Raw genomic sequence first — 115343 nt, 5'->3', positions numbered from 1 at the left:
AAAAACTTTGCGGACTTTGCGGTTAAATTTTTTGCTTTTCAAATTTGCTTTAATTGAGAAAAAAATTGAATTATTTTACAACTATATCGTTGTAATGTCAAAAATTTTAGATTAATTTGCGGTTATTAAATGATATGATTTATAATTTAAATCAATAAAAATTACGACATTTGTTATAATGAAAACAAAATGGACAGGTTTATTAGAATATCTTCAATTCCTCATCAAGAGAAATCCTGAGTGAAACCAACGAATTGAGATGATTAGTCAATAATAGAATTGATCTGATTATCTGTTCACACAATTCACCTTTTTCGAATTATCTAATTTACAAATTATCTAATTGAAAAGCCATGCCATTATATCATAAACTTGGAGATTTCCCTCAAAAAAGACACACACAATTCGAAAAACCTAACGGAGGTTTTTATTACGAACAATTGTTTGGAACCGAAGGTTTTCACGGACATTCGTCATTATCATATCATGTTCACAGACCAACTCAGGTTAAAGAAATTTTAAACTCTTATTCGGTTGAACCAAAAATTGCAATCGGAAAAAATATAAAATCATTACTATTTAAAGGTTTTGAATTAAAACCGGAGAATGATTTTCTCGACAGCCGAAAAGCCATGATGGTCAATAAAGACTGTATCATTGGATTGGCCGCTCCAAAAGAATCGCTTCGAAATTATTTCTATAAAAATGCCGATGCCGACGAAATGCTTTTCATCCATAAAGGAAAAGGAAAATTAAGAACCATGTTAGGAAATATTCCTTTTGAATATGGAGATTATCTTATTATTCCGAGAGGCATCATTTATCAAATAGAATTTGAAACGGAGGAAAACCGACTTTTTTATGTCGAATCTTACTCTCCTTTTTATACTCCAAAACGTTATAAAAACCAATCGGGTCAGCATTTAGAGCATTCGCCATTTTGCGAACGCGATTTTATTTTGCCAGGCGAATTGGAAACACACGATGAAAAAGGTGATTTTTTAATTAAAATCAAAAAAGAAGGCATGATTCACGAAGTGGTTTATGCAACGCATCCTTTTGACGTTGTGGGTTGGGACGGTTACAATTTTCCATACGGATTTTCAATTCATAATTTTGAACCTATAACGGGACGTGTTCACCAACCGCCTCCGGTACATCAAACATTTGAAACGGCCACTTTTGTCGTTTGTTCATTCTGCCCAAGACTTTACGATTATCATCCGAAAGCAATTCCGGCACCTTATAATCACAGCAATATAGATTCTGACGAAGTTTTGTATTATGTTGATGGCGATTTTATGAGCCGTAATAATATTGAGCAGGGTCATATTACTTTACATCCAAAAGGAATTCCACATGGTCCCGCACCAGGCGCAATGGAACGCAGCATTGGTCACAAAGAAACCCAGGAATTGGCCGTTATGGTTGATACTTTCAGACCATTAATGGTTACTGAAGAAGCGATGGGATTAGATGATGGACAATACTATAAATCTTGGACTGAATAATTAGTCAATGTGCCAATTAGATAATTAGATAATGTTCTTGAAAACGCAAAATTAGAAAATGCGGCAATTAGAAAATTAGATAATTGTAAAAAATGATTTAATTTGTAAATTTAAACTTACATAAAAATAATTATCTCATTATCAAATTCTCTAATTATCACATTAAATTATGACTTTCAACGAAAAATACAAGGACAACGCTCTTTTAATAAAAACTTTCGATTTTGCCTTAAATATTATTGACTATACAACTGAATTACAAGACCAGAAGAAGTTTGTAATTGCAAATCAATTACTAAAAAGCGGAACATCAATTGGGGCAAATTCGAAAGAGTCACAAAATGCAGAAAGCAAAGCAGATTTTATTCATAAATTAAAAATTGCAATTAAAGAAGCTGACGAAACAGAATATTGGTTGTTTTTGTGTGATGCGCACAGAGAATATCCAAATTGCAAACGTTTATTAAATGATCTATCAGAAATTTTAAAAATTTTAAATAAAATAATATCAACATCAAAAATGAAATAATAATTAGATAATTTGTCAATGTGCCAATTAGAAAATTAATCTAATTAAGTTCATTTTTAGGAATTATCTCATTATCTCATTCTCAAATTATCTCATTATGAAAGAAGTAAAATCAGTAGAATACGGTTTAGAAAAAATCTTTGAAGGAGCACAGGATTTCCTTCCGTTATTAGGAACCGATTATGTAGAATTCTACGTAGGAAACGCAAAACAATCTGCACATTATTATAAAACTGCTTTTGGATATCAGTCATTAGCGTATGCAGGATTAGAAACAGGAGTTAGAGACAGAGCCTCTTATGTTCTGAAACAAGACAAAATCAGAATTGTTTTAACAACGCCATTAACGCAGGATTCTCCAATTCATGAACATCTTAAAAAACACGGAGACGGGGTAAAAGTTGCCGCTCTTTGGGTTGAAGATGCCAGAAGTGCTTATGAAGAAACTATCAAACGCGGTGCTCGTTCTTTTATGGAACCAACGGTTGAATCAGATGAGTTTGGAGAAGTTGTTCGTTCAGGAATTTATACATATGGAGAAACAGTTCACATTTTTGTAGAAAGAAAAAACTATAATGGTGTTTTCTTACCAGGTTACAAAGAATGGAAATCTGACTATAATCCGGAACCAACGGGATTAAAATACATTGATCACATGGTTGGAAATGTGGGTTGGAATGAAATGAATACATGGGTGAAATTCTATGAAGAAGTTATGGGATTTGTAAATTTCCTTTCTTTTGATGATAAACAGATTACCACAGAATATTCTGCATTGATGAGTAAAGTAATGTCGAATGGAAACGGAAGAATTAAATTTCCAATTAACGAACCAGCCGAAGGAAAGAAAAAATCTCAAATTGAAGAATATTTAGATTTTTACGGTGGTCCCGGAATTCAGCACATTGCTATTGCTACAGATGATATTATAAAAACAGTTTCGCAGTTAAAAGCACGCGGAGTTGAATTTTTATCTGCTCCTCCTCATACTTATTATGAAGCAATTCCTGAAAGATTGGGTGTTCATATGGGTATGATGAAAGAAGATATTAACGAAATTGAAAAATTAGCCATAATGGTCGATGCCGATGAAGATGGTTATTTATTACAAATATTTACGAAGCCGGTTCAGGACAGACCAACGCTATTTTTTGAAATTATTCAAAGAATGGGGGCAAAAGGATTTGGCGCAGGAAACTTTAAAGCCCTTTTTGAGTCGATTGAAAGAGAACAAGAATTAAGAGGAACTTTGTAAAACCGCAATATTTTTACATTAAATCGAAGAATTCTCGGTAAAACGATGCTTTTTATGCAAATGTTATGTTAAACTTGCTTTTTGCTATTTGTTTTTTGAACTTTATATCTACCTTTGCACTCGCAAATCAGAAAGGGGTGGTTTCCTTTCGAATTGATATAAATTTCATAATTTATAGTTTTTTGGTTAGTTAATAGCATAAAAACTCAGTCATTTTTGACTGAGTTTTTTTGTTTTGGTACATTTGGAATAGAATTTGCATTTAATTACCTTTATAATGAAATGTAAAAATTGTACTATGAAAAAGTTAGTTCTCATCATATTAGCCCTTACCGTTCTCAGTTTCGACGCCCAAAAAGAAGATGCTTTTGATACTGGTGAATATTTTAAATTCAGAATCCATTATGGAATTGTAAATGCCGGTTATGCCACACTCGAAGTTAAAGATGCAACCATAAATAATAAAAAGGTTTTTCACGCCGTGGGTAAAGGATATACCACCGGAATGTCAAAATTTTTCTTTAAAGTTGAAGATTTATACGAAAGTTATTTCGACAGACAAACGGGTGAACCATATCGCTATGTTAGAAAAATTGACGAAGGCGGTTACACCAAAAACCAGGAAGGTATTTTTAACCAGGGAGAAAATAGAGTTTTAGTAAAAGATTACAAACGAAAAACCGAGAAAACAATTGTTCTTACTGATAATGTGCAGGATATTGTTTCGTCTTTTTATTATTTGAGAAATCATCCCAACATTGATAAATTAAAATCGGGTGAGTCTATTTCAATCGACATGTTTTTTGACGAAGAAATCACAAAATTTAAGTTAAAATATGTAGGCCGTCAGGATATTACAACTAAATTTGGAACCGTTTCTACAATGGTCTTTAAACCATTGGTACAAACAGGAAGAGTTTTCAAGGAAAAAGAAAGCTTAACACTTTGGATATCAGATGACAACAACAAAGTTCCGGTTAGAATAAAAGCAGATCTTGCAGTAGGTTCCCTCAAAGCAGATCTTGATGAATATAAAGGATTAAAAAATCCATTTAAAGTAAAAAAATAATGAACACCACAGATAATTCTGAATCACTTTTAAAAGAAATTGACCTTAAATTTCAAGCTATAAATCAGAAAACAGATGTACAACTTGAAGGTTTACTTTGGTCAAAACCAATTACATATTGGGATTACATTCAGACTGATGCACTTTTAAATTTACAGATTCAGCGCACTACGCTTCCTGACGAAATGGTTTTTATCATGTACCATCAGGTAAACGAATTGATTTTTAAAATGATCTTGTGGGAAATTGATCAAATTGCTGATACAGAAAATATTCAGGTAGCTTTTTTAGTGAAAGATTATCCAGAATCACGCGTTATTTTGACATGCTTACGAATTCGTTTAGTATTATGGAAAACGGAATGGAAGTGGATCAATACATGAAATTCAGAAACACTTTGACTCCGGCAAGTGGTTTTCAAAGTGCACAATACAGATTAATCGAATTTGCATCTACGGATGTTATCAATTTGACAGATCGCAGATACAAAGAAAGTTTTGATGAAAATACAGATCCTGAAACCACTTTCGAACATTTGTATTGGCAGGCTGCAGGAAAAGATTATCAAACCGGAAAAAAATCTTATTTGCTTCAGGAATTCGAAAACAAATATAAAGAGCAGTTTTTACGTCAAATGTCATCTTTCAAAACAAAAAACATTTGGCAAAAATTTACTCAGTTGCCCCAAGCAGATCAGCAAAATGAGGAATTAATTAAGGCAATGCGTCATTACGATCAAACGGTAAATATTACATGGGTAATGCAACATCTTAATACTGCAAGAAAATACATACTAGAAAGCGGAAAAGGCAATGGCGAGGCAACTGGCGGAAGCGATTGGCAAAAATATATGCATCCAAAATTTCAAAGACGCATCTTTTTTCCTAAATTGTGGACCGAAGAAGAATTGTCCAATTGGGGAAATGAAACCACTGTTTAATTTCTCAAAAATTTTAAAAGTTTGAAAAAAGCATTCGTAATTATAATAGTATTATTTTCCATATTTTCATGTAATAAAACTGCTGAAAAGGTAGAAACTAAAATTAGCAAACCAAAATCTAAAAAAATAGAATTTGGTTTTAATTACGCTGACTTTAACGTACTTCACGATACTATAAAAAAAGGAGATTCTTTTGGATCTATTTTTCAGAGTCAAAATATTGGCGACAAAAAAGTGTATGATATTGTCGAGCAGGTAAAAGATTCTTTTGATGTAAGAACAATTCGATACAACAAACCATACACCATTCTTCGATCCAAAAATAAAACCAACAATTTAGAAGTTTTTATTTATCAGCCTGACGCTTTAACTTATTATGTAATTGATGTTAGAGATAGTATTGCAAAAGCTTATAAAAAAATAAAACCTGTAACTTTTAAACGTAAAATAATTGGTGGCGTTTTAAAAAGCTCATTATCTGAAACTTTAGGAAACGAAAGTGTAGAAACAGCGCTTGCCAGCAGAATCACTAAAGTATTCTCCTGGTCTATTGACTTTTTTAAATTAAAAAAAGGAGATCGTTACGGATTAATTTTTACCGAACGTTTTATAAACGGAAAAGTTTATGATGGCGTTGAAGAACTTGAAGCGGCATTTTTTGAATATAAAGGAAAAATTATTTATGCTTTTCCGTTTGAAAAAGACACACTTTCAGGAAAAGTAGAATATTATGACGATGAAGGAAAAACACTGAAAAACTTCTTCTTAAAAACTCCAATTAAATTTAGCCGAATCACTTCACGTTTTACGATGAATAGATTTCATCCGGTACAACACACCTGGAAAGCACACAAAGGAACTGATTATGCAGCTCCAACAGGAACACCAATTTCTACAACTGCATCCGGAGTTGTTGAAGCGACTGGTTATACGGCCGGAAACGGAAACTTTGTAAAAGTAAAACACAACGGTACCTACTCTACTCAATATTTACACATGTCCAGAATTTTAGTAAAACGCGGACAAAGAGTTACACAGGGACAAAAAATAGGATTAGTTGGAAGCACAGGACTAGCTTCTGGCCCACACGTTTGTTATCGTTTCTGGAAAAACGGAATTCAGGTTGATGCACTTCGCCTAAATCTTCCAACGGGAGAATCTTTAACAGGAAATGACAGAAACCGTTTCTTAAAGCAAATGGAACCTTTAAAAAGAGAATTGGATAGTATTGGGAATTTGTAATGTTTTTTTTTATTCAAAAAAAAATCAAGAAGAAACACGAAAAATGTTTCACAAAACAAAGCTATTTCGAAAATGTTTTTCTAAACTCAGAAGGATTCATTCCTTTATGTTTTCTAAAAACCTTATTCAAATGACTTTCGTCTGAAAAATGAAGTTCATCAGCAATTTCGTTTATTCTCATGTCAGTATTTAAAAGTCTCGCTTCGATTAATCTCAATTTATAATTAGAAATATACTCCTGTAGTGTTTCTCCGGTTTGTTTCTTAAAGTACTTTCCGAGATAATTCATAGAAATATTGAAATGTGCACTAATTACATTTGCCTTTAATTCCTTTGGATTATATATGTTTTCCTGAATATAGTGCAATATTTCTAACACTGTTTCACCCGTCGCTTCTTTAATATTCTTTGGTAATTTTAAGGCAATATTTCTTGCTACAATTGTGATTATAGCATTTACAATTTGCTCTGTTATCTTTTGATGATAAATTTGCTGATTTGTTTGTTCGTTTATGACACTTTCAATAAGCGAAGCAATCAAAGGTTTGTCGACTGTGTTTTTTAAGATACATCCCGGACGATGACTTGCGTTTTGCAAAATATATTCCATACGCTGCACTGTTTCCTGCATTCCTTTTTGAGAATTTGTTTTGATATAATATTCATTAAAACGAAGAAAGAAAAATTTGGTTGGCGTTAAAATTTCAAACGAATGTATGTCCTGAGGCGTAACAAGAAATAAATTTCCTGCACGATATTGAAATTGATTATTATTAATAATCTGAATTCCGGTTCCGCCCACAACATATATCAACTCAAAAAAATTATTCTTCCGCGTTGTTTTCGGAAACTGCTCAAGTTCTTTTACATCGACTTCAAAAGGGAGATATAAATTTGTGTTTGTCATCATGCTAAAATACAATTTTAGTACCAATAAGTACAATTTTGATTGAAAGCTAACCCGCTAATTTTGTATCTGATAACAAACAAAATTCGTAAAAAATGAAAATACTTTTAATTGGAGCAAATGGTGAAATTGGTAAAATACTAAAACCTGAGTTTGCTAAAAAACACGAAATTATTTCTGCCGGAAGAACAAGTGGAGATTTTAATGTAAATATTACTGATGTAAATTCGATTGAGAAATTATTTCAGCAAATCGGAAAAATTGATGCCTGCATTTGTGTTGCCGGCGATTGTTACACGGGAGAATTACTTTCGCTTGACGAAGAAAAATTAAACATTGGCATTCAGAATAAATTATTGGGACAAATAAATCTTGTCTTAATCGGACAGAAACATCTAAATGACAACGGCTCTTTTACTTTGACTTCTGGAAAAATGGGAGATAAACCGGTAAAAAACAATTCGACAAAAGCAATTGTTAATGGCGGAATAAACAGTTTCATTCTCGCCGCTTCTTTAGAACTTGAAAGAGGAATTCGCATCAATGCTATAAGTCCGGCAAAAGTTGCAGATATTCCAATTCATGAATTAACAAATGCTTATTTTAAAAGCGTCGAAAGTACTGTAAACGGAGAAATTATTAAAGTAAACTATTAATCATTTTAAGATGAAAAAACTAAAAAAGGTTGCAATAGTATTATTTATCGCCAATATTACTTTTGCCCAAAAAATCGAAAAAACATTAATTGGCACGTGGAAATTGATTTCTGTTGAAAATACAAATGCCGATGGAACTAAAACATTTCCGTACGAAACAAATCCAAAAGGGTTATTATTTCTTGACGATAAAGGAAACTATGCTGTTCAAATTTACAAAAATGAAAGGCTTAAAATAATCTCGGGAGATAAAAACAAATGTACTCCTGAAGAAAATGTGGCGATCGTGCAGGGAAGCAATTCGCATTTTGGCAAATATGAAATTGATGATTCTTCGGAAACTATTATTTTTAAAATTGAAACTGCTTCTTTCCCGAATTGGGAACAAACAGAGCAAAAACGATCTTACAAATACAATAATGGTGAATTAGAATATATTGTTGTTAATACAACACAAGGCGGAAAATCGGTTACGGCAAAAGTCGTCTGGAAAAAACTTTAAGAGCAATTAACAAAAAACGTTTTCGTAACTAATTGTTATATAATTATGAAGCTTTAAGCTATTAAAAGTAATTTCAGTATTTTTGTGTTTCAATAAACAAACTTTCAATACAAACAAAAATGGCTTTAAACACAACAAACCCAACCGGGACTGAAGCGTGGAAAAATCTGCAAAACCACTATAATGCGATTCAAGCAACTACGATACAAGAATTGTTTCAACAGGATAATGCCCGCGTTGAAAAATTCAATTTACAATGGAATGACTTTTTAGTTGATTATTCTAAAAACAATATCAATCAGGAAACCATTTCGCTTTTGTTAGAATTGGCCAATTCAATTGGATTAAAAAATGCGATTGCTGATTATTTTGGCGGAGAAATCATCAATCAAACCGAAAACAGAGCGGTTTTACACACAGCTTTACGCGCGCCGGAATCGGCAACGATTAAAGTTGATGGCGAAAATGTAATTCCTGAAGTTTACGAAGTAAAAAATAAAATCAAGAAATTTACAAACGAAGTTATTTCGGGAGAAAGAAAAGGTTTTACCGGAAAAGCTTTTACTGACATAGTAAATATCGGTATTGGAGGTTCTGATCTTGGTCCGGTTATGGCTGTTGAAGCTTTACAGTTTTACAAAAACCATTTAAATGTTCATTTTGTTTCGAATGTTGATGGTGATCACGTAAATGAAGTAATCAAAAAACTGGACCCGGAAACAACGCTTTTTCTGATTGTATCGAAAACTTTTACAACTCAGGAAACTTTATCAAATTCTGAAACTATAAAAGAATGGTTTTTGAAATCGGCTAAGAACGAAGATATTGCAAAACATTTTGTGGCTGTTTCTACAAACATTCAAAAAGTAACTGAATTTGGAATTAATCCTGATAATGTTTTCCCGATGTGGGACTGGGTTGGAGGAAGATTCTCTTTGTGGAGTGCTGTAGGTTTAAGCATAGCTTTGGCAATTGGTTTTGACAATTACAATGATTTATTGAAGGGAGCCAATGAAATGGACGAACATTTCAGGACTGCAGAATTTGATAAAAACATTCCGGTAACTTTAGCTTTATTGAGCGTTTGGTACAACAATTTTTTTGGTGCTGAAAGCGAAGCTTTGATTCCGTACACACAATATTTACAAAAATTAGCTCCATACCTGCAACAAGCAACAATGGAAAGTAATGGAAAAAGTGTTGGGCGTGACGGAAAACCTGTAAACTACCAAACTGGAACAATTATTTGGGGAGAGCCAGGAACTAATTCTCAACATGCTTTTTTCCAATTGATTCATCAGGGAACAAAATTAATCCCAACTGATTTTATTGGATTCGTAAAACCATTATACGGAAACGAAGATCATCACGACAAGTTAATGTCAAACTTTTTTGCTCAAACCGAAGCTTTGATGAACGGAAAAACGGCAGAGCAAGTTCAGGCAGAATTTGACAAACAAGGACTTTCTGCAGAAAAAGCTTCTTATTTATTGCCTTTTAAAGTTTTTACCGGAAACAAACCAACGAATACGATCTTAATTCAAAAACTAACGCCAAAATCTTTAGGTTCGTTAATTGCTCTTTACGAACACAAAATTTTTGTTCAGGGGGTTATTTGGAATATCTTTAGTTTTGATCAATGGGGAGTAGAATTAGGAAAACAATTAGCCAATTCTATTTTAGAAGAAATAAATACTAAAACAGTAAAAAATCACGATAGCTCAACTACGTTTTTACTAAATCATTTTTTAAGTAATAAATTAACTTAAAAATTACATAGCAGATTTGAAACGCCTTAATTTAACAAAATTAAGGCGTTTTTTCGTATAAATCATATCATTTAACAAAGAAAACAGATATTTTTGAAAGTTAAACACTACAAGCTAGAGTGTATTATTATCATTTTAACAAAAAACACGGCATTAAATTCAAAAAAACTGATTTTAAGTAATACAAAAAGAAAAAATCATTTTAATGTGCAACAGATTAAACAAATCTACCCTTTCTTAACATTTTGATAACATTATCTGATTTTAATGTTATAATTTTGCCAAAAACAATAAACTAAATAAACAAATGAAGACAATGAAAAATTGGTTACTCACGGGACTATTGTTCATGATAGTTTCAACCGCATTTTCTCAAAACAAAATTACGGGTACTATTACCGATGGTGCTCTTTCTTTACCTGGTGCAAATGCAGCAGTTAAAGGATCTTCAGACGCTGGTTCAAGTGATTTTGATGGTAAATTTACGATTACAACTTCAGCTACATCTGGACAAGTTGTTGTTTCTTATCTTGGATACGAATCAAAAACAATTTCTTTTACTGTTGCAAATGGAGGAACTGCTAACTTAGGTGTTATTACTTTAAGCGCAAATTCAAATGAATTAAGCGAGATTGTTGTTAAAAGTAGCACAGTAGATATCGCAAAAGACAGAAAAACTCCTGTTGCGGTTTCAACTATTAAAGCAGCTGAAATTCAAGAGAAATTAGGTTCTCAGGAATTTCCTGAAATTCTTAAAAACACTCCTTCTGTATATACTACAAAAGCAGGTGGTGGATTTGGAGACTCAAGAATAAGCATTCGTGGTTTTGACCAAAAAAATATTGCGGTTATGATTAACGGTATGCCAGTTAATGACATGGAAGGTGGAACTGTATACTGGAGTAACTGGGCAGGTTTATCTGATGTAACTTCTGCAATGCAGGTTCAAAGAGGTTTAGGATCTTCAAAATTAGCAATTGCTTCTGTTGGAGGAACAATTAACATTTTGACAAAAGCTTCTGATTTAAAAGAAGGAGGATCAGTTTCAACTTCATTTGGAAATGATAACTATATTAAATCACAAGTTTCTTATTCTACAGGAAAATTAAGCAGTGGTCTTTCTGCATCTGTTTTATACAGCCATACTCAAGGTGACGGTTATGTAGACGGAACAAAATTTAATGGAGATAATTACTACATTGGTCTTGGTTATGCTACTAAAGATAACAAACACGACTTTCAATTTACTTTTACTGGTGCACCACAATGGCACAACCAAAGAACAAGTAATATTACTTTAGAAACATACCAAAAATACGGAACTGCTACTGATCCAAATATTAAATACAACTCTGACTGGGGTCTTTTAAACGGAAAAGAATTTAACATTAGAAGAAATTACTACCACAAACCGGTAGCTTCTCTTAACTGGGATTACAAAATTAACGAAACTACTAAATTATCAACTATCGCATACGCTTCTTTCGGACGTGGTGGTGGAACAAATGGTACTGGTGGAATTCAAGGAAGTAACTACGCTAACGCTAAATTAAGAACTGCAGACGGATTAGTTGATTATGACAAAATCGTAGCATACAACTCTGGTCAACCGGTAACTCTTGCTGGTGCAACAACACCAATTACTCGTACACCAAATGCTGCAGGTCAGTATCAAAATACGTCAAGTTCAGCAGGAACTGGAGCTGGTATTTCTCAAATTTCATCAATCAACTCTCATAACTGGTATGGTGCAATTATCAATTTAGATAAAAAACTAGGACAATACTTTACTTTAGATGCTGGTATTGATGTTAGAGGATACAAAGGTCTTCACTACCAAAACATCAACAACCTTTTAGGAGCTGACAATTATTTAGATAATTTTAATGTTAACAGCCCTAATAGAGTTTTAACTCAAACAAATTCTGTTTATCCTTCTTGGAATCCTTTCAAAAGTACAAGTGGAGAGGAAAAAATTAACTTCAACAATGATGGTGATGTAAACTGGTATGGTGCATTTACACAATTAGAATATTCTAATGATAATTTGACTGCATTTATTCAGGGAGCTATTTCTCAACAAGGTTTCAAAAGAGTAGATTATTTTAAATATGCATCTTCTGATCCATTATCTAGTACAGATTACGAAAACATCCTGGGAGGAAACGTAAAAGGAGGAGCTAACTACAACATTAACGAACACCACAATGTATTCGTTAACGCAGGTTACTATTCTAAACAACCTTTCTTTAACGCAGTTTATCCAGGAAATGCTTCAATTGTTAACCCACTTTTGACAAATGAAAAAATATTAGGTCTTGAGGCAGGATACGGATTTCGTTCAGGTATTTTCAATGCAAACGTGAACGTTTACCGTACATCTTGGAAAGATAGAAACTTAAGAATCACCGATACAAGAACAACAAATACTGGAGGTTATTTTGACTATACTGGAATTACAGAAGTACATACAGGTATTGAACTTGAAGGTACTGCAAGAGTTATGGACAAGTTAAAAATTAACGCAATGTTCTCTATGGGAGATTGGGAATATGAGGGAGAAGCAAACGCTACTACTTATGACAACCAAAATAATGTAGTTGAAAGCGCATTATTATATCTTGACAAAGTAAAAGTTGGTGATGCTGCACAACTAACAGCTTCTTTAGGAGCTACTTATGAAGTACTTACAAGATTGAACGTTGATGCAACTTACAACTATAATGAAAAATTATATGCTTTCTTAAATCCAAACAGTTTTACGGCTGCTGATAATAAAGGAGCTTTAGAGTTACCTTCTTATGGATTAGTAGATGCAGGTATTTCATACAAATGGTTAGTTGGAAGAACAAAAGCAAACTCTGTTAACTTTAGACTAAACGTAAACAACTTGTTTGACACAGTTTATATTGCTGAATCAAAAACAAACAACTTTGCTAGTGATAATCTTCCTGTTGCAGCTGGTCAACCAGCCGGATCAAATGGAACTTACGCTTCAAATGGTTTAGTTTACAGAGGAATTGCAACTAATAACGCAGTATTCTTCGGTTTCGGTAGAACTTGGAACTTTAGCTTACGTTACGATTTCTAATATTTAGAATCTAAATAAATATCAAAAACGGCATTGACTTTTAAGTTCAATGCCGTTTTTTTATACCCTTTTTTGTTATATTTGTTTCAATCAAAAAAACAATTTATGTATTATTTTCTACAAAAATTTCACTCTGGCTGGGCATATTTAGCTTTGCTTCTTTTATTAATTGCCGTTGTAAATGCTATCATCGGATTAACTTCAAAAAAAGATTTTACTGCTAAAGATCGTAAAATTGCCCTATTTGCTTTAATCGGAACTCATACTCAATTATTAATCGGTTTGATCCTTTATTTTGTGTCTCCTCTGGGAAAAGCTGCTTTCGGACAAATGTCTAACGCAGAACTTCGATTAACTTCATTAGAACATCCTCTAATTAATATTATAGCTATCATTCTAATCACAATTGGATGGTCTAAACATAAAAAACTAATTAATAGCGAAGCAAAATTTAAAACATTTGCTATTTTTTACGGTTTAGGATTATTGCTTATTTTGAGTAGAATCCCCGGAATCTGTGGTTTTAAAAACCATCAACTAAAGCCCTAAAATTAGGGCTTTTTTTATCTCGGCATATTATTTGTACAAAGTCCCCAAGTCTGAAAAACAATAACCCATGAGAATTAAAAAAACATTACCCTCTCTCTATTTGCAGTTACATTTTTAAGTTGTTTTACTACTATAACGAGTCAAAACAAAACAGCAGCAGAACCTCCTAAAATTATTCAGGACACAGTAAAAATTGGAAAATTATCGGTCCCGCCGTTGGAAAGTGATTCTATATTTACCGACAATGGTTTAAAATTAAAACCTTACAAAAAAAATGCACACGCTTCTTATTATGCTGATAAATTTACCGGAAGAAAAACAGCAAACGGAAGCAGGTTTGACAATAACAAATACACGGCAGCCCACAAAAAGCTCCCATTTGGTACCAGAATAAAAGTAACCAATGAAGCAAATGGGAAATTTGTAATTGTAAAAATTACCGATCGTGGTCCGTTTGTAAAAACACGCGAATTAGACCTCTCAAAAAGAGCTTTTATGGAAATAACAAAAAGCAAAGGTGCAGGTGCGATGAAAGTGACAATAGAAAGAATAATAGAATAATAAAAAAGTCCCATAATTGGGACTTTTTTTATTTAGACAAACTTTCGAATACTCATTATGATTCCGGTATGAATTCCTTCATGATAATTTACAAAGTCTAATGCGTCCTGAACATTTGTGAGTTCAAAACCCATACTTGTCATATAGGTCGTATAGTTTTGAAAAATTCGCTCATTAACATCTTTTTCAGTTTTATCTAAAGTTGAAAAAAGTAATGTTCTGATTTCATCAAGTTCTGATTGTGAAACGTCGCCTTCGGGTTTTGTTCCTTTTTTATATTTATCAATGAATTCATCAGAAACCAGCGTTGGTAAACCTGATAATTTATAGACTAAAACTTGTTGTGAAGAAATACAATGCGCCACATTCCAAATTAAATTATTACTATATCCTGCCGGAATTTTATTTAATTGTTCCAATGAATGATTATCCAAAATCTTCAGGAGAATTTCGCGAATGGTTTTCTGTACTTTAAAAACTGAACTCATATTTATATATTTTTTTATAAAATTAGTCATTTTTATATTTCAAATGGATTTTCTTTGTATTCTAATAAATCAGAAATCATGAACAAAATATATTACTTAGCTTCTTGCGATACGTGCCGAAAAATCATTAAAAGTTTACCAAAAGACAACAATCTGGTTTTTCACGATATTAAACAAAACCCGATTACAGAAGCTGAACTGGAAGAAATGTATAAACTTGCGGGAAGCTATGAGGCTTTATTCAGCAAAAAAGCACAGTTATACAAATCAATGGATTTAAAAAACAAGAATTTGACCGAAGCTGATTTTAAAAAATACATTCTGGAACATTATACTTTTATCAGCCGTCCGGTTTTTATTATTGATGAAAAAATTTATATTGGCAATACACAACCTGTGACATTACAGGTAATGAAGGCTTTAGAAAAATAATAACCCTAAAATTTCTAAGAATTCGGGGTTGCGTTAGGGATAAAAGCGGAAATCCTTTTTTTGAGCTTTTTCTGCTCAAAAAAAGATTGGGAGCGGATAGCCCGACCGAAGGGAACGCCCAAAAAACAATCTTAGCTCTAAAAAGTTAGCCACTAGTTTCACGAATTTACACGAATTAAAATTTTTAATTAATCGAAAAAATCAATAAATTCATTTTTGCTAATTCGCAAAGATTTAAACAATAGTAATTCGTGAAAATTCGTGAAATTCGTGGCAAACAAACTGTTTTAACAGATTAGCGATTTAAAACCCAAGACTGCAAAGTTTTATTTATCTTTGCGCCTTTATACTCAATTATATGATACAATCTATGACAGGGTTTGGCAAAGCTTCTTTGCAATTGCCTACAAAAAAAATTACCGTCGAAGTAAAATCCTTAAATAGTAAAGGTTTAGATTTAAACGTAAGAATGCCGTCGCTTTATCGCGAAATGGAACTAGGTTTAAGAACTCAGATTTCTACCAAACTTGAAAGAGGAAAAATTGATTTTGCAATCTATATCGAAAGTACTGCTGAACAAACTTCGACAAAAGTAAACGTTCCTGTTGTTAAAAATTATATCGCTCAACTAAGAGAAGTATATCCTGCTGCAGATGAAACGGAATTAATGAAAATGGCGATTCGTATGCCGGACACCTTAAAAACCGAGCGCGAAGAAATCGACGAAAACGACTGGGAACAAATTCAGGTTATTATCGAAGAAGCGCTGCAAAATATCCTAACTTTTAGAAAAGACGAAGGTGAATCTCTTGAAAAAGAATTCAACCTAAGAATTGGAAATATTCGTCAATATATGACAGATGCTTTAGAACTTGATCCGGAACGCGTTCAGGCAATAAAAGACCGTTTGCAAACTGCCATCTCAGAATTGAAAGTGAATGTTGATGAAAATCGTTTTGAACAAGAATTGATTTACTATTTAGAAAAACTGGATATTACAGAAGAAAAAGTCCGTTTAACGAACCATTTAGATTACTTCTTAGAAACTATAAAAGGTAAAGAAGCAAATGGTAGAAAATTAGGCTTTATTACTCAGGAAATGGGTCGTGAGATTAATACAATGGGGTCAAAATCGAATCATGCTCAAATGCAGAAATTGGTTGTGATGATGAAAGATGAATTGGAGAAGATTAAGGAACAGGTTTTGAATGTGTTGTAAAAGCTGTAGGCTTTAAGCTATAGGCTATAAGCAAAAAACACAGCAAACTAAAGCTTAAAGCGTACAGCCTAAAGCTTAAAGCATAAATTAAAGCCTAAAGCATAAATAATGAATAAAGGAAAATTAATTGTTTTTTCAGCACCATCTGGATCAGGAAAAACAACTATAGTAAAACATTTACTTGGGAAAGAGGACTTAAATTTAGAATTTTCGATCTCAGCGGCTTCTCGCGACCCTCGCGGAGAAGAAGAACACGGAAAAGATTATTATTTTATTTCGCTGGAAGAATTCAAAAAACACATTAAAGCCGAAAACTTCCTGGAATGGGAAGAAGTATATCGCGATAATTTTTACGGTACTTTAAAAGCGGAAATTGAGCGTATTTGGGCTTTAGGAAAAAATGTGATTTTTGATATTGATGTTGCCGGCGGATTGCGTATTAAACACAAATTTCCGGAACAAACCTTAGCCGTTTTTGTAAAACCACCAAGTGTTGACGAATTAAAACGCCGATTAAAAGAGCGTTCTACTGAAAGTGACGACAAAATCAACATGCGTATTGCAAAAGCTTCGGTTGAATTGGCGACGGCGCCACAATTTGATACGATTATTAAAAATTACGATTTAGATACAGCTAAAGAAGAAGCTTATCAGTTAGTGAAAGCTTTTGTAAATAAATAGTTATTACACGAAGATTCACAAAGTAAAAGCACAGAGTTGCACAAAGTTTTTTAAATAACTTTGTGAATCTTTGTGAAAACTCAGCGAATCTCTGCGAAACAAACCAAAAATGAAAATAGGTCTTTATTTCGGAACATATAATCCCATTCATGTTGGTCATATGATTATTGCCAATCACATGGCTGAGTTTGCCGATTTAGATCAGATTTGGATGGTGGTTACACCTCATAATCCGTTGAAAAAGAAAGCTACTTTATTAGACGATCATCAGCGCTTGCAAATGGTTTTTCTGGCTACAGAAGATTATCCAAAAATTAAACCTTCGGATATTGAGTTCAAATTACCTCAGCCGAATTATACGGTAAATACGTTGGTTCATTTGCAGGAAAAATATCCAACTCATGAATTTTCTCTAATAATGGGTGAAGACAATCTAAAAACGCTTCATAAATGGAAAAACTATGAAGTGATTCTGGAACATTATGATATTTATGTTTATCCGAGAATTTCTGAAGAACCTGAAAATACTGAACTAAAATCGCATCCAAAAGTGCATGTTATCGATGCGCCAATTGTAGAGATTTCTTCTACTTTTATTCGAAACAGCATTAAAGAAGGAAAAAATATTCAGCCGCTTTTACCGCCAAAAGTTTGGGAATATATTGATCATAATAATTTTTATAAGAAGTAAAAAAGCTGTCTGGAAATAATCAGACAGCTTTTTTATTTTAAAGTTCATTATCTCTCGCAATCTTGTCATTTTGACGTAAGGAGAAATCTCCGCAAGTAACTCCGTAACGAGAATCAATCCTTGTCGAGCTTCTCGCGGAGATTCCTCGTGCCCCGGAATGACAATGTTGGGGTTACTGTGCGCTCAAGGGATTAAAATCCCTTGCTACAAAATAAATCATTCCTTTGGAATTTCATAAAGAGTTCGGGAGGAACGGATTATATTGTAGGGATGGATTTCAATCCATTCTACACATGCAAAATCGCCAATCTTTGTCGAGTTACTTGCGAAGATTTATCGTCCCTCGAAATGACAAACTGGTGTACAAAAAAAGCCTGAATTATAAAATTCAGACTTTCGCTTTTAATATTAAATTATTTATGAATAGCTCCAGCGGAGCTTAATATTTATAGCTAACAATAAGCGTTTGGTTCAGAGCTCCATGGGAGCGTCATTCTGACCATCAAGTATATCACTCCGATGGGGTTTCCTTCTCGCAATCTCTAAATCCCTATAAACTATGTCGTCTCTTTGGGACTATTCTAAATCATAATTAAACTTTTTTATGCTTCAACATTAACGGCACTTTTAACTCTCGCTCTAACATCACTCAAAGACTGATCAACTAAAAGTTTTCCATCTCTAAAAACCTCTTTCAATTCACCTTGTTTTTCTTCTTCCCAAGAAACATTATCAGTTAAATGGTATACACCATCAACTAAATCAATTTTCATTAATCCTTTAGCCGATTTTTTAGTTCCGTCATCAGTAATTGGATCTTTGAAGATAGCTCTTCCTTCTCCGTCAACTTCACCGTAAGTTGCTTTCATGGCAAAACCGAAAGTATCTCTGGTGTTATATTGATAGGTAAAAGAACCAATTCCTAAAACAACGTTTGTAGAGGCAAATCCTTTTTCTTTTAATCTTTCTGCAATTTGAGTTGCTCTTGCTACCGTAATACTATCGCCGTAAATAGCGCCAATTTGCGGAATAAGCTCTTTATATCCTTTTGCATTGGTTGTTCCTCCAAAAACATCCCAAAGAAGCTCAATTACGCCTTTCTTTTCTTGTTCTGTTTTTCCGTTTGGATTTCCGCAGATAATATCAACCGGATCACCACTATCTGGTCGAATCACTACTTTTCCTTCTCTGGCAACAATATCTTCTTTTAAACGTGGTAAATAATCCGTTAGCACTTTCCATAAATCCCAAGTATCAGAAACGATAGAAACAATTCCTTTTGGATAAACCTCAGTCACTAATCTTTTAAACGTTTCGCACTCGCCTTCAGTAGTTCCCATACACATTACAGAATGCTCTGTTGCTGCCACTGAACCTGCGATTAATTCTTTATCTGAATTGGCATTGTAATAATCTTCGAAGAAATCAATTACAGGAATAGTATCTGATCCTGTAAAACTCAATAAGTGACCGGCTGCAGAAGTTATCGCCGCTTCGATTCCGCCCATACCTCTCATAGAGAAATCGTGTGCCTGCCAATCTACAAATTCAGGAACAGAAGAAGTTTCGTCAGCGTATTTGTCTAATACTTTTCTGTATTCTTTGGCAATTGTAGCAGAGTTACAAGGAAGCCAGATTACCGCAGAAAGTAACGTTTCGAAATAATTCGTCAGCCAGAAAAATTCCGGAATCGTATTATACATTGTAAACATTGGTACTCTCAAAGGCACGCTTGCTCCTTCCGGCAAGGCTTTAAAAACCATCGGAATATATCCTAAATCGTGTAAATCTTCGATATGTTTAGTTCCGACTTGGTTCTCTCCCAAATAATTATTGATTCTTCGTGCGTATTTTTTTACTACTTCTTCTTTTGGCTGTTTGAAAAAATCAGCATCAAAATCGTGAATAATATATTTTTTAATAAAATATTGTAATCCAAAAACACCACCTCATCAAGACCTTCAATTCTTGATTTTCTTGGTGTCCAGTTAGAATATACTAATGTTGTTTTGTCCGGGTATTGTCTTCTGTGGTCAACTTTGTAACCGTCTGTTAATAATAGTGGGTTCATATATTTTAGTTATTTAAATTCTCGTAAATTTTGGGTTTCACAGAGATTCACAAAGTTTATCACAGAGACTCGCAAAGTTTTAATTTTCTTTGTGCTGTTTTGTGTTTTCTCTTCGCGTGTCTTTGTGTAATTATTCTTTGTCCTCAATCCTATTTCAAAACTACTTATTTCTTCCTTTTTCATTTATATAAAATGTCTGCACAACATCGCTTTGCCAAAATACTTTTGTTTCTATATCAATACAACTTAATTTTCCATAAAAACCTGCGCCTGTATCAATATTCCAGACATTACAGCCTTGCATTGGAATTTCGATATTATAATGAAGTGTTGGCGTATGGCCAATGTAAATTTCATTATAAAGCAACAATCTTTTAGGATAGGATAGCGAATCTTTTTGGATTCTCTTATCCATCGTTAAAGCCATTTCCCACAGTGTTCTGTCCCACGAAAAATTGCTTGCATAATGTTCTTTTTCCGGACCGTGCATGGATGAAAAACCAGCGTGAATAAACAAATTATTATGCTCATCTACAAAATAATCTTTCATATTTGCAAAAAATTCAAGATGTTTCTCTTTTTCCAAAGAATCAATGTTCTGATAACTTTCTATAGTTGATTTTCCACCATGCAGATACCAAATATCATTTACAACATCATTCTTCAACCATTCGTGACACCAAACATCATGATTTCCGCGTATAAAAATACATTCTTGTTTTTGAGATAAGTCGATCAAAAAACCAACAACTTGTGCTGATTCACTCCAGCCATCTACATAATCTCCAAGAAAAATAAGCCTGGCATTTTCTTTAACGGCAACTTTTTCAAGTAATTGAATTAAAGCTTTTAAACCACCGTGAATATCCCCAAAAACTAATGTTCGTTTCATATATTGGCTTAATTACTTAAACTTATTCAATAGGTCCAAATCTAATTTAGTCAAAAAGTCTTTCCCAAACTTATCGTTTTCTAACTCTTCATACAAAAACGAAGGCAGCACTTTCTCGCAATTTTGTTTGTGACTTAAAATTGCCATACATAAAGCAGCAACAGTATCTGTATCTCCGCCATAATCAATGCTTGTTTTCAAACAATCTTTCATTGACGTTGCTTCAGATACAATCTTAATAACCGCTTGTGTTGTTGGATATCCGTGCATGTCAATTGGAGAAGTAATTCTATAATTCTCATTTTCCTTTAAAGTTTCATTTAGAAACTCCATCAAAGTAGATCCGTCACCCAAATTATATTTAAAATAATGAACCGACAAAGCAATACGTTTCGCACAACTTATTCCTTCAACCGTAAGATGAGAAGTTTTTGCCTGAATTTCGCAAAAAGCTAACAATTGCTCTATATTTTTTACGTAACCAATAGAATACGCTCTCATTGCAGAACCGTTTCCGTTACTGCCGTTATTGATTATTTTGATGAAATCAACTCCATTTTTACTGGCGTCTAAAGCATTGTAAACCCGATCTGAATATCCTCGTCTTTTATCCCTGTGAAATACTTCGACAAACTTATCAGCAACTTTAATCTCGTTCCAATTATCATCTTCTAATAACAATTCTGAAATTGCAATTGCCATTTGAGTATCATCTGTATATCTTTTATAAATTTCAGTATAAAGTCCGTGTTTATGATATTGAGTCAGATCGTTGTTTTGAGAAATAAAATCTAAATCTCGAAATTCAAAACCTGCACCGTATGCGTCGCCTATTGCTGCTTCTAGAATCATAACTATTATTTTTGGTTGTTAATTTGGGGGATTCTGTTTATGCTTTAAACTCTATATATTTTACCGGAACTTCATCTGTTAACCAAACATTATTTTCGGATAAATAAAATTTAAATCCATCTTTATGCATGTCGCCGCTTCTAACAGTCAAAATTTGAGCAACTCCTCTTCTACTGCCTACTTTTATCGCCGTTTCACGATCTTTAGAAAGATGCACATGCTGACGGCTCATTTTTTGTAAACCTTCTTTTTTAATGCTTTCCAAAAACTTTGCAACAGTTCCGTGGTATAAATATTCCGAAGGTTCACTTTCGTTTAAATTTAATTCAACTGAAATCGAATGTCCCTGACTTGCTCTTATTTTCGTTTTATCTTCATTAAAAGCAAAACGCTTTTTATCATTGTTTTCTACTACATAATCCAGAAGTTCTGAATTTAATGTTTTTCCTTTCTTATTGCATTTTGTAATTAATTCCTCAACATCTGCCCAACCGTTTTCGTCTAATTTTAGTCCGATCTTTTCTGGTGAATGTCTAAGTATCAAACTCAGAAACTTACTTACATCTTTTGTTATTTTCTCATTCATTATTTCCAGAGATTTTTAATTTTTTATTCAGTTCCTGATCTTTAAAAAGGAAAGGTTTTTCAGCAGGAACCATCAGTTTTTCTAATTCTTTATTCTGAACAAATTCGTATTGTTCTTTTACAAATTCAGAAATATCTTCGATCAACACTATGTCTTCTTTTGCAAAAGACTTTATAAAATCTTCTCGTAAACCAATCTGAATTGCTCTTCGCTCCAACTTATTCCCATACGGATCATGATCTGGATCCCATTGTAATCTTACAGAAGATGTTTTTACACTTTCTTTCCATTCTTCCTGACTCATTTCGAGTGAAGGGCTGTAAGACGAATAAACCGCGTTTTCTAAATATTTATTGAATGCCGAAATTTTAAGGTGAATCGCCAAAACGACTTCTTGCCCTTCTTTTGTTCCCCAACCGTTTCTGTACATCATCCACAGAAAATTTGGTTTGATCCACGTCATTCTATCCAGGCTAAATGCTCCGCCAAAATATTGATTTTTTGCAGCAAATTCGCCAATTTCTTTTCGGTACGATTGATACACTATTATTTCTTCCTCGTCATATTGAGCCATAATGTGATAGCCTGATTTTGGCCATTCTACAATTTGCTCATCGTATTTTTTTAATTCTATTTTCATTTTGTATTGTACACAATATCTTCATTGTGTTATTTTTAATTTTAATTATCTGAGTTAGATTGTAAAATGCAAATCCCAGGGGGATGCTATATTTATAGAAAGTTTAATTTATTTCAAACGAACCCCATCGGGGTGACATATTTTTGAATTCAAAATACAAGAGGATATATCGCTCCGATGGAGCTTTTTTCATAAATACATATCTATTTTGCTATAAATATTATGCTCCGATGAAGCTTATAATAATCAATATCTATCCATCTTTTTTAAAATTCTAAACCACGATCTAACTCATTTTTTATCTATTTTTTCTAATAAATCATTGTAGATTTTATAACTCTCATCATCAAAGCAAACAAATATTACTTTTTCTATTTCTGAAATTTTATCGAAATTTAGAACTGTTTTTATAGCAATTTCTGCTGCTTTATCTTTTGGAAAATGATAAATTCCTGTGCTAATACCCGGAAAAGCTATCGTTTTAATGTTATTTTCAACAGCCAGTTCTAAACTGTTCTGATAACAAGCTGCAAGCAAATTCTTTTTTTCTTCTTTATCTCCATTCCAAACCGGACCAACAGTATGAATTACATATTTAGAAGGCAAATTACCCGCCGTTGTAATAACCGCTTCTCCAACTTTACATCCGCCTTGTTTGTTTCGAATCTGGATGCATTCGTCTAAAATTACTTTTCCGCCTTTTCTGTGAATGGCACCGTCAACTCCACCTCCGCCAAGCAAAGAAGTATTCGCTGCATTTACAATTGCATCAACATGAATTTCAGTAATGTCTGCTTTGAGAATTTCTACTTCCATAATTCTAACTTTATTCTAATTCATCCCTAACTTCCATCAAAGCAAAACCCAGCAAATTCAAGCCTTTCCATTTCTTCGGATTCATAACATCTTTGTGATCACCAGCCATCCCGATTCCCCAAATGGCATCAACGGGACTTGCTTCTACTATTACCCTGTCTTTTGTATTTAGTAAAAAGTTTTTAACTCCGGATTTTGACTGAATTTATGATAATTACCTTCTTTGACAATGTCAAATCTAGCGGCTAACCAAAGCGTTTCATTATAATTCTTTACTTCTCTTCCTAGCTTTTTAGCTTCGGCAGGAGAATTGGCTTTAATGATTTTTTCTAAAACTACATTGTCCTTAAACAATTCGGCTTTTTTGGCCATCATCCAATGTTCTGCAGTTTTGTAGATCACTTTATCGACTTCAAAAGAGCTTAACCACCATTGACTAAAACAGGTTTTCGAAATACTTCCGTCCTTATTGGGCTGATGTCCCCAGAAAAACAAAAATTTATTTTCCGGATCTATATTTTCTATATTATATTTCATTTTTTCTTTTATTGAAACAAAGAAGTTATCTGTTTGAAATCTTTAGAATCGGGTGAAAATGATCCATAGATTTCCTTAAACTCTGTTGTTAAATGTTCAAACTCATAATCTTGTTCTAGCTGATCCATACAGGTTACAACCAAATTTCTTTTTGCGTTAAAACTGTAAGCTGCATCCAACTTTAAACTATAATTTAAAAGATTATAATCTAAATCGCCTGTTCGAAATTCTCTTTGAAAATCATTGTAAACACAGGTTTCTTCTTCGTTGTTTTTTAATTTTAATTCTCTTTCATTTGCCATCCAGCCGCTTCCATGTCGGGTTGAATAACTTCTCGTAACATAATAAACCTCAACATCCTCTATTTTTAATTTCTGGCAGATTTCAACTGCATTTTTTGAAGTTGTATTCGCATACGTTACATTCGGAAAAACACCGTGATCCATGTCGAGTAAAATTCCCTGGCTTCCTTCAAAAATCAGGTTTTCGTATTTTTCTAAAAAACTATAATCGCTGATATTCCATTGTATTTTATCAATAATTTCTAAGTAATGATGTACTTCTGCATCGGTTTCACTTTCATTTAAAAAACCGTAGTAATAGGCGATTTTATCCAGTTTCTCCAAAAGCATTTGTCTTGGCGCAATCAAATCAATCGCATACAATTTATACTGACCTTCATTTCGTTTCATCGTCGCTCCAACACCTTTTCCGCAAGTTCCGTGATCCAGATTTCTCACGTTATTTCGGTTTTGCCAAACATCAAACGGAGTTGTTATTTTGGCTAATGGATGAATATGAAGTTCAACATTGCCGCCTTTTGCTTCCAGTTCTTCTTTTTCATTGAATAAAAAAACCGGATGAATCGTGCAATGTTCGCCATAATAAGAAGGCAAACCGCGAAGTGCTCCGCTGGCAAAACTCGAATGAACGTGTTTTTTACCGTCAATCATTACGGTATGTGCCGCTTGCTGTCCGCCTGAAAACCGAATAACTATAGATTCAGGATTTTGCTTCGCCAGAAAATCTGTTGTAATTCCTTTTCCTTCATCACCAAATCCTAAACCTATAACTATTTGAGCTGTTTTCATTTTTTTAACTGTTGTGCAAATATTTTAAACACATAGAATCATAGACTTTCGAAGCTTAAGAAAGGCGTTTCACTAGTTTAAATTCACATAGTAACTATGTGTTAGAAACTAGTTTCTTTTTGTTTTCTTTTATTCAAAAACAAAAACCTATGTTTCTATGTGTTTAGAAAAAATTAAAGCATTTCTATATTATCTAATCTGTCAAGCGGAATCGTTCCTAAACCTAAACCTGAATTTTTATGTTTATCGCAAATGATTTTCTTGATTACATTCGGGATTTCCTTATGATCTTCGATAGACAAACAATTTTGACCCAATAATTCTTTCCAGGCCACATTTGCTCTTACGGCCTGATCAGAATGTAATACGCTGATATGATACACTTCGTAACGTTTTTGCGCTTCTTTTAATAATTCAAGAGACGTATATGTTTGCTGTCCTGAACCCATTATTTCTTTTATGGCAGAAGCCGGAAGTGTTGGTAAATTTGGCTCGTCACCAACAGTAAACAACAATCCTTTTTGACCTCTTTTTTCGAAAGCATCGGTTTTGGTATGAAAAGCGGCAAAATACCACGCCAAAAGATAACTTTCTCCAGCGTTTCCTCCGCCTCCACCTTCGATATACGTTCTCGTTAACCACATATCCAGTTCTTCATCGCCAGATTCAAATTGTCCAACCTGAAGCGGAAATCTGTCGCATTCGTGATCTCCAATTCCTAAAAACAAAAGTGCCGGATCCGGAACACCACCCTGAATGATTCCACCCATTAATTTTGGAAGTCCATCCTTAATCAATTCATGCGGAATATGCCCCATACTTCCCGTAACATCCAATCCCAGAATAATTGGAACTGTATTTGGATGAACTTCAGAATCTCTTGCTTCTCTAAACGTAATACCATTCGGATTCATAGATTCATGTGCCATTCGCAATGAATTTTGCGTGAAAATTTCACTTGCTGATTTTTTTCCGTAACCTGCTGCTTCGGCTCTGCTCAAACGAGCGCCTAAATCGTATCTTGTACCTCCCATGATTAAAAAGTTTTACCAAATAAATATTCAAATCTCTTTTTTGTCACTTCAAACTGAATATTTAAATTTCTGATTGTTAATGATAATTCCATATCTCTTTGCACAAACGCTTCCGGTTGAAAGTCGGCAAAAGTCAAACTATTCTTGTCAAGCGGACTAATATCGATAAGGCCTTCCTGCTCTCTTTCGAGCCTTTTTATTTTTAATTCGATGTCTTCAACTCGACGTCTGTATATTAATTCAGAATCTTCACCAATGGTTTTGGCTCTGTCTTCTCTTATCTGATCATTGTTTCTTTTTAAAGACTCAATAAATCTTGGTTTTAAATCATCGCTCATAATGTTTGTGGTTAGTTTCAGTTTTTTTTGTTTCATGTTTCAAGTTGCATACTGAGCTTGAAACTTGGAATCTTAAACTTGAAACGGTTAATAGTTTTTGCTTTTTGTTTCAGGTTTCACGTTTGCTTGGAAACTTGAAACCTGAAACTTGAAACCCTTTATTTAGACCAATTGATCTAATTTAATAACTTGAACACTTTCGCCTTCGAAGTCTTTTACTGAATTGGTTGTGAATATTTTATCGAAACAATTTAAAACTTCAAAACCTTTATTGAAGATTCCGTGGCTTACGGCTAAGTATAATTTTCCGGCATTTTTCTTTTTTAATTCTTCGGCTAAGCCAACAAAAGTTCCACCACCGTCGCAAATATCATCTACAATTAAACAATCTATTCCGTTTAAGTCATCTTCGTACACTTTAAAACCAGATAATTTTCCGGTTTTTACGTCGCGGCTTTTACTGCATTCTACCACATCAACACCACCTAAAAATTCAGAAACTTTATAGATTTTCTTCAGAGCGCCACCGTCCGGAGAAATTAATTTTACGTTTTCGCCAATTATATTTAAAACTTCTTTGATGAAAGTATGATTCGGAATCACTTCGCAGTTGTTTACCAATGCCGGAGTAACTTCAGAGTGCGCATCAAAAACAAAAACTTTATTTAGTTGAAGTCCGTTGATGATATCTGCATATACTTTTACAGAAAGAGATTCTCCTTTTATCATAACACGATCTTGTCTTGCAGCCGGAAAATACGGAATAAACAAATCGATAACTTTAACATCCATTCTACGCAGAGCATCTACTGTGATACACAATAAACCCAAATCGTTGAATGAATTTAATCGGTGTGTAATGGTTACTTTCTGATTATGATCAAAATCCGGATTGATTTTAATGTGTGGTTCTCCTCCAGAAAATGTAAAACTTTGAAATTTGATTTCTTCCTGATTCGTTACAGGAGTGAATTTTGGGTTTAAATTTAGTATCATAGTTTTTTAATTTGCGTTAATTATACGCAAATATAGATTTAATTATTTAATAAACAATTTTATTTTGTGTAAAATTTACGCAAACATGCTCTTTTTATTTTATAAACATAATTTTATATTCGTTAAAACACTTATAATCAAAGATTAAAAGTGTTTTTTTTGAACCATTAAGAGATTAAGAAAAATTAAGATATGCTACTGCTTAATAAACTTAATATCTTAATGGTTCAAAATTTTATGCTTCTATTTTAATTACCGTCAACAGATTCTTTAAAATATTCTTTGGCAACTTTTTGAGCAATTAGTTTTCGTTTTTCTTTTAAGGCTTTATCTTCGCTGTCAAAAGCTTTTACCATTTTTTGTCCTTTCGTTCCTACTCTGCCGTATTGAACAATTATCGTATTGCCTTCGGTACAAATTTCCCAAAACTTATTACTTCCGTTTGAGGTATTCAGGTATCTTTCAAAATTAGTATTCGCGTTAGTTACTGATTCAGGATTATTTTCTGAGGCATTATTTTCGATTTCGATAGTAGTTTCTTCCATTTCTACATCATCAAAAAACGACTGATTGTGCAACGCTGCCCCAATCATTTTTAAAACTCTTGGTTTGTTTTCAATCCAGTCTTTCGAATAAATCTGGCAAACCGTCCAGCCGTTGGCTTTTAGAATTTCCGGTCTTAAAAGATATTGCTCCAGAATATCGTTATTCGCATAATGAAGATCATCGTCAATCATAATTCCTAAAACAAACTCTTCATCTTCTGCCGCTTTCTTGATTCCTAAATGGCATTTAAATTTACTTTGTCCAATATTTTGCGTGGCGAAGTAGCCCATTTTCTCCACTTCTGACTGAATTTGATTAGCGATTAAACTCGACGTTTCAATTTTGTTTTTACTATTTATCGAATTCAGAACATTATTTGCCGCTTCCAATTGTCCCAAACTAATCAATTCCGCATATTGAAGGTATTTTCTAAAGTAATTTGCGCCTTCGTTGTATTCGTTTTTAATGTCCGTATATTTTATAGAACTCACGACGCACATGCTTTTCTTGGCTCTGGAGAAAATTACGTTCAAGCGTTTTTCACCGCCGCGTTTGTTGATTGGTCCAAAATTCATCAGCATTTTTCCCGTTGGGTTATAACCATAACACGTACTCATGATTATAATGTCGCGTTCGTCTCCCTGCACATTTTCGAGGTTTTTCACAAAAAGTCCAACAAACTGGTTATTTTCAATACGTTTGTATTCTTCTTCAATCAGGTTTTCAAAAACTTTATCATCAATACAGATATTTTCAATTGCCGTTTCAATTTCGTTTTGCTGTTCCATCGAAAAAGCAACAATCCCAATACTTTGTTCCTTATTCTGAATCAAAAGTTCGCGAACCATATTGGCAATATATTGCGCTTCCAGCGTATTAGAACGCGCATTATAAACTCCTTTTTGAATATAATGATAGGATATTGGCTTAGAGAACAAATGATCCAGATTGTTTTTTGCCTCTTTTACATCGTTCACTATGATCGCTTCCCCCACTTTGCTGTGATCTTTTAAATCAGGAATCGTCAACAATTTACTGTCGTAAAACGAAGCATTCGAAAAACCAATCAAAGCTTCGTGTTTGCTTCGATAATGCCAACCCAACATAATTGATGGGAATTTGCGCGCGCCCTGTGTCAGGAAACTATCGGCATCTAATGAGAAATAATCATCATCATCCTCTGTGGCGTCCGTCCATAAATCGTCCTGATTTCCGGAGGAACTTCCGAAGAAATTACTTGGCGGCATTTGCATTTCATCTCCAACAATAATGGTTTGTTTGGCTCGATATATTGGCACAAGTCCTTCTTCGAGCGTAATCTGACTCGCTTCGTCAAAAATAACAACATCAAAATAGTTATCATCAACCGGTAAAGTATCTGAAACACTCAACGGACTCATTAACCAAACGGGTTTTATTTCTCGGATAATCTGTCCGGAATCTGAAGACGCCAATTCGCGAATCGATTTAAATCGAATGCTTTTGCTGAATTCATTTTCCAGAATTTTTCTTCCTTCGGTAATCGATCTTTTGCTTTCTTTTTGTTCCGATGTCATTCCGGAAACCGACATTTCAGAAGTTAGAATCAACTCTTTTAGATTGCTGACCTGTTTTGCAATGATGTATTTTCCGTTTAGTTCTAATAAATCGGCATACATTCTTTTTACTTTTTCGATAGAAGTATGCAGCAAATCCATGTTGAATTTTTTATGCGTGTAATTAATCGCATAATATTTCTCTAGCGATCTTTCTGCCAAAGTAATTTTTAAATGATCAAGCGGAATTTTAGTTCCTTTTAATAATTGAATAACCGATGGATTTACATCTTGTATTTCATCAAAAAACGAAGCGTACAAGTCAAAATAAGCTTTCTTGGTATTGATCGCTGTAATTTCGTTTTCAATGGTCGATAAACTTAAATTCTCGTAATTTTCGATACTATCACACAAAGACGAATTGACTTTTAAGAACATATTCTTAATTTCCGAAACTTCTTTTCGTTCTTCTGCATTCAGGTTTTTGGCAAAATCCAGAATCGTAGCGTCCAATTCTTTTTTAAGCGTTTCGGTATGGTATTTTAATTCGAATAAATCGCCAAGATTGTAATTACTTTCAAAATCACTTTTTAAAGTATTGAATTTCTCTTCAAGCTCAAATTGGGCAATATAATTTTCTAAAACAACCGACAAACTTGGTTTTACTGCATGTTTATTGAGATCATAAACGGCAAGAATTTCATTTTTTGTCTTCTTAAAATCAGAACTTATAAAATTAAAAAAGCTGTTTTCGTTTTTTCTGATGATTTCCAACGCCGTTTTGGCTTCGGTTTCAGATATTGTGTTGGTCCAATACGGATATTGTTTGGCCAGTTTTTCAATATCAGATCGCAGCTTCAATAAAGTCTGAACATCTTTTTCCAGCGATCTGAAAAGAGTACTGTTTGGTTCTAATAATTCGGCAACATTATTATCAAAATAAATAAAAGTGCCGATTGCTTTTCGAAGGAATTTATGAATCTCAAAAAACGTATCAATTTTTGGCGGAATCGAAACAAAATCCAGTCGTTCTGAAATGTTTTCCAATAATTCCTGACTGTTTTCTAAGTCCTTTTTTAAATCTGAAATATGTGGGTATTTACGAAAGGCATCCATTTTTAAAAATCGGAACGGATGCACAGAGAAAAACTCAGATTGATTGGTTTCCAGATTTATTGCGAACAGTTTCTCGAATAATTCATGGTTTTTGTTCCAGTCTTCCAATCCGGCTCTGTCGTCGAGCGTGTTTAAATTGTCTAATAATGCTTTGTGCGAATTCGAAATCAAAACATCAAAAATAGATTTGATCGTAAGATTAGTTTCAGCATCGATTCTGGCATTCATAAATTCATGAAAAATCGCCACTTTATTGATTTCAGCATCAATTTTCTCAACGAGTTTATTTCGCGTTTTTGCTATCGCTTCAAAATTATTTTTGGATGCTGTAAAGTCGTTAAAAGTTTGTTTCAGATCAAAAATAAACTCTTTTTTATCGGCCTGCGAATCGTGAATCAAACAGCATAAATCGTCTAAGCCCTGATTTTTAAGTCGGTAAAAAACAACATCTAATGCCGCACGTTTTTCACAAACGAATAAAACCTTTTTATCATTGGCCACATAATTTGCAATCAAGTTGGCAATGGTTTGCGATTTTCCTGTTCCCGGCGGACCTTGTATAATATAGCTTTCTCCAGATTCTGAATATTTTACAGCATTGTTCTGCGTAGGATCGCTCGCTACAACATTAAATGTTTTGGTAAAACTGTTGCCGGATTCTAATTCATTTTTAAAATCTTTTTGTGCCAATGAATTAAACAAACTCTTGAAAACATTATTCTCAACATCATTTTCTATCACCTGATTGTAATCGCGAACCAGAGACATTTTTTTATAATTAAAATTGCCTAAGATTAAATTGCAAGTATCAAATTCCCAACGAAATGGATTTGCCTCGCCTTCATCAAGCTGATAAAATTCTCTTTCGATGGTTTTATTTTCATTGAAAAAATGAGGATTCTGTTTAATATCGCTATTAATAAGATATTCTAAAGATGAAGCCTGTTTGAAAACATAATTTCGGAACAACTCTAAACCATACGGCTGATAATTTTCAGGTTTATAAGAATAATTCAGGTTTCTTTGATCCTGAATGGCTTCTCTTTTTTGGAACGTTTATTAAACTGCGTCAGAATTTGTTTTGCCTGCGAATGAATCAGTTTTATTTTTGGTTTTTCAATATAATCCAGAACAATTCCCGAACCATTTTTCTCGACTTGAATTCTTAATAATTCATAGATTTCTTCGATTTTAGTTTCAGAAAGCTGAATTCTTTCGGGCAAACGAATATCATATAAATCTTTTAGCATGTTGGCCAAAACAGGATTTATCTCGACTTCAGAATCCAGGAATTCCAGTGTATAATCGTCTTTTACACCTTTTTTCTTTGTTAGCGTAACCGATGCCAAAAGCAAAGGCGAAACTATTTTTTCTGAACTATCTTCTTTGGTATTAAACCAGTTCAGATTGCATAAAACGAGTTTTAATTGACTAAATCCGTATTCGTTAATGTCTTTATTGGCTTCTAAACGAATTTTATCGAGCGTAGGAACGATATACGTATTGTCTTGAAATTCTAAATATTTGTTGAGCGAAATCGTACTGGTATTGCTGATTTTTTTGGAGATTTCAGCATTCCAGTAAAAAATAGCATTTGGATCGATATTCTCATAATTCAATGCTTGCGGAACAGACGAAACGGTAAGATTCAGGAATTTTAAATTCGGCTGAAAATACAAAAGTCGGTTTCGTTTACTGTTGTCAAATAATCGGTTTCGAAGTTTCTCGTGAATAAACTGATTCTTATTCTGAACTTTTGCGTCGATCAAATGTGATAAATCATATTCGGTTTCCGGATTGTAATCTCTGTAATTCTGCAGTTTTTCTACAATTTCGTTTAAATCCTTCCAGCGATTTTCGCGATTCAATTCCGTCATTCCCAAAATAATATTGGCAATCGCAGGATTTATTTTGCTGTTCAGGAAGTACATTTTCTTGCGATATTCTACAAAACGTTTTACATCTTCAATATCTGTAAAATCAAATTGCAAAGCGATACTCGCCAGAATCATTCCCAAAACAAAAATATCTGTCAACGGATCATGATGGTCAAATTCAAACTCAAAACAACTGTAATCTTTTACATAAACCGGTTTTTTAGAATCTTCTAAATCATCTTCAGAAACACTTTTGTCACTATATTCTCTTTTTACATTTTCTCCAATTTCGGTAGTATTAAAATGTTCGCCAGAAATTTCAAACGCTCTGCTTCTACTTTTAAAGAATGCCGAAATTACTTTCGAATTATCTTGTATTTCAAAAGCATTATCCAAAATATGAAAATGTTGATTTTCGATATAAATCGTCGAAATATCCTGCAGCGACGCCACTTTTCCCTGATTGTGAATAGCAGCAACTGTTTTTAACAAAGGCATTATTATGGCAATAATATCATCGTTGGCAAATACTCCTTTTTGAAAGTTTTCGGTAATAAATTGATAAAAAGCGGATTCCTTAATGGGTGTAATCATCTTAATAAGTATTTTCCAGGTCAGATTCTAAAATAGTATTTAAGGTAGTTGTGCAATTTTGAGCAAAGGCTTTATAGGTTTTCTCGGTAAGATTCAGTTCTTTTTTGAGAATCGTTTTCATTTCATCTTCTAAACTTAATTGTTCCGAAATATCCAGAATATGTCCAATAAATGCTTCTTTCAAATCCGAATCGCACAACGCAAAATCGAGCATTACATAAGCATAATATTCTTTTAGATTTTTCTTGCTGTTTTCTATTTTCAGTTTGAAGGCATCGTCTATAAAAGCGTCTGTTTTTTTATCTGAATTCGAAAAATATTGTTTGTAGAGTGCTGTACAATATTCAGATTGTGTCCATTTTGGTTTTAGAATAATCGAGATTAATTCTTTTGTAGTATCAAAAACCAGTTTTTTATTGAATAAATTGAGTTGATGCAAATCGGTTTTTCCGGAAATAATCTTTTCTACTTTCGAATAAAAATTGGCGTTATCATTTTCGAAAATTTCCAGAGATTTAGCTCTGATAAAATTCTCCGGATGTGTTTCTCCGTCAGAACCTTTTTCTATTCTTTCCAGAATTTCATTGGCTTGTTTCAAATAACTCTCTGCCGAAACTTTTTCTAAACCTGTATTTAATTTCACTAATGTCTGAATCGTGGTATCCAGACTTCCGCTGACTTTTAGAGCGCCTAAATCACAATATAATTCGGTATAAAGCTGATATAATCTTGCGGTTTCGTAATAAAACAATTCGCTGTTATTATCACTTGCAATGGTATTGATAATTCTGTTGGTGATTTCAAAATCGCCATTTTCCAGATTAAACAACAAAATGTGCGATAATTCATGTCCGAACAAAACCAGTAATTCGTCTTCGTTGAGCAATTTTAAAATCGTTCCTGATAAAATAATGTGGGCTTCATTTTCAAAAAAAACAACTCCGGCATTATTATCCGTACTCTGCGATTGATAAATCGTAATCGGGACAATGATTCCAAGTTTATCTTTTGCTTTGTTTAAAATTTCATAAACTTTCGATTCCGTTTCCGGATCTATTCGATAAGAGTTCTTTAATAAATCAGTTTTAAAGGCTTCTTGCTGTTCTGCTTTTACTTTTTCTTCAGAAAACCAAGACCAGGTTTTGTCTTGCTTCTTAAAATAATCTCTTAAATCAGAATGGAATGGAAATGGTTTGATCATTATAATTTAGTTTAAGCAAATTTTATTTCAAAATGGAAGCCTCTTTCTATCAAATCATTATATTTCAGTTTATTAAACTTAAATAATTTTGCCGGACGACCACTTTTTATGGGCGAAAATTTGTCTGTTTCTTCTAAAAATCCATAACTCAATATTTTTTTCTGAAATTTCTGCGGTCAATTTCTTTCTCTAAAATCGTGCAGTACAAATTTTCAAGATCAGAAAATAGAAATTCTTCGGGAAGTAAATCAAACCCAACAGGCTCGTAAGTAAGTTTGGCCTTTAATCTTGAAATCGCTTTTTTGATAATTAAATTATGGTCGAATGCCAAAGAAGGAATTTCGTCTATTTTGTACCATTGTACTTTATCGGCATCTGTATCTGCTTTAATTTCGAGATTGGAAGCATCGACCAAAGCATAATAAGCGACAGAAATAACACGGTTTCTGGAATCCCTGAAAATATCATCTCCAAAGGTGTAAAGCTGTTCCATAAACTTTAATTGCACATTGGTTTCTTCATGCAATTCTCTAATTACAGCGTTGCTCAACGATTCATCATTTTTTACCAAACCGCCAGGAAGCGCCCAATATTTTTCGGCAGTACCAAATTTTTGTTCTATTAAAAGCACATATAAACTGTTGTTTTTATATCCAAAAACAATGGCATCAACTGCGATTCTAATATTTTGAAGATTTTCCATAACTCAAACACATTAACAACAAATATAACTATTGAAGTTTCCCGTTGTTATACTAAAACGAAAAAGTTTGCCACGAATTTTAATCTGTAGTGTTTTTTATGCTTGCGAAGAAGTTTGCCACAAATTTCACGAATTTTCACGAATTAGTTTTTGATCTCATAGTGAACAAAAAATTCGTGTTAATTCGTGAAATTCGTGGCGAAAAAAAATAATTCGTGGCGAAAAAAATTACAACCTATTGCCCAAAAATAATTTTAATTCTTTAGAAATAGCGTCAAAAAAAGAATTTAAATTATTGTTTTTAGCGGTCAATAAGTATACAAATTCCTCAGGAACGTGAAAACTATTCCATACCAGTTGCAATTTGTTTTCTTTAATATATTTTCTCGCATTACAATTCCAGGTTATCGCAAGTCCCGAATTTTTGGACAGCATTTCCAACATTTCAGATTCTGATGGAATGATATAATTAGGCACCATCGAAGGCCTTTTTTTACTGAAAGCGTGCAACCAGAATAACTTGATATGCGGAATTCTTGCATCATGACTGTACCATTTTTGGTTGTTAAGCCATTTTTCAGTTTCTGTATAATTATCTGCTTTTAATTTCTGGCGGAATTCTTCGATATTTAAATTCATTGGCGCGACCATGATCAGTTTAATTTTGCCTACGATTTCATAAATAGTATCGAATGTATCATATCTTTTTGTTGTAATGGCAAAATCAAGTTTTTTAGCATCCACAAGTGCAAAAAGCGCATCATCTTCGGCAAAAGTAAAATCGATAAAATCAAATTTAGAGATCAAAATACTTCCACAGCTGTTGAATAAATCTTTTGAAACACCAACAGAAATTAACCGGACAGAATCTTCTGCTTTTGCCCTGAATCCGTTTTCAACAGTTTCTAATCTGTCGAGCGCGTCAATAATTAAATTATTCAGTAACTTAGCGTACTCTGTTGGTTCTACGCCTTTTGATTTTCGGTTAAACAACTTATAACCAACATGTGCCTCTAACATAGCTATTTGCTGACTAACCGCGGGTTGGCTCATAAACAACTCTTTTGAAGCGACAGAAAAATTTCCATTTTTATATACAGACTTAAAAGTTCTGTACCATTCCAAATTTACCATGATATAACTTTATTTATAACAAACATAGTTTATTTTATTTTTACTAATATCACATAAACCGTAAATTTGATCAAAATTTAAACATTGATAATAAGACATGAAAAAAATCGCATTAATCGCAATAATCGTATTAACAGCTGGCTTTTCGGCAACAGCTCAAAAAACAAAAAAGATGAAAAAAGTATTATTTGTTGTCACCAGTAACGACAAACTGGGCAATACAGGGGAAAAAACCGGATTCTGGTCAGAAGAATTTGCTGCTCCTTATTATGAACTATTAGATAAAGGTGTAGAAATTACCATTGCATCACCACTTGGAGGCCAGCCGCCAATTGACCCTAAAAGTGCAGATCCATCATCAGCAACAGAAGACACAAAACGTTTTGACGCTGATAAAACATTACAGGAAAAATTAAAAAACACTCATAAGCTTTCGACTATTAACCAAAGAGATTACGATGCGGTATTTTATCCTGGAGGTCACGGTCCGCTTTGGGATTTAGTTGAAGATAAAAATTCAATCGCCTTAATCGAATCTTTTTATACTCATAATAAACCGGTTGCATTTGTTTGTCACGCACCAGCTGTTTTGAAAAATGTAAAAGTAAAAGGTGATTATTTAGTAAAAGGTAAAAAAGTAACCGGTTTTACAAACGAAGAGGAAGAAGCTGTTGGTTTAACCAAAGTGGTTCCGTTTTTATTAGAAGATGCTTTAACTCAAAATGGAGCAAAATTCTCAAAAGGACCAAATTGGGCTCCTTATTCTGTAGAAGATGGTCTTTTAATTACAGGACAAAACCCGGCTTCGTCTAAATTGGTCGCTGGTAAATTACTTGAAAAATTAAAATAAAAAGGTTCTAAGTTGCTAAGATTCTAAGTTACTAAGATTTTGGAAATCTTTAGAAAACTTAGACACTTAGTATATCAGAAATTATTAATAAAAGATCTACGTTGCTAAGATTAAAAAACTTAGAACCTTAGCAACTTAGCATCTCAGAAACTCAAAAAAAATGCTAAACTTTGAATTATATAATCCGACAAATCTAATTTTCGGAAAAGGACAAATTGAAAAACTTTCGACTTTAGTTCCAAAAGATGCTAAAATTCTTTTGGCGTACGGCGGTGGAAGTATTTTTAAAAACGGAATTCACGAACAAGTAATCAAGAATTTAAAAGGTTTTGATATTGTTGAATTTGGAGGAATTGAGCCAAATCCGCATTTTGAAACGTTGATGAAAGCGGTTGAAGTTATCAAAGCAGAAAAAATCGATTTTATTCTGGCTGTTGGTGGCGGATCTGTTATTGATGGCGTGAAATTTATTTCGGCAGCCGTAAATTTTGACGGAAATCCTCTTGATATTTTACAAAAACGTTTGTTGATTAAAGAAAATGCAGTGCCTTTTGGAACTATTTTGACTTTGCCCGCAACAGGAAGCGAAATGAATTCCGGATATGTCGTAACGATTAAAGCTACTCAGGAAAAATTAGCTTCTGGCGGAAGTGCTTTGTTTCCTAAATTCTCTATTTGTGATCCAACCGTAATTGAATCGTTGCCAAAAAGACAATTGCAAAATGGTGTTGTAGATGCTTATACCCACGTAATGGAGCAATATTTAACGTATCCGCACGAAGGTTTTTTACAAGACAGAATCGCCGAAGGAATTTTACAAACGTTAATTGAAGTGGGTCCAAAAGTGGTAGAAAACCCAACGGATTATGCATTGGCATCCAACTTTATGTGGAGCTGTACGATGGCTTTGAACGGATTGATTCAAAAAGGAGTTCCTTCTGATTGGGCAACACACATGATTGGTCACGAATTAACAGCATTATACGGAATCGACCACGCACGTACTTTGGCGATTATAGGCCCAAGTTTATACAATGTAATGTTTGAAACCAAAAAAGGAAAACTGGCACAATACGGAAGAAGAATCTTCAACTTAACAGGTTCTGATGACGAAGTTGCCAAAGAAGCGATCAATAAAACAGTTGAATTTTTCCACACCATGGGAATGGATACTAAACTGTCTCAATATACAGATGATTACACCAACACAGCAGATTTTATTGTAAAACGTTTTGATGAAAGAGGCTGGAAAGGTCTTGGCGAAAACCAATTGGTAACTTTAGATAAAGTAAAATCGATTGTTGAACTTAGTTATTAAGGAATAAAATTCCAAAATTTTTAAATTCCAAATTCCAATTGCACACATAGTTATTGGGATTTGGAATTTATTTTTGGAATTTAAATTCTAACGTTTGGATTTTGGAATTTTAAAATATTGGATTTTTTTTGATTTTTTAAATCAAAAAAGGCGTTCTTAAAATATTTAGGAACGCCTTTTTAAAATACTAAAACAAAACTAACTAACTCAATTTTTGCTAAACTCATTAAAATTCTAATTTATAAAGAGTTATAACGCAACTATTAAATTATTATTGTGTAAAGCATAAAATATTTTTGATAATTATTTAGAACTAGCTGAAAACCATTGTTTACAGACCTTGTTTTTAAATTTCTTAAATCAGATTTTGTATTATTACTACATTATTAAGTACTTTTGCTTTAAATTATTAAAATAATGAGCGAAAAATTAAAGTTTGCAGTAATTGGAGGAGGGAGTTGGGCAACGGCAATTGCTAAGATGTTATGCGTAAATCTTTCAGAAATAGCTTGGTATATGCGTAATGATGCTGCCATAGAGCACATTCAAAAATACAAACACAACCCAAACTATTTAAGTTCTGTCGAATTTGACACTACTAAACTTAAATTGACCAACAATATAAATGAAGCAGTTGAATATGCAGATTATGTAATTTTTGCTATTCCGTCTGCTTTTTTAGATGCTGAATTAAAAAATCTTACTGTTTCTTTAGCAGATAAAATTATCTTCTCGGCTATTAAAGGAATTGTTCCTGAAACAAGTTTAATTGTTGGAGAACATTTTCATATTCAATACGACATTCCTTATTACAATATTGGGGTTATTACCGGTCCTTGCCACGCAGAAGAAGTAGCGTTAGAAAGACTTTCGTACTTAACCATTGCGTGTGGCGATCCGGACAAAGCCAGCATTGTAGCAAAATCTTTATCAGGAAATTATATTAAAGCCAAAATCTCAGACGATATCATCGGAACTGAATATGCAGCGATGTTAAAAAACATTTATGCCATTGCAGCCGGAATTGCGCACGGTTTAGGTTATGGTGATAATTTCCAATCAGTAATGATGAGTAACGGAATTCGTGAGATGAAGAAATTCATCAGAAAAGTGCATAAAATGAAACGTAACATTAATGACTCGGCTTATTTAGGCGATTTATTGGTTACAGGATATTCCGTATTCTCCAGAAACAGAATGTTCGGAAACATGATTGGAAAAGGCTACACCGTAAAAAGTGCGATGATGGAAATGAGTATGGTTGCCGAAGGTTATTACGCCACCAAAAGTGCTTATAAACTAAATCAGGGTTACGGCGCCAAAACGCCTATTATCGACGCCGTTTACAGCATTTTATACGAAGGAAAAGATGCAAAATCGGTTTTTAAGAAACTGACTGAGTCTTTGGATTAAAGAAAAAAGAGTATAGAGAATAGAATAAAGAAAATAGACTTTTGTTTATGACATAAAAAAAGAGCCAAGATCTAAATATGAACATGTCCCAAAAAGTTAGACACTATTTGGGGCATTTTTTATGGAAAGAAAAGTAAAGTATGACTATGCATTTAAGTTAGAATGTGTAGAATTGGTTTTAAAGAAGCATTATTCAGATGGGTATGTTTCAAAATTAAAACAGACTGCAAGATGGAATATTCGTAAGTGGGTCAGTTTTTATAAGGCATATGGTAAAATTGGTTTATTGCCACGAATGAATCAAAGCTATTCAGCCGAATTTAAACTAAAAGTACTCAATAGCATACAAAAAGAATCTCTTTCCTTGATGCAGGCTGGCATAAGATTTAATATTCCCAATATGTCCATAATTTTAAAATGGAAAAAAGATTTTGCTAACTTTGGGCTAGCAGCATTACAACCAAAACAAAGAGGCAGACCCATATCGATGAGTGATAATAAAGGCAAAAAACGTAAATCAGACAAACTCCTTACAAGAGAGCAAGAACTGCTGAAAGAAAACGAAAGACTTCGCTGTGAGAATGAATTGCTAAAAAAGCTTCAAGCCTTAATTCAAGCCAGGAAAAATCCAAAGCCATAAACGAATTAAGGCATAAATTTGGTTTGGAATTACTTCTGGACCTAGCAAATATGGCGCGCAGCAGTTTTTATTATCATCAAAAACAAAGTAAATCACCTGATAAATATAAAGAAACTAAAGAACTGATTAAAGCCATTTATCAAAAGCATAAAGGACGCTATGGCTATAGAAGGATAACCGATGAACTGCAAAACAGAGGGGTGCTTATCAATCATAAAACAGTTCTCAGATTAATGAATCTATTAGGGCTGAAAAGTGTTATTAGAGTAAAAAAATATAAATCTTACAAAGGTGAAAATGGTAAAATAGCTCCAAATATACTGGAACGAAATTTTAGGGCACAAGCCCCAAATCAAAAATGGGCAACCGATATAACAGAGTTCAACGTAGGGGGAAACAAATTATATTTATCACCAATAATTGACTTGTTTAATCAAGAAATAATCAGCTATGAAGTTACGGAGAGACCAGTGTTCAATCAAGTGGTTATGATGCTGAGAAAAGCCTTTAGAAAAATACCAAACAATACAAATTTAATACTTCATTCTGACCAAGGCTGGCAATACCAAATGAAACATTACCAACATTTATTAGAACAAAAAGGAATCAAACAAAGTATGTCAAGAAAAGGAAACTGTTTGGATAATGCAATTATTGAAAACTTCTTTGGAATATTAAAATCTGAAATGTTTTATACTCAAAAATTCAAATCAATAGAACAATTAAAAAAAGAAATTAATAGATATATAATCTATTACAATAATGAAAGAATTAAATCAAATTTAAATAAAATGAGCCCGATAAAATATCGAGCTCATTATTATCAAACTTAATTATAAATTTGTCTAAACTTTTGGGTGCAGTCTAATAATTAGTCTTGGCTCTTTTTTCTTTTACTATTTTGTAAAGTCTATTTTCTTTATTCTATTCTCTATTTTCTTTACTTCACCATAACTCCCTCAACAAACAAAATCGGCACTTCTTCTGTATTATTTTCGCTAATTAGGTTAGATTTGAAAATGAATTTCTTGTCGTATAAAGTATTTCCGATGAAGAAAGTTACCATGAATTCATTGTTTAAAACCAAAAGGCTTTTTTCGATCATTTCAATTTTTACTACAGAAACAGCCGGAACCTCAACAAAAGCGTGGCGTAAAACAGATGTTTTTTTCATTTCGCCATCGATAGTTCCAAATGCTTTTGAAACTACCATAACGCTGTCGAGATTAAAGTCGCTATCGTTTACAAGATAAGCGTACCACACTTTCTCCATAAAATCGTCGCTCCATTCCTGAACTGCGGCTAAAAATACGTTTTCTACTTCGGGGATTGTTATATCTTTTTTCATCTTTATTTAAAGCTTTAAAACCTTTGTCAAAGTCTAAACTTCAACAAAGGTTTATTGTATTAATGAGAATTATATCTTCAGAATTAATCTGAAATCTACAATCTAATATCTAAAATTAAATATTGGCTTTGAATTGCTCTAAGAAACGAACGTCATTTTCGTAAAACATACGAATATCACCAATTTGGTATAATAACATTGCAATACGCTCTACTCCCATTCCGAAAGCAAAACCGTTGAATTCATCTGGATTGATATCGCAATTTTTAAGAACATTTGGGTCAACCATTCCACAACCTCCAATTTCTAACCAGCCTGTTCCTTTTGTAATACGATAATCCGTTTCTGTTTTTAGTCCCCAATAAATATCAATTTCGGCACTTGGTTCCGTAAACGGAAAGTACGACGGACGTAAACGGATTTTTGATTTTCCGAACATTTCTTTGGTAAAATAAAGTAATGTTTGTTTCAAATCTGCAAACGACACATCTTTGTCAATGTACAAACCTTCAACCTGATGGAAAATACAGTGCGAACGTGACGAAATGGCTTCGTTACGAAATACACGCCCCGGAGAAATAGTACGAATTGGCGGTTTATGATTTTCCATATAACGTACCTGAACAGATGATGTATGCGTACGCAACAACACATCAGGATTTGTCTGAATGAAAAATGTATCCTGCATATCACGCGCCGGATGATATTCCGGTAAGTTCAATGCCGTAAAGTTATGCCAGTCGTCTTCGATTTCCGGACCTTCGGAAACGTTGAAGCCAATGTTGGCAAAAATATCTATAATTTGGTTTTTTACGATAGAAATAGGATGACGTGAACCAATAATAACAGGCTCTGATGATCTTGACAAATCTCCAAAAACCCCTTTTACTTCTTGTTTACTTTCAAGCTCTTCCTGAATAACTCTTACTTTTTCTTCAGCTACGGATTTTAAAGTATTTATTACTTGTCCGAAATCTTTTTTCTGATCGTTTGGAATATTTTTAAACTCTGTAAAAAGTTCTTTTAATAACCCTTTACTACCTAAATATTTAATTCGGAACTGCTCTAAAGATTCTTTATTTTTATCATTAAAGGCTTTTGCTTCCTCTATATGCTGTTTTATCTTGTCTATCATTTTCCTTCAATAATTGAGAATACAAATTTACATAATTTGTTTCAAGTTTAAAGTCTAAAATTTAAAGTTTCCCTTCACAGGTTACGATATTCATTTATAACTATTTTATTAAACTTATTTTGCTTTCGATTTCGCGGACTCTGCCCAGCCAAAAATCTATTCCATCCTGATTTTTAACAATCTCTTTTTTAAAATTTGATGAAATAGCATTTAACTTTCCCCAGTTTCTTTGGTTATCCTTATCGCGTTCCATTTTTGTAGTGGGTTCTATTCTGGTTCGCCAAAAATCAATATTCTTAAGATAATTTACTTTTAAATCTTCAAAATATTCTATTAATTTTTCTTTTGAATTAGGAATATATCCCGGACCGTTGCATCCGCAAGAATGAAAAGTAATTCCAACAGAATATAAGCTTTTAATATGTTCCCATTTTTTTACATCATCCTTTTTTGGCGATTCAAAATCAAGCCCCATATTAGCCATTAACTCACCACATTCCGGACATTTAGCTTCAAAAGTTGATTGTTCTCCTTTTTTTATATCTCCCATAAGCCTCCTTTTAAATGTTTTACAACAATTAAAACAAGCATGATGAGGTTTATAAGCTACCATTGCATATCTACACATTTCTTTCTTTTTTAGTGTTCAATCTCAGTTTACAGTCACAGTTACAAACTGAAAACTGAATACTGCGACTGTAAACTATTCAATAAGTTCTCTTTCTAAAAAATAACTTACAATCGCTTCTTTCATTAAAACTGATTGTTCGCCTGCTTTTAGCGGTGGTAATTCTTCTTTTACTTTATAATGTGGCCATCCGTCTTCATCAAAATATTCGAATTCATAAAATCCGTAAGGCTCTAATAATCGGCAAATAGCGATGTGCATTAAGTTTAATTTTTCATCTTTTTTGAATTCTCTATGAATCTTTCCAAATTCCTGAACTCCGATTAGGTAAATAATGGCATCTAAATCTAAATCTTCGCCTTGCGAAAATTGATTTGAAAGTATATCGACGAGCTTTTCCCAACGCTCTTTTAATTGTGTATCTCTTGACATATATATTTGTGATTTTAGATTTTAGATTTTAGATTGCTGACTTAAAAATCTAAAATCTGCAATCTCAACTCTAAAATAGATTTGCAAAGATACGGACTTCAAATCCAAAGACCTAAAATTAACGGTTTGCCTTATTGTATAGAGAAATTACCCACGGATTATACGGATTTAACTGGTTTACACAGGTTTTTTTATTCTTAAAGTATATTTTCAGCCACACCTTTTTTAATCTGTGTCAATCCGTTAAATCCGTATAATCTGTGGGCTATAAAAATACAAAGGAATTAAAAATGGACTTTTTGTAGAATTGCCCACGGATTTAACGGGTTTTACTGATTAACACAGGTTTAGTTTTTTCATCCCGTAAATCCATGGTTTATTTACGCAAAAACTTTAGCTCTTCACTAGCCAACTAATTTTAATCAGCGTCAATCCGTTTAATCCGTATAATCTGTGGGCTATAAAAAAAACCTCTGAACCTTTGCATCTCTGAACCTCTGCGCCTTAAAAACTAGATAATTCTTTTATATTTGCGCCTCAATAAAACGACAGAAAATATGAGTGTTTTAGATATGATTTTGGGTGCGCTTTTGGCTTACAGTTTATACAAAGGAATTAAAAATGGCCTTTTTGTAGAAATTGCTTCTTTTATTTCTTTATTGCTCGGAATCTATTTAGCGATTAAATTTTCTTCTTTTATGACAGAAATAATCTCAAAACATGTTTCCTGGAATCCAAATACGATTCAGGTTACAGCTTTTCTGCTAACATTTATTCTGGTTGTAATTGGTGTTTATTTATTGGCCAAAGCCTTAACTGGAATTGCAGATTTTGCTCAATTGGGCTGGCTGAATAAACTGGGCGGCGGATTTTTCAGAATCCTGAAAACGATCCTGATTGTAAGTATTGTAATTGCGCTGTTTGAGAAAATAAATTTCGACAATACCTTTGCCAAACAAGAAACTTTAGACAAATCTATTTTTTATAATCCCATTAAAAAAGTAGCGGGTTTTGTTTATCCTTCTATCGAAAAATGGTACGAGGAATTTAAAGAAAATCATGTTAAGAAAACATCTGAAACCGAAAAGGAAAAAGAAACTGAAACTGAAAAACAAGAATAATTCATTAAGAAGCTATTCTTTTATTCGTCTTCATTAAGATGTTTCGGAAATAAATTTTTCAGAATAATCAACATCATTCCAATTACATTTACAGACGAAGTTGTCAATAAAGTAATCAATACATTTTCTGAAAGATTCAGATGCAGTAAATTATCATTAAAATATAAAATAGACACTACAGCAGCTAGCCAAAGAAAGATAATGATGGCGAAAATATAGGTTAAATGCCTTCTAAGTCTGGTGTCTTCTAAAAAACGACCTACTTTTGCGCTTCCCAATCTGTCTTCAAGAATCTGATTTTGCAGGCGCGCTTTGCTAAGGTCTTCAGGGGTTAATGAAGAACTATTTGCAATTGAAATTTGGTTAAGATTTAGGGAGGACATATAAGCTTAAATTGGTTTTAACTTAGTTTTATAATGTTCAAAAATATCATCATCAGAAATAACAGCATTAGAATCTTTGCGGTAAACTTTTCGCCACGGCGTACCGTCGTTATGCGTTAATGCGCTTAAATAAATACCGTCAAATCTTCCGTAGACTTCCCATATTTTATCTAAAAATTTCTCGTCTTCGCTAGTGATTTTTTCGTCTTTTAAGGCATTCGGAATTTTCTCTGTTATTTTTTCTTTCTTGTATTGCTTGATGCTGTAATACAAAGATGGAAAAACAGGCCCAAAATCCCAGGCAATAGGACTTTCGTCCAGCAATCTTTCTTTTTTATCTGTTAAGGCCAAATACCATCCATAAGCAATATAAGTTAGCTTAATTATTTTCATTGGCGTAAGATCTCCTGTTTTGGAATATTTATCTATGAAATAATTGGCGACTGTTGTTGGATTGTAAGTCATAATCATAATATTTTAATCAAAGTTAATGAAAATAACTTTGTGACAAAATTTTAAGAACTTATTGTAATGTAAATCAGTTGTTTTGCTTAATATTTAAAAGCAAACCCGAATATAGTAAACCCGACAGGTTTTTAAAACCTGTCGGGTTTGATAAAGATTATGCTTAGAACTTTCTACCAGTTTATTTCTAAACTTTCCCCTTTTTTCAAAGTGACGTTTTGTTTTTTATCCCCGCTGATTAAGTTTGTTTTTCCTCCAATTTTAGAAGAAACAGTAACTTTCTTTAAAATTTTATTTTCCCATTCCATTACGATTTCAAAACCTCCACGGGCACAAATCCCTTTTACAGATCCGGTTTCCCAGGCATCCGGCAAAGCGGGTAATAATCGGATTTCGTTTTCGTTTGACTGAACCAGCATTTCTGCAACGGCTGCAGCGCCACCAAAATTCCCATCAATTTGAAATGGAGGATGCGCGTCGAATAAATTCGGATACGTTCCTCCGCCTCTTCGTGGAGTTGCTGTTTTCTTTCCGTCGGGATCTACGTATCTCAATAATTCCCTAAACATTTTATAAGCACGGTTTCCATCCCAAAGCCTTGCCCAAAGATTGATTCTCCATCCTTTTGACCAGCCAGTGGTTTCATCGCCTTTTATCTCTAAAGTTTTTCTCGAAGCTTCGGCTAAATCAGGCGTTTTCTCCGGTGTAATATGATCGCCGGGAAAAAGTCCGAATAACTGCGATTGATGACGGTGTTTTGGATCTTTATCTTCCCAGTCAAAATACCATTCCTGCAAATTTCCTTTTTTGCCAATTTGATACGGATATAATTTTGAAAGCGCCGTTTCTAATTTTAGTCTGAAATCAGCATCAATATTTAGAACTTTCGAAGCTTTTATTGTTTTCCCAAAACATTCTCTAATCATGGCCAAATCTGCCGTTCCGCCATACATTGTTGCGCCAACAAAACCATCTGGTGCAATGTATTGATTTTCGGGTGAAGTGGATGGCGATGTAATTAAATTTCCGTTTTTATCGGTTATCATCCATCCTAAAAGAAATTCTGCTGCGCCTTTCATCAAAGGATAGCCTTCTGTTTTCAGGTAATTTTTATCTTGTGTAAAAACGTAATGTTCCCAAATGTGTGTACTCAGCCACGCTCCCGCTATTGGCCAGCAAGCCCACATTGGATCTTCTTTACCAAATTGTCCAACGGGATTTGTCATTGCCCAAATATCCGAATTATGTGCTGCGGCCCAGCCTTTGTTTACGCCATAAAAAGTTTTGGCCGTAACTTTCCCTGTTACCGAAAGGTTTTTTATGAAAGACAAAAGCGGCAAATGCATTTCTGAAAGATTGGTGTTTTCGGCAAGCCAGTAATTTTCTTCCAGATTAATGTTCATCGTATAATTACTGCTCCACGGCGGGTTTAAATGAGGATTCCAAATTCCTTGTAAATTTGCCGGAACACCCAGAGTTCTGGAACTGCTTATTAATAAATAACGCCCGTAATTGAAATAGAGAATTTCAAGGTTTTTATCTTCTTTTCCGTCGGCGTAGCGTAATAAACGTTCGTCTGTTGGTAAATCCGGAGCGGTTGTTTTGCCTAAATTTAAATCAACACGGTTGTAGAATTTTTGATAATCAGTTGTGTGCGATTCTTTTAATTTATCGAATGGTTTTGCAAATGCCTTATTCATATTTTGCACTGCAATTGCTATATCGTCTAAACCTTCACTTGCGGGATTTTTGTCAAAACCATTAAAACTTGTTGCAACAGAAACATAAATAATGGCTTCCGTCGCATCTTTTAAACTTAAAGATTCTCTTGAATTTGTAATTTTTCCGTCGGTTTTTTTGATTTGAATTAAAGTGGTAAATTTTGTTCCTCTTTCTTGTATATCCAGATATTTTGGCAAAACTGTATATCCTGCATTTTCGTGAATAGGTGCAGAACCTGTCATTACCAGAATATTATTTCTCACTTCAACATTTGATTTTAGTAAACTCTTTAAATTGATATCGAAATTTAAAGTGCCTTTGTGATCGCTTGTCAACTTGATGATCATAACTTGATCCGGTGCTGAAACAAAATATTCACGGGTATATTTTACGCCAGCCATTTCGTAGCTTACTTTTGATATTGCATTCGAAATATCCAGCTCACGATGGTAATTGACAGCTTTTCCTTTCTCAGAATTATTGATTTCTAATGTTCCCAAAGGCGCAAAAGATTCAGAGTTTTTACCCTGAATTTTTTTGTTTAATTCCTCTGCCAGTTTGTAGTTTTCGTTTTTTAAAGCTTCACGAATTGCCGGAATATTTTTATACGCTTCCGGACTCATATTGGCATTTACGGGTTCACCAGACCAAAGTGTGGCGTCGTTCAAATAAATTTTATCTGCATTTGCACCGCCAAAAACGGTTGCTCCCATTTTTCCGTTTCCTAAAACCAAGCTTTCTTCAAAGAATTCTGCGGGTTGATTGTACCATAAAACATGTTTGGATTGTGCGGTCATGTTTATGCTGAAAGAGGCGAATAGTAAAATGAAGAATGTTTTTATGAGGCTTGATTTCATGTATTCTTTTTTTGATTTTGAATTCGGTTAAATATATGCCGTTCCTACGGAACTTTGTTATCATGCTCATTCTTATCAACGGATTAATCCCGAAGCTTCGGGACGTTGCTACAATATAGGTCGTTCCTCCGGAACTTTTGAGAGAGCCTTCGGCTCGGATTATTTTGTAGGGACGGATTTCAATCCGTCTTAACAATATGGATATTCAAATCTATCCAATTTTCTGAATTATTCGATTTCTTGGCTTATAAATAGGTAAATATCTCGTTTAACGGTTTCGCGCGTGAGGGATAGGAGTTAGCTACCGAAGTAGCACGGATAGCCCGACCGTATTTGCGAAAGGCGCACATAAGCGGTTTGTTAAATAGCGCCTTTTGTAAATACGGTCACGCCCAAATGTCACACCAAAATATTATTTACTAACCTTATATATTTCGTTTGCTGTAATCATTTCCCAATTATCGGTTCTGAAAGGCGATGCGGGGAATTTTTCTTTGTTGAATAGATTGATTTCCGTATCGTCGTCTGCCCAACCGTAGTGAACGGCAACGGGATTTTTTACTTCGTCGCTCGAAACTATAATCGTGTTGCCTTTTATGATCGCTTTCGCGGAATGAAAAACTTTGTCGGCACCAGCGATTTCGAATCCTTTTACGGTTTCTGAATTATCAAAAGTCGATAATCCTGAACCAATGTTATCGAAAGTCAGAATAATTTGATTGCCTTTTATTTGCTGAGATTTAAAAGTTGGTCCGCTGTAAATTTGTTTTTTGCCGTAAACATTGTTTAATGCAATGGCGGCCAAACGTAATCCGACATCTTGTTTGTTTGTTGGGTGAATGTCTTTTGCGTTACCGATATCTGTGGTTACGACCATTCCTGTATTGGGTACTTTTAAAGTTTCGGATTGTGCTTCGCGAAGTTCTGCCCAACGGCTTCCGACTTTACTGTTTCCGTTGAATTCGTTGAAAGTCGATAATTGTACGAAATAAAAAGGAAAATCGCCTTGTTTCCACTTTGTTCTCCAATCCTGAATCATTAACGGAAATGCTTTTTTGTATTGTTTTGCGCGCCAAACATTGGCTTCGCCCTGATACCATAAAACACCCTGAAACGCATACGGAACTAACGGATTGACCATTGCATTGTATAACAATGATGGATAACTGTTTGGCGAAATAGCAATTTTTACCTGAATGACATTGAATTTCCAAAGTCCTTCGAGTGGAATATTACTGTCTTTAAATTGAATTTTTAAATCAGCAGGATCGCCGTAAATGCCGCCACCGCCTGAATAATCTGCAATGCGAACTGCGATTACATTTTTTCCTTCTTTTAATGTTCCTGCTGGAATTTTATAAACTCTTAATGCTTCCCAAATTTTATTGGTTCCTACTTCAACTCCGTTTACATAGGTAATATCTTCGTCGTCTACTTTTGAAAGATGTAAAACGGACTCGCTTTTTGCTTGTTCTGCAGTTAACGTAATTGTTTTTCGCATCCAGACTATACCGTCAATATTGCCTATTTGTTGGTTTTCCCATAAAGATGGTACTTTTATTTCTGGCCAGTTTTTATCTTCAAAATTGAAGTCTTTAAATTGGTTTTCATTTTCCATAGAAACATCAAAACCCTGAACTTTCTTGATATTATCTAAAACTGATTTTTTATACACTTCAAAAACGGCATCCATATCTACCTGAGGAACATCTGCAATCATGGTTTTGAATTCATCGCTTTTTTGAAACGCTTCGTGGCTTGTCCAGGTTTCTACATTGGTTCCGCCCCACGATGTATTTATAATTCCGATTGGGATTTTTAATTCAGCATATAGTTTTTTGGCAAAGAAGAAACCTGCCGCTGTAAAATCACGAATGTTTTCTTTATTGGCAACTGCCCATTTTCCTTGTTTTAGATCTTCTTTTGGACTTCCGCTTAAATCTTGTGCAACTCCAAAATGGCGAATCATTGGATAATTAGAATCGGCCATTTCTTTTTCAGCGTTCATGACTTTGTACATCTGAAATTCCATGTTCGATTGTCCGCTGCAAATCCAGACTTCGCCAACCAAAACATCTTTGATTACAATTTTATTTTTTCCTGTAATGATTAATTCAAAAGGTCCGCCCTCTTTTTCGGCAGACAGTTTAATCATCCATTTTCCATCTTTATCGGCCTGAATGGTTTTGGTTTGTTTGTTAAAACGAACCTCGACATTTTCATTGGCTTCTGCCCAACCCCAAACCGGGATTTCTTTGTTGCGCTGCAACACCATTCCGTCAGAAAACAACAATGGCATTCGCACATTTGCGTTTGCCATTATACTGAATATCAAAAAGATAAAAACTTTATATTTTTTCATTTTGTGCATTTTAAACCATATAAGTGATATAAGTAAATATAAGTTATACCGAATAAAAAACTTACATTTACTTATATCACTTATATGGTGAATTTTAATTTTTACTGCAATCCTTCTTTTAAAGCTGTTAAAGCCTGAGTATCAAAAACGCTATTATCGCTTCTTTTAAAGATTCCGAAACCTTTGTCTCCTAAACTTCCTTCGTCCCAATAAAAAGGTAATAATCCGTTTGCTTTAGCAGTTTTAACAACTGTTTTTAAATAATAAGCTCTTGAAGCCAAATGTAAAGTTAAGGCATCGCCGGTTAAAGTCGTTCTGCGAATGGCGCCAAATTCTCCTAATAAAACAGGAATTCCTTTATCTACAAATTGGGTTTTCATTAATTTGAAGTTTTTCTCTAAATCTGCTTCTTCTCCCCAAGTTGCATTTCGTTCTGTATCTGTTGTTGAATGGTAATTTTCTCCCCAATAATAGAACATTTTTCCCCAGGTTTCGTCTTTGGTTAGACCGGCAAAATTCCATGGTGAATAATAATGTACTTCTACCATCATTTTGTTTGCCACTTTATCAGTTGGCAATGTCAGCATTAGTTTGTTTGTTTTTTCGATGTCTGTTGTTGGTCCCTGAATTACTAAAACACGATTGGCATTTTTTCCTCCGGTAGAACGAACGGCATCAATAAAAGTTTGGTGATATGATGTTAAAACAGCCATTTGTGCAGCATCTTCAACAGCTGGTTCATTGGCACTGGCAAAAAGTACATGCTCATCAAAACCACGTAACTGTGTTGCAATTTGTTCCCAAAAAGCTTTTTGTTTGGCATTGTTTTCTACTTTTTTGGCTTCGGTAATATTGTTTTCCAGCCAACCGCCGTCCCAGTGAATGTTTACAACAACATACATATCGTTATCTACGCAATATTGCACTACTTCTTTTACTCTGTTTAGCCAGTCTGTTTTGATTTTGGCTGTAGCCGAATTTTCTAAATACTGGTTCCACGAACACGGAATTCGAATGGCATTAAAACCGTTTGCCTTAACGGCGTCGATAAGTGCTTTGGTTACTTTAGGATTTCCCCACGCGGTTTCTCCTCCGGTTGCTTCAAGCGTGTTCCCAATGTTCCAGCCTAATTTTATTTTGGCTGCTAATTGCACGGCTGTACTTGACATTCCGCTTGCATCTGAAGGGATTGGGTTTGTATTGTAACTTGGATATAAGCCCTCAGCTACAATTTTTTGTTCTTGTTTTGTTTCTTCTTTATCTGAACTGCAAGCCCAAAGACTTAAAAAAGAAAAACATAATGCGGTGCTTAACAGATAACGTTTTACAGTGTTTTTCATTTGGTGTGGTTTAATAGTTAGTTATAAGTTTTATTCAGGCAACTTCATTTTTTATTTATTAAAAAATGCTCTTCAATAAAAATCAAAGAGCATTAATGTTTCAAGCTTTATTTAATTGTTACAACAAGTTCATTTTTGATATCTCTTGAAGAATTTCCTAATTTCAAAGTGTATTTTCCTGGTTCAACCGTCCATTTTTTAGCAGTTACATCATAGTAAGCCAATTCTTTTACCGGAACTTTAATCGTTACTGTATTTGAACTTCCCGATTTTACCAATGTTTTTTGGAAACCTTTCAATTCTTGTGCAGCACGCGTAATTTTTGAATCTGATTTTGAAGAGTATAACTGAACAACTTCTTTTCCGTCAACTTTTCCAGTGTTTTTTACATCAACAGAAACTGTAATTGTTTCGTCTTGTGCATAAGAAGTTTTGTCTGTTTTTGCATTTTCAAAACCGAAAGTCGTGTACGATAATCCGTATCCGAAAGGAAATAATGGTGCAATATTTTTAGTATCAAACCAACGGTATCCTACCAAAATTCCTTCTGCATAATTTACTGTTTTTCCTCCAGGGAAACTGTTTGTAGCGTGCGCTGGAGAATCCATAATATTTTTAGGCATTGTCCAAGGTAATTTTCCAGACGGATTTACTTTTCCTAAAAGTACATCTGCCAAAGCATTTCCACCTTCTGAACCATTAAACCATGTCCATACTACAGCTGAACTTTTTTTGCTGATATTTTCAATTTCAAAAGGAGCTCCGGCAACAAAAACAACAATTGTTCTTGGGTTTACGGCTAATACTTTCTGAATTAATTCTTCTTGTCCGAATGGTAATTTCAGGTTTCTACGATCAGAAGCTTCTGTTTCGTAATCACGGTTTGAGCCTGCAAAAATAATCGCAACATCAGATTTTTTAGCCGCTTCAACCGCTTCCTGAACTTTTGCAGGATCTAACTGATCGATTGTTACCGGACCATTTGATGTAATATTTCCTAAGTTTCCTTTATTCTTTTCGTCGTAACGCTCTAAATATCCTTCAGCATAATTGATTTTTACTGAAGATGGCAATCTGTTTTTTAAACCTTCAAGTGGTGTAACTTCTCTTTTTGTTTTTACACCTGCGCCAAATCCGCCAAGCGCGTTTTTCTTCGTTGCATTGTTTCCAATTACCGCGATAGATTTAACTCCGTCTAATTTTAATGGTAAAGCATTGTTGTCATTCTTCAATAAAACTATCGCTTCTGCTGCAATTTTATAAGCGTCCTGATAATGTGCTTCAGTAGCAATACTTCCTTTTGCACGGTCTTTACTTTGACTTCCCATTGCTTTTACCTGAAATAAAGTACGTAAAATTCTTTTCACGTGTTTATCCAATTCTGCTTCTGAAATTTCTTTGTTTTTTGCTGCAGCAATTAATTTATCGGCAAGGAAAAATTCGTTGAATGGTTTTGGAGTTCCCATTTCAATATCCAATCCGCTATTTAAAGATTTTACTGTCGAATGCACAGCAGCCCAATCTGAAACTACAACGCCTTTAAATCCCCATTCGTCACGAAGAATTTTATTCAGCATATAATCGTTTTCACATAAATATTCGCCTCTAAATTTATTGTAAGCGCCCATTACGCTGTATGCATGCGCTTCTTTTATTGAAGCTTCAAAAGCTGGTAAATAAATTTCACGAAGTGTACGTTCATCAATTTGAACATCTACAAAATCACGATTTGTTTCCTGATTGTTTGCAGCATAATGTTTTACGCAAGCCATAACATCATTGTCTTGTAAACCAACAATTAACGGCACAGCAATTTTTTTGTTCAAAAATGGATCTTCAGACATATATTCGTATGTTCTTCCTCCAAGCGGAGTTCTTACGATATTTATAGCTGGTGAAAGCAGCATATCTTTATCTCTTGCACGCATTTCCTGCCCAAGACTATTCCCGAAAGTATATGCCATATCAGCATTCCATGTTGCGGCAAGTCCGCCACCAGCCGGATAATACGTTGCAAAATCATTTGTTAAACCTGCCGGAGCCCAATTGTCACGCGAAATTTCTTCACGAACACCAAGTGGTCCATCTGCCATTTTTAATTCCGGAATCCCCAAACGTTTTACACCGCCAGAAGTAAACATGCTATTTCCATGTAACATTCCTATTTTTTCCTCTAATGTCATTTGAGAAACCAACTTGTCGATTTCTGCATCAAACTCAGATCCGATTTCTTTTCCTTTGTATTCTTTTTCTGCTGTTTCAGAATCTGTGGTTTTTACATCACTCTTACAAGATGTAAATACTGCAAAAGCCAATGCTGCTGACAGGTATAAAATTTTGTTTTTCATGCTTAATAAATTTTAGTTTTTGATAGTTTGTTTTTTAGAAATTAAAGCTTCACAAAATTCAATAAGAAAACATCATTCTCATTGATTTTTAAATCTTTGCTAAAAGTTCCTTTTGCATCAATGGTTACTTTTTCACTCGCCCACAAAGCACCATTGTTTTTTTGTTTGATTGTATTTACCTGATCGCGTGTTAACTGACTTGGTTTTCCCATGGCCAGATAATCCGCGTAAGCGTCGTTCGATTTATAGCCTACTTTGTATATTTCTAAATTGTATTTTCCTTTTTGCAAACCTTCCAATTCAATTTTTAAATTTCCTTTTGGTTTCGACGGCAAATCTTTTATATAATACATTTGATTATTGACAGAATCTCCGGGATGTGTATTGGTGAAATCCCAAACTAATAATTGAACATCGCCTTTTTCATTTTTTGTCGCCCATGAAGAAGTGTCTTTATTTTGAAGTTCTGTTTCGCCCAATTTATTTAAAAAGGAATACGAGAAATAAGCCGGTTTTTTAATTCCTGCGTATTCAATAATCCGAAACCGCCGTGAAAAGGCGTGAATCTTGGGCCCGGTTCTTCAAAAATATCGGTAAAAACCCAATATGACATTGAGTTTGCTGCATTGCCAACTTGTTTTAATTTCTGCAAAATATAAGCCGCTGAATGATAACTATCGTGAATAGGATCTGCCGGCGTATAAGATGAACTCCATTCTGTATAATGTAATTCTAATTTTGGCTTAGCCGAATTTGAAATTTGTTGACGTGAATTTATTACGTCGCCGCTTATGCTGGAATCTTCTTTGTTTAAAACCGTTCCAGAAGTTCCGAATTCGTCTAAATATCCTTGTTTTACTCCGTAAGTATGCGTCGAAATAAAGTCTAGCGGAACATTATTTTTAGCACAAAAATCGATTGTTTCCGGAACCCAGCCTGCGCCTGCCGTTGCCGGACCGCCTACTTTGTATGCAGGATTTACACTTTTGATGCCTCGCGCTGCGTATTCGTAAAGTTTAAAATATTCTGCCTGAGTTCCTGTCCAGAAACCCGGAGATAAATTTGGTTCATTCCAAACTTCAAAATACCAGGTTTTTACTTCTTCGTCTCCGTAACGTTCTTTGAAATGTTGGGTTAGGTTTCGAATTAAATCTTCCCATTTTTTATAATCTTTTGGAGGTGTTACATTTCCTTTCCACCAAAAAATAGTTTCTTTTCCACTTGCCAAAGCATTAGGCATAAAACCTAATTCTACAAAAGGTTTTACTTTAATACTTAAAAGAAAATCATACAAAGCATCGATATATTGATAATTGTATTCGGGATTTCCTTTTGAATCTTCTCTGTAAACAGCCATATCATCAGACAATAAGCCGTGCATTCTGATGTATTTAAAATCGCATTCGTTTTTGGTCATTGCCAATTGCTGCTGCCAGTCGGCGCGTAAACCTTCGTTTGCTCTTCCGGCACCAATGCATTCTTTGAACATGGTGTTCAGTTTTCCTGCAGTTTTATTATAATCAACTTTTATGGTTCTGTTTTCAGCAGCATTTTGTCCAAACAACGGAACGTTGATTAGAGAAAGCAAAATAAAGAGTATCGTTAGATTTTTTTTCATTGTAAATTATTTCACTGTTATTTTTTTGTTCAGCAGAATTTTATCCGAAGCACTTCCTATTTGAATTTCAATTGTATTGTTTTCTAATTCAAATTGTTGTTTTGCTGTATTCCAGTATTCTAAATCTTTGGCTTTTAAAACCAAAGAAACGTTCTTCGTTTCTCCCGCTTTAAATAAAACACGCTGAAATGCTTTTAATTCTTTTTCAGGACGTTCTACTTTTGACTGCAATTGTTTTACATACAACTGAATTACCTCATCTCCGTCTTTAGTTCCTGTATTGGTAACAGAAACTGTAACTTTTACTTCTCCACTTTTAGAAATGCTTTCTGAATTTGTTTCAATAGAATTGTATTTGAAAGTTGTATAACTTAAACCGTGACCAAAAGCATATAAAGGTTTGCCTTTAAAATACATGTACGTTCTTCCGTTTCGAATATTGTAATCTAATAATTCAGGCAAATCAGTAATAGTCGCAACCCAGGTTTGTGTTAAACGTCCGGCCGGATTATAATCTCCAAATAAAACATCGGCCAAAGCGGTTCCTGTTTCCTGACTATTTTGTGTCATGTGTACGATTGCCGGCACGTGTTCTTGTATCCAGTTTATGGCATATGGAAAACTGCTAACTAAAGCCACAACAGTTTTAGGATTGGCCTGATAGACTACTTTAATCAAATCTTCCTGTTCTAAAGTCAGTGATTGACGATCGACAGCTTCTTTACCTTCGCTTGGCACGGGACAATTTGCCCAGCCTGCATTACAAACCGGATGATTTCCGACGATGACAATAACTGCATCTGCTTTTTTGGCTATTTCAGCTGCTTTACCATCTATATTATTTTTGGCATAAAGTATTTCGACATTATTGCCTAGTTTATTTTTTATTCCTTGTAAAGGTGTAATTGTATAAGGTGGCGTTCCGCTGTACCAATCCAGAAGTACTTCATCAGCACGATTTCCTATTATGGCAATCGTTTTTAATTTATCTTTTTGTAAAGGCAAAAATTGAGCATCATTTTTAAGCAAAACAATAGATTTTTGTGTTGCTTCTAAAGCGATTTTTTTATGTGCTTCTGTTTTCCAAGGATCAATAGTATCTTTTCCTGTTCCGATTTTTGCATACGGATTTTCATCTGAAACATCCAACATTCCCAATTGAATCATTACCCGATAATCTCCGCGAATAACGGCATCAATATCTTTTTCTTTTAAATATCCGTGTGAAAGCGCGCCATAAACTGCTTCTGTATATTCATCTAAAAACTGATTAATTCCTGCTTTTATAGCTGCAGCAGCTCCGAGATATTTATCAGCATAATATTTATGATCTGAAAGCAGCAATTTGAATGCGCCTCCATCTGTGCAAATGATTCCGTTTTGTCCCCATTCTTTTTGGGTAATATTTTTTAGCATTGGGTGTACCATTGCCGGAATACCGTTTACTTTATTGTAAGCCGCCATATAAGCACGGGATCCTCCATCAACAACACCCATTTGAAAAGGCAAAGCATAATATTCTCTCCATAATCTTTCATCAAAATCAGATGAAGTATAGGTTCTTCCATCTTCGTTGCTATTGGCCAGAAAATGTTTCATTAACGAAGCAGTTTGCCAATATTTTGGATTATTCCCTTGCAATCCTTTTACAAATGCAACGGTCATTGTTCCGTTAAAAAAAGCATCTTCTCCGTAACTTTCTTCGGTACGACCCCAACGCGGATCTCTTGCAATATCTGCATTTGGAGCGCGAACGACTAATCCGCCACGATGGTATTTTTGAAAAGCATATCGCGCTTCATAACCTTCGACCTGCGCCACTTTTTGAAGTAAATCAACATCCCACGTTTCTCCTAAACCATAAGCCTGAGGAAAAGTAGTTGTTGTTAATGGCTCTTTATTTTTTCCGCCCCATTCGCCCGGCCCGCCAAGTGCCAAACCGTGCAAACCTTCTACGTGACCTGTTCCTGTAACGCCTAATCTTTTTATCGATGGATTTGTGCTCAAAGCCTGAACTTTTTCATCGAGTGTCATCAATGAAAGCAAATTATCAATACGCTTTTCAGTATCTAATTTAGAATCCTGAAAAGGATATTGTTTTTGCTGCGACAACATCAAATTGACCGACAAAAGAAAAACGATATGCAGAATGAGGTTTTTCATTTAAAAAATTGTGGTTATTTAAACCCGACAGGTTTTAAAAACCTGTCGGGTTTGACAATCTATATCTATTTTTCTATAATTATAATTTTTTGAATCTAATTGCTGTTCCTCCAGCGCCGCCTAAATGTAATTTTAGAGAATCTGATGCTTTAACAGTTTTCTTAGAAATTGCAATTTCTGCTGGATTATGCGTTTCATCAGTTCCTACGGCATCAGCATAAATCTGCGCTTCGTAAGTTGCATTTGGGTCCAAAAATGATAAAGCAACATTTACGTCTCTTGCATTTTCATTTGTAATCGTTCCTAAATACCAGTCAGCACTGCTTCTGTCTTTACGAACGGTTGTGATATATTCCCCAATTTTTCCTTCTAATACTTTTGTATCTTCCCAATCTGTTGGAACATCTTTTAAGAATTGTAAAGCTGGTTTTCCTTCATAATTTTCAGGTAAATCTGCCATCATCTGGATTGGTGCATAAATCGTTACATACAAAGCCAATTGCTGTGCTGCTGTTCCGTGTACTCTTTTTCCAGGGAAACCTTGTTTCACCTCAACATCAAAAATTCCAGGTGTAAAGTCCATTGGTCCTGAAAGTAATCTTGTAAACGGAATAATCGTTAAGTGATTTGGCGGATTTCCTTCGCTCCAAGCGTTATATTCTTGTCCACGTGCTGCTTCTCTCGAAACCATGTTCGGGAAAGTTCTTCTTTCTCCGGTATCTTTTATTGATTCGTGGTACAAAACAGCTAAATCATATTGTGCCGCTTTTTCTAAAATATATCTGAAATAATTCACTCCAAATTGTCCGAAGTGATTTTCTTTCATGTTTAATTTAGAACCTACGTGACCAATTTTAACCGAATGCATTCCTAATTTTTTGTACAATGCAAAACCTTCGTCTACTTCTTTTAAATAGTTAATTAAGTTTGAACCTGTTTCATGGTAACCAATAAGGGCAACGCCTTTTTTGTTTCCGTAGTCAACCACTTTTTCTAAGTCGAAATTGTCGGCACTTTTTGTGAAACTAAACATGTGCATGTGGTTTTCGTACCAAGCGGGTGTCCAGCCTTTGTTCCAGCCTTCGATCAATAAATGATGAAATCCTTCTTTTGCTGTAAAGTCTATATATTCTTCGGCATGTTTGGTTGTTGCGCCTTGTTTGTCGCTTTCCCAAAATGTATATTTCCCAATGTGCATTCCCCACCAAATTCCAAAATATTTGTATGGTTTGAAATAACTTGCTGTATTTTTTAATTTGTTTGGATCATTCAGATTTAAAATCAAATAAGACGTAATTAAATCTGCCGGAGTTTCTCCAATTTGAAGTGTTCTCCAAGAAGAGGTAAAGGTATCTTTTACACGAACTTTTACGCCATCTGCCCACGGCACTAAATCTGATTTTAACTGCGTTCCGGTTGTATTAACCAAAGTCATACTCGCGAAATCTACCAAATTTGCTTCGTGAAAACTCAATGCTAATCCGCTTTTGCTTTCGATTGTAAGTGGAGTCAAAACTGTATCTAAAGTACTTACCGCTGCATCTTTAAAAAGATATTCGTCACGATTTTCTCTGTTTGCCGGAATCCACCATGCTTTTCCATCTTCTTTTAAGTTAAAAGTCGTTTTTTCATCCATAATGAAAATACTGTCTTTTACGTTTTGTTTTGGATACACATATCTAAAAGCAACTCCGTCATCAAACGCACGAAACTGAATTTCAAGTTTACGTTTGTTCCCGCTTTTTTGCTGTAACTGAACAGAAAGCTGATTATAATTATTTCTGATGTTTTTCTTCTCGCCCCAAACTTGTTCCCAGGTTTCATCAAAAGAAGTATTTTTTACGCTTTTTACTTCAAAGTCTGAACTTAAATCTTCATTTCCTTTTAATAAAAACCCCATGTCTGATGGTGTAATCACTTCGGTTTTTCCGTGAGATACAGCATATTTTGGAGCGTTTTTTACTAACTCAAATTTGATTTTATTCTGCCCGTTTGGCGATGCCAGTTCATAAGCATTTTTATTTTTCTGACTGTATCCGATCGTAACAGAAAGTAATACGGCGGAAAGAACTAGGTTTTTTTTCATGATATTTTTTCTTGAATTCTCAAATAAATCGAATGAAGCGCTCAAAACTTCATCCGATTTAAAACTAAACTAAACTAAAACTTATTTTTATCCTGTTGGGGATGTTTTTTTCACGCAGATTCTGCAGATTTAAGCAGATTTATTTTTTAATTTTTGACTTTTGTTTTGCCACGAATTTCACTAATTTACACTAATTCAAATTCGTGATAATTCGTGCAATTCGTGGCAAACCCTTTTTATTTAACCCACTCCGTTTTAAAAGTGGTTTTTCCGCTTAATGCATTTGGCGTTACGTCAAAATTATTTCCGTTTTTGTTTACTGTAATTTCCTGAACGGCATCGCCATCCGGTAAAAATACTTTGGCTTTCGCCGAAGTTGTTTTGTCACTTGCGTAAACTTTCAACGTTAATTTACTCCAATCCATGTCTTTTGTAGATTGTGCTAATGCGATGTGTGGCAATGCAGTTCCGTCTTTTACTAAAACTACGATTGGTACTTCACCCGCTTTGATTTTATGCCAGCCGGATTGGTATACTTTTTTAGTTTGATAATCAATCCATGTTCCTTCCGGAAGGTAAACATCTCTTTCTGTAACTTCTTCAAAAAGTGGTGCAACCAACATGCTTGAGCCAAATAAATATTCGTTGTCTACCAACCATGCTCCCGGATCATTTGGATATTCTACAAAAAGTGCTCGCATCATTGGCAATCCTTTTTGAGAACTTTCTTTTGCCTGAGCGTAGATATATGGCATTAATTCGTAACGCATATTATCTGCTTTTCTAAATCCTTCTAAGAAATCTTTGCTGTACAACCAAGGCTCACGCGGAGGTTCACCGTGGCTTCTTACATGTGAAGTAAACATTCCGAAAGGTGCCCATCTTCTGTATAAATTCTCTGGCGATTTTGTTGCAAATCCTCCAACATCATGACTCCAGAAACTGAATCCGCTTAATCCTAACGAAAGTCCGCCACGTAATTCTGCTGACATTGCGCCGTTTGTTGTTTCAGCATCTCCACCCCAATGCAATGGATAACGTTGGGATCCAGCCCATGTACTTCTTGCCCAGATTAAAGTATATCCTTTTTCTTTTTGAGTAATTTCTGCAACAGCCTTATTATATCTCAATGGATATAAATTATGTTCGTAAAAACCTGTTCTTCCAGAATGATAAATTCCGTCTGGCGGTGCAGCTTCTCCAAAATCTACTTTGAAAACCGCAACTCCCTGATCGAATAAATGTTTCAGTTTTCCTTGATACCAAGTTACCGTTTCAGGGTTTGAGAAATCAAGAACAGCATCTTCATAAGGTAGATTTCCTTTACGGTCTCTTACGGCTAAGTTCTTATCCATGATTTCATTAAACAACGTATTCTTTGGCGTGAAATAAGGCAATTGCCATAAACAAACCTGGAAACCATCTTTCTTTAAATCGGTCATCATTTTTTGTGCATCCGGGAAACGGGCTTTTGCAAACTCGTAATTGTTTCTCCAGTCTACATCAAACCAACCTGTATCAAAGTGAATTACATCTGTTGGAATTTTATATTTACGTAAATCTCTTGCTACGTCACGACCTTCTTTTTCAGAAAAATAAGTGATACGGCTCATCCAAAAACCAAATGACCAAAGTGGTGGCATGGCTGCTTTTCCGGTCAAATTGGTGTATTGGTCTAAAACGTCTTTTGGTTCTCCAATAAAGAAAAACAAATCGGCTTCGTCATCTCCAATATACATTTCGTTGGCACTTGAATAATATCTTCCAAAATCAACTGTAATTGGTGTTGAATGATGCATGAAAACTCCGTAACCACGGCTGCTCATATAAAATGGAACCGGCTTGTACATGGTTTCATTCTGAATTCCGTTGGCATCATCTGCCCATAAAACTACTTTTTGTCCGCGTTTATTGAATTGTGTGAATGATTCTCCACAGCCAAATATTTTCTCGTCCGGTTCTAAGCTAAAAGCCGCGCCCATACTTCTTGAATAATCGCTGTTTCTGCGAACATATGAGAACGGCAGTGTTGGTGTATACGTGTTTTTAAAATCGGTATCGTGCAATGTACTTGTCAGTAGTTTTCCTTTTTCATCGTAAATTTTTACGTGCCAAGGTTTTACTAAGATTTCTACAACTCCATGTTTGCTGGTGTATTTATGACCTCCTTCGATTTTAGAATATTTCCATAATTCCGGGTGGTTTGGTGCAACACCGTCAACCAACATTAAAGATTCTTTTTGCGGATGAAATTGCGGTCCTGAAGTTGTTTTTATTCTGATGGTTCTATCAGAAATAAACTGAATCTCAAACGGCAATAAAGGCGAAGCTTCGTATTCTGTTGCAGGAAATTCGTTTGCAGCAACAGAGTCCGGCTTCATCATCATGTTGTTGAAAGCCTGACGTGTTTTATAATTGTATCGCAAATATTTTATTGTCCCTTTTCCTGTAGCAGGATCAAATGCTTTTAGTTCATCGGCAAAATAAAACGTGTTCAGATAATTCTGAAAATCTTTGCTGATATCTATCGGAGCATTTAGCACATCGGCGTTCTGAATTTGTGCCGACGCTTTTGGCGAAAGCAATCCAAAACCCATGAATAGAGATAATGAGGCTATCTTTATTTTTTTCATTGTGTGTTTTTTAAGTTTTATTTATTTGTGGTTATTCTGCTGTAATCTATTACTTTATATCCTGCAAGGTTTTGAAAACCTTGCAGGAATGGCAACTAACTATTATTCTGCTGTAATTACAATTGTCGACGGTTTTAATCCATTCGCTTTAGCGGTTAATTCAAGTCTTCCGGTTTTATCTCCAGATTGAACAATAACCAGACATTTTCCGTTAAGCGCTGTATGTTTTAAACCTTTGTACGATTCATGACTTACAGGATCTCCGCTTGAAACCCCAACGATTTTTCCATTTCCTTTTAGGGAGAAGTTGATTTCGTTATTGGCATTTGGTGCCAAAGTTCCTTTTTCATCTAAAATATCTACCGTTACAAATGACAAATCATTTCCGTCTGCTTTGATTGTACTTCTGTCTGCTGTCAGTTTTAAGTTTGATGGATTTCCGGCTGTTTTGATTTCTTTTTCTAAAACCACTTTTCCGTCTTTACGAGAAACAGCTTTTAGAGTTCCGGGTTGATAAGGAATTCTCCACATTACGTGTAAATTATCTCCTTTTTTGCTTCTGATTCCAACTGATTTTCCGTTAAGGAAAAGTTCAACCTCGTCGGCTTTATTATAGTATGCCCAAACATCAACAGTTTGTCCGGCTTTCCAGTTCCAATGTGGGAAAATGTGCAGTACGGTTTTGTCTGTCCATTCGCTTTGGTACATATAATATACATCTTTCGGGAAACCGGCTAAATCTACAATTCCGAAATACGAACTGATTGACGGCCATTCGTATGGAGTTGGTTCTCCAATATAATCGAAACCTGTCCAGATGTACATTCCAGAAAGAAAATCGTGTTTTTTAATGACTTTCCACGTTGCTTCGTGCGTTGAACCCCAAGGTGTTTGCACCTGATCGTAAGCTGAAACGGTGTTGTCCGGATTTCCTTCTGTAAATTTAAGATCCCATCTTACCGGCCATTTTTTTATGGTGTCTGAAACGGTATCATAATAACCGCGGGTTTGTAAACCAGAAGTTGTTTCTGTTGCAATGAAAGGAACTCCAGGGAAATTCTTTTTATGATGTTCATACGTTTGATGCGCATAATTGTATCCGATAAGATCTAAAACACCCGATTTTGCGATTGCATTAAACTGAACATTCTTTTTTTCGAATTGTAAAGTTACCTCATCAATATTCATGTTTACCGGCGGATTCATCGCTGCGGTCAACGGACGTGTTTTGTCATATTGACGTGTAATTGCTGCTAATTCTTTGGCAATTGCCACACCGTTTTCGTTCCATTGTTCCGGAATTTCATTCCCGATACTCCAAACAAAAATACTTGGATGATTACGGTCACGAAGCAATTGATCGGTTAGATCTTTTTGTGCCATTTGTCCCAATCGTTGGCATAATCGTATTTGGTTTTGTTTTGTTTCCACATATCAAATGCTTCATCCATGACAATGAAACCCATTTTATCACAAAGGTCTAAAAGTTCAGGTGCAGGCGGATTATGAGAAGTCCTGATTCCGTTTACGCCCATTTCTTTCAGAATTTCCAACTGGCGTTGGATGGCGCGCGTATTGATTGCAGATCCTAACGGGCCTAAATCGTGATGTAAACAAACTCCTTTTATTTTTACCTGTTTTCCGTTAAGGATAAACCCTTTATCAACATCAAACTTAAAATCTCTGATTCCGAAATTGGTTTTGTATTGATCTACAATCTTATCGTCTACCGAAATTTCTGTAACTGCTGTATACAATTCAGGTTTTTCAACTGACCATAAAACTGGTGTTTCAACCTGAGTTTCTTGTTTGATAGTTTGATTGGCATTTGCACCAATGGTTATATTTTGTGTAACGGATGTTACTTTGGTATCTTCTTTAAAAATAGTAGTTGTTACTGTTGCTTTTTTTGAAGCCGGATATTTATTCTCAATCGTAGTTTCAAAATTTACCGAAGCTTTTTCGGCAGTAACTTTTGGAGTTGTAACGTAAGTTCCCCAATTTGCTACATGTAATTTATCGGTGGTTTCGATCCAGACATTTCTAAAAATTCCTGATCCTGAATACCAACGTGAATTGGGTTGTTTTGAATTGTCAACCTTGACAATAATTTCATTGTTTTTATCTCCGTAATTTAAGTAAGAAGAGATTTGATATTGAAAACCAATATACCCGTTTGGGCGTTTTCCTAAAAAATGTCCGTTTATCCAAACTTCACTGTCTTTGTAAACACCATCAAAGGTAATTGATATAGTTTTACTACTATCAGAAGCATTTATTTTAAAAGTTTTCTTATACCATCCTAAGCCTCCATTCAATGCACCGCCCCCATATCCAGCGGGACTTTTTTCATCAAATTTGCCTTCAATACTCCAATCATGCGGTACGTTTAGGGTTCTCCATTTTGTTGAAGTTCCAATGGTGTCTTTATCTGCCAGACTATCATTTAGATGAAAACTCCAATCTGAATTAAAAGAAACTTTGCGGTTAACAAAAGTGTCTTCTTTTTTGCTGCAAGAACCAAAAAGAATTATTGTTACTAATGTTAATAAGGAAAGTTGACTGCTTAAATTCTTTCTTTTACGCATTGGTACTGTTTTTTTGTTTTGGAAAATTGAAGTTAGAAATAAAAATGATTGTTTTATTTCTTATAAAATAATTTAAGTCTCAGTTTTAAAGAACGTTACAAACGCTTTTAAAACTGAGACTATAGAATTAAATAATTATAGTGTATTTGTTTTAGCAATTAAGTGATAAGATAAATAACCTCCATCAGCTCTGATTGCTATAAAACTTAAAGTAGTTTCTGTTAACTCAACCAGTCTTACATTGGTAAAACTAAATGAAGAACTAAAATATGTAGCATCATTTGGGTGTAGCATTTCGAGTCCGCCATTAAAAATTAACCTGTCATTTTTTGACTGATCTGAAAATGCAAAGTTGAATGTTCCTGTTTTAGTCGTTTTTTCTGTACTTCCTAAAGTTGGGTTAGTTTGTGTTACTGATACATTGTAACCTCCTTTAAGGTCGAAAGTGATTTCTCCCCAATCTTTATTCTCTAAGTTTGCCCAAGGAATTTCTGAAAGTAATGGCCACCAGCCTGCAGAGCTAAGTGTACTGTTTATGTACTTTGCGTCAACAAACTCAAGAGGTTTTACCATGTTTAATACCCATGTTTTTCCTTCTGTTCTGTTGGCAAGAAGACCCCATCTTTCATCACTAAAATAAGCTTCGTCATTTTCTGCTACTGTAACCGTTACCGGAGGAGCTTCAACTGCACCACCTCTGGTATAAGCAGTATAAAAAATCTTATACGTTCCGCCAAAAGGTAAAATGATTTTATCATCACCTTTGTTAGAATGTCCTAACTCATTTCCTTTACTGTCGATATAATGCCAGTATGGAATTACGTTTGGATCTTCATTTTTAATCGCTACTTCGTGATCGTTAGCGGGATTTTGAACAACCGAGAATTTAGTAGTAGCCGGTGTTAATGTAATGGCATCTAAACTTTCGCGGTCTTCTACAGGCTCGCATGAAAATAAAAATGAGCCTATGGTTATTGCTGCTATTACTATATATAATATACGTTTCATAATCATTTGTTTTTTAGTTATTACCAACCTGGGTTTTGTTTGATAGTTCCATTAGAAAGTACAATTTGAGATTGTGGTAATGGGAACCAGCCTAAAGTTTCTGGTCTAAAAGTTACAGCAAAATCAGATCCACCAGTAGTATTGTCAATTGCAGTTTTAGCAACAGTCATATCCTGTCTGATTAAGTCAAAATAACGTTGTCCTTCTAATGCCAATTCTAATTGACGCTCTGTCATAATAGTTTCTTTAGAAACAACAACTCTGTTAGTAGTACTTTTAAAAGCTCTGTCACGAACTTTATCTAAATCTGCTTGTGCTAACCCTGGATTTGAAGCTAAATTCAATTCTGCAGCCATCAGTAATACATCAGCATAGCGAATCATTGCAAGATCCTGATAATTATCAATTTGGAAATTTCCACCATTTGTTTCAACAATTGCTGTACCTGCTGCGTCGGTAATAGGGCAATATTTTTTCCATGAATATCCTGTATATTGGCGTTGTTCTCTTGCTTCTGCATCAAAGCTTAAACTTTCTTCTGCATAAGCAATAATAGTTGCATCTCTACGAGTATCTCCTCCCTCATATGCTTCATATAATTTAGGGTTAACGGTTGCTCCTCCCCATCCTGTAGCATATTTATTATTAACACTTCCACCACGTGGTGCGATGTTTACCTGGAAACGGTTTCCTTCATGTAAGTCCCAATTTCCTTTTCCAGAACTATTAAAACGAACAGCCCAAACCATTTCTGTATTATCTTCTCCTGCAAAATTTGCGAAAGAAGCTGCTAACCAAAGATTAGCAAAATCAGCAACTAATCCGTGTCCACTATTGCTTACTACATCATTTATGTATGTAGTAGCCTGATCTTTGGTAACAACACCAGCTAAATCAGCTTTTTCATAATAATCTGTGTAGAATAAAAAAGTTCTTGCCAAATAAGCTTCTGCTGCCCATTTTGTGATACGTCCGAAGTTTGCATTTCCTTTTTGAGAATAATTCTCAGGTCCTAAATTATCTGCAGCAAATTTTAAATCGTTAGCTATTAAAGCATAAGTAACCTCAGCAGCTTGTCTTGGCAATTGAAATTCGCTTGTAGTCACGGTGTGATCTAACGGAACAATTTCTCCAAACATTTTTGCTGCCTGAAAGTGAAAATGAGCTCTTAAAAAACGAGCTTCTGCTTCATATTGTGTTTTCAGGGCAGTTTGAGATCCCCAATTTACTTTATCAAGATTTTCTAATAAAATATTAGCTCTGTAAATTCCTAAATAAGAGTTGGTCCAGATAAGTGCATTCATATCTTTATCTGTCGTATACTGAAAGCGATCCCATTGTAAATCTGTTGTTGGATCTGCAATACCAAATCCTCCAAAACAATCATCAGATGCCTGCTCGCTCACAATTAATTGTGTTCCGTATGCTTCTCTTTGCAACACATCATAAACCGCAACTAATCCTTCAAAAGCGTCAGATGGCGTTTTATAAAAATTGTCTGTTACCTTATCTGTATAAGGCTCATTTTCTAAAAAATCTTCCGAACAAGCTCCTAAAACCAGTAAGCTTGAAAGCGCAAATAATTTTATATATGTTTTCATCGTTTTCATAAATTAAAAGTTAACATTAAGACCCATCATATACGTTCTTGGCTGTGGATAAAACCCAACATCAATTCCTCTTGCCCATTCTTGTCCTACAGTAGTATTTCCGAAACCAATTTCCGGGTCCATACCTTTATATTTTGTGAAAGTGTAAAGGTTATTAGCAGCAACATACAATCTGAATTTGCTAAAGAAATTTAACTTGTTTGTTAATTTTGTCAAATCACATCCGATAGTAATATTCTTAATTCTGAAGAAATCAGAATCCTGAACATATAAATCTGAGAATTTAGTATAGTTCCCATTAGGATCTGTTCCGTAAGTTACTCTCGGTGTTGTGTTAGAAGTTCCTTCAGAAGTCCATCTGTTTAAAACTTCGGTTGTATTGTTTGTATAAGCACGAGTATAATCATGAATTCCAAAAACGTTTTGACCACCTGCAGATCCGTAAGTATTAACCGTTAAGTCAAATGCTTTGTACGATAAATCAAAATTAACTCCATACGTATAATCAGGATTTGGGTTACCAACTTCTGTTTTATCATTGGCATCAATTTGTCCGTCTTTGTTTAAATCAACAAAACGAACGTCTCCAGGTTGTGCATTTGGCTGAACTCCTGCTGCAACTTCTGCTGCATTTTGAAAAATACCAGCTGTTTTTAAACCGTAAAAATAACCCATTGGTTTTCCAACCTCAACACGGTTCATCTCGTCTAAACCTTGAAACAATAAGTTAGATTCTCCGTGAATGATTCCTTCGTTGTTTGCAATTCTAAGCACTTCATTTTTGTTATGAGAAACGTTTGCATTGATACCAAAATTCCAGTTTCCGAAACTTTTACGATATGCTACTGCAACCTCAAAACCTTTGTTGCTTACGTCTCCACCATTAACATAAGGTGCAGAAGCTCCGGCATAAGTTGGAATAGAAGCCAATACTAACCAGTCTTTTGTTTTTTTGTCGTAATAATCAAATGTCAAACTAAAATTAGTAAACAATGTAGCATCAAAACCGAAATCTAATTGCTCTGAAGTTTCCCATTTTAAGTTAGGATCTGAAAGCTGATCTGGACTTGAACCTACAAGTAAAGTTTCGTCTCCTGTACCAAAATGATATGTTTTGTCTTTTGAACTAATTGTTGACATGTAAGCAAATGTTCTTGAGAACTGATCGTTACCATTTTGTCCCCAGCTCGCTCTAAGTTTAAATGTATTTACAACTGCATTTTCTTTAAAGAAAGCTTCGCGGTCTAAATTCCAACCTGCAGAGAATGAAGGGAAAATTGCATATTTATTATTTGGTCCAAATTCTGAAGATCCATCTCTACGTACTGTTGCAGAGAATAAATATTTGTTGTTGTAGTCGTATAACATACGTCCAAAATAAGATTGGATTGCATAATCTTTACGATTTCCTTTTACCACATTTGATGTTGGATCTTTAGCATTATCTAAATAAGCATGTTCAAAATCAGTAAAAATTAAATTTCTACCCTGACCTTCCATATAATCTGCAGTATTCTTTTTTGCAGAAGTACCTACCAAAAAGTCGAAATTATGTGCTCCTGCAATTGTAGTTTTATATTGAAGTGTGTTTTCAAAAATCCATCCTAAACTTTTAGTTCCGCTTTGTGTAACACTTGAAACTGTATTGTTATCACTTGAAGATAAAGAATAAACAGGTCTGAAAGAACGATAGTTACTATCTGTCATATCGACACCAAAACTAGTTCTGAAAGTAAAATCTTTAAGGAATTTTAATTCTGCAAAAATATTCCCTACATAACGGTTAACCTTAGTCTGGTTGAAGTTATTGTAATAAAGTGAACCAACCGGGTTGCTCACGTCTGCAGAAATAGTTGATTTAGCAAAATTTCCATCAGCATCATAAGCCGCGTCAATTGGAGCAGCATTTAAGAAACTTCTAATTCCGTTGCTGTAAATACCATCATCTGCAACTCCACTAGATTTTGTATTTGATAAAGTGAAGTTTTCTCCAATTTTCAAATGATTTTCAATTACTTCTGAAGTTGAATTCACACTAAAAGTAATACGATCGTATTGAGACTGGCTATTTGCACCACCAATCATACCTTCTTGCCCATAGTATGAAATACCTGTAGCAATAGTCGATTTTTTATCACCACCTGTAATCAAAAGAGAGTGATTTTGTTTCATTGCTCCTTCATTAAACAAATCATCCTGCCAATCGTGATTTGGCAATGCTGCAACCTGAGCTGGCGTGTATAATGGCGTAAGCCCAGAGTTTACACGAGCTTCATTCATGATTGTTGTATATTCTTGTGTATTCATCAAATCTAATTTCTTAGCAACTTGCTGAAAACCGGTATAAGAATTAAATGACACATTCATTTTTCCGTCTTTACCTTTTTTAGTTGTAACTAAGATAACTCCGTTTGCTGCTCTTGCTCCGTAGATTGAAGCCGCAGAAGCATCTTTAAGTACATCGACCCTTTCGATAACCGAAGGATCAAGATAGGAGATACCGTTATCAACAACAACACCATCTACCACATAAAGCGGATCACTTTTTCCTGCTGTACCGGCTCCACGAATGTTAACCACCATGTTAGCACCAGGTTGTCCAGAAGATGAAGTAACATTTACCCCAGATGCCTGACCTTGCAAAGCATTGGTAACATCAAGACTCGCAACTTGCTGAATATCTTTTCCAGATACAAGTGAAGTTGCTGCTGTATTTACCTTTTTCTTTTGTGTACCGTAACCAATAACTACAATTTCTTTTAGTTCTGCAGTTTCAGCCTGCATGGTTACATTTATTTTTTTATTTTCTCCAACAGTGATTTTTTGCGTTTTATATCCCATAAAACTAAATACCAGTACATCACCGGTCTTCGCTTCAATTTTGTATAATCCATCAAAATCAGTGGCAGTACTTGTCTTAGTTCCCTGTACCAAAATAGTGGCACCCGGAACTCCCATGTTATCATCTGCCGAAATAACATTTCCGCTTACAAACTTGGATTGCTCTTGGGCAAAACCAGATTGTATCATAAATAAGCTAAGCAATAATGCCATGTAATATGGCAGCATTGTTGTTTTTATACAATATTTGCTTTTCATAATAATTAAGAATTGGTTTAAATTTATAGTTAGTTACCTTATAATTTAATATTAGTATGCATTCGAAATAATCTGTTCGAATAATTCTTGTCTACCACTTAATGGTTGAGGCTCTCCGCTTGCACGGGCAATTTTGCTAAGATCTTCAAGAGATAATTCTCCTTTTTCAAACTTGGCTCCGTTTCCACCGTCAAACGAACTGTAACGCTGTGTGCGTAATTTTCTGTAATCTGTATTTTGTAGTATCTGATCTGCACAGATTAATCCTCTTGCAAAAACATCCATTCCTGAAATGTGCGCAATGAATTTATCTTCTAAATCGATTGAATTTCTTCTCACTTTAGCATCAAAGTTTACTCCACCACCTTGTATTCCGCCACCTTCAAGGATAACCAACATAGCTTGTGTTACTTCCTGAAGATTGATTGGGAATTGATCTGTATCCCAACCGTTTTGGTAATCTCCGCGGTTAGCGTCAATACTTCCTAACATTCCGGCGTCAACAGCAACCTGCAATTCATGCTCAAAAGAGTGTCCGGCAAGTGTTGCGTGGTTTACTTCTAAGTTTAATTTGAAATCGTTTTGAAGTCCGTATTTATTAATGAAACCTAATGAAGTCGCTGCATCATAATCATATTGATGTTTCGTTGGTTCCATTGGTTTTGGTTCGATAAGGAAGTTTCCTTTAAAACCTTCTTTACGGGCATAATCTTTACAAGTATTCAAGAATCTTCCTAAGTGGTCTAATTCTCTTTTCATGTCTGTGTTCAACAAACTCATATATCCTTCACGACCTCCCCAGAAAACATAATTTTCTCCACCAAGAGCGATAGTAGCATCGATAGCAATTTTTGCCTGAGCTCCGGCGTAAGCCAAAACATCAAAGTTTGGGTTTGTCGCCGCACCGTTCATGTAACGTGGATTGCTGAATAAGTTTGAAGTTCCCCACAACAATTTAATTCCAGATTCCTGTTGTTTTTGTTTTGCATATTCAACCATTGTTTGAATACGAGTTTCAAATTCTGCCAAGGTTGGCGCGTCATCAACAACATCAACATCATGAAAACAATAATATGGCAAACCTAATTTTGTCATGAATTCAAAAGCTGCATCCATTTTGTCTTTAGCTCTTAAAATCGCGTTTTCATTTTTATCCCATGCAAAAGTTTCAGTCGAAGCTCCAAACGGATCTCCACCTGTATTACATAGCGTATGCCAGTAAGCCATTGAAAAACGTAAATGTTCTTTCAAAGTTTTTCCCGCAACGACACGATTTTCATCGTACCATTTAAAAGCTAACGGATTGTCACTTTCTCTGCCTTCGAACTTAATTGTATCGATGTTTTTAAAATATTGATTGGTAGTGCTCATTATTATTGTTCTATTTTAATTTGATTTTTCCATTCCTGATAGAAATCCTGATATTGTGAAGTCAGGATTTTGTTGGGTTCAATTCGGTCTAAACACTGCAATCCTGAAAAAGCTTCGTCAAGCGAATTGTAATATCCTAATCCGTAAGCGGCGCCTCTTGCAGCACCTTCTGCTCCCGAAGTATTGTATAATTCTAAAGTAGTTTGGGTTGTATTAGTGAAGATTTCCCTAAAAACCGGACTTAAAAATAAGTTCGAATTTCCTGCACGAACCACAGTTCCGGAAACGCCAACTTCTTTCATAACATCAAAACCGTAATTCATCGCAAACACGATTCCTTCGCAGGCCGCGCGCACCAAATGTGATGGCTGATGAATATTGAAATTTAAATTCTGAATTCCTGATGTTGCATTTTTATTGTTGAAAATACGCTCAACGCCATTTCCGAAAGGATAAAAACGAAGCCCGTTGCTTCCTGCCTCGACTTTTGCAGCTTCGGCATTTAGTTTTTCGTAGGCGATTAAATCAGCTCTGTCAACAGACATGATTTTGCGAAGCCATTGGTATAAAATTCCAGAACCGTTGATGCACAGCATTACGCCATTTTTCTTTTCGGTTTCTGTATTGTTAACGTGTAAAAAAGTATTGATTCTGTTTTGTTTGTCATAAGCATCCTGATCGCTTACGGCATAAACAACTGCCGAAGTTCCGGCTGTTGTAGCAATTTCGCCCGGTTTTAAAACATTTAATGACAATGCATTATTAGGCTGATCTCCTGCGCGATAAGTAATTTTTGCATCAGGATTTAATCCTAATTCCTGAGCAATTTCAGAATGAATAGTTGCCTGAATTCCAAAATTTGAAACAATTTCAGGAACGATATCCGAAGATAATCCCATTTGAGAAAGGATTTCAGTTGCCAATTTTCCTTCTGAAAAATTCCATAAAGCTGCTTCTGATAATCCTGAAGTACTAATTTGAGCCACTTTTGATAATTTCGCAGCAATAAAATCGCCCGGAAGCATCATGTATTTTGCTTTTGCGAAAATTTCAGGCTGGTTCTCTTTTACCCATTTTAGTTTTGAAGCCGTAAAATTTCCCGGACTTCCTAAAATTTGTTTTTGGCAGTTTTCGGCACCAATTTGAGCATAAACTTCATCCCCAATAATAGCAGCGCGGCTATCGCACCATATAATCGAAGAACGAACCGGATTCAAATTTTCATCGGTTAAAACCAAACCATGCATTTGATACGCAATTCCAATTCCTGCAATTTTCTTTAAATCGATATTAGATTTAGCACCCAATTGTTTAATTCCGTCTTTTACATATTGCCACCATGACTCCGGATCTTGTTCTGCCCAGCCAAATTGTTGTGCGATAATGGGCATTTCAAAATCTGGAACGCTTACTGCACCAATAGTCGTTCCTTTCTCAGGATCGAAAACTGATAATTTTATTGAAGAGCTTCCTAAATCAATTCCTAAAAAAAACATTTGTGGTACTTTTTAATTAGTTATAGATTTGTCCTTTTTAAACTTATAGTCAAACTGAACTTATCTTATGGTTATTTTGACTACAAGTGTAAAACATTTTTTCTATATTAACAAAATATTAGATGTTTTTTTTGGCTATTCAGATAAATTGATGTTCATTTTTACAGATACAACAAAAAATGAATTAAAAGTGAAATAAAAATTGTCAAAAAAATAACGAATTATGAATTTGACAATCAGACGTTTAAGAATTAGAATTTGAAAGTTGAAAAATTATCAATTAAATAAGACACTGATTACCAGAAAATTGTTACGTTAAAAAAAATATAAAGCTTTTACGAAGGCAATTATTCATTTTATTTATTTAATTTGTCAAAATTTTAATAGCATATGGTTAAAAATGTAGAGGATAATTCAGTTTTGAAGAACGAACAAACTGCAATGAATGCAATCACGATTGACTGTGTAATATTTGGTTTTGATAAAGGAAGTTTAGAAGTACTTTTGGTACAACACGGAGAGGGAATCAGTAAAGGAAAATGGGGACTTCCCGGAGGATGGATTTATAAAAAGGAAAGTACAGACAATGCCGCACATCGTTTATTGAATGAACTTACCGGTCTTGACAATATTTATCTGGAGCAGTTAAAAGCGTTTGGCGACCCCGATCGTTTCCCGCTTCGACGCGTTATTACGATTGGTTATTATGCTTTGGTAAAACGCGAAGATTACAATATTAAAGCAGGTTTTACAGCATCTGATGCCAAATGGTATAAAATAAATAATATTCCGGATTTGATTTATGATCATAATGAAATCCTGTCCTACAGTTTAAAACATCTTCAAAACAGAGTTCGCCAGGCTCCGCTTGGATTTAATCTTTTGCCTGAAAAATTTACTTTACTGCAATTAATGCATTTATATGAAGAAATTTTAGGAATCGAAATGGACAAATCTAATTTTCGCCGAAAAATTCTTCACATGAAATTATTGGTCGCTTTAGATGAAAAACAACAAGATGTCTCGCACAGAGCCGCAAAATTGTATAAGTTTGATCCTGATATTTACAAAAAACTGACTGAAAAAGGATTTAACTTTGAATTTTAATGGCTTTTTCTTCTTCTCAAAATATTTCTGAAACCAATACCAATATAACTGCAGATAAAAAAACAGTTATACATGGCATCACGATTGACTGTGTTATTTTTTCTTTCGATAAAAAAAACCTTGAAGTACTTTTGGTACAACATGCCGGAGGAGCAAGTGTTGGAAAATGGGGACTTCTGGGTGGGGATTTATATTTGGACGAAAGTATTGATAATGCTGCTCTTCGAATAGTATATGAATTGACCAGTCTTGACAACATTTATCTGGAACAGCTAAAAGCTTTTACGGATCCGGATCGTGTAAAAAGTACAAGAGTTGTAACTGTTGGTTATTATACTTTGCTCAATAGGGAAGATTATGATATTAAAGCCAGCATTTCTGTAATTGAGGCCAAATGGTATAAAATTAAGGACATTCCGGATTTGATTTTTGATCACAACGAAATTCTCGAATTTAGTTTGATGCAATTGCGTAATCGTGTTCGCCAGGCCCCAATTGGTTTTAATCTTTTGCCGGAGAAATTCACTCTTTTGCAGTTAATGCATCTTTACGAAGAAATATTAGGAATTGAATTAGACAAATCTAACTTTCGCAGAAAAATTTTGCACATGAAGTTATTAGTTGCGCTTGATGAAAAACAAAAAGACGTCTCGCACAGAGCGGCAAAACTCTATAAATTTGATCCTGAAATTTACAAGAAACTGACCGAAAAAGGTTTTAATTTTGAATTTTAAAAGTAATTTTAAAACGCAGATTCTAACAATCAGAGATCTTCATTCCAGAATCCAAAACTTTGCGCTATCTTTGCCCCTTAATAACACGCTCTAAAGCAATTGCCCAAGAGTAAATTTATACCCGGAATTACTTAAACTCGTATAGAGAATTGATATTATAAAATGAAGAAGATACGTAACTTTTGCATTATTGCACACATTGACCACGGTAAAAGTACATTGGCAGACAGATTATTGGGAGCCACACAAACCGTTACAGCTCGTGAAGAAAAAGCACAATTGCTTGACAACATGGATCTGGAGCGCGAGCGTGGAATTACTATTAAAAGTCACGCCATTCAAATGGAATATACTTATAAGGGAGAAGAATATATTTTAAATTTAATTGACACTCCTGGTCACGTTGACTTTTCATACGAAGTTTCTCGTTCGATTGCTGCCTGCGAAGGTGCGCTTTTGATTGTTGATGCTGCACAAAGTATTCAGGCACAAACGATTTCTAACTTATATCTTGCTTTAGAAAATGACCTGGAAATTATTCCGGTTTTGAATAAAGTAGATTTACCAAGTGCTAATCCTGAAGAAGTTAGTGATGATATTATCGATTTATTAGGATGTAAATTAGAAGATATTATTCATGCTTCGGGAAAAACAGGTTTTGGTGTTGAGAATATCTTAGCTGCCATTATCGAAAAAATCCCACCTCCGTCAGGAAATGTTGATGAGCCTTTACAAGCTTTGATATTCGATTCGCACTATAATCCGTTTCGTGGAATCGAAGTTATTTTTAGAGTTGTAAACGGGCAAATCAAAAAAGGGCAAAAAATTAAATTCATGGCTACCGGCAATGAATATTTTGCTGACGAAATTGGAACTTTAAAATTAAATCAGGTTCCTAAAAACGTAATTTCTGCTGGTGATGTTGGTTATTTGATTTCCGGAATTAAAGAAGCGAAAGAAGTAAAAGTTGGTGATACCTTAACGGATGCAAAAACGCCAACCACAAATATGATTACAGGTTTTGAGGATGTAAAACCAATGGTTTTCGCCGGAATTTATCCTGTTGATACTGAAGATTATGAAGATTTGCGTTCTTCGATGGAGAAATTGCAATTGAATGATGCTTCGTTAGTTTTTACACCTGAAAGTTCTGCAGCGTTAGGATTTGGTTTCCGTTGTGGATTCTTAGGAATGCTTCACATGGAAATTATCCAGGAACGTCTAGAACGTGAGTTTGATATGACTGTAATTACTACAGTTCCTAACGTTTCGTATTTGGCTTATACTAAAAAAGAACCAGAAGTTCCATTTGTTGTAAATAATCCTTCAGACTTACCTGAACCTTCTCGTTTAGACCGAGTTGAAGAACCTTATATTAAAGCTACAATTATTACAAAAGCTGATTTCGTAGGAAACGTAATGAGTTTATGTATCGAAAAACGTGGTCAAATTACCAATCAAACATATTTAACAACAGAACGTGTTGAATTGAATTTTGACATGCCTCTTGCTGAGATTGTATTCGATTTTTATGATCGTTTAAAAACAGTTTCTAAAGGTTATGCTTCTTTTGACTACTCTCCTATCGGAATGAGAACGTCGAAATTAGTAAAACTGGATGTTCTTTTGAATGCTCAAACGGTTGATGCGCTTTCTGCTTTGATTCACGAAGACAATGCTTATAACATCGGTAAAAAAATGACCGAGAAATTACGCGAATTGATTCCGAGACAGCAATTTGATATTCCGATTCAGGCTGCAATTGGTGCAAAAATTATCGCTCGTGAAACGATTAAAGCACTTCGTAAAGACGTTACCGCAAAATGTTACGGTGGAGATATTTCGCGTAAGCGTAAATTACTTGAAAAACAGAAAAAAGGTAAAAAACGTATGAGACAAGTTGGAAACGTTGAAATTCCGCAAGAAGCTTTTATGGCTGTTTTGAAACTTAACGATTAGATTTTTATTTTAGACAGAAGAAGCAAGAATAAAGAGAATAGAATATAGATGAACCCAATGACGAAAGTTGTTGGGTTTTTTGTTTGTTTTTATTGTAATATAATTAAAGAAACTGAGCTACTGCATGGCTTTACCTTATATGTAAATTATAAAACCTCATACAAAAATGGCTTCTTAGTACTAAAAAATATATCAGTAAATACTTATAAAAAATGTGATTTTTAACTCTATTGCTTTGAATTTTAATTCATATGCTTTTGACTGGTAAATGTTTTAAGATAAAAAATATAACTTTAATCTTACAAACATTAAAAGCTTTTATTATGAAAACGAAATTTTTATTTATTTTATCGTTGTTGACTTTTTCATTTGCAAATGCGCAACAAGTCGAAGCTGAAGAAGAAATGAACTCGGCAAAAGGTATCACTTTTCAAAATGGTGATATGTTCCTCGAAGGTTCTATTAAAATTAGTACTGGCGGAGAAGAAGATTATTATGGTTTTAGTCCAAAATTTGGTTACTTTTTGAATGATAAATTCGCCGTGGGAGCAAAAGTAGATTATGCCAGCATTGAAGAAGAAGCGACTGACACCAAAACAAATGTGTTTGGAGTTGGAGCATTTGCCAGATATTATTTTCTGGAACTGGACAAAAAACGTTTTAAAGCGTTTGGAGAAGCAGGCTTAGGATTCGGAAGAAATAAGACTGAAGTTTTGGGAGTTGAAGATACAGATAATAGTATTACAGCTGATCTTACTGTAGGTCTGAACTACTTTGTTACCAAAAACATTGCGGTAACTTTTACTCTTGCCAATGTTTTATCGTACAACAGTGTCTCACCTGAAAACGGACCGTCATCAGATACTTTTAACCTGAACATTAATTTATTTGAAAACATTTTTGATCAGCCACAATTTGGATTGTTATACAGATTTTAATGCTTAATTAGTTTCGGACATTTAGTTTATAGCATTAAAATTTAATCTTGAAGATGTAAAAACATCCAAACAAAAACCCGATAATTCGTTATCGGGTTTTTTGTTGCAATTTTTTAGAAAAATAATATTATCCATAAAGAATATTCTCTTTTTAAATGTAGTTTCAAATTGCGAATATTTTTTAACCGATAAATCTGTCCTAATTTGGAACATCTTTTTTATTTCTTTAAACTTTGAACCTTTGTATCTTTGAACCTCTGAACCTCAAAAGAAAAAAATGGACGAAACTCCAAAACGATTTGACCGAATTGTCGCTATCCTGATTCAATTACAATCTAAAAAAATTGTAAAAGCTCAGGAATTGGCCGATCGTTTTGACTGTAGTTTGAGAACGATTTACAGGGATATTCGAACTTTAGAAGCATCGGGAGTTCCTATTTACAGTGAAGCCGGAGTTGGTTATGCTTTAATGGAAGGTTACAGATTACCACCGGTAATGTTTACTCGCGAAGAAGTAAGCAGTTTTATTGCTGCCGAAAAACTCATGCAGAAATTTACAGATCCTTCTTTGGGAAATCATTACGCATCGGCGATGTATAAATTGAAATCGGTTTTAAGAAGTAATGACAAAGACTGGCTTTCGAATATTGAATCGAGGGTTGTCATGCAAACTGCAGAACCCATGTTTAACGATAATTCGCCTAATACGCTGGCGGTTCTTTTTGAAAGTATTGCCGAGAAAAAACAAATTTTATTATCCTATAAAACCTTTGATAAAGAAGAAGTAACGCAGCGAAATATTGAACCTGTTGGTGTTTTTCACGACCATAATAATTGGTATTTTCTAGGTTATTGTCATTTAAGAAAAGATTACAGACAATTTCGAACCGATAGAATTCAGGCAATAAAAAAAACAGACTGTGATTTTACGATCGAACATGATTCACTAGAGACATACTTAAATAAAACAGAAACAATTCCAACGACGAAAGTCCGAATTTTGATTGAAAAGAAAATCGCAAGATATCTTGTAACCGAAAAAAAATATCACGGTTTTGTTTCAGAAAAAGAAGTGGACGGGAAAATTGAAATGACTTTTATGTCCAGCAGTGTAGACAATGGTTTTCCGCGGTGGTTTTTAATGTTTGGAGATTATGCCACAATATTAGAACCCGAAAGCCTTAAAATTAGAACTTTAGAATTATTAGAAGTCAACAGAAAAAGACTTTTATAAAAAAACTCCCGAGAGAATATCTTCGGGAGTTTTTTATTTTATTGCTGAGTTTTCACAACATTATAAAAGTTATAATCTGTATTTGAGGCATCTGTAATTCCGATGTTTCTTCCCATTGTTACAATCTGACCTCTATGATAAGTTCCGTGATTAATAACCTGAAGTAAATAGTCAGAAATTGGAAGCTCACATTCAAACCAGGGATTAATGATTTTAACTTTTTTTACCAAATCTTCTTCTGACAATGAATTAATAAAATCGGCCAATTTTTTAGATGAATTTAATAACCCTGAAAAGATTTCTTCTTTAGACAATTCACTTTCCGGTTTCTTTTCTAATAGAGAATTTTCAGAAATAACAGAAAACCAATATTCTTCTGTCGACCAAATATGATCGAGTGTTTTCATAATAGTCGAAAAACTCGAAGGTACTTCTGCATAAAGCAGTTCATCAGATTTCGGCGAAAGCCAATTCACGAATTGTTGATTTACCCATAAATTGTAATCTGCATAATTGGACATTATATTTTTTAAGCTCATGGTCAATAATTTTAGATTTGTTCAATAAAGTTATAATATAAAATTTGTCTAATTATCTTTCCCAGAAAAAAGGAGGTTCAATTCCTAAGGCTCTTAGGTACACATAACCTTGTCCGCGATGATGCACTTCATTATCAATAAAATATAGAATATTCTGAATAACCGGAAATTCATATTGACCAAAAAGATTAAAATTTTCATTAAAATCTTCAATCGAAAGTTTTTCCCAATACTCGTTAATTTCGGCAGTTGCTTCGTCCCATTTTTCAAGATATTGTGCTTTAAAAACTAATTTTTCTGAGTCTTCTGCAAATGGTTTTGTTTCTTTAGTCACGATTCCTTTTAAACCCGGAACCGCAATGGCTAAAAGTTCATCGGCTAATTTTGCAAAAGGTCGCATTCCTGCAATAGAAAATTCAAAAAAGTCTTTTTCAGGAAAAGCTTCAATTACACGACGCGTAAGAGCGCGGTGACCTTGCCAATGTTTCAATAAATCTTCTGGAGTAATTACCTGGGCTGCTAATGTTTTCATGATTTTAAAGTTTTAATTATTTAATACTTCAAAATTATTAAGGGTTGGTGACAACAGTTTGTCAACAGGAAATAAAAAAATAGAAAAATTTCTATTTTTTTATTTCCGTAGAGACGCACAGCAGTGCGTCTACATAACGTAACCCCATTTTATTCCGTTATGTCCAACCCGACAGGTTTTTAAAACCTGTCGGGTTTAGTATTGCGTTTACGATGTGTAATAAATTGTGGTTACTGTGCGGGAGACACACTGCTGTGCGCCTCTACGATTTAGATCGACGATATAGATTGTGGAAAACATCTGTTTCTTTAAATATTATTTTTAAAATTTATTTATCTGCGAGCCAAACGAAACTCATAATTCATAACTAATAACTTATAACTAAATTACCTATTCTTCAACCATTCAAATAAACGATTGGCATCTTCAAATTTAAATAATTGTGTGCCTTCATTCATTGTTGCGGCAGATCCGCAGGCGACGCCCCAGCGAATTACTTCTTTCAGGTTTTTATTTTGAGATAATGCCCAAACCATTCCGCCCACCATACTATCTCCTGCTCCAACGGTACTTTTTTTAGCCACATTGGGTGCCGGAACAAAATCACAACTATCTTTTGTGACTAAAACTGCTCCTTGCGGACCAAGGGAAACCACTACAATTTCTGCTCCGCCGTTGGCAATGATTTTTTTAGCCGCATCATCAACTTCTTCCATCTCCAGACGTTCAACGCCTATTAGTTTTGCCAGTTCACCAACATTTGGTTTTATGAGATATGCTCCCGTTTCTAAAACTTTCTTTAATGCTTCGCCAGAAGTATCTACAACTAATTTTGAGTTTGATGTTTTTGCTATTTCAGCTATTTTTTGATAAAAATCATCAGACAATCCTTCATTTAGGCTTCCGCTTGCAACCAGAAATTTTGGTTTTAAATTCGAAATTGTTTCTAAAATCTTCTCAACTTCTGAATCTTCCAAAACATCACCCGAAAATCCAAAGCGATATTGCGAGTTTGTATGATCATCAACAGCAATAAAATTTTCTCTTGTTGCTGTTTTGGTTTCGATTACTTCAAAATCTATCTTTTCTTCTGTAACCAAATCTTTTAGCATTTCTCCAACTGGTCCGCCTGCTGTAAAAACGGCTAATGAATTTCCGCGCAAGCGAGAAATTGCTTTAGAAACATTTATTCCGCCACCGCCTGCGTCAAATTGAGGGTCTTTACATCTTATTTTTTGTTCTGCAATTAAGCCTGAAAAGTGAGTACTTTTATCTACAGAAGGATTTACAGTTAGTGTAACTATATCAAATGATTTCATTTTTTCTATTTTTTAATTCTCTTAAAGATCCGAAAAAAATGTCAATTTTAGTATCCTATTATTAATGGAACCAAAGTGATTCTCATTAAAATAAGCCAAAACCTTTGCTCCCGAAGCTTCGGGATTGTACCTTTGTAACATAAAAACATTGGAACTTAGAAAAAATGATCGAAGATAAAAATCCGCAACGTACCAGTTTAGCGCAATTAGGCGAGTTTGGCCTGATTGAACATTTAACCAAAAATTTTGATGTTACACAAGAATCTACTTTAAAAAGTATAGGCGATGATGCCGCGGTTCTTGATTTTAAAGATAAAAAAGTAGTTATTTCTACCGATTTATTAATTGAAGGCGTACATTTTGATTTGGCTTATATGCCATTAAAACACTTAGGTTACAAAGCTGTCGTGGTAAATGTGTCTGATATTTGTGCGATGAATGCCAAACCAACGCAAATAACGGTTTCTGTAGCTGTTTCTAATCGTTTTCCACTAGAAGCCCTGGAAGAATTATTTGAAGGCATTACACACGCTGCAAAAGAATATAAAGTTGATGTTATTGGCGGAGATACAACCTCATCTCAAAAAGGATTAATTATTAGCATTACTGCTATTGGTGAAGCTAATGAAGATGAAATTGTTTATAGAAATGGAGCCAAGCAAACTGATTTACTTGTTGTAACGGGTGATATTGGAGCTGCTTATATGGGATTGCAGGTTTTGGAGCGCGAAAAACAGGTTTTTCAGGTTAATCCAAACAGTCAGCCTGATTTAGATCCTTATACTTATTTGGTAGAACGTCAATTAAAGCCGGAAGCCCGAAAAGATGTTCGTACTTTATTGCATGCTCTTGAAATTAAGCCAACTTCAATGATTGATATTTCTGATGGATTATCTTCAGAAATTATTCATTTGTGTAAACAATCAAAAGTGGGTTGTAATTTATATGAAGATAAATTGCCGCTTGATCCACAATTTATTTCGACTTGTGAAGAATTCAATATTGACAGCACAACGGTTGCGATCAATGGCGGAGAAGATTATGAATTGTTGTTTACGATTGACATTAATGATTTTGACAAAATAAAAGGAAATCCAAACTTTTCAATCATTGGCCACATGGCTGATGAAAGTGAGGGAATAAATCTGGTTACACGCGCAAACACTCAAATTCCTTTAAAAGCTCGTGGCTGGGATGCTTTGAGCGAGTAAACTTTTAATCTCCAAAATAGAAATTCCAAATTCCAACGATACTGAGTATCAATTGGAATTTGGAATTTTTTTTATTGGAATTTTTATTCTAAAATAAACCTTTACTCTTGGCTTCTTTGACCAATTCTTCGTCAAGTCCGGATTTTATTTTTAATAGTTCTTTTAGATTGATTTTTCGTTTCTCGATTGCGTTTAATGAAATCGGAATATATTGTGGCATTTCGTGTGTTGGAGTTCCTTTTGATAAATGAAATAATATTTGTTTATCAAATTCGTCAATTTCAATGGAATTATGAGGCGACTGATTCAGCATTTTTTGAACGGACTGACTGTAATATTTATCGTTTTTCATTACTTTATCAAAGGCAAAAAGCAATTCATCAAACGTAAGGTCGTTTTTAATTACTAAACCATTTGGGTTTATGGTTCTGATTATGGTTTTAATTTTCAGTAATTCTGTATACATGGTAAGCAGAATAACACTGCAATTGGGCATTTTTTTCAGAATTAACTTTGCCAGGTCTTCACCAGAATAAAGATCTTTTTCTTCATAAGCCGGCATACTAATATCTAAAAAGGCAACATCGAAATTCGGAGTTGCTTCATTCTCGATTAAATCATAAGCAGATCTGCAATCGTAAGCCTGCGAAATAACAAAATCATATTTCTTAGGGTTGTACCGTGTAATAGCATTTTTGTATCCTTCAATAATAAAAGGATGATCGTCAACTATTAATACATTACGTCTAATTAATTGAGAAACTGGGGGGTTTTGTTCAATTGTCATTATTTTGCAGGTTAATTTTTTGATCTATTGGCACTTTTACAACTAGTAAGGTTCCTTCTCCCTGAACAGATTTTATTGACATACTTCCTTTACATTCTGCAGCTCTGTATTCAATATTATGCAAACCTATTCCGTTTTTTGTTCTCTTGGTATTAAACCCAACTCCATCATCATAAATTGATAAAATCAGATAGTTTATTTCACTTTTAAATTCAACAGTAATTTTTTCTGCATTAGCATATTTATTACAGTTTTGAAGCGCTTCCTGAATAATTCTGTACATATTAATCTTTACGGCATTACTCACTAATTCCCACTTTATTTGGGGATCAATAGAAGTGATCAGTTCCGAATCATACGTGTTTTGTTGGTTTTCAAACAATTTGTTTAAAATTAGGACAAAATTATTAATTAGTTCGGATTTTTCTCTATTTAAATCATGGGAAATTTCACGTATATCTTCTTCGATATTTTTAAGCTCCGTCAAATATTTTCTTCTTTTCGGTAATGCTTCGTCTTCATCCATTTGTTCCAGACTGTCAAGGCTTATTCTAATGCCAAACATTCTGCCCAAAACTCCGTCGTGCAATTCCTGAGCAACCTTTTTCTTTTCTTTTATACGTGTTAATTCGATATCATTTTGCTGAGAAATCAGCAAATTATAAATATCCTCATTGGCAACTTGCTGCTGCTGTTTAAAAAGCAATTCCCTATTACGGGCTTGCTGAGTTTTATAAACGTAGAAAAATAATCCCACCAAAGTACAAATACTAAAAACATAAACTAAGGTTTTGTTCTTTTCCTGCAAGTTGGAGTTTTGATCTTTAATTTCATTTGTTTCGTATTCAATGCGGGAGAATTTCTCCCCCATATTACGTTCAGCTTTCAACATTTTATCATTAAGATGAATATATTCTTTTGAATAAATGGAAGCATTTTTTGGATCAACAATTGCAATTTGTTTAAGAGCAATTAAGGTATTAATTAATTTATCTGATGTACGAGCCTGCATTAAGGCTTGTTTTGAAAATTGTATGGCTTTAAATGTATCTTTTTTAAAAGCAAAATACTCTGATAAATGAATTTTGGTGGCTATTATTTCTGCCTTAAGCTTTAAACTATCTCTAATCTTTAAAGATTGGTAAAACAAGTCCGGCAATTGATCAGATTCTTTTAATTTAAATTTAGTGTAAGCCAAATTATCCAATAGTATAGCATATAAGGTTGGTTTGTCCTTAAACAGATTGGTTTGTTCTAATCCTTCTTTAAAAAAAACTTTCGCTTTTTTATAATTATATGTCTTTAAATAAACATATCCTATATTATTTAATGAAGTCGCTTTATATTGAAATTCTAATGGTATTGATTTATCTTCTAATACCAATAAGGCTTTGTTTTGAAACTCGAGTGCCTTGTCATATTCTTCTCTTTCATTATATAATATTCCCAAAATATTATAACTCTCATAAAAAAGATCATTTACATTTTTTTGTTTTTTTAAACTACTTAAAGCCTTGAATACATTAATTTCACTTTCAAAAAAATCACCTTCGTTATATTGAAGACTAGCTTTATTTAAAAACGTTTTAGCAATATGATATTCATCTTTTAACCTTAAATAAAGTTTTTCAGCCTTATAGTAATTCATAAAAGCACTATCAGCAATAGATTTTACTACATAATAATCTCCTAAATATGAATAGGCTTTAGCAATATTAGCCGAGTCATTAGATTTTTTTGATCGTTCTAAAATTAACCTGGTGGTTTCGGTGTATCCCTTCCAATCGCTCATATTGTAATATCGATTGGCAACTTTAAAAAGATTTACTTTATTTATTGAATCATCTTTTTGATTTAAAATAATAGACAAGGCTTTTCTATTATAATCTTGCTTAAAATTTAAAGGCAATTTTTCTTCATTGGCCAATGAAAGATAAGTTGGAAGACTGTCTGAGGAAGAAATTATATTTTTATCTGAATTTGTTTTTTCAGAACAAGCTCCAAAAACAAAAATTAAAAATAATAGTATGTGAAATTTTCTTTTCAACGTTGTCAATTTCATCAAAAATACTAAAACTATACATACAAAAATAAGGCTGCCAAAATTTTGGCAGCCTTAAATATTATCAGGTAAATTAATTTAAAATTAATCTTGCTTTTTGTTTAACCCTAAAGATTGATTAACAGCTGTAAAATCTAAGTTATTGTTTATTACTGTAGATTCTTCAGTTGGCATTAGTCCATCAACTTTTTTAGTTTGGCCACCTGTTGCACCGCCTCTGGGATCAATAGATTTTTCAAAATAGGTGTTTTTATTTAAAGCATTTGCTGCCATTTCTGGTGCCGTAAATGAAGTTGTTACTACTACTAAAGAAAATAATCCGATTGTTAAAGCTGCTTTTTTCATGTTTTTGAGGTGTTTAGTTTTGATTTATTTTTGGGGCTTATGATTGCTTTGGTTGCAAATCATGGGACAAAGCTAAGACCACGACATAAAAAAATTGTGCGAAAAAATCAGTTTATGGTAAAACATGCCCAATTGATAGTCAATGAACGTCAAATCGATGTAAATACTTAGTTTTTAGACTTCTAAGTAATTTCCTGCAGAAAAATTAGTAATAATCAAATCAACATTTGATTTATAGGTTTTTGAGAAAGGAATTTTCTTCGGAGAATTTTTAATGTAACAAACTGAGTGTCCACTATGAATTCTGGAAATGTAATTTTGATTGATAATAAAACTATTATGAATTCTTACAAACGGGTGCGATAAAACAAACTCAAAATGTTTTAAGGTTTTAAAAGCGGTTATCATTTCGCCGGAACTCAAATAAATATCTGTGGAATTATTATCGGCTTGAAAATAACAGATATCGTCTGTAGATATATAACGATAATCGCCATATGATTTAATGCATAAAATAAGCGGTTTATCAATTTGAGCAGGCTGCAAAGTTGGAATTACTGAAGTATTAATTCTATTTTTAATTTTTGCAGCATTTGCTTCTAAGGTCGTTTTATCCAGCTTTAAAATAATTTTAAGCAAATCAATCTCTAAAACAGGTTTCAGGATATAATCAAAAACATTGTATTGAATCGCATCAAAAGCAAGCTCTTTTGCAGAAGTGGTAACAATTATTTTAGGTACTTCTGTAAGATATCGATGCAATTCATTAATGAAGGAAAGCGATAAATTGCTGGACAATTCTGTGGGATCAATTTCTAAAAAAATAAAAGAGGGCTTATGTTCTAAAACCAAATTCAATCCGTCCTGATAATTTGTAGCCGTTGCAATACAGGTAAGTTCTGAAAACTCTTCGGCCAGCGCGTGAGTTTTCAAAATATCTTCAGCGTTATCATCAATAATAATATAAGAATACTTTTTCAATATTATTTTTAAAAATGGTGTTTAGACTTTGTATGCGCATCTAATTTACGCAATTCTGTTAATCAAACATTTCATTGTTAATAAGTATAAACAAATGTTAAAATAAGGAAATAAACACGCCAATTCAAAATTAAAAAATCCCAAACTCCTATTGGAATTTGGGATTTTAATATATGAAATTTAAAAAAATTACATTTTCATCAACCAGTTTTTCATAGAAACTTCGTTTTCGATAATATCTTTCAATTCAGAAATTTTTACACGATCTTGTTTCATGGTATCTCTATGACGAATTGTTACTGTTTCATCATCGATTGTTTGATGATCTACAGTGATACAAAACGGAGTTCCAAGTGCATCTTGTCTTCTGTAACGACGACCTACTGCATCTTTTTCGTCATAAGCGACACTGAAATCCCATTTTAAATCTTCGATGATTTTTCTGGCGATATCCGGTAAACCGTCTTTTTTAACCAATGGTAAAATAGCGGCTTTTGTTGGTGCCAGAACTGATGGTAATTTCAATACTGTTCTAGTTGAACCGTCTTCAAGAGTTTCTTCTTGTAATGAAGTGGCAAAAACAGCCAGGAACATACGATCTAAACCTACTGAAGTTTCGACTACATATGGCACGTAGTTTTCATTTAATTCAGGATCAAAATATTGCAATTTTCTACCAGAATATTGTTCGTGTGCTTTTAAATCAAAATCTGTACGAGAGTGAATTCCTTCTAATTCTTTAAATCCGAACGGGAAGTTAAATTCAATATCGGCAGCAGCATTGGCATAATGGGCTAATTTTTCGTGATCGTGAAAACGATAATTCTCTCTTCCTAATCCCAAAGATAAATGCCAGTTTAAACGGGCTTCTTTCCAGTGATGGTACCATTTCATTTCTTCTCCCGGACGAACGAAAAATTGCATTTCCATTTGTTCAAATTCACGCATACGGAAAATGAATTGTCTTGCAACGATTTCATTTCTAAACGCTTTACCCGTTTGAGCAATTCCAAAAGGAACTTTCATACGCCCTGATTTTTGAACATTCAGGAAATTCACAAAAATACCCTGCGCTGTTTCCGGACGTAAATATAAATCCATTGCAGAATCTGCAGAAGCTCCCAATTTTGTTCCGAACATTAGATTAAATTGCTTAACATCTGTCCAGTTTCTTGAACCGGTTTCAGGATCAGCAATTTCCAACTCTTCGATTAAAGCTTTTACATCCTGAAGATCTTCGCTCATCCCTTTTGCAAGTCTTGATAAAATTTCTTTATATTTTGAAAGATATTCTACAACACGAGCATTTGTGGTAACAAATTCTTCTTCATTAAAAGCATCTCCAAAACGAGCTTTTGCTTTTTCAATTTCTTTTTGAGCTTTTTGATTTAGCTTTTCAGCATAATCTTCAACTAAAACATCTGCTCTATATCTTTTTTTCGAATCTTTATTATCAATTAACGGATCATTGAAAGCATCAACGTGGCCTGAAGCTTTCCAGGTTGTTGGATGCATCAATATTGCAGCATCAAGGCCGACAATATTCTCGTTCATCTGAACCATTGATTTCCACCAATATTCACGGATATTCTTTTTTAATTCGACTCCATTTTGTGCGTAATCATACACTGCACTTAATCCGTCGTATACTTCGCTTGACGGAAAAATAAATCCGTACTCTTTTGCGTGCGAAACCACATTCTTAAATATATCTTCTTGTTTTGCCATAGTGATGCAAAAATATAAAAAGTACGTTTAAAAAAAAGAAAAATTATAAAGATTGAAGCATTGATTTAATTATTTTTGTAACTAAATTCTTTCTATTTGTGTTTAATTCTCTTCTTAACCTGTTTTTCCCTAAAGTTTGTGCCGGATGTCGCAAACTTTTATTAGCAACCGAAAATGTTTTATGTACAAATTGTCGTCATGAAATGCCTCTGACTCAATATCATTTGGATAGCAAAAATGAGGCTGTCAAAAAATTCTACGGCAAGATTGAAATCGAATATGCATCTGCATTTTTATATTTTAATAAAAAAGGAATAGTTCAGGAACTTATTCATAATCTAAAATACAAAGGACAGGAAGAAATTGGTACTATTTTAGGAAATTGGTATATTGAAGATCTAAGAGAACTGCAATTGAAAATTCCTTTTGATGTTGTAATTCCGGTACCATTACACAAGAAAAAATTTAAGGAACGGGGTTACAATCAGGTTACAGCCTTTGGAAAAACTATAGCGGAAGGTTTAGAAATTGCTTATGATGATACTGTTTTATATAGAAAAAAGTATTCTAAAACACAATCCAAAAAAATCTCTTGGGAAGATCAGAAAATATCGAAAATATATTTGATGTTCATTCTATAGAAAAGCATCAAAACAAACATTTATTAATTATTGATGATGTACTTACTACAGGCGCCACGCTTGAAGCCTGTTCACGTGCTTTACTAAAAATTCCCGGAATTAAAATAAGCATTGTTTGTATGGCGATGGCGAACTCTTAAAATTTCAATTTTTTAAATACCAAATTCCAAGAAAATACTAGATATTAAAACTGGAATTTGGTATTTGAATATTGAATTTAATAAATAATTATCTTCTTCACCGTTCTTTTATCTCCATCAATAACTGTCACAAAATACATACCCGCGGCTACATCAGATAATTGAATATCTTGTTTAAAGTTTTGTGTACTTTCAAAACTATTCAAATATATCCTTTTACCTAAAACATTATGCACAAAAACCTGAACTCCGGTTTTTGATTCGGTTGTAAATTGAATTGTAAAACTTCCTTTGTTTGGATTTGGATAAAGAATAAAAGCAACATCATCAGGTTCTTTGACTCCTAAGGTAAATGTCTGACTACAAATATTAATTGATGCTGAATTTATAGTTCCAAATCTGCCTGTAACGGCATCGCGAACTCTTAAAGTCCAGGGTCCTTGCGAATTTTCTCCATTAAAAGCAGCTAAAGCATCAACCGGAAGAACAATTTGAGCTGTTGTTTTGGCACAATCTAATTCAATTCCCGAATCATCATATTGCAATGCTAATGTAGAATCTGTACCTGAACAGCCTTTATTAAATAACTGAACAACAGTTCCGGCTGGACTAACGATTTGAATTTCTAAATCAGAAAATCGTGCATGTGTCACATTCAAATCGACACTTACATTTGACACAGTTTCTGTTGATGTTGGAACAGTGATAGTTCTTGATGTATAAGTACTTGAAGTTGGAATACTAAACGAACTGCCAAAACTATATGAATTACATGTCGTTGTTGATGTATATCCTATTGCAAAAGATTTACTATTTAAAGCGTAATAAATATTTGCTGTTGGCTCAATCAAAATTCTGCAACTTGTTGATGAAACCACACTTGTTGGAATCAAAATGGATTCTGAACCATCATTTGGAGTGTTTGCTGCTAAAATTAGAGGAAATGTTAAACCTCCATCGGTAGATAATTTTATATTTACATTTGATGAACCTTCAAGATTAGTGGTGTTATTTACATTCCATGTAATAGTTTGAAATGATCCTTGTGCCCAACTTAAGTCAGCAGTATTTTGAGACGTAACTGCAAATGGCCCAGCTGAAGAAGATACATTTACAGTCATTTCGTCGGTATTTGTTTGAGCCGTTCCAAAAATCCCATTATCTCTGGCTGTTAAAGTAAAATGTAACATTCTTGCAATAGACGAAACAGATTCCCATGTTGTCGTTAATCTATTCTGAAGAACAGAATTAAAACTTGGCATATATCGAATGAGCGAACTACCAGGAGCTACAGATCTAAACAGCGGCCCATCTGGTTTAGTGGCATATGCAATACTGTTTCCTCCCGAAGTTGTTGTTGCATTATCATTTTGTTCCCAATTATATGTAACAGTATTAACATCAGAACCTGTACCGGTTAAAACAAACGCAGTGCTAATTGGAATTGTAAAATCTGAACCTGCACTAACCGTTGGCGGATTATTTGTCAATGCTGTACTTACCGGACAACTTTTTCCTGCAAGATTATTTTGAATTTGTAAAATACTAACATAAGCAAAATAGTCGTCAGAATTGCTTTGAACATCATAATCTGTTATTCCGGCATATCCCATAATAGTAGAACCACTTCCCGGTTCAACATTTACGTTTGTTCTTTCTCCGGCATCATATGAAAAAGTATGATTTGCTCCCAATTGATGTCCTATTTCGTGAACCACAAAATCAATATCAAATGTATCACCTTCTGGTTTTCCGTCTGATGGTGAGGTGTAAGCGCTTCCTTTTTCAGAATTTACACAAACACAGCCAATACAATTTGCATTACCTCCGCCTCCAGATGCACCAAATAAATGGCCAATATCATAATTAGCTTCACCAATTACACTGGTTAAAGTAGATTGTACTTGTGTATTCCACGAACCTTTTACTCCATCAGTTGCATTCGCATAAGGGTCCGTTGAAGAATTTGTATAAATTACAGCATCATTATTTGCAATTAAAATTAATTGCACAGCCAGGTCTTTATTTAAAATCCCGTTAACTCTTGATAAAGTTGCATTCATTCCGGCAAGTGCCCCAACTTTTGTACCTCCAAAATACGAAGTATATTCTCCGGTACATGACAATGCCAATCGCATTGTTTTAAAAACTTTGTTATTTGAAGTTGTTTTTGCAGTTTTATCTGAACTATTACGGTCTGATTTTACATCAATAGTTTTACAAATTAATTTCGAACTTTCTGTTTTATTTGAAGTAAACAAAATGTATTCTGATTTATCATCCGGATTTTGCTCTATAAATTCAGAAGGTTTATCGGCACGAATTACCATTGTTTGCGTGCCAATTGGTGAAACGCTAAAGTGTATTTTTGCCGATTTATCATCTAATCCACGACCTTCGTAAGCTCTAATTTCAGGATATTTTGCCTGTAATTCAGGATCGAAATTTGAAAATTCCCAAACCGAAAATCTTTCCAAAACACCTTCCGAATTAGGAATTGTAATTTCTGAAGTACTATTTTTTGAACTTTTATTGGTTGCCGATGAAAGTTTTGCTTTCAGAAAATCCGAATTCAATTTATAATATAATTTATTCGAATCAGACGAATTTATACTTTTATTCAAAACTGAACCAGAACTCCTTTGCCATAAATCATCATTTTGAGCATGGCCTTTGACACAACAAAAAATAAGTAATAAAAATAGTAACTGTTTATTCATACTCAAGGGATTTAGAAAAATCAAAATTAAGTGAATTAAATTAAATTCTTACATATATACGACAATTAATGGTTTTTTATCGACCAGCGAGTCAATTATCACAAAAAGTGACTTTATAATCTTAAAAAATCAATTAACCTTAGTGTCAAATTTAAAATAGATAGTATAAATTTGCACCATCCTAAACAATTTGCTTTGAAGCTCTTTCATTCTATAAACGATTTTCAATCAACCAAGAAAACTATTTTAACTCTTGGTACCTTTGATGGCGTACATATTGGTCATAAAAAAATTTTAGAACGAATTACCCAAAATACTGAAAACGGAAAATACGAAAGTTTAGTGCTTACTTTTTTCCGCATCCGCGAATGGTTCTACAGGAAAAATCAGAAATAAAACTTTTAAATACGATTGCCGAAAAATCTAAACTATTAGAAGAAACCGGAATAGAAAATCTTGTTATTCATCCGTTTAACGAAAGTTTTTCGAGATTAACAGCTGAGGAATTTGTTCATTCTATTTTAGTTGATCAATTTCATATTCAAAAGATAATTATTGGGCATGATCACCGTTTTGGAAGAAACAGAACGGCTAATATTGATGATTTAATTGCTTTTGGTGCTGAATATGGTTTTGAAGTAGAACAAATTTCGGCACAGGAAATTCAGGATGTTTCGGTAAGTTCTACCAAAATCAGAAAAGCTTTAGATGAAGGAAATATAACTTTGGCCAACGATTATTTGGGTTATGCTTATTTTTTAAGCGGCGAAGTTGTAAAAGGAAAACAATTAGGAAGAACAATTGGTTTTCCAACGGCCAATATCCAAATTGAAGAAGATTATAAAAAGATCCCAAAAAACGGTGTTTATATTGTGAAAACCTTTATTGATAACACAGCCATTTTCGGAATGATGAATATTGGTTTTAATCCAACTGTAAATGGACAAAAGCAAACTATCGAGGTCAATCTTTTTGATTTTGATGCTGATATTTATGGTCAAAAACTAGAGATTTCTTTATTGGAATATATTCGGGAGGAGCAAAAATTCGGTTCGGTAGATTTACTTAAAGAACAATTAAATCAGGATAAAAAGACTGCCTTAGACTTTGTGGGACAACTTTAAATAAGCACTCCAATACTTTTGGTTATTTTTAAATCGTCGTACTTCTTTTTTTAGTAAATTTGATATACAACTCTGTTTGTCAACAATTTACTATTAACTTCTTTAAAAATAACCACTATGAAATTACCTAAAGAAATTACCAACGGTTTTTTAATTTTCCTGGGAATTGGCATCTATTTTTTATTGATGAATCTTTTAGGACTCGCTGATTTGTTTTTTACGTACGCTAAATGTCTTTTTTATATTTTATGGCGTAAACAGAACCATGCAGATGAACCTTCATGAAGGAGAAACCAACTTCGTATCCAACGCAGTTTCTGCTATGACAACATCTGTAGTTGGTGTATCCATGAGTGTTTTTGGCTTGTTAGTTTACAGTTACGCACGAGGTGGTGATGCATATGTAAAAACATTGTCTGAAGCATTTATGTTTGGCGGAAATCCATCTGTACCAACTTATTGCATTTGTTTATTATTTGAAGGACTTGCCTCTTCTGTTATTGTTACTTTAATGATGATGTTGTATTGGAACAATAAATATGCAGCCGATTAATTTTTTAGAATAAAATACATAATTTAAACACTCTAAAATCATAAAAAGATATAATTATATGATTTTAGAGTGTTTCTTTTTGAAAATAACTATCAATTGTTCATTTACAGAATTCGGCATTGGTTGATTAGAACAATTTCGTTACTTTTGAAGCTTCAAAAACAATGTACCTAATGAGTATTACAAAACACAACTGGACAAAAGACGAGATAATCGCCATATATAATAAACCAATGATGGACTTGCTGTATGAAGCAGCAACAATTCACAGACAAAAACATGATCCGAACGTAGTTCAGGTATCTACATTACTATCTATTAAAACCGGAGGCTGTCCTGAAGATTGCGGTTATTGCCCGCAAGCTGCACGATATAATACAGGAGTTGAAGGAAACGATTTGATGAGTGTAAGTCAGGTAAAAGCTCAGGCTTTGCGTGCAAAATCAAGCGGATCATCTCGTGTTTGTATGGGAGCTGCCTGGAGAAATGTAAAAGATGGTGAAGAATTTGATCAGGTTTTAGAAATGGTGCGTACCATCAACAAACTCGATATGGAAGTTTGCTGTACTTTGGGTATGATTACCGAAAACCAGGCGCAACGTTTGGCGGAAGCAGGTTTATATGCTTACAATCACAATTTAGATACTTCTGAAGAATATTATAAAGATGTAATTTCTACACGTGGTTTCGAAGACCGTTTGCAAACGATCGAAAATGTTCGTAAAACGAATGTTACGGTTTGTAGCGGAGGAATTATTGGAATGGGAGAAAGTATCGAAGACAGAGCAGGAATGCTTGTAGCACTTTCGACTTTAAATCCTCAACCTGAATCTGTGCCAATTAATGCTTTGGTTGCTGTTGAAGGAACTCCGATGGAAGAAGAAAAACCAGTTGAAATCTGGGAAATGATTCGTATGGTGGCTACTACAAGAATTGTAATGCCGGATACACAAGTACGTTTATCTGCAGGAAGAACAAATATGAGCCGTGAAGGACAAGCAATGTGCTTTTTTGCAGGTGCCAATTCTATTTTTGCCGGAGACAAATTACTTACTACACCAAATCCTGATGTACACGAAGACATGAAAATGTTTGAAATGTTAGGATTAATTCCGCAAAAGCCATTTACTAAAGTTTCGCAGCCAAAAACTGTTGAAGCATCAGATTCTCAATTTGCTCCTTTAGGCGAAAAACCAAAATGGTCAAGACCGGGACATACTATTGAAAGAAATCTTGAGGCTTCGATCAAATCAAAAATTTAAGTTATTGAGTTAATAAATCTCTAAAAATATTTTTAAATTGCTTATAACAAGTGTTATAAGCAATTTTTTTATTTAAAAGAGATGAATTTAAAACAAATCGAAAGGGTAAAAAAATCTCAAAATCTGATTTTATTTCCCAATACGTAAAAAACCAAATTCCCGTTGTTATCGAAGAGCTGACTGAAGACTGGCCGGCTTATTCTAAATGGAAATTATCATATATGAAAGAAATCGCAGGTGATACTATCGTTCCTTTATACGATAACAGACCTGTAAACCACGAAGATGGCTTTAATGAAGCGCACACTAAAATGAAGATGAGCGACTACATTGATCTTTTAGAATCCAAGCCAACAAACTACCGCATTTTCCTTTATAATTTAATGAAAGAAATACCAACGCTAAAAGACGACTTTTTATGGCCTGATATTGGCTTGAAATTAGTGAAGCAAATGCCCATGTTGTTTTTTGGTGGAGAAAATTCAAAGGTTTTTATGCATTATGATATTGATTATTCTAATATTTTGCATTTTCATTTTCATGGAGAAAAACAATGCATGCTTTTTGCTCCGGATCAGTCTAAATATATGTACAAAGTTCCGCACGCTTTAATTTCGAGAGAAGACATTGATTTTGATGATCCTGATTATGAAAAATGGCCCGCCCTTAAAAATGCCGAAGGTTATATTACTAATCTTAAACATGGCGAAGTATTGTACATGCCAGAAGGATATTGGCATTATATGAAATACTTAACTCCTGGTTTTTCTATGAGTTTGCGTGCTTTTCCAAAAAATATTGCCCATTTATCAAAGGCGGCTTATAATGTATTTATTATGCGGCATTTTGATATTTTGATGCGAAAATTTAAAGGTCAAAAATGGATTGACTATAAAAACGAAAAAGCAATTCAGAACACACATCAAAATCTGACGAAATCTGAAAATCTGGCAAAGTCTGCCTGATATAATTAAAAAAGCCGTTGTGAACTTAAAGGTTTACAACGGCTTTTTATTAAACCACTATTTAGAATACCATTTTTGTAGTAGTTACATTTCCATTACCAAAAATTGTTTTAATCAACAAAACCTGATTAGATTGTAAACCGGATATCTGCAATTCTGTACTATCTATTTTCTTTTTATTATAAAGCAATTTTCCGGTAACATCAAAAATAAAAACCTCTTTAATGTTTTCTTTGGTTGATGTTACCTTGATAATTTTCTCTTTTGCAAAAACCAAAATTTTCTGTTCCACATCTTCAATAGCAACTTTTTTCAAGGTTTTATTATTAGCATAACGTAACACAAAACGACCATCAAAAATACCTGTTGACGTTGTAAAGGTATAATTGCCGGTTCTTAAATCATGAATTGAATTGGTAGTTTTGTCTTCTAAATAAATAGCCTGATTAACCAAATTACCATCGGCCTGATCTATAGAAATAGTAAAATTGCCAGCAATTGTGCTTTTATATCCAAGCGGTACAATATCAGTATCCGAAAAAGGTACGGCGCGTCCCTGAATTACAAGTTTATGTCCATTATTTACACTATAAAAATCCAAATATGGATTACCATCAATTGTTTGACCGTCATATCTGGTTTCATAATCGTTAGTAGCTCCTTCAATATAACCAATTAAAATTTGTTTAAAGGCACCACCATCATTAGTCATATTAAGCCATAACCGATTTTTTTCAAGTGCAGCTTTTGAAGTTTTTGCTGGTTTAAAAAACTGACTGTTTGAGCCAAAACGCATCGCATTTGTAAAAGTTACTGTTCCGGACGAGCTTGTTTCAGTAAAAAAACCTTGCCCGGCTGCTATTTTACCGCCTGGTATTTCCTTATTGTTTCCTGATGCTGTGGTTGCTGTTTTGGCTGCAACGCCCCCAGTTAAATTATAACTTGCATAATCATCTGAATTGTATTTATAAGAAGTTCCAAATACTACGGGCGTGTTGTGTGTCCAGAAATATAAGGTTCCGGTTAAAACCGGGTTATTCAAAATAAATTGATCGGCATCTAATGCTGAAGGATAAGGATTTCCGAGCAAATAAAATTTTCCGCTATCTAATGTCGCACTGGTTACATTTCCATTATTGGGAACTCCAATAAAAGAAGCTGTGTAATCGGCTCTGATTGTATTAGAATAAGTTTGCGGACCACGAATTATATAACCTTCTCCAACAACCATAGTCGTACTTCTGTTTGTGATTACCCAATTTGTTCCGCTATATCTAAAATATTTATCCCCTAAAGTTAATGGCGAAACATCAACCAGTTTTTGTGGGCTTACCGGAGTTGACCAATACACAAAATCGGCCTGGCGAATTTGCGGGCTTATTCGTTTGTAAATAATATTTCCGGTATTAATAACATTATTACGTTGTATTAAACTTGCATTATTCTCGAATATTAATTTTGTTCCTGTTGCAGATTCTACCGTAAGTTGGTTATCAATAAATAATGTATGTGGAGAATTTATTGTCACTTCTTTTCCCCCTTTTACTTTACAAGAGCAACCGCTTATATCTCCTGTTGACTGATAGTTTTCGGCAAATTCAATGATATCAGAAGATATCGGCACGCTCCCTTTCGACCATGTTGTTCCATTCCACGTATTTACATCCGGTGCTTTTATTACAATACTAACTGTTGGCAATGAAGTGCAGTTTACACCATCCTGTGCCGTAAAAGTATATGTTCCGGGAGCTAAATTAGCAATTGTATAATTGGAACCCGAAACGGAATAAGTTTGAGTTGATGAACCGCTTTGGTAAACTTGTCCATTTGTTGCAGATATAAATCCGTTAAGTTCTACACTTCCTGTTGGGATAACACAAGTTGGTTGTGTAATAGTAACAACATTGGGTGTGGGTAATGAAGATTTAACGGTAACAGTCGTGACTGAAGAGGCAAGGCTTTGACATCCTGTGGCATTTGTTACCTGAACAGAATAATTTCCGGATGTTGTTACCACTATACTTTTTGTAGTTGCACCCGTTGACCATAAATAACTTGTTCCGGTAATAGAAGTCAATGTAACATTTCCACCATCACAAAATGTTGTAGCCCCGCTTGTGGATATTGTGGGAACAGCAGGTCTGGCATTAACGGTTGCAAAAATAGTTTTAGAACTGGTGTAAACAGATCCACCATAAGTAGTAGTATAGGTAAGATTGGCTTCATAAGAACCTGATACAGCATTTGTAAAAGATACTACTGATTGTTTATCTGGATAGTTTACAAAAGATGCCGCACCGGGAAGTTTTACAGACCAATGCCAGTTCAATGCAGCTCCGTCTGCTCCATCTTTTGCTGCGGTAAAATTAAGAGTGCTTCCCTCACAAATTGGCGCATTACTTGTAGGCTTTGATTGTAAAGTTCCTCCTAAATTATTAAGCTGCGCGAAAGTATATTCGGCATTGCCACTTCCTACACAAACGGCAAATTTTACTGTACCGATATACAAAGCAACCTGATTTGAGCATCCTCCTCCTGTGTCATCAATTTTCCCCGGTGGATTGATATCTACGATTGTCCCGGCGGGAAAACGAATAGAACTCTGATTTGTATTAAAATCCAGTACTCCATTAATAGTAACAACCAGAATATTTCCTGCAGAAGTTGATACTATTGGATCTCCTGAAGCAAATAATGTTCCGTTTATCGTTAACGATTTTATTGAAACATTTGTGCTAAGCGTTATGGTTGATCCGGAAGCAATAATAACATCATCATTTATAGTAGGTACTGTTCCGCCAATCCATGATGTTGTAACTGTCCAATTTCCCGTTCCTGTACTTGTTATGGTAGCTCCATTTGAAAATCCAAAACAAAATAACATTGAAAAAATAAATAGTAATTTTCGGTTCATTTCACGTGGTATTTAAATTTAAACAATAGATCTTTTAGTAAATTATTTTTCAAAAAAAGCTCTTAAGAATTTTGCTTTTTTTAGTCCATCCCTGAGGAAATTTTAAGGCTTTTTTTATCACCTTTTTTTCCTCAAAACACCATAAACAATTTACAATTTTCTATTAACTAAGATTAAATTAATACTCTGTATTTCAGTCAATTAAACTCGATTTTACTATTTTAAGTTATTTCTCATAAATACTTTTTTTTAAGTAATTCATCATATAAAAAATGCAAATCATCTGATTTTATAAATATGCATTTTTCATTATTTTTTAAAAATTATAATAATTTGAAAAAAAATTATGTTAAAAATAAATTTAACCCCAAAAAAAACGTCTGGAAAACAATATTGGGTTGAAATTTTATTTAAAAAATAGTCGCTCTTTAAACGCAAAATGATCATTCAAAATGGAAAGTAAAAACTTATTAAAATAAAATTTTACGTATTGAATGATATCCGTTTTTCAACGATATTTTTAGTAGCAAAATTTGATTTTTGGAAGATAGATTTTCAATACTAAATCTGGAGTTTTCTATCTTAGTTTTTCTGTAGATCTGTTTACCAGAAATGTCAAAAATTGCAATATCCTTAATCTCATTTTTGTTAGCGTCGATAATTATATTATTGTTGTTTACAAAAACTGATATTTGATTTATTTCTCTCTCCGGATTATCTGTTTTTAAATCTTTACTAATAAAATTCAACTCAAAACGTTCATTAAAATTTCCCTTTTTTGTAGAAAATAAATAGGGCGATTCTTTTAGATCATGTTTAATTTTCAAGTCCTTATCTTCAATAAAAACATTTAGATTACTAAACAGTCCATCATCATGGTCAATACTAACACTAAATTCACCATCAATAGTGCTTGAATAGCCTAACAAAATAGAATCAGTATCTTCGAAAGGCAAACCTCTGCCCTGAATTACTAATTTTTTATTTTCAACAACACTATAAAAATCTACAAATTGATTTCCATTAAAAGATTCCGCATCATAACTTTCATCATACAAATTGGTTGCCCCATTTATATATCCCAATAAAATCTGTTTAAAAACGCCTTCGTTATTTTTAAGATTCAACCAGATTCTATGTTTTTCGACAATATTTTCTTTTGTTTTGGCTTGCTTAAAAAAAGCAGAATTTCGACCAGAAATGCGCATACTATTATTGAATTCGGCAATTTCAGAATTTTTACTGATTACAAAAAATGCTTGTCCTGAGGCAATAGTTCCATCGGGAATACTTTCATTTATACCTAATGAAACTGCGCCACCTGTACCAATACCTCCCAGCAAATTGTAAGCAGCATAATCATTAGATGTATATTTATTATTAGTTATTGGTGTATTATGTGTCCAGAAATAAAGGGTTCCTAAAATATTTGACATGTTGTTAGTCAAAAAAGCATCGGCACTTATTGCAGATGGATATGGATTACCAATTAAATTAAAGCTATTTTGTTTTTCCAAACTCACCTCCACTTTTCCATTAACCGGAACACCTTTAAATGTGGCTTCAAATTTTGAAGGTTTTGTTGTTGAAAAATGCTGTGGACCACGTATACTATATCCTTTGCCGGGAATCATGATATTTAATGCATTTTCTATCTTCCACTTATCCAAAACAGCATCATAAGAAAAAAACTTATCCGGCAATGTCTCTGGCGAAACATTAATTAGTTTTTCATTATAAACAGGCGAAGACCAATAAGTGTAATCGAATTTTAATATTGGCGAAGATTCTCTTTTGACATTAGCATTACCAGTATTTACAATATCATTGTCCCGCTGATATAAACTTGCTGTATCTTCTAAAATTAAAGTACCAAGGCCTGAATAGTCGAACTCAATTGCTAAAGTATTGCCGCTTAAAAGTGTTACTGTTTTACCTTCGTTAATATAACAGCTGCAAATATTTGAAGACGTTAAGGCCGGATAATCGTCTTGAAAATAGATTTGCTTTCCGCCTGACGGTAAACCATTTGACCAACTGTGACCATTCCAAATTGAGGAATCCAAACAAAGGTTTAAACGTGCAATTCTGTGTTTGGATATTCCTGATACAGAATTGAAATCTCCCCCAATCATTAATTTAAAATCTGATGTGAAGGCCATAGTGTATAATTTACTATTTAAACGGGCATCAAAAGAAGTATCATAATCTCCTGTTTTTAAAAGTCTTATTAATCGTGACGAAACGACGTTTTTATAAGTGCCGGAAAAAGTTCCGCCCACCACGATACGATCGTCCGGCTGAACCAAAATACTTCGAACGTCACCTTTATTAAAACCTGTACCTGAATCAAAAGTCATATCTAAACTTCCATTGGTATTTAACCTAAGAATTCGCTTTTGGGAAGTGCCATTATAAAATAAAAAACTTCCTCCAACAATAATTTTCCCATCAGATTGCAATGCCATTGCATAAATGTAGTTGTCAAAACCTGCACCAACATTGAAACTGGAATCAATACTTCCATCCGCATTTAACCTCACCAGTTTTGCAGCAGAATTTCCATTAAAATTATTAAACCTTCCACCAAGCAATATTTTTCCATCTGGCTGAATCAAAACAACTTCAATAATACCATCAGCACCATGACCAACATTAAAACTTAAATCCCGAGTTCCATCAGGTAATAATCTTACTATTCGAGTTGCAGTATTGACAGCACCATTATAATTTGTAAAACCTCCCGCCGCAATTATTTTCCCGTCAGACTGAGTTGCCAAAGCGTAAACCTGACTATTAAAACCTGAACCGTTATTAAATGTTTGATCAACTGATCCGTCAGACAAAATCCTAATTATCCGATTACAGGCTATCTCGTTATATTTCGTGAAATTTCCGCCAAGAATAATTTTCCCATCAGGTTGCAAAACGGCTGTTTTAATTAAATTATTAGCACCTGATTGCCTTAAATTAAAACTTTCATCATAAGTTCCATCTTCTAAAAGCCGAACAATTCTTGAAGCCTGTTCGCCATTAAATTTTTTAAAATTTCCAAATACCATTGTCTGTTTATTTTCCAGAGGAATCACTTTATAAACAGAATTATCAAAACCAACTCCTGCCGATAAATATGCTGTATCATATTCTCCTGCCGGATTAATTTTTGCTAATCGGCCTTGATTTAATCCATCGAAAACAGAAAATGAACCACCAACATACCAAGAACCTTCTGCGTCATTTTCTAAAGCTAAAACTGAAGCTGTTGCAGGTCCGGAACCAAAATCCAAATCAGTTCTAATAGTTCCGTTCCGGTTTAAAACACAAATTCGATTCACCTCAGCTCCATTATAAAAACCAGTAAAAGATCCTCCAATCATTATATTACCAGAAATATCTGTTTTTATAACCTGAACTGCGCCTCCATTAAATCCCGATCCTGATAAAAAAGTCGAATCTAAACTTCCGTCTTCATTAATTCGAATAATTCTATTTGCCGAAATTTCATTATAACTGCTAAATTTTCCGCCTAATAGAACTTTTCCATCCGATTGTATAAACATTGCATTTACATCATCGTTAAACCCTGTTCCGATATTAAAACTTTCATCAACTCTTCCTTCGGGAAATAGTTTTACTATTTTATTAGAAGAGATTCCATTAAATGCTGTAAAATTGCCGGACAAAAGTATTTTTCCATCAGATAAAATTTCGACGTTTGTAATATTTGCTGTTGTTCCAATTCCTGTATTAAACGTAGTATCGATTGCGCCATTGGGCAAAATACGTGCAATTCTATTTACGGTGATACCATTGTATTTTGTAAAACTACCAACGATGATAATTTTTCCATCAGCCTGCTCGCAAACATCATAGATAATTCCTGCTGTTGCCCCGATTGTTGTATTAAATGAAGCATCATAGGAACCATCTGAATTTAATCTGACAAGTCTTCCTGAATTATTTCCATTATAAGATGTAAAGCTTCCTCCAACGATTATCTTGCCGTCTCTTTGAATGTGTGAAGTATAAACTTTACCGTTGAACCCTGTGCCTGCATGAAAATTTTCATCAAGTATTCCATCTGGATTTAAGCGGGCAAAATAAGGAGAAGGGATTCCGTTAAGATTCAGATAGTCACCGCCAACAATTAGGTATTGATTAGATTGTATTGATAAAGTTCGGACTGTATTATCAAAACCATCTCCGTTTAGTCCATCATCAATGGTATTAAAATAAGTATCTACTTTGCCTTGCTGGGCCAAAAGTTCCAGACTAATAAAAGGTAAAAAGAGGATCAGGGAAAAAAGTATTTTTTTATCAAAATATAAATAAAATTTAGTCAATAATTATTTTGTAAGAATCGGACTAAATTTATAATTCGTTTTGAAACCCTGCAATACCCACTTACCGTGATTTTTCAGGTGATTTTCTCTGGTTAGTTTGATGTCAAAAAACAAAAAAGACGCACAATTGTGCGTCTTTTAGAAATAAACTAATTTATCTTTTTAATTAAAAATTATCTTTTTAGTTGCAGTAAAGTCATTATCAAGAGTAACTTTTACCAGCAATACCTGATTGGATGATTGCAGGTTTTGTATTTGCAGCTCTGTTGTACCTGCTTTCTTTTTGCTGTAAAGCAGTTTTCCCGAGATATCAAAAACCGTTACCTCTTTTATGTTTTCTGCCGAAGAAGTTACCTTGATGGTTTTATCTTTTACAGAAACCAGAAGTCCGTTTTCAGTATTTTCAAAATCTCCCGTTCCAAGTGTTTTGTTGGTGTAACGCAATACCAAACGATCGGTGAAAGTTCCTTTCTCGGTAGTAAAGGTATAATCGCTTGTTGTTAAATCGTGTATTACACCGGTTTTCTTGTCCTCCAGATAAATGGAATGGCTGCTCAAATCACCATCGGTCTTATCAATAGAAATTGTAAAATCTCCGGTTATCGTTGTATTGTATCCCAAAGGAACCTGATCTGTATCTGTAAAAGGCAGGGCACGTCCCTGGATAACATAATTGTTTCCGTTGTCAACACTATAGAAATCAACATACGGATTGGCATTAAAACTCACCCCGTCGTACCTGTCTTCGTATTCATTGGTTGCCCCCTGCACGTAACCTACCAGCATTTGCTTGAAGACTCCCTTTGTATTGGTCATATTCAGCCATACGTGGTGCGCATCAGTAGTTTCTTTTGATGCGGATTTGAAAAACTGCGTGTTATCGGCAGCTCCAAGTCGCATGTCATTGTTAAAGGTCACTGTTCCGCCAGCTTTGGACGTTGCAAAGAAGGATTGTCCGGCGCCTATGAATCCAGATGGTTCCTCGTTGTTACTTCCGGGTGTTCCTCCGGTAATGGCACGTTCTTTTACCACTGTGCTTCCCGTTAAATTATAACTGGCATAATCATCTGAAGTATAAGTGTAGGCACCTGTTAAGGTAACCGGTGTATTATGGGTCCAGAAATACAGGGTTCCCTCTAAAATAGCTGTGTTTTGGTCCAGGAATTTTTTGGCGCTCAGGGCAGAAGGATATGGGTTACCGATCAAATACGGTTTGCCTGCCGTTAGTGTTTCACCTAAAATTACACCATTGTTGGGCACGCCGTTAAATTCAGCAGGATAATCTGCTTTTACTGTCAGCGAATAGGTTTGCGGCCCACGGATGATATATCCTTTACCCACTTTCATAACCGTGTTTTTATTGGTAATTACCCAATTATCGCCACTGTATCCGAAATATTTATCCCCTAAAGTCAAAGGAGAAACATCAATAAGTTTTTGCGGGCTTACCGGTGTTGACCAATATACAAAATCACCTCGCCTGATTTTTGGGGCAATACGTTTGTATTTTATGTTTCCTGAGTTCACGGCATTGTCGTTTACCTGAACCAGGCTAGAATGGTTCTCAAATGTCAGGGATGCTGTTGGTGAAACCGTAAGTCCGTTTACAACCGTTAGGGTATAGTTTGAAGGTACTGTTATGGCTATTGCGGGATTTATGGTAAGGGAGCAGGCAGTCAAATCAGAAGATATGGTAAAAGCTCCTGCAATAATGGCCGCTTTGCTTGCATCAGGGGTGCCGTTTGACCACGCTGTACCGCTCCAGGTCGTAGAAGATTGATCGAGGATTGTAACATCTGAAGAAACTGATGAAGTACAAGTCCCATTACTTACTGTAAATCTGTATGTTCCGGCTGCAAGACCTGTAACTGTATAGCTAGTTCCTGTGTTATTGATTGTATTTGAAACGAAACCAGTTTGATTTATTGTCCAGTTACCTGCAGGTAAATTATTTAATGTTACACTTCCCGAAGTAGTACAGTTAACCTCTGTTTGTACTGCTATACTTGGTGTTGTTGGTAACGCATTTACTGTAATTGCAGATGAAGAAGTCGCCGAAGTTGCAGTACATCCATTAGGAACAGTTGTATAATTAATAGTTACTGTTTTACTTCCAGATGTTAGATATCTTAAAGTTACTGTATTATCAGCGCTAGTTCCACCAGAAACAATTGTATAATCTGTCCCTGCAGTTCCCGGAAATCCCCACACATAGTTAGACATTGCCGCTTGAGTAGTGTAAGTAACAGAAGTACCAATACAAGTTGATGCTGCAGGTTGGGCAGTAAATGTTGGCGTTGGTAACGCATTTACAGTAGTTGCAGATGAAGATGTCGCCGAAGTTGCTGTACAACTATTAGGAACAGTTGTATAATTAATAGTTACTGTTTTACTTCCAGTTGTTAGATATCTTAAAGTAACCGTATTATCAGCACTAGTTCCACCAGAAACAATTGTATAATTAGTTCCTGCGGTTCCCGGGAATCCCCAAACATAATTGGACATTGCACCTTGTGTAGTGTAAGTAACAGAAGTGCCAATACAAGTTGATGCTGCAGACTGGGCAGTAAATGTTGGTGTTGGTAACGCATTTACAGTAGTTGCAGATGAAGATGTCGCTGAAGTCGCTGTACAACTATTAGGAACAGTTGTATAATTAATAGTTACTGTTTTGCTTCCAGTTGTTAAATATCTCAACGTTACTGAACTATCATTGCTAGTTCCTCCTGAAATAATTGCATAATCTGTTCCTGCTACTCCCGGTAATCCCCAAACATAATTAGACATTGATACCTGTGTAGTGTAAGTAACAGAAGTGCCAATACAAGTTGATGCTGCAGGCTGGGCAGTAAATGTTGGTGTTGGTAACGCATTTACAGTAGTTGCAGATGAAGATGTCGCTGAAGTTGCTGTACAACTATTAGGAACAGTTGTATAATTAATCGTAACTGTTTTGCTTCCAGCTGTTAGATATCTTAAAGTAACCGTATTATCAGCACTAGTTCCACCAGAAACAATTGTATAATCTGTTCCCGCAGTTCCCGGAAATCCCCAAACATAATTGGACATTGCCGCTTGTGTAGTATAAGTAACAGCAGTGCCAATACAGGTTGATGCTGCAGGCTGGGCAGTAAATGTTGGTGTTGGTAAAGGATTAACCGTAACAGTTACTGTAAAAGTAGCACCCGCACAACCCGCAGAGGTTGGGGTCACTGTATATGTAGCGGTCTGAGCAGTAGCAGAAGGATTTAAAAGTGTTCCTGTAATACTAGTTGGTGATCCTGTACTTGCTGTACCGCCAGTAATTCCTCCCGTTACTGTTGGAATTCCCCAACTGTAGGTTGTTCCTGCAGGAATTGTTCCAGTTGGAGTTACTGTAAAGGCAACACCAGTACATGTCGATGCAGTAGTAGCAGAAATAACTGCTGTTGGTGTAGTTGTAATTGTTACAATATTACTTTCATTATATAAGCAACTTGTTCTTACATTGTTAATGTTAGGAACATTGGCAGTATTTAAAGTAACTAATCTTTTAAACCTTCTTACAATATTTGCAGCAGTATTATTTATAATCGCTGGTGGATCATAAGTTCTACCATTAGCACCAGATATATCTGTGTAACTACTTCCATCTGTAGAAATCTGCCATTGGAAATTAAGTTGCGGATTTTGAAAATTTGCATCGTTTGAGTTATATTGTAATGATCCCTCTATAACAGCCGGATCACCATTGCTGCAAAAAGTAACAGTTGCCGGAGCGGTAATAGTATTTGCACCTGCATTGAATGCTGCCATAGAAAAGCCTACGACATTTCCTCCTGCATTTTCATAATAATCAAATACAAGATCGTCATCTCCATCCAGATTCACTAAAACATTGTTATAAGTAGTAGAACCTTGTTCAACCCATCTATCAAAGACTTTTGTCCCATTTAAAAACAAACGTATACCATCATCGCCCGTCATTGTAATTAAATAACAACCTGACTTAGTAGTTTTCATTTTATATCTTACTGCAAATCCTTCAGTAAAAATGCTTGCTCTTTGAACTCCATTTGAGTAAACAGGGAAACAATTTCCATCACCTCCAAAACCTTCATTAATAGTTTCAGTAGCTATGTTGTAAGTTCCAGCATAATTAGCTGTGACAAACGGTTCTGGAGAAGCCCCTCCAGCATTGTAAATATGTCCTACCCAGGTATTAGTACCAAATTCATTTTGAGTTTCTTGTGTATCACCAATTGAATTTAAAGTCAAGGCAATTCCACCAGTACCCGCAATTCCAATGTTTGAACAACTTCCTGTCGATAAGACCACTTTTATCTGTCCCGAAAATGGTGCTACCCAATTAGAAATTGTAGCTCCCGAAGCAGAAGTATTATTAGCAGTAGGGCTAACTTCTAAATCTGTAGCAGCATCTAAAATATTAAGTTTTTCGTTATTACTAGCGAAAACATTTCCAACTGCAAATGTGTAGTTATATCCCTTAACAACATTAACTAAAGCATATTGACCTGCAGTTGCATTTGCTGTAGTTTGTGTCATGCTATTATCGATACAAAAAGTATATGTGCCTAATGATGTAGTTGGAGTGTCTCCATTAATTACAAAAGTTGTAGGAGTTCTTGCGCAAGATCCTCCTGACGCAGCATAATATGTAGTTATGCCAACTGTATTAGTATTAGCTAAACCAGAACCAGCAACTCCAACCGGATTGAAAGGAGATCCTCCGCCAATAGGCGTGCCACCAGTCGCAACTGTATACCAACTAACTGGCGATGTTGTAACTTGACCTCCTGCTGGCGGCGTGACAGTCCAAGTATAGTCACCACTATAAGTACCCGACGAGTTATTATAAGTAGTAGAGATCAAAGTATACACTACTCCTGCAATTAAAGTAGGAGTCATTCTTGGTTCGGCATTTAGTCCTGAATTATCATCATCGCCAATTATCCAGTTACCTCCGCCAGGACATGTCCCTGGTGTAAAGTTTCCTGAATAAATATATGCCATACCATCATAAGCATTGGTATCTGTCATTTTAAAAGTGTAAACTCCTGTTGTACTAACAGTAAAACTTGTCGCCGTGTAATTTCTAACAATCCCTGCTACAAAACCACAGTTTGTGTTATTGTTCATTGAGGTTGTAGGTATAGATGCTGTAGCATCTGTTGCAGCATTCCAAGAACCTGTAAATGTGTTTGCAGTAACTCCATTTGTTGTTGAAGTTAAAGAACCTGTACCTCCCTGACAGATAGATGCTCCTGTAGTAATTGGAGAGGAGCAAACTGTACCATTAAATGTAAAATCATTGATAGCATATGTCTTAGTGGCATTTGTACCCCCCATGCATATATTCTAAAAGTTATAGCTGTACCTATGTTTTGATATGAAGCTCCTAATAATGAAATAGTATTTGTTCCTGCAACCGCCGAACCAATATCTGCAGTGAAATTATCTACACTGGATCTAACAGCAAAACTTGAGGGTGCAGTTCCCGATCCACCACCACCTGTTTGACCAGTATATTGAAGACTTATAAAATCTATTTTATATCCATTATTTGGTGTTAGAATAAATTCGATATATTTATTGGTAGTAAGGCCAATATTCCAATTACCTGTAGTATAGCTATTGTTTCCATTTGCACCAGAAACTCCAGTTCGACTTATTCCTGATACTGAAATATTTGCATTTCTAGTTTCCCCAGTTGTATATGGGCTAGTTAGTCCTGGATTTGTCCCAGTAATTGGATTTGTCCAAATCGATTGTCCAAAAGTTAGGACAGGAAAAATAATAAAAATAATAAGTAAAAGTAGTTTTCTAATCATATAGTAGTGGTATTTGTGATTACATTTTGAAAAAAACTTATCAGCATTCTTTAAAAAATAAAAAACACTGATATTTAATCACTTACGATTTTATGATTAGAACAGTTTTTAAATGTTAATGTTAAAATAAATTTTAACATTTTGAAAGCATTTATTTACAAACAAATTTTGAAAATAAATACATTAAAAACCAATTCAACTTTCAAAAAAAGCTAACTCTTTAAACATCAGAACTTTTTAAAATAAAGTATTCCTTTTAAGATTATTCTAGTCCAAATAAAGCGTAAAAAACAGTTTATTACAAGTATTTTATTTTAAAAATTAACTTTTCCGACAAATAGCATCAATTACCGACCAAATGCATTTTTTTGTGTTAACAAAAAAACGATTGCTTTAAAAACCCTACTTTTTATACCTTGATTTTTTTGATTTTTTCGCAAAAAAAAGTCCACTCGTCTATAACAAGTGGACTTTTCGCTGTATTATTGCTTTCTAGTAAACTATTTTATATGTTTTTGTTTCGTTGGTATCCAAAATTACTTTCACTAATAAAACCTGATTTTTGACTTTCAAATTGTCAATTTTCACCACTATATCTGATAAATTTGCTGTTTTATAAATCATTTTACCAGTAAGATCATAAATATAAACTGTGTCTACTTTTTCAGTACTGGATGTAATAGTAATTATCTTATTTTGCACGGCAATCAAAACATTTTTATCGTTCGCCTCAAATTCTCCCAAACCTAATGTTTTGTTTACATAAGTCAATACAAAACGATCTGTATAAGTTCCCGTTGCAGTTGAAAATGTATAATTGCTGCTCTTTAAATTATGAACTGTATTTGTGACTTTATCTTCAATATAAATAACATGATTGCGTAAATCGCCATCAACGTGATCTATCGAAATTGTAAAATCGCCGGCAATAGTGCTTCTGTAACCTAATGGAACAATATCTGTATTTGTAAATGGCAAGGCTCGACCCTGAATTACATATTTATTATCATTTGCCATACTATAAAAATCCAAATACGGATTACCATCAAATGTTACGCCATCGTATTTGCTTTCAAAATCATTAGTTGCTCCTTCAATGTAACCAATCAGCATTTGTTTAAAGGCTCCTTCGCTATTAGTCATATTTAGCCATAACCGATGTCTTTCAGGTAATGCTGAATTTGAATTGTTTTCAGGTTTAAAAAACTGAGAATTGTCAATTCCTCCCAATCGCATATTATTGGTAAATGCAACTGTTCCTGCATTATTAGCTGTTGCAAAGAAAGATTGACCCGCCCCGATCTTACCGGTTGGAGTACTGTCGTTATTTTGTGGTGTTCCCGTTGGTGCTGGTGTTCCTATACCAACACCACCAGTAAAATTATAACTGGCATAGTCATCCGAATTATATCGGTAAGCACCTACTAAAACCACAGGAGTATTATGTGTCCAAAAGTATAGAGTTCCGTCTAAAAAAAGATTTGCGCTTAAAAAAAGATTTGCATCTAAAGCAGATGGATACGGATTTCCAATTAAATAAAATTTACCCGCTGATACAGTTTCTCCAAATAAATCACCATTATTTGGCTGACCGATAAAAGAAGCCGTAAAAGTAACTCTATTAGTATTTGAATAATTTTGAGGAGCACGAATAGTATATCCTTTTCCAATTATCATAGTAGTATTTAGATTGGTGATTACCCAACGATCTCCATTATATGCTAAATATTTATCGCCTAAGGTCAAGGGAGAAACATCAAAAAGCCTTTGTGGATTTACAGGTGTTGACCAATAAACAAAATCTCCCCTAAGAATTGGAGTAGTAGTTCGTTTATAAGTAATATTACCTGTATTGATTGCATTATTTATTTGTAATAAACTGGCATTATTTTCGAAAGTTACACTTCCTCCATTATTTGATAATGAATTCGTTAACGTAAGAGTATCTAAAGCTTGAATTGTAACACTTACTCCTGTGTTTACAGTACAGCTACAAGCTGTAATATCTCCGACACCACCGCCAGCTGAGATAAAGTCTCCCGCAAAAATAATGTCCTGATCCGCTGTAGGTGTTCCATTAGACCATGAAGTGGTGTAGGTATTTGTAACTAGACTGGGCACGACCGCATTTGCAGAAATTACCGAAGTACAAATCCCATTACTTACTGTAAAAGCGTAAGTATTGGATGAAAGTCCGGAAATAGTAACAGTTGTTCCTGAATAAGGTTTTATTATTTCACCGGGATATAACGTTAATGTCCCTCCGACAGGTAATCCGCTTAAAGCGATACTACCTGTGGCAACCGTACATGATGCAGGTGTTATAGCTCCAATAATTGGAGCTGAAGGTGATTCATTTATCAATATACTAAAAGTCACACCCGAACTGGAAACACATGAATTACCATTTGCTACAGTCAAAGTTCCACTATAAGTTCCGGGTGCAGTTCCGGCAGGAACATCTATTGAAATTGGACTAGTTGTTAATGATGCATTGGTAACCGCTACAAAACTATTCGTAGGAGAAGCATTCCAGACAATACTATACGTTGTTGGAGAATTTGTTGTTCCTGTATAAGCTAAAGTTGTATTTTGAGAACTTGCACTTGAACATACAGACGCAACTGTACCCAAGGTAATGGTTGGAAGAGGATTAACATCAACACTAAAAGCCGCTCCCGGACTAGAAACGCATGAATTACCATTTGCTACAGTCAAGGTTCCAGTATAAGTTCCGGGTGCAGTTCCGGCAGGAACATCTATCGAAATTGGACTAGTTGTTAATGTTGCATTGGTAACCGCGACAAAACTATTCGTAGGAGAAGCATTCCAGACAATACTATAGGTTGTTGGAGAATTTGTTGTTGCTGTATAAGCTAAAGTTGTATTTTGAGAACTTGTACTTGAACATACAGGCTCAACTGTACCCAAGGTAATGGTTGGCAGAGGATTAACATCAACACTAAAAACCACACCAGAACTGGAAATACAAGAATTACCATTTGCTACAGTCAAAGTTCCACTATAAGTTCCAGGTGCGGTACCGGCAGGAACAGCTATTGAAATTGGACTTGCATTTAAAGTTGCGTTTGTAACCGCTGCAAAAGTATTGGCAGGAGATGCATTCCAGGTAATGCTGTATGTTGTGGGTGAATTTGTAGTTGCCGTATATGCTAAAGTTGTATTTTGAGCGAGGCCTGTTGCACAAACAGAAGCAGCTGTACCCAATGTAATGGTAGGTAAAGGATTGACAACAACACTAAAAGCTACTCCCGGACTTGAAGTACAAGAATTCGCATTTTTGACAGTTATAGTTCCGGTATAAGTTCCGGCAGTCGTTCCCGCAGGTACAGCAATACTAATTGGACTTGCATTTAAAGTAGCATCAGTAACTGCTGCAAAAGTATTAGCAGGAGATGCGTTCCAGACAATGCTGTAAGTTGTTGGAGTTTGTGTCGTTCCTGTATATGCTAAAGTTGTATTTTGAGCAAGTCCTGTTGCACAAACTGGCGCAACTGTACCAAGAGTTATGGTTGGCAAAGGATTGACAACAACACTAAAAGGTACTCCCGGACTTGAAGTACAAGAATTCGCATTTTTGACAGTTATAGTTCCGGTATAAGTTCCGGCAGCCGTTCCAGCAGGTACGGCAATACTAATCGGACTTGCATTTAAAGTTGCATCAGTAACTGCTGCAAAAGTATTAGCAGGAGATGCATTCCAGACAATGCTGTATGTCGTTGGTGAATTTGTTGTTCCAGTATAAGTTAAAGTTGTATTTTGGGTAAGCCCAGTTGCACAAACTGGTGTAACCGTACCAAGAGCAATATTTGGCAGTGGATTTACAGTTACAGTTGTAAAACCTGAATTTGCAGAAGTACATGTACCACTTTGTACAACAGCCCTAAATTGAGTTGTTTGAGTAAGTGTTCCTGAAGTATAAGTTGTTAATGTATTTGCAATATCTGCCCATGTTGAAAATGGACTCACTGAAGATTGCCATTTTGCAACTGTTCCCGTATGTCCGGTTAAAGTTAATTGAGCACTTGTAAAACCACTACAAATTGTTGTGCCGCCATTAACCGTTCCTCCTACAGATGCAGGAGATACAGTAACAGTCGCGGTATTATTTGTAGATATATTAGAAACACAAACACCAGATGTTAATGATGTAATAGTTATGTCGCTTGTTCCAAGAGTTGTAAAACCACCAGCAGTAAAGGTTCCTGTACCTGCTGTAGTGATTGTCATTGGTGCTGTTAAGGCAGTTCCGGCTGGACTGCTACGATTGTAAGTTACAGTATAGACCCCTATTGGCAACGAGGTAATCGAAGAGGTGATTGTTACTTCAGAAGTTCCTGATGTGACACAAACATTTGCAGCTGAAGTTGCGTTAATTTGATAAGTAGGACAGGTATAGGTAACAATTACCTGACCACGTGCCCCTGTACCTCCAATCTGGGCAGTACCTAAAGCAGAATTAATAGCACCTGAACCCCCACCACCAGGTGCGGTTCCGGCATTTCCAGGGCCAGTACCTAAAATTAAACTTGAAATCGCAGCTCCTCCAGCTCCTCCGCCAGGTGTAGCTCCTGTTCCACCTGCACCAGAGGAAAGTCCTAGTGATAGAAGAGCAGAACTTCCATTTCCTCCATTTGTACCAGGATTTTTTGTTGTTCCAACCGAGGC

The 115343-nt window shown here is 34.4% G+C and carries 77 protein-coding genes and 9 pseudogenes (1 of these 86 running past the window's edge); 34 read left to right on the top strand and 52 right to left on the bottom strand.

Annotated elements, in window-relative coordinates:
- Positions 1-353 precede the first annotated feature (353 nt).
- From ACZZZT_RS04115 to ACZZZT_RS04090, 6 genes and pseudogenes are all read left to right on the top strand, one after another.
- Entirely contained in the window at positions 354-1511 is a 1158-nt protein-coding gene (locus ACZZZT_RS04115; RefSeq protein WP_463459501.1) for a homogentisate 1,2-dioxygenase, read from the top strand.
- Between the two features lie 169 nt (positions 1512-1680).
- On the top strand, positions 1681-2040 hold the full coding sequence (locus tag ACZZZT_RS04110) for a four helix bundle protein (RefSeq protein WP_463459500.1): 360 nt from the start codon (positions 1681-1683) through the stop codon (positions 2038-2040).
- Between the two features lie 94 nt (positions 2041-2134).
- Complete coding sequence (gene hppD / locus ACZZZT_RS04105) at positions 2135-3295, top strand: 4-hydroxyphenylpyruvate dioxygenase (protein WP_042565494.1); 1161 nt, start codon at positions 2135-2137, stop codon at positions 3293-3295.
- A 298-nt stretch (positions 3296-3593) separates the two neighbouring features.
- The gene (locus ACZZZT_RS04100; RefSeq protein ID WP_302093892.1) at positions 3594-4364 is read left to right on the top strand and encodes a DUF3108 domain-containing protein; all 771 of its coding nucleotides are present in this window, start codon (positions 3594-3596) and stop codon (positions 4362-4364) included.
- Positions 4364-5304, top strand: a pseudogene (locus ACZZZT_RS04095) (tryptophan 2,3-dioxygenase family protein). The gene ACZZZT_RS04100 and the pseudogene ACZZZT_RS04095 overlap by 1 nt, the downstream one beginning before the upstream one ends.
- A gap of 21 nt (positions 5305-5325) precedes the next feature.
- Complete coding sequence (locus ACZZZT_RS04090; protein ID WP_302093893.1) at positions 5326-6546, top strand: peptidoglycan DD-metalloendopeptidase family protein; 1221 nt, start codon at positions 5326-5328, stop codon at positions 6544-6546.
- Between the two features lie 61 nt (positions 6547-6607).
- Here the strand turns inward: ACZZZT_RS04090 and ACZZZT_RS04085 are convergent, their stop codons facing one another.
- Entirely contained in the window at positions 6608-7456 is an 849-nt protein-coding gene (locus ACZZZT_RS04085; RefSeq protein ID WP_463459499.1) for an AraC family transcriptional regulator, read from the bottom strand.
- A 92-nt stretch (positions 7457-7548) separates the two neighbouring features.
- Between ACZZZT_RS04085 and ACZZZT_RS04080 the strand changes: the two genes are divergently transcribed.
- The 6 genes from ACZZZT_RS04080 to ACZZZT_RS04055 all read left to right on the top strand — a co-directional run bounded on the left by ACZZZT_RS04080 (position 7549) and on the right by ACZZZT_RS04055 (position 14581).
- Entirely contained in the window at positions 7549-8109 is a 561-nt protein-coding gene (locus ACZZZT_RS04080) for a short chain dehydrogenase (protein ID WP_463459498.1), read from the top strand.
- A 10-nt stretch (positions 8110-8119) separates the two neighbouring features.
- Positions 8120-8611, top strand: coding sequence for a lipocalin-like domain-containing protein (locus ACZZZT_RS04075; protein WP_463459497.1), 492 nt, complete (start codon positions 8120-8122; stop codon positions 8609-8611).
- A gap of 119 nt (positions 8612-8730) precedes the next feature.
- Complete coding sequence (pgi, locus tag ACZZZT_RS04070) at positions 8731-10380, top strand: glucose-6-phosphate isomerase (protein WP_463459496.1); 1650 nt, start codon at positions 8731-8733, stop codon at positions 10378-10380.
- A 307-nt stretch (positions 10381-10687) separates the two neighbouring features.
- A complete protein-coding gene (locus ACZZZT_RS04065; RefSeq protein WP_073397459.1) occupies positions 10688-13471 on the top strand; it encodes a TonB-dependent receptor in 2784 nt (927 codons plus the stop codon).
- 105 nt (positions 13472-13576) lie between these two features.
- Positions 13577-14020 (top strand): hypothetical protein, encoded by a 444-nt coding sequence (locus ACZZZT_RS04060; RefSeq protein WP_463459495.1) that lies wholly within the window; start codon positions 13577-13579, stop codon positions 14018-14020.
- 84 nt (positions 14021-14104) lie between these two features.
- On the top strand, positions 14105-14581 hold the full coding sequence (locus tag ACZZZT_RS04055) for a septal ring lytic transglycosylase RlpA family protein (RefSeq protein ID WP_463462378.1): 477 nt from the start codon (positions 14105-14107) through the stop codon (positions 14579-14581).
- 32 nt (positions 14582-14613) lie between these two features.
- Here the strand turns inward: ACZZZT_RS04055 and ACZZZT_RS04050 are convergent, their stop codons facing one another.
- Positions 14614-15069: a DinB family protein gene (locus ACZZZT_RS04050; protein ID WP_463459494.1), complete on the bottom strand. Its 456-nt coding sequence runs from the start codon at positions 15067-15069 to the stop codon at positions 14614-14616.
- Between the two features lie 78 nt (positions 15070-15147).
- On the opposite strand from ACZZZT_RS04050, the gene ACZZZT_RS04045 reads away from it, so the two are divergent.
- The 4 genes from ACZZZT_RS04045 to nadD all read left to right on the top strand — a co-directional run bounded on the left by ACZZZT_RS04045 (position 15148) and on the right by nadD (position 18092).
- A complete protein-coding gene (locus ACZZZT_RS04045; RefSeq protein ID WP_042565482.1) occupies positions 15148-15501 on the top strand; it encodes an arsenate reductase family protein in 354 nt (117 codons plus the stop codon).
- A gap of 358 nt (positions 15502-15859) precedes the next feature.
- Complete coding sequence (locus tag ACZZZT_RS04040) at positions 15860-16720, top strand: YicC/YloC family endoribonuclease (RefSeq protein WP_042562914.1); 861 nt, start codon at positions 15860-15862, stop codon at positions 16718-16720.
- A gap of 108 nt (positions 16721-16828) precedes the next feature.
- Entirely contained in the window at positions 16829-17401 is a 573-nt protein-coding gene (gene gmk, locus ACZZZT_RS04035; protein ID WP_463459493.1) for a guanylate kinase, read from the top strand.
- Between the two features lie 109 nt (positions 17402-17510).
- Positions 17511-18092 carry a nicotinate (nicotinamide) nucleotide adenylyltransferase gene (gene nadD / locus ACZZZT_RS04030; protein ID WP_463459492.1) on the top strand — a complete coding sequence of 194 codons (582 nt, stop codon included), beginning with the start codon at positions 17511-17513 and terminating at the stop codon, positions 18090-18092.
- A 602-nt stretch (positions 18093-18694) separates the two neighbouring features.
- Here the strand turns inward: nadD and ACZZZT_RS04025 are convergent.
- The 16 genes and pseudogenes from ACZZZT_RS04025 to ACZZZT_RS03950 form a co-directional block, all read right to left on the bottom strand.
- Positions 18695-20163: pseudogene (locus ACZZZT_RS04025) on the bottom strand (nicotinate phosphoribosyltransferase).
- A gap of 160 nt (positions 20164-20323) precedes the next feature.
- Positions 20324-21055, bottom strand: a complete 732-nt coding sequence (locus ACZZZT_RS04020) for a metallophosphoesterase (RefSeq protein WP_463459491.1) — start codon at positions 21053-21055, stop codon at positions 20324-20326.
- Between the two features lie 12 nt (positions 21056-21067).
- Complete coding sequence (locus ACZZZT_RS04015; RefSeq protein ID WP_463459490.1) at positions 21068-21907, bottom strand: ADP-ribosylglycohydrolase family protein; 840 nt, start codon at positions 21905-21907, stop codon at positions 21068-21070.
- A gap of 37 nt (positions 21908-21944) precedes the next feature.
- Complete coding sequence (locus ACZZZT_RS04010) at positions 21945-22493, bottom strand: RNA 2'-phosphotransferase (protein WP_463459489.1); 549 nt, start codon at positions 22491-22493, stop codon at positions 21945-21947.
- The gene (locus tag ACZZZT_RS04005; RefSeq protein ID WP_463459488.1) at positions 22486-23133 is read right to left on the bottom strand and encodes a DUF4291 domain-containing protein; all 648 of its coding nucleotides are present in this window, start codon (positions 23131-23133) and stop codon (positions 22486-22488) included. The genes ACZZZT_RS04010 and ACZZZT_RS04005 overlap by 8 nt, the downstream gene beginning before the upstream one ends.
- A gap of 291 nt (positions 23134-23424) precedes the next feature.
- Positions 23425-23949: an O-acetyl-ADP-ribose deacetylase gene (locus ACZZZT_RS04000; RefSeq protein ID WP_463459487.1), complete on the bottom strand. Its 525-nt coding sequence runs from the start codon at positions 23947-23949 to the stop codon at positions 23425-23427.
- Positions 23950-23959: 10 nt separating this feature from the next.
- Positions 23960-24486: pseudogene (locus ACZZZT_RS03995) on the bottom strand (NADAR family protein).
- Between the two features lie 8 nt (positions 24487-24494).
- Positions 24495-25577: an adenylosuccinate synthetase gene (locus ACZZZT_RS03990; RefSeq protein WP_463459486.1), complete on the bottom strand. Its 1083-nt coding sequence runs from the start codon at positions 25575-25577 to the stop codon at positions 24495-24497.
- A 173-nt stretch (positions 25578-25750) separates the two neighbouring features.
- Positions 25751-26611, bottom strand: a complete 861-nt coding sequence (locus ACZZZT_RS03985) for a hypothetical protein (RefSeq protein WP_463459485.1) — start codon at positions 26609-26611, stop codon at positions 25751-25753.
- Between the two features lie 2 nt (positions 26612-26613).
- Positions 26614-26985: a hypothetical protein gene (locus ACZZZT_RS03980; RefSeq protein WP_463459484.1), complete on the bottom strand. Its 372-nt coding sequence runs from the start codon at positions 26983-26985 to the stop codon at positions 26614-26616.
- Between the two features lie 126 nt (positions 26986-27111).
- Positions 27112-27945, bottom strand: coding sequence for a ribose-phosphate diphosphokinase (gene prs / locus ACZZZT_RS03975; RefSeq protein ID WP_463459483.1), 834 nt, complete (start codon positions 27943-27945; stop codon positions 27112-27114).
- Between the two features lie 248 nt (positions 27946-28193).
- Positions 28194-32111 carry an AAA domain-containing protein gene (locus ACZZZT_RS03970; RefSeq protein WP_463459482.1) on the bottom strand — a complete coding sequence of 1306 codons (3918 nt, stop codon included), beginning with the start codon at positions 32109-32111 and terminating at the stop codon, positions 28194-28196.
- Between the two features lie 44 nt (positions 32112-32155).
- Positions 32156-33613, bottom strand: coding sequence for a DUF4011 domain-containing protein (locus ACZZZT_RS03965; protein ID WP_463459481.1), 1458 nt, complete (start codon positions 33611-33613; stop codon positions 32156-32158).
- A gap of 1 nt (position 33614) precedes the next feature.
- Positions 33615-34814: a M48 family metalloprotease gene (locus ACZZZT_RS03960; protein WP_463459480.1), complete on the bottom strand. Its 1200-nt coding sequence runs from the start codon at positions 34812-34814 to the stop codon at positions 33615-33617.
- Between the two features lie 11 nt (positions 34815-34825).
- Positions 34826-35445 (bottom strand): annotated as a pseudogene (locus ACZZZT_RS03955) (NUDIX hydrolase).
- 300 nt (positions 35446-35745) lie between these two features.
- Positions 35746-36651: a LysR family transcriptional regulator gene (locus ACZZZT_RS03950; RefSeq protein ID WP_463459479.1), complete on the bottom strand. Its 906-nt coding sequence runs from the start codon at positions 36649-36651 to the stop codon at positions 35746-35748.
- A 97-nt stretch (positions 36652-36748) separates the two neighbouring features.
- On the opposite strand from ACZZZT_RS03950, the gene ACZZZT_RS03945 reads away from it, so the two are divergent.
- From ACZZZT_RS03945 to ACZZZT_RS03925, 5 genes are all read left to right on the top strand, one after another.
- Complete coding sequence (locus tag ACZZZT_RS03945; protein WP_463459478.1) at positions 36749-37501, top strand: type 1 glutamine amidotransferase domain-containing protein; 753 nt, start codon at positions 36749-36751, stop codon at positions 37499-37501.
- Between the two features lie 160 nt (positions 37502-37661).
- Positions 37662-38819: an iron-containing alcohol dehydrogenase gene (locus tag ACZZZT_RS03940; RefSeq protein ID WP_463459477.1), complete on the top strand. Its 1158-nt coding sequence runs from the start codon at positions 37662-37664 to the stop codon at positions 38817-38819.
- Positions 38820-39236: 417 nt separating this feature from the next.
- Positions 39237-40232 carry an NAD(P)H-dependent glycerol-3-phosphate dehydrogenase gene (locus ACZZZT_RS03935; RefSeq protein WP_463459476.1) on the top strand — a complete coding sequence of 332 codons (996 nt, stop codon included), beginning with the start codon at positions 39237-39239 and terminating at the stop codon, positions 40230-40232.
- Positions 40233-40353: 121 nt separating this feature from the next.
- Positions 40354-40872: a transposase gene (locus ACZZZT_RS03930; protein ID WP_463459475.1), complete on the top strand. Its 519-nt coding sequence runs from the start codon at positions 40354-40356 to the stop codon at positions 40870-40872.
- On the top strand, positions 40818-41705 hold the full coding sequence (locus ACZZZT_RS03925) for an IS3 family transposase (RefSeq protein WP_463462377.1): 888 nt from the start codon (positions 40818-40820) through the stop codon (positions 41703-41705). Before ACZZZT_RS03930 ends, ACZZZT_RS03925 begins: the two co-directional genes overlap by 55 nt.
- 107 nt (positions 41706-41812) lie before the next feature.
- Here ACZZZT_RS03925 and ACZZZT_RS03920 read toward each other — a convergent pair whose 3' ends face one another.
- The 4 genes from ACZZZT_RS03920 to ACZZZT_RS03905 form a co-directional block, all read right to left on the bottom strand.
- A complete protein-coding gene (locus tag ACZZZT_RS03920) occupies positions 41813-42220 on the bottom strand; it encodes a hypothetical protein (protein ID WP_042562934.1) in 408 nt (135 codons plus the stop codon).
- Between the two features lie 115 nt (positions 42221-42335).
- Complete coding sequence (locus ACZZZT_RS03915) at positions 42336-43355, bottom strand: phenylalanine--tRNA ligase subunit alpha (RefSeq protein ID WP_042562935.1); 1020 nt, start codon at positions 43353-43355, stop codon at positions 42336-42338.
- 100 nt (positions 43356-43455) lie between these two features.
- A complete protein-coding gene (locus tag ACZZZT_RS03910) occupies positions 43456-43905 on the bottom strand; it encodes a hypothetical protein (protein WP_463459474.1) in 450 nt (149 codons plus the stop codon).
- Between the two features lie 153 nt (positions 43906-44058).
- The gene (locus ACZZZT_RS03905) at positions 44059-44415 is read right to left on the bottom strand and encodes a hypothetical protein (RefSeq protein ID WP_073397424.1); all 357 of its coding nucleotides are present in this window, start codon (positions 44413-44415) and stop codon (positions 44059-44061) included.
- A gap of 557 nt (positions 44416-44972) precedes the next feature.
- Here ACZZZT_RS03905 and ACZZZT_RS03900 point away from each other — a divergent pair.
- Positions 44973-45536: a CvpA family protein gene (locus tag ACZZZT_RS03900; RefSeq protein WP_463459473.1), complete on the top strand. Its 564-nt coding sequence runs from the start codon at positions 44973-44975 to the stop codon at positions 45534-45536.
- 20 nt (positions 45537-45556) lie between these two features.
- On the opposite strand, the gene ACZZZT_RS03895 is transcribed toward ACZZZT_RS03900, so the two are convergent.
- The 16 genes and pseudogenes from ACZZZT_RS03895 to ACZZZT_RS03820 all read right to left on the bottom strand — a co-directional run bounded on the left by ACZZZT_RS03895 (position 45557) and on the right by ACZZZT_RS03820 (position 74685).
- A complete protein-coding gene (locus tag ACZZZT_RS03895; protein ID WP_463459472.1) occupies positions 45557-45919 on the bottom strand; it encodes a hypothetical protein in 363 nt (120 codons plus the stop codon).
- Positions 45920-45925: 6 nt separating this feature from the next.
- Positions 45926-46384, bottom strand: coding sequence for a Panacea domain-containing protein (locus tag ACZZZT_RS03890; RefSeq protein ID WP_042562974.1), 459 nt, complete (start codon positions 46382-46384; stop codon positions 45926-45928).
- A 173-nt stretch (positions 46385-46557) separates the two neighbouring features.
- On the bottom strand, positions 46558-48963 hold the full coding sequence (locus ACZZZT_RS03885; protein WP_463459471.1) for a glycoside hydrolase family 95 protein: 2406 nt from the start codon (positions 48961-48963) through the stop codon (positions 46558-46560).
- Positions 48964-49375: 412 nt separating this feature from the next.
- Positions 49376-51325, bottom strand: a complete 1950-nt coding sequence (locus tag ACZZZT_RS03880; RefSeq protein WP_463459470.1) for a sialate O-acetylesterase — start codon at positions 51323-51325, stop codon at positions 49376-49378.
- Positions 51326-51426: 101 nt separating this feature from the next.
- Positions 51427-52665 (bottom strand): glycoside hydrolase family 5 protein, encoded by a 1239-nt coding sequence (locus ACZZZT_RS03875; RefSeq protein WP_463459469.1) that lies wholly within the window; start codon positions 52663-52665, stop codon positions 51427-51429.
- Positions 52666-52772: 107 nt separating this feature from the next.
- Complete coding sequence (locus ACZZZT_RS03870; RefSeq protein WP_463459468.1) at positions 52773-55013, bottom strand: glycoside hydrolase family 3 C-terminal domain-containing protein; 2241 nt, start codon at positions 55011-55013, stop codon at positions 52773-52775.
- Between the two features lie 41 nt (positions 55014-55054).
- A pseudogene (locus ACZZZT_RS03865) lies at positions 55055-56502 on the bottom strand (GH39 family glycosyl hydrolase).
- Between the two features lie 135 nt (positions 56503-56637).
- Positions 56638-58794: a glycoside hydrolase family 3 C-terminal domain-containing protein gene (locus tag ACZZZT_RS03860; protein WP_463459467.1), complete on the bottom strand. Its 2157-nt coding sequence runs from the start codon at positions 58792-58794 to the stop codon at positions 56638-56640.
- A 79-nt stretch (positions 58795-58873) separates the two neighbouring features.
- Positions 58874-60880: a glycoside hydrolase family 97 protein gene (locus ACZZZT_RS03855; RefSeq protein ID WP_463459466.1), complete on the bottom strand. Its 2007-nt coding sequence runs from the start codon at positions 60878-60880 to the stop codon at positions 58874-58876.
- 236 nt (positions 60881-61116) lie between these two features.
- Positions 61117-63513, bottom strand: a complete 2397-nt coding sequence (locus tag ACZZZT_RS03850; RefSeq protein WP_463459465.1) for a glycoside hydrolase family 31 protein — start codon at positions 63511-63513, stop codon at positions 61117-61119.
- Positions 63514-63615: 102 nt separating this feature from the next.
- Positions 63616-66101 (bottom strand): annotated as a pseudogene (locus ACZZZT_RS03845) (glycoside hydrolase family 2 TIM barrel-domain containing protein).
- Between the two features lie 135 nt (positions 66102-66236).
- Complete coding sequence (locus ACZZZT_RS03840; RefSeq protein WP_463459464.1) at positions 66237-67109, bottom strand: hypothetical protein; 873 nt, start codon at positions 67107-67109, stop codon at positions 66237-66239.
- A gap of 20 nt (positions 67110-67129) precedes the next feature.
- On the bottom strand, positions 67130-68710 hold the full coding sequence (locus tag ACZZZT_RS03835) for a RagB/SusD family nutrient uptake outer membrane protein (protein ID WP_463459463.1): 1581 nt from the start codon (positions 68708-68710) through the stop codon (positions 67130-67132).
- A 12-nt stretch (positions 68711-68722) separates the two neighbouring features.
- A complete protein-coding gene (locus ACZZZT_RS03830) occupies positions 68723-71818 on the bottom strand; it encodes a SusC/RagA family TonB-linked outer membrane protein (protein ID WP_463459462.1) in 3096 nt (1031 codons plus the stop codon).
- Between the two features lie 51 nt (positions 71819-71869).
- The gene (gene xylA, locus ACZZZT_RS03825; RefSeq protein ID WP_059116557.1) at positions 71870-73189 is read right to left on the bottom strand and encodes a xylose isomerase; all 1320 of its coding nucleotides are present in this window, start codon (positions 73187-73189) and stop codon (positions 71870-71872) included.
- Positions 73190-73191: 2 nt separating this feature from the next.
- Positions 73192-74685 carry a xylulokinase gene (locus tag ACZZZT_RS03820; RefSeq protein ID WP_463459461.1) on the bottom strand — a complete coding sequence of 498 codons (1494 nt, stop codon included), beginning with the start codon at positions 74683-74685 and terminating at the stop codon, positions 73192-73194.
- A 390-nt stretch (positions 74686-75075) separates the two neighbouring features.
- On the opposite strand from ACZZZT_RS03820, the gene ACZZZT_RS03815 reads away from it, so the two are divergent.
- The 5 genes from ACZZZT_RS03815 to ACZZZT_RS03795 all read left to right on the top strand — a co-directional run bounded on the left by ACZZZT_RS03815 (position 75076) and on the right by ACZZZT_RS03795 (position 80657).
- Positions 75076-75792, top strand: coding sequence for an NUDIX hydrolase (locus tag ACZZZT_RS03815; protein ID WP_042562950.1), 717 nt, complete (start codon positions 75076-75078; stop codon positions 75790-75792).
- Positions 75792-76526 (top strand): NUDIX hydrolase, encoded by a 735-nt coding sequence (locus ACZZZT_RS03810; protein ID WP_073397403.1) that lies wholly within the window; start codon positions 75792-75794, stop codon positions 76524-76526. The genes ACZZZT_RS03815 and ACZZZT_RS03810 overlap by 1 nt, the downstream gene beginning before the upstream one ends.
- Positions 76527-76688: 162 nt before the next feature.
- Positions 76689-78485: a translation elongation factor 4 gene (lepA, locus tag ACZZZT_RS03805; RefSeq protein WP_463459460.1), complete on the top strand. Its 1797-nt coding sequence runs from the start codon at positions 76689-76691 to the stop codon at positions 78483-78485.
- 323 nt (positions 78486-78808) lie between these two features.
- The gene (locus tag ACZZZT_RS03800) at positions 78809-79423 is read left to right on the top strand and encodes an outer membrane beta-barrel protein (RefSeq protein ID WP_042562953.1); all 615 of its coding nucleotides are present in this window, start codon (positions 78809-78811) and stop codon (positions 79421-79423) included.
- Positions 79424-79700: 277 nt separating this feature from the next.
- Complete coding sequence (locus ACZZZT_RS03795) at positions 79701-80657, top strand: helix-turn-helix transcriptional regulator (RefSeq protein WP_463459459.1); 957 nt, start codon at positions 79701-79703, stop codon at positions 80655-80657.
- A 38-nt stretch (positions 80658-80695) separates the two neighbouring features.
- Here ACZZZT_RS03795 and ACZZZT_RS03790 read toward each other — a convergent pair whose 3' ends face one another.
- The 3 genes from ACZZZT_RS03790 to ACZZZT_RS03780 all read right to left on the bottom strand — a co-directional run bounded on the left by ACZZZT_RS03790 (position 80696) and on the right by ACZZZT_RS03780 (position 83047).
- Positions 80696-81196 (bottom strand): DinB family protein, encoded by a 501-nt coding sequence (locus tag ACZZZT_RS03790; protein ID WP_463459458.1) that lies wholly within the window; start codon positions 81194-81196, stop codon positions 80696-80698.
- 52 nt (positions 81197-81248) lie between these two features.
- Positions 81249-81728: a DinB family protein gene (locus tag ACZZZT_RS03785; protein ID WP_463459457.1), complete on the bottom strand. Its 480-nt coding sequence runs from the start codon at positions 81726-81728 to the stop codon at positions 81249-81251.
- Between the two features lie 386 nt (positions 81729-82114).
- On the bottom strand, positions 82115-83047 hold the full coding sequence (locus ACZZZT_RS03780; protein ID WP_463459456.1) for a 1-phosphofructokinase family hexose kinase: 933 nt from the start codon (positions 83045-83047) through the stop codon (positions 82115-82117).
- 164 nt (positions 83048-83211) lie between these two features.
- On the opposite strand from ACZZZT_RS03780, the gene thiL reads away from it, so the two are divergent.
- Positions 83212-84258: a thiamine-phosphate kinase gene (gene thiL / locus ACZZZT_RS03775; protein WP_073397391.1), complete on the top strand. Its 1047-nt coding sequence runs from the start codon at positions 83212-83214 to the stop codon at positions 84256-84258.
- A gap of 88 nt (positions 84259-84346) precedes the next feature.
- Here thiL and ACZZZT_RS03770 read toward each other — a convergent pair whose 3' ends face one another.
- The 5 genes from ACZZZT_RS03770 to ACZZZT_RS03750 all read right to left on the bottom strand — a co-directional run bounded on the left by ACZZZT_RS03770 (position 84347) and on the right by ACZZZT_RS03750 (position 90161).
- Positions 84347-85045, bottom strand: a complete 699-nt coding sequence (locus ACZZZT_RS03770; RefSeq protein WP_042562959.1) for a response regulator — start codon at positions 85043-85045, stop codon at positions 84347-84349.
- Positions 85035-87092, bottom strand: a complete 2058-nt coding sequence (locus ACZZZT_RS03765; RefSeq protein WP_463459455.1) for a tetratricopeptide repeat-containing sensor histidine kinase — start codon at positions 87090-87092, stop codon at positions 85035-85037. The genes ACZZZT_RS03770 and ACZZZT_RS03765 overlap by 11 nt, the downstream gene beginning before the upstream one ends.
- 99 nt (positions 87093-87191) lie before the next feature.
- Positions 87192-87452, bottom strand: coding sequence for a hypothetical protein (locus ACZZZT_RS03760; RefSeq protein ID WP_042562961.1), 261 nt, complete (start codon positions 87450-87452; stop codon positions 87192-87194).
- A 174-nt stretch (positions 87453-87626) separates the two neighbouring features.
- The gene (locus ACZZZT_RS03755) at positions 87627-88433 is read right to left on the bottom strand and encodes a LytR/AlgR family response regulator transcription factor (RefSeq protein ID WP_463459454.1); all 807 of its coding nucleotides are present in this window, start codon (positions 88431-88433) and stop codon (positions 87627-87629) included.
- A gap of 189 nt (positions 88434-88622) precedes the next feature.
- The gene (locus ACZZZT_RS03750; RefSeq protein WP_463459453.1) at positions 88623-90161 is read right to left on the bottom strand and encodes a glycine--tRNA ligase; all 1539 of its coding nucleotides are present in this window, start codon (positions 90159-90161) and stop codon (positions 88623-88625) included.
- A 98-nt stretch (positions 90162-90259) separates the two neighbouring features.
- Between ACZZZT_RS03750 and ACZZZT_RS03745 the strand changes: the two genes are divergently transcribed.
- Positions 90260-90802, top strand: coding sequence for a ComF family protein (locus tag ACZZZT_RS03745; RefSeq protein ID WP_463459452.1), 543 nt, complete (start codon positions 90260-90262; stop codon positions 90800-90802).
- Positions 90754-90942 (top strand): ComF family protein, encoded by a 189-nt coding sequence (locus ACZZZT_RS03740; protein ID WP_463459451.1) that lies wholly within the window; start codon positions 90754-90756, stop codon positions 90940-90942. Before ACZZZT_RS03745 ends, ACZZZT_RS03740 begins: the two co-directional genes overlap by 49 nt.
- Positions 90943-91019: 77 nt before the next feature.
- Here ACZZZT_RS03740 and ACZZZT_RS03735 read toward each other — a convergent pair whose 3' ends face one another.
- A complete protein-coding gene (locus tag ACZZZT_RS03735) occupies positions 91020-93662 on the bottom strand; it encodes a zinc-dependent metalloprotease (RefSeq protein WP_463459450.1) in 2643 nt (880 codons plus the stop codon).
- Between the two features lie 171 nt (positions 93663-93833).
- Between ACZZZT_RS03735 and ACZZZT_RS03730 the strand changes: the two are divergent.
- The 4 genes and pseudogenes from ACZZZT_RS03730 (at position 93834) to ACZZZT_RS03715 (ending at position 97566) form a co-directional block, all read left to right on the top strand.
- Positions 93834-94786, top strand: a pseudogene (locus tag ACZZZT_RS03730) (bifunctional riboflavin kinase/FAD synthetase).
- Positions 94787-94903: 117 nt separating this feature from the next.
- Positions 94904-95339: pseudogene (locus tag ACZZZT_RS03725) on the top strand (hypothetical protein).
- Positions 95340-95512: 173 nt separating this feature from the next.
- Entirely contained in the window at positions 95513-96601 is a 1089-nt protein-coding gene (gene bioB / locus ACZZZT_RS03720) for a biotin synthase BioB (RefSeq protein WP_042562967.1), read from the top strand.
- Between the two features lie 81 nt (positions 96602-96682).
- A pseudogene (locus ACZZZT_RS03715) lies at positions 96683-97566 on the top strand (cupin-like domain-containing protein).
- A 61-nt stretch (positions 97567-97627) separates the two neighbouring features.
- On the opposite strand, the gene ACZZZT_RS03710 reads toward ACZZZT_RS03715, so the two are convergent.
- The 5 genes from ACZZZT_RS03710 to ACZZZT_RS03690 all read right to left on the bottom strand — a co-directional run.
- Entirely contained in the window at positions 97628-100480 is a 2853-nt protein-coding gene (locus tag ACZZZT_RS03710; protein ID WP_463459449.1) for a T9SS sorting signal type C domain-containing protein, read from the bottom strand.
- A 470-nt stretch (positions 100481-100950) separates the two neighbouring features.
- On the bottom strand, positions 100951-104823 hold the full coding sequence (locus ACZZZT_RS03705; RefSeq protein WP_463459448.1) for a T9SS sorting signal type C domain-containing protein: 3873 nt from the start codon (positions 104821-104823) through the stop codon (positions 100951-100953).
- A gap of 162 nt (positions 104824-104985) precedes the next feature.
- Entirely contained in the window at positions 104986-108618 is a 3633-nt protein-coding gene (locus ACZZZT_RS03700; protein ID WP_463462376.1) for a T9SS sorting signal type C domain-containing protein, read from the bottom strand.
- A 1433-nt stretch (positions 108619-110051) separates the two neighbouring features.
- Positions 110052-110654: a hypothetical protein gene (locus ACZZZT_RS03695; protein ID WP_463459447.1), complete on the bottom strand. Its 603-nt coding sequence runs from the start codon at positions 110652-110654 to the stop codon at positions 110052-110054.
- Between the two features lie 492 nt (positions 110655-111146).
- On the bottom strand, positions 111147-115343 hold the 3' portion of the coding sequence (locus ACZZZT_RS03690; protein WP_463459446.1) for a glycine-rich domain-containing protein. The gene runs 423 nt beyond the window's last position; only the last 4197 of its 4620 coding nucleotides appear in the window; its start codon lies beyond the right edge, outside the window — the gene reads right to left on this strand; its stop codon occupies positions 111147-111149.

The organism is Flavobacterium sp. AC274 (assembly GCF_979258275.1).
Note: the sequence above shows the minus strand (reverse complement) of the source record. Positions and strands in the feature narration are given on the sequence as shown.

Coding starts and splice junctions, on each gene's coding strand:
- ACZZZT_RS04115 (WP_463459501.1), top strand. CDS start 354: ATGCCATTATATCATAAACTTGGAGATTTCCCTCAAAAAAGACACACA.
- ACZZZT_RS04110 (WP_463459500.1), top strand. CDS start 1,681: ATGACTTTCAACGAAAAATACAAGGACAACGCTCTTTTAATAAAAACT.
- ACZZZT_RS04100 (WP_302093892.1), top strand. CDS start 3,594: ATGAAAAAGTTAGTTCTCATCATATTAGCCCTTACCGTTCTCAGTTTC.
- ACZZZT_RS04085 (WP_463459499.1), bottom strand. CDS start 7,456: ATGATGACAAACACAAATTTATATCTCCCTTTTGAAGTCGATGTAAAA.
- ACZZZT_RS04080 (WP_463459498.1), top strand. CDS start 7,549: ATGAAAATACTTTTAATTGGAGCAAATGGTGAAATTGGTAAAATACTA.
- ACZZZT_RS04075 (WP_463459497.1), top strand. CDS start 8,120: ATGAAAAAACTAAAAAAGGTTGCAATAGTATTATTTATCGCCAATATT.
- pgi (WP_463459496.1), top strand. CDS start 8,731: ATGGCTTTAAACACAACAAACCCAACCGGGACTGAAGCGTGGAAAAAT.
- ACZZZT_RS04065 (WP_073397459.1), top strand. CDS start 10,688: ATGAAGACAATGAAAAATTGGTTACTCACGGGACTATTGTTCATGATA.
- ACZZZT_RS04060 (WP_463459495.1), top strand. CDS start 13,577: ATGTATTATTTTCTACAAAAATTTCACTCTGGCTGGGCATATTTAGCT.
- ACZZZT_RS04050 (WP_463459494.1), bottom strand. CDS start 15,069: ATGAGTTCAGTTTTTAAAGTACAGAAAACCATTCGCGAAATTCTCCTG.
- ACZZZT_RS04045 (WP_042565482.1), top strand. CDS start 15,148: ATGAACAAAATATATTACTTAGCTTCTTGCGATACGTGCCGAAAAATC.
- ACZZZT_RS04040 (WP_042562914.1), top strand. CDS start 15,860: ATGATACAATCTATGACAGGGTTTGGCAAAGCTTCTTTGCAATTGCCT.
- gmk (WP_463459493.1), top strand. CDS start 16,829: ATGAATAAAGGAAAATTAATTGTTTTTTCAGCACCATCTGGATCAGGA.
- nadD (WP_463459492.1), top strand. CDS start 17,511: ATGAAAATAGGTCTTTATTTCGGAACATATAATCCCATTCATGTTGGT.
- ACZZZT_RS04020 (WP_463459491.1), bottom strand. CDS start 21,055: ATGAAACGAACATTAGTTTTTGGGGATATTCACGGTGGTTTAAAAGCT.
- ACZZZT_RS04015 (WP_463459490.1), bottom strand. CDS start 21,907: ATGATTCTAGAAGCAGCAATAGGCGACGCATACGGTGCAGGTTTTGAA.
- ACZZZT_RS04010 (WP_463459489.1), bottom strand. CDS start 22,493: ATGAATGAGAAAATAACAAAAGATGTAAGTAAGTTTCTGAGTTTGATA.
- ACZZZT_RS04005 (WP_463459488.1), bottom strand. CDS start 23,133: ATGAAAATAGAATTAAAAAAATACGATGAGCAAATTGTAGAATGGCCA.
- ACZZZT_RS04000 (WP_463459487.1), bottom strand. CDS start 23,949: ATGGAAGTAGAAATTCTCAAAGCAGACATTACTGAAATTCATGTTGAT.
- ACZZZT_RS03990 (WP_463459486.1), bottom strand. CDS start 25,577: ATGAAAACAGCTCAAATAGTTATAGGTTTAGGATTTGGTGATGAAGGA.
- ACZZZT_RS03985 (WP_463459485.1), bottom strand. CDS start 26,611: ATGGGAGGTACAAGATACGATTTAGGCGCTCGTTTGAGCAGAGCCGAA.
- ACZZZT_RS03980 (WP_463459484.1), bottom strand. CDS start 26,985: ATGAAACAAAAAAAACTGAAACTAACCACAAACATTATGAGCGATGAT.
- prs (WP_463459483.1), bottom strand. CDS start 27,945: ATGATACTAAATTTAAACCCAAAATTCACTCCTGTAACGAATCAGGAA.
- ACZZZT_RS03965 (WP_463459481.1), bottom strand. CDS start 33,613: ATGATTACACCCATTAAGGAATCCGCTTTTTATCAATTTATTACCGAA.
- ACZZZT_RS03960 (WP_463459480.1), bottom strand. CDS start 34,814: ATGATCAAACCATTTCCATTCCATTCTGATTTAAGAGATTATTTTAAG.
- ACZZZT_RS03950 (WP_463459479.1), bottom strand. CDS start 36,651: ATGGTAAATTTGGAATGGTACAGAACTTTTAAGTCTGTATATAAAAAT.
- ACZZZT_RS03945 (WP_463459478.1), top strand. CDS start 36,749: ATGAAAAAAATCGCATTAATCGCAATAATCGTATTAACAGCTGGCTTT.
- ACZZZT_RS03940 (WP_463459477.1), top strand. CDS start 37,662: ATGCTAAACTTTGAATTATATAATCCGACAAATCTAATTTTCGGAAAA.
- ACZZZT_RS03935 (WP_463459476.1), top strand. CDS start 39,237: ATGAGCGAAAAATTAAAGTTTGCAGTAATTGGAGGAGGGAGTTGGGCA.
- ACZZZT_RS03930 (WP_463459475.1), top strand. CDS start 40,354: ATGGAAAGAAAAGTAAAGTATGACTATGCATTTAAGTTAGAATGTGTA.
- ACZZZT_RS03920 (WP_042562934.1), bottom strand. CDS start 42,220: ATGAAAAAAGATATAACAATCCCCGAAGTAGAAAACGTATTTTTAGCC.
- ACZZZT_RS03915 (WP_042562935.1), bottom strand. CDS start 43,355: ATGATAGACAAGATAAAACAGCATATAGAGGAAGCAAAAGCCTTTAAT.
- ACZZZT_RS03910 (WP_463459474.1), bottom strand. CDS start 43,905: ATGGGAGATATAAAAAAAGGAGAACAATCAACTTTTGAAGCTAAATGT.
- ACZZZT_RS03905 (WP_073397424.1), bottom strand. CDS start 44,415: ATGTCAAGAGATACACAATTAAAAGAGCGTTGGGAAAAGCTCGTCGAT.
- ACZZZT_RS03900 (WP_463459473.1), top strand. CDS start 44,973: ATGAGTGTTTTAGATATGATTTTGGGTGCGCTTTTGGCTTACAGTTTA.
- ACZZZT_RS03895 (WP_463459472.1), bottom strand. CDS start 45,919: ATGTCCTCCCTAAATCTTAACCAAATTTCAATTGCAAATAGTTCTTCA.
- ACZZZT_RS03890 (WP_042562974.1), bottom strand. CDS start 46,384: ATGACTTACAATCCAACAACAGTCGCCAATTATTTCATAGATAAATAT.
- ACZZZT_RS03885 (WP_463459471.1), bottom strand. CDS start 48,963: ATGAAATCAAGCCTCATAAAAACATTCTTCATTTTACTATTCGCCTCT.
- ACZZZT_RS03880 (WP_463459470.1), bottom strand. CDS start 51,325: ATGAAAAAATATAAAGTTTTTATCTTTTTGATATTCAGTATAATGGCA.
- ACZZZT_RS03875 (WP_463459469.1), bottom strand. CDS start 52,665: ATGAAAAACACTGTAAAACGTTATCTGTTAAGCACCGCATTATGTTTT.
- ACZZZT_RS03870 (WP_463459468.1), bottom strand. CDS start 55,013: ATGAAAAACAAAATTTTATACCTGTCAGCAGCATTGGCTTTTGCAGTA.
- ACZZZT_RS03860 (WP_463459467.1), bottom strand. CDS start 58,794: ATGAAAAACCTCATTCTGCATATCGTTTTTCTTTTGTCGGTCAATTTG.
- ACZZZT_RS03855 (WP_463459466.1), bottom strand. CDS start 60,880: ATGAAAAAAAACCTAGTTCTTTCCGCCGTATTACTTTCTGTTACGATC.
- ACZZZT_RS03850 (WP_463459465.1), bottom strand. CDS start 63,513: ATGAAAAAAATAAAGATAGCCTCATTATCTCTATTCATGGGTTTTGGA.
- ACZZZT_RS03840 (WP_463459464.1), bottom strand. CDS start 67,109: ATGAAACGTATATTATATATAGTAATAGCAGCAATAACCATAGGCTCA.
- ACZZZT_RS03835 (WP_463459463.1), bottom strand. CDS start 68,710: ATGAAAACATATATAAAATTATTTGCGCTTTCAAGCTTACTGGTTTTA.
- ACZZZT_RS03830 (WP_463459462.1), bottom strand. CDS start 71,818: ATGAAAAGCAAATATTGTATAAAAACAACAATGCTGCCATATTACATG.
- xylA (WP_059116557.1), bottom strand. CDS start 73,189: ATGAGCACTACCAATCAATATTTTAAAAACATCGATACAATTAAGTTC.
- ACZZZT_RS03820 (WP_463459461.1), bottom strand. CDS start 74,685: ATGTTTTTTTTAGGAATTGATTTAGGAAGCTCTTCAATAAAATTATCA.
- ACZZZT_RS03815 (WP_042562950.1), top strand. CDS start 75,076: ATGGTTAAAAATGTAGAGGATAATTCAGTTTTGAAGAACGAACAAACT.
- ACZZZT_RS03810 (WP_073397403.1), top strand. CDS start 75,792: ATGGCTTTTTCTTCTTCTCAAAATATTTCTGAAACCAATACCAATATA.
- lepA (WP_463459460.1), top strand. CDS start 76,689: ATGAAGAAGATACGTAACTTTTGCATTATTGCACACATTGACCACGGT.
- ACZZZT_RS03800 (WP_042562953.1), top strand. CDS start 78,809: ATGAAAACGAAATTTTTATTTATTTTATCGTTGTTGACTTTTTCATTT.
- ACZZZT_RS03795 (WP_463459459.1), top strand. CDS start 79,701: ATGGACGAAACTCCAAAACGATTTGACCGAATTGTCGCTATCCTGATT.
- ACZZZT_RS03790 (WP_463459458.1), bottom strand. CDS start 81,196: ATGAGCTTAAAAAATATAATGTCCAATTATGCAGATTACAATTTATGG.
- ACZZZT_RS03785 (WP_463459457.1), bottom strand. CDS start 81,728: ATGAAAACATTAGCAGCCCAGGTAATTACTCCAGAAGATTTATTGAAA.
- ACZZZT_RS03780 (WP_463459456.1), bottom strand. CDS start 83,047: ATGAAATCATTTGATATAGTTACACTAACTGTAAATCCTTCTGTAGAT.
- thiL (WP_073397391.1), top strand. CDS start 83,212: ATGATCGAAGATAAAAATCCGCAACGTACCAGTTTAGCGCAATTAGGC.
- ACZZZT_RS03770 (WP_042562959.1), bottom strand. CDS start 85,045: ATGACAATTGAACAAAACCCCCCAGTTTCTCAATTAATTAGACGTAAT.
- ACZZZT_RS03760 (WP_042562961.1), bottom strand. CDS start 87,452: ATGAAAAAAGCAGCTTTAACAATCGGATTATTTTCTTTAGTAGTAGTA.
- ACZZZT_RS03750 (WP_463459453.1), bottom strand. CDS start 90,161: ATGGCAAAACAAGAAGATATATTTAAGAATGTGGTTTCGCACGCAAAA.
- ACZZZT_RS03735 (WP_463459450.1), bottom strand. CDS start 93,662: ATGAATAAACAGTTACTATTTTTATTACTTATTTTTTGTTGTGTCAAA.
- bioB (WP_042562967.1), top strand. CDS start 95,513: ATGAGTATTACAAAACACAACTGGACAAAAGACGAGATAATCGCCATA.
- ACZZZT_RS03710 (WP_463459449.1), bottom strand. CDS start 100,480: ATGAACCGAAAATTACTATTTATTTTTTCAATGTTATTTTGTTTTGGA.
- ACZZZT_RS03700 (WP_463462376.1), bottom strand. CDS start 108,618: ATGGCAGCATTCAATGCAGGTGCAAATACTATTACCGCTCCGGCAACT.
- ACZZZT_RS03695 (WP_463459447.1), bottom strand. CDS start 110,654: ATGATTAGAAAACTACTTTTACTTATTATTTTTATTATTTTTCCTGTC.